This window comes from Bradyrhizobium sp. IAR9, assembly GCF_013408065.1.
Taxonomy (GTDB): domain Bacteria; phylum Pseudomonadota; class Alphaproteobacteria; order Rhizobiales; family Xanthobacteraceae; genus Bradyrhizobium.
In genome coordinates, this window is record NZ_JACBZW010000002.1 from 222477 (window position 1) to 334293 (window position 111817).

The following is a 111817-nucleotide window of genomic DNA, read 5'->3' on the forward strand; positions in this document are numbered from 1 at the left end:
GCGAGGAGATGGATGCCGTGCAGCGCGAGCTGCGCGATGTCCCCGGCGTCTCGGTCCTGATCTATCAGCAGACCTGCGCCACGGAGAAGCGACGCCGGCGCAAGCGCGGGCAGATGGCCGACCCGAAGCGCTTCGCCTATATCAACGATCTCGTCTGCGAGGGCTGCGGCGACTGCTCGGTGGAATCCAACTGCCTCAGCGTCGAGCCGAAGGAGACGCCGTTCGGCCGCAAGCGCCAGATCAACCTGTCGACCTGCAACAAGGATTTTTCCTGCCTCAACGGCTTCTGCCCGAGTTTTGTGACCGTCGAAGGCGCGACGCGTCGCAAGAAGAACGCGAGCCAGATCGACGCGGTTGGGCGCGCCGCCACACTTCCGTTGCCCGCGACGGCGGCACTCGACCGTTCTTACGACCTGCTGGTGACCGGCGTCGGCGGTACCGGCGTGATTACTGTCGGCGCGCTGATAGGCATGGCGGCGCACCTCGAAAGCCGCGGCGTCTCAGTGCTGGACTTCACCGGCTTCGCGCAGAAATTCGGGCCCGTGCTGAGCTACATCCGCCTCGCCTCGAGCCCTGCGGCGCTGCATCAGGTCCGTATCGACCAGGGCGCAGCCGATGCGCTGATCGGCTGCGATCTCGTCGTCAGCTCCTCGCCGAAGGCCTCCGGCACCTACCGCCGCGGCACGCGCGCCGCGATCAACACCGCGGAGATGCCGACCGGCGACGTCGTCCGCTTCCGCGACGCCGATCTCGCCTCCCCCGCGCGCCTGCGTGCAATCGGCCAAGTCATCGGCGAGGGCAATCTCAGCACCATCAACGCCAACGCGCTGGCTGAGCGACTGCTCGGCGATGCTGTCTATGCCAACATCATCATGCTGGGCTTTGCCTGGCAGCGCGGTTTGGTCCCGATCTCGCTGCAAGCGCTGCTGCGTGCAATCGAGCTCAACGGCGTCGCCGTCGAACGCAACAAGCAGGCCTTTGCCTGGGGCCGGATTGCGGCCGCCGATCCGGACTTTTTGCCGAAAGTCGACGAAGCGCCCAAGATCGAGACGCTCGACCAGATGATCGAGCGGCGCGCCGAATTCCTCACTGCCTATCAGGACGACGCCTATGCGGCGCGCTACCGGGCGACCGTCGCAAGGGTCCGCCGCGCCGAAGCTGTCCTGAACAGCGAGGCCCTGACCGAGGCCGTCGCACGCGCCCTGTTCAAGCTGATGGCCTACAAGGACGAGTATGAGGTGGCGCGTCTGCACATGCAGGGCGGATTCCTCGATGAGCTGAAGCGAGAATTCGAGGACGGCTTTAGCGTCCAGTATCACCTCGCCCCGCCCTTCCTGCCGTCGCGGCGCGACGCACGGGGGCGTCCGCGCAAGCGCGCCTTCGGCCAATGGATCCAGATGCCACTCGCCGTGCTCGCGCGCTTGAAGGGGCTGCGCGGCACGCGGTTCGATCCGTTCGGCTACACCCGGGAAAGGCGCACCGAGCGCGAGCTGATTGCCTGGTATGAAGGTTTGATCGAGCGGATGCTCGGCAGGTTCGATGCGGCGCATCTATCAGGTCTGGTCGCAATCGCAGCAGTGCCGATGGACATTCGCGGCTATGGCCCGGTCAAGGACGCCGCGATCGGAAAGGCGAAGATCGAGGTCGAGCGGCTGTTCAATGAACTCCACCCGTCGCCGCCGGCAAAGCTGCGCGCCACCGGTTGACGCGGAGCCGGCGAGGCTTCAGCCTCTATCCCCGGGGGGCCCTGATGGCTGCCCACCAATCGGGTGACGCATCATGGATTTCGACCAGTTGACCCTGACCCAGGCCGCGGCCGCCCTCCGCGCCGGTTCAGTCACGAGTACCGCGCTCACAACGGAGGCTCTTGCCCGCGCCAAGGCCAATGCCGATCTCAATGCCTTCGTCACGCTGGACGAGGCCGGCGCCTTGAAGGCCGCCGCGGCATTCGACGCGACGGGCGACAAGGACAAGCCGCTCGGCGGTGTGCCCGTCGTGATCAAGGACAACATCGAGGTCGCGGGACTGCCCTGCAGTGCCGGCACACCCGCGCTCAGAGATTACGTTCCGAAAGCCGATGCGCCGGTCGTGGCAAAGCTGCGCGCGGCGGGCGCGATCATCATCGGCAAGACCAGCATGCACGAGCTGGCCTTCGGCATCTCCGGCTACAACACCGCGTTCAAGACCGGCGCCGAGTTCGGCGTGCGCAACGCCTATGACCGGGCCCTGATCGCCGGCGGCTCCTCGTCCGGGACCGGCGCTGCAATCGGCGCGCGGATCGTCGCGGGCGGGCTCGGCACCGACACGGGTGGGTCGGTGCGCGTGCCCGCCGCGCTGAACGGATGTGCCTCGCTGCGTCCGACTGTCGGCCGCTATCCACAGGAAGGCATCGCCCCGATCTCGCACACGCGCGACACTGCAGGCCCGATGGCCGCGACCATGGCCGACGTCGCGCTGCTCGATCGCGTGATCACGAATGGCGAGGCGGCCCTACCGGCCGACCTGAAGCAGGTGCGGATCGGCGTCGTGAAGACGATGTTGACCAATCTCGATGCCGATACCGAAACCGCCTTCCAGGCCGCTATCGTGCAGATGAAGACAAACGGCGTCACGATCGTCGAGGTCGAGATGCCGCAGCTCGCCGAACTCAACGGCCAGGTCGGCTTCCCGGTCGCGCTGTACGAAGCCTATGACGACATGGTCGGATATCTCGCCCGCACCGGCACAGGCCTCACCATCGAAGCGCTGGCGAGCGAGATTGCGAGCCCCGACGTGAAGGGCACCTATGATGGCCTCGTCATCCCGCGCAAACTGCCGGGTCCGAACAATACGCTGCTCGATGCCAGGCCGATCTACGACGCGGCGATCAAGACCGCGCGACCGGCGCTACAGGCGCTCTATGCCCGGACCTTCGCCGATCATCGGCTCGACGCCGTCGCTTTCCCGACCACGCCGCGCGTCGCAATCGCCTCCAATCCCGACTCCAGCAGCCTCGAAAACTTCGGACTGTTCATCCAGAACACCGATCCCGGCAGCAATGCCGGTATTCCCGGGATCCAGATCCCGATCGCGCTCGGCGCCACCAGCAGATTGCCGATCGGACTTGAACTCGATGGCCCTGCCGGAAGCGATCGCCGCCTGCTCGCGATCGGCTTGTCGGTTGAAAAGCTGTTCGGACGGCTGCCGCCGCCGCATTGACGCTCTCGTAGGGTGGGCAAAGCGAAGCGTGCCCACGTCTTCTGTCCACCAATTGACAGATCGTGGTCACGGCGCAAAGGCGCCTTTGCCCACCATACGACACGGCCGCTGCCGGCGCGGCTCACGAATACGGATTGATCAGCTTTTGCTGCTCGGCGCTGTGGTGCGCGAGCAGGTCGATGAAGGTCCTGACCTTTGCCGACAGATGATGACGATGCGGATAGACCGCGTTCATCGACAACTCGATCGTCCGATATTCCGGCAAGAGGCGCACGAGACGGCCGGCTTCGAGGTCGTCCTGAATGAGAAAACCCGCCATCAGGCAGATGGCGGCCCCCTCCAGTGCGACCTTGCGCAGCGCTTCCCCGCTATTGGTGACGAAGCTGCCCGAGATGCGTACGGAGGCCGGTGCGCCTTTGCGATCGAGGAAGCGCCATTCATCGCCGAACGGATAATTCAGGTGCCGGCCACAATTATGCGCGGCGAGCTCGTCGAGCTTCTGCACCCGGCCGTGCTTGTCGAGATAATCGTGCGAGCAGCACAGCACGTGACGCCAGGTGGCGAGGCTGCGGACGATCAGGCTTGAATCCGGCGGCGAGGTCATGCGCAAGGCGACGTCGTAGCCTTCCTCGATGAGATCGACGTCGCCTTCGCCCATGCGCAGATCGACCTTGAGCTCCGAATAGGTCGACAGAAGCTTTGCCACGACAGGCGCGACGAACTGCACCATATGCGTGGCGACGTGGATGCGCAGCGTGCCGCGGGGCACCGACTGCAATTCGCCTGCGATATCGTCGGCCTGTTCGATGTCGGCGAGGATCTGGACGCAACGGTCGTAATAGGCCTTGCCGATCTCGGTGAGGTTGACCTTGCGCGTGGTCCGCTGAAGCAGCCTCACCCCGAGCCGGTCTTCCAGCGCCTGAACGTGATTGCTCACCATGGTGGTCGACATGTTGAGCTTGCGGGCGGCTGCAGAGAAGCCGCCGGTCTCTACCACCCGGCTGAAGACTTCGAGGCTGGTCAATCGATCCATGGCACCTGATTATCCGCCTTTGATGGATAATCGCAAGGAATTCACCCCGATTATCTATCAAAACACGGGATTTCACCTCGCATGAAGCTTCGAGTGGAGCAGGACGCATGCGTTAGCAGCAATCGCTCGACGGGCGCGGCAATCCCGCTGGGGCAGTCGCGGGTCTGGTTCGCTAGACATCACAACCAAGGCGACCTCTCCGGATTATCCAACTTTGATGGATAATCCTTCCAGCATTTCCTCGATTATCACCAAGCCCAGAAAGACCAATAGTCTCAGGACGCCGATAGGAGACTTCCATGTCCGAGATGCCCCGCGCCGAGACTTTTCAGCAGGCAACTGAAATCACCCCCGATAACCCCAAGACCCCGCCGACTGCCCCGGCCCGGAACAGGGTGCGGCGCGCGGCGCTGGCGCTCGCGTTCCTCGCGGGCACGGCAACCGCTGTTTATTACGGGCACGATTACTGGACCAACGGCCGCTACCTCGAGACAACCGACGATGCCTATGTGAAGGCTGACTCCACGATCATCGCACCAAAAATCTCCGGCTACATCGCCAAGGTGCTGGTCAGTGACAACGAAAAGGTGAAGGCGGGCCAGGCGCTGGCCAAGATCGACGATCGCGACTTCAGGGCGGCGCTCGACCAGGCCAAAGCCGACGTCGCCGCCGGCGAAGCCTCGGTGCGCAACATCGATGCCCAGCTCGAGCTGCAACAGCCGATCATCGAGCAGAGCACGGCTGACGTCACTGCAGCCGACGCCAACCTGAAATTCGCGCAGGAAGAGCGCGCCCGTTACGACGACCTCATGAAGACCGGCTCCGGCACGATCCAGCGCGCGCAGCAGACCGACGCGGCGCTACGCGCGAGCAGCGCGCAATTGCAGCACGCGAAATCCGGCCTTCTGGCCGCTCAGCGCAAGATCGACGTGCTCACCACCCAGCGCGCCCAGGCGGCGGCCCAGCTCGAACGGGCCCGCGCTGTCGCACAGCAGGCGGCGTTGAACCTGTCCTATACCGAGATCACGGCGCCGGTCGAGGGCACCGTCGGCGCTCGCTCGCTGCGCGTCGGCCAGTACGTGCAAGCCGGCACGCAATTGATGGCGGTGGTGCCGCTCGATGCGGTCTACGTGGTCGCCAACTTCAAGGAGACCCAGCTCACGCATGTGCGGCCGGGTCAGCCGGTCGAGTTGCACGTCGACAGTTTTCGTAATCGAACCCTGCACGGCCATGTCGACAGCCTGTCGCCCGCGAGCGGGCTCGAATTCGCGCTGCTGCCGCCCGACAACGCCACCGGCAATTTCACCAAGATCGTGCAGCGGGTGCCGGTGAAGATCGTGCTCGACGACCACAGCCTCACCGGCCTGCTGCGCCCCGGCATGTCGGCGGTGCCGACGGTCGACACCAAGCAGGCGGTGCTGGCCGAGCGCGAGACGGCGAAGCGCCTCGCCGGCAACACATCCCGCCCGAACGGCGGCTGAAGCCGGAAGGCCTCGGCGGGATTATCAAATCCTGCCGAACGATCCTTCCACAGCTTCATCGATTATCGAAACCATTCGCCTGACGCATCCTGTCTCCGTACCCGAGACGAGGCTTCCATGAGCACGCTGCAACCGACCGTTGACGCCGCCACCAATCTCGCCGCCCCCGCAGCTCCGAGCACGCCGGCCGTATCCGCAAAAACCTGGGTCGCCGTGATCGGCGCGACGCTCGGCGCCTTCATGGCGGTGCTGAACATCCAGATCGTCAACGCCTCGCTCGCCGACATCCAGGGTGCGATCGGCGCCGGCATCGACGACGGCGGCTGGATCTCGACCTCCTATCTGGTCGCCGAGATCGTGGTGATCCCGCTGTCCGGCTGGCTGGCGCAGGTGTTCTCGATCCGGATTTACCTTCTGACCAATGCGATCCTGTTCCTGGTTCTCTCGGCGGCCTGTGCACTTGCGCAGGATCTGCCGCAGATGATCGTGCTGCGCGCCGTGCAGGGATTTACCGGCGGCGTTCTGATTCCGATGGCGTTCACGCTGATCATCACGCTGCTGCCGCGCGCAAAACAGCCGGTCGGCCTTGCGCTGTTCGCGCTGTCGGCGACGTTTGCGCCCGCGATCGGCCCGACCATCGGCGGCTATCTCACCGAAAATTTCGGCTGGGAGTACATCTTCTACGTCAACCTCGTGCCCGGCGCGGTGATGGTCGGCATGCTCTGGTACGCGCTCGAGCCCAAGCCGATGAAGCTGGCGCTGCTGCGCGACGGCGACTGGGCCGGCATCATCACCATGGCGATCGGGCTATCGGCGCTGCAGACCGTGCTGGAGGAAGGCAACAAGGACGACTGGTTCGGCTCGCCCTTCATCGTCAAGCTGTCAGTGATCGCGGCCGTCGCGCTGACCGCCTTCCTGATCATCGAGCTCACGGTGAAGAAGCCGCTGCTCAACCTGCGCCTGCTCGTCCGCCGCAATTTCGGCTTCGGCATGCTCGCAAACTTCCTGCTCGGCATCGCGCTGTACGGCTCGGTCTTCATCCTGCCGCAATATCTATCGCGCATCCAGGGCTACAATTCCGAGCAGATCGGCATGGTGCTGGCCTGGACCGGATTGCCGCAACTCCTGCTGATTCCGCTGGTGCCGCGCCTGATGCAAAAGTTCGATGCACGGATCATCATCGGCGTCGGCTTCGTGCTGTTCGCGGCTTCCAACTTCATGAACATCTATATGACCAATGATTACGCCGCCGACCAGCTGCTGTGGCCCAACGTCGTCCGCGCCATCGGCCAGGCGCTGGTGATGGCGCCGCTCTCGGCGGTCGCTACCGCCGGCATCGAGCCGGAGAACGCGGGCTCGGCCTCGGGCCTGTTCAACATGATGCGCAATCTCGGCGGCGCCGTCGGCATCGCACTGCTCCAGACCGTGCTGACCAAGCGCGAGCAGTATCACTCCAACGTGCTGATGCAGTCGGTCTCGGTGTTCGAGCAGGCCACCCGCACACGGCTGGAACAGCTCACGCAATATTTCGTCAATCACGGCATCCTCGACCGTGCGGATGCGGCGCATCGCGCCTATGTCGCGATTGGTCATATCGTGCAGAAGCAGGCGTACATTCTAGCCTTCAGCGACACGTTTTATCTGCTCGGCATGGCGCTGATCGTCGCGCTCGCCGCGGTCCTGTTCCTGAAGAAGCCCGGCCAGACCTCAGCCGGTGGCGCCCACTGACTCAACCCAGCAAGCAAGGAGAACGACCATGAAACCCCGCATGAACTACTATCAGGCCGCGCCGGATACGATCAAAGCGCTGATGGCGCTGGAGACGCAGATCCAGTCCACGGGGCTCGAGAAATCGCTGATCGAGCTCGTCAAGATCCGGGCGTCACAGATCAATGGCTGCGCTTTCTGCATCAACATGCACACCGAGGACGCCCGCAAGCGCGGCGAGACCGAGCAGCGCATCTACCTGCTCGATGCCTGGCGCGAATCCCCGCTTTACACCGATCGCGAACGCGCCGCGCTGGCCTGGACGGAATCGGTCACGCTGATCTCGCAGACGCATGCGCCTGATGACGTCTACGAGCAGGTCCGTGCGCAGTTCTCCGAGGAAGAGACCGTGAACCTGACCATGCTGATCGGCGCCATCAACGCCTGGAACAGGATCGCAATCGCGTTCCGTGCGGTTCATCCGGTGAAGATGAAGGCGTCGGTGGCGTAGCTCACAACACGCGCCTCAGCGCAGGTCTCGTAGGGTGGGCAAAGCGGAGCGTGCCCACGTTCTGCAGCTAAAGCGAGAGAGGACGTGGGCACGGCGCAAGTGCGCCTTTGCCCACCCTACGGCAGCTGAGTGCGCGGCTCAGACCGCCGTCGCCTTGGCGAACTCCACGTAGATCTCGCGCAGGCGCGTCGCCATCGGGCCGGGCTTGCCGTCGCCGATGGTCTTGCCGTCGATGGCGACCACGGGCTGGACGAACAGTGAAGCCGACGTCGCAAAAGCCTCCTTCGCGGCAAGCGCCTCGGCCACCGTGAACGAGCGCTCCTCGACGCGAAGCTGACGTTCCTCGGCGAGCGCCACCACGGCCTTGCGGGTACAGCCCGGCAGGATCGCATTGGAGTTCTTGCGGGTCACGATGACGTCGTCCTTGGTGAGGATGAACGCCGAGGACGAACCGCCCTCGGTGACGTAGCCATCTTCCAGCATCCAGGCTTCGCCGGCGCCGGCTTCGGCCGCGGCCTGCTTTGCCAAGACCTGCGCCAGCAGGGCCACGCTCTTGATGTCGCGCCGCTCCCAGCGGATGTCTGGCACGGTGATGACGTTGATGCCGGTCTTCGCCGAAGCGGCGTTGATGATGTCCTTTTCCGAGGTGAACATCACCAGGCTCGACTTGACGTCGCCCTTGGGAAACGGAAAGTCGCGGCCCTTGTCGGCGCCGCGCGTCACCTGGAGATAGACCAGGCCGTTGGCGACCTTGTTGCGCGCGATCAGCTCCTTCTGCAGCTCGGTGATGCGCTCGACCGTCTCCGGCAGCTTCAAGCTGATCTCGCCGACCGAGCGCTCCAGCCGCGCCAGATGCGAGGCGTTGTCGACCAGCTTGCCGTCGAGCACGGCCGAGACCTCATAGATGCCGTCGGCGAACAGGAAGCCGCGATCGAGGACCGAGATCTTGGCGTCCGAGAGCGGGACGAATGAGCCGTTGACGTAGGCGATCGGGTCCAAGGCAGGTCTCCTGGGAGGAAGGGGGATTTGGCCACCGGTATAGGAGATTTGGCGAGCCCGATAAACCCTCGATCCGTCATTCCGGGGCATTCGCAAAGCGAATGAGCCCGGAATCCATCTTACCTCGCGTACTGCCGCCCGATGGATTCCGGGCCCGCGCCAAGAGGCGCGTCCCGGAATGACAGGGGAGCTAATGCGACAGAATCTTCGACAAGAACTTCTGCGCGCGGTCGCTGCGCGGCTGGCCGAAGAAATCGTCCTTCGCCGCGTCCTCGACGATCTCGCCGCGGTCCATGAAGATCACGCGATTGGCCACTTTGCGGGCAAACCCCATCTCGTGGGTGACGACCATCATGGTCATGCCCTCATGGGCGAGATCGACCATGACGTCGAGCACTTCGCTGACCATTTCGGGATCGAGTGCCGAGGTCGGCTCGTCGAACAGCATGACGATCGGGTCCATGGCAAGCGCGCGCGCGATCGCCACGCGCTGCTGCTGGCCGCCGGAAAGCTGCGCGGGAAACTTCTGCGCCTGCTCCTTCAGGCCGACGCGATCCAGCAGCATCATGCCCTTCGTCACCGCCTTGTCAGACGACCTGCCCAGCACCTTCTGCTGCGCGAGGCAGAGATTGTCGATGATCTTGAGGTGCGGGAACAGCTCGAAGTGCTGGAACACCATGCCGACGCGCGAGCGCAGCTTGGGCAGATTGGTCTTGGGGTCGTTGACCTTGGTGCCGTCGACGCTGATGTCGCCGCTCTGGAACGGCTCCAGCGCATTGACGCACTTGATCAGCGTCGACTTGCCCGAGCCCGACGGTCCGCAGACCACCACGACCTCGCCCTTGGTGACGCTGGTGGTGCAATCGGTCAGCACCTGGAAGCTCGGAGTGTACCATTTGTTGACGTGGCTGATTTCGATCATGACCGACACGCTCTATCGAATGATGGCGATGCGCGCCTGGAGGCGACGAACGCCGAAGGACGCGATACAGGAAATGGTGAAGTAGACGACCGCTGCGAACAGATACATTTCGACGAGACGCCCGTCGCGTTGCGCGACCTTGCTCGCCGCTCCCAGGAAGTCCGTGATCGAGAGGACATAGACCAGCGAGGTGTCCTGGAACAGCACGATGGTCTGCGTGATCAGGACCGGCAGCATGTTGCGGAAAGCTTGCGGCAACACGACGTAGCGCATGGTCTGGGCGTAGGTCAGGCCCAGCGCGCTGGCCGCGGCCGGCTGGCCGCGCGAGATCGACTGGATGCCGGCGCGCATGATCTCGGAGAAGTACGCCGCCTCGAACATGATGAAGGTGATGAGCGAGGACGCGAACGCGCCGACGCTGATCGGGCGCGAGGCGCCGGTCAGCCACTGCCCGATATAGGGCACCAGGAAGTAGAACCAGAAGATGACCAGCACCAGCGGCAGCGAGCGCATGAAGTCGACATAGACCCCGGCGATCCGGCCGAGCAGCTTGAGGCCGGACAGCCGCATCAGGGCGAGCGCCGTGCCGAAGACGAGGCCACCGAGGGCTGCAAGGCCCGTCAGCGTCAGTGTGAACGTCATGCCCTCGTAGAACAGATAGGGCAGCGCGCGGCGGATGACGTCGAAATCGAGATTGCCGAACATCGCTTATTTCCCCGTGATGTAGCCGGGGATCGCGACCCAGCGCTCGAGGAAGCGCATCGCGGTCACCACGATGGCGTTGACGAGGAGATAGAGGATGGTCGCGGCGGTGAAGGCCTCGAACACCTGGAACGAGAATTCCTGCATCGAGCGCGCCTGTCCGGTCAGCTCCAGCAGGCCGATGGTGATCGCCACCGCCGTGTTCTTGATGGTGTTGAGGAATTCGGACGTCAGCGGCGGCAGGATGATGCGGAACGCCATCGGCAGCAGCACATAGCGATAACCCTGCGCGGTGGTCAGACCCAGCGCGGTCGCCGCCATCTTCTGCCCGCGCGGCAGTGAGCCGATGCCGGCCTGCAGCTGCACGGCCACGCGCGCCGACATGAAGAAGCCGACGCCGATCGCCGCCGTCCAGAACGGCGCGTTCGGCAATTGCTTCAGCCAAATGCCGGCGGCCTTCGGCAGCAGCTCCGGCAGCACGAAGAACCACAGGAACAGCTGCACCAACAGCGGCATGTTGCGGAAGAATTCGACATAGGCGAAGCCGAACCAGTTCGCCCCCTTCGACGGCAGCGTGCGCATGACGCCGACGATCGAGCCGGTGATCAGCGCGATGACCCAGGCCAGCGCCGCGGTTTTCAGGGTCAGCGCCAGGCCCGACAGCAGCATGTCGAGATAGGTGCCCGTCCCCATCGGGTTCGGCTGGAAAAAGATTCCCCAGTTCCAGTTATAGTTCACGTGTCCCCCGCGCGAACGCGCCAGTCAGAGATATCCTGGCCGCCTATGCAAATGTCCGGCCACCCCTGTGTCAAGAGTGGCCGGACATGATCCCGATCGAAAGATCGAGGTTATCTTACTTATAGTCGTCCGGGTTCGGCGAGTCCGTCGGCTTGGCGAACTCGTTCTTCAGCTCGGCCGAGATCGGCGTGTTGAGGTTCAGGCCCTTCGGGGGGATCTTGGCGGTGAACCACTTGTCATAGATCTTCTGGGCCTCGCCGGACGTATAGAGCGCCGCGGTCGCCGCATCGACCACCTTCTTGAAGGCGGCATCGTCCTTGCGCAGCATGATGCCGTAGGGCTCGGGCTTGGAGAATGCGTCCTTGGAGATGACGTAGTCGTCCGGCGACTTCGAGCCGGCGACGAGGCTGGCGAGCAGGATGTCGTCCATGACGAAGGCGACCGCGCGGTCGGTCTCGACCATCAGGAAGGCTTCGGCGTGGTCCTTGGCCGGAATGATGTTGGCGCCGAGCTTTTTCTCGACGTTGGCCTCGGTCAGCTGCTTGATGTTGGTGGTTCCCGCGGTCGAGACCACGGTCTTGCCCTTGAGGTCTTCGATCGACTTCAGGCCGCTCGACTTCTTGAAGACGTAGCGGCTCGCGGTCAGGTAGTGGGTGTTGGTGAAAGCAACCTGCTTCTGGCGCTCGGCATTGTTGGTGGTCGAGCCGCATTCGAGGTCGATGGTGCCGTTCGCCATCAGCGGGATACGGGTCGCCGACGTCACCGGATTGAGCTTGACCTCGAGCTTGTCGAGCTTGAGCTCCTTCTTCACCGCGTCGACGATCTTGTAGCAGATGTCCATCGCAAATCCGACGGGCTTCTGATTGTCGTCGAGATAGGAGAAGGGGATCGAGGAGTCGCGGAAGCCCAGCGTGATGGCGCCGGTGTCCTTGATGTTCTTCAGCGTGCCTGTCAGCTCCTGGGCCCCGGCCTGGCTGACGGCGAAGGTCGCGGCGAGCGCGAGCCCAATGCTACGGAAATGTTTCACTTTTTTGGTCCCCTTTCAGGATGATGCGGCCCGGATGCAAGCACAGATTGGGCCGGATTAGAATGTGACTTTCGGCTGGCTTGCGGCAGAGGTTAATGGGCTCAGGTCAGCGGCTTGGGCAATTCCCCGAGATCCCAGAACAGGCCGGCCATCACCGTCAAGGCTTCTTCCGTCAATGGCAGCAGGATGTGCTCATTGGGCGCATGCTGGGAGCAGCCGGGATAGGAGTGCGGGACCCAGATCGTCGGCAGACCCAGGATCTCGGAGAATACGTCGTTGGGCAGCGAGCCGCCGAAGTTCGGCAGCACCGCCGGCGGCTTGCCGGTGGTCTCTTTCACCGAATCCGCCGCCCATTTGATCCAGGGGCTGTCGAAATCGGTGCGCGATGCAGCAAAGCTCTGCGCCGCCCGCACCTCGACCATCGAAAAGCCCTTCTGGACAAGATGCGCGCGGATCGCCTCGATCAGGCCGCCGACCTCGGTGCCGACCACGAAACGCAGTTGCAGCACAGCATTGGCATGGCCCGGAATGGCGTTGGCCGGCTTCTCGATATTGCCCGATGACATCGCCAGCACTTCCAGCGTGTTCCAGGCGTAAAGCCGCTCGGCGGCCGACAGCCCCTCCTCGCCCCAGTTCTCGGCAAGCGCCGGCTCGTCCTCGGTCGGCACCACCTGTACGTCGGCAAGATAGCTGCGGATCTGGTTGGTGAGGCGCGGCGGCTTCAGGGCGTCGAGCTGCAGGCGGCCGTGGCCGTCGACCAGCGTCGAGATGGCATTCACCAGAATGGTCGCGGGGTTGGCGAGCACGCCGCCCCAATTGCCGGAATGGTGGCCGCCATCGCGCAGGTTCACATCGAGATGAATGCGGATGCCGCCGCGGCATCCCAGGAACAGCGTCGGGCGGTCGGCGGACAGGCGCGGCCCGTCGGAGGCCATGAACAAATCGGCCTTGAGCGCGTCGCGATTGAGGTCGCACACCTTGCCCAGATCGGGCGAGCCGATCTCCTCGCCCATCTCGACGATGAACTTGGCGTTGAAGCCGAGCTTGCCGCCACGGGCGTCTCGCACCGCGCGGAGTGCCGCCATGTTGATGCTGTGCTGGCCCTTGTTGTCGGCGGTGCCGCGGCCATAGAGCCGCGTGCCCGCAACCGTCGTGCGCCAGGGATCGCGGCCCTCGCGCCACTCGCCCTCCATGCCGTCGACGACGTCGCCATGGCCGTAGATCAGCACGGTGGGCGCTGAGGCGTTTTCGTGATGCTCGGCGAACAGGAACGGCGACTTGCCACTCGGGGACTCGACGATGCGGCTGGTAAAATCCAGCGCGGCAAACGCCGGCTGCATCTCCTGTTCCAGATAGGCGCGCAGCTCGGCGCCGCGCGAGGGATTCTGGCTTTCGGTCTTGAAGGCGACGCGGCGGTCGAGTTCAGCGAGGAACGCACCGGATTTGAAATCCTCGTGGGCGCGGGCGATGGCGTCGGCTCTGGTCATGACTTGCTTTTCGAGACTTTGAGACAAAGGACCCTACCCGAGACAGGTGGCCCTTCGAAAGTGGCGGGGACGTCGATAGTTCTTGGAGTTCTCTTGAACTTCTCTTGTAGTTCTCTTGGGATTTCGTTCTTGCTCTCTTGAGACTGGCTTGCCAAGGGCGGCAGCCCGCTGATTTTGGCCTTGCCAAGCGCAGGTTATATGCAAGAACTTCGCCAAGTTCGGGCGCACATCTACCATTCGAAGAGCGCTCAGTATAGAGCGCCGGGGAACGATCATGGCCAAGCAGATCAGGCTCAATGCCTTTGCGATGAATTGCGTCGCGCACCAGTCGCCGGGCCTGTGGACTCATCCGCGCGACCGCACCGCCGAGTATAACCGCCTGCCTTACTGGATCGATCTTGCCAGGACACTGGAGCGCGGCCGTTTCGACGGGCTGTTCCTGGCCGACGTGCTCGGCGTCTACGACGTCTACGGCAACAGTCCTGACGCTGCCTTGCGCAACGCAGCACAGACGCCGTCGAACGAGCCGCTACTGCTGCTCTCGGCGATGGCCGCGGTGACGAAAGACCTCGGCTTCGGCGTCACCAGCAATCTGTCGTTCGAGCCGCCCTATCCGTTCGCGCGGCGGATGTCTACGCTGGACCATCTCACCGAGGGGCGGATCGGCTGGAACGTCGTCACCGGCTATCTCGACAGTGCCGCGCGTGGCGCCGGCAAGGACAAGCAGACCGGGCATGACGACCGCTACGACATCGCGGACGAATATATGGAGGTGGTCTACAAGCTCTGGGAAGGGAGCTGGGAGGACGACGCCGTGCTGCGCGACCGCAAGCGCGGCATCTTCACCGATCCCAGCAAGGTTCACCGCATCAATCACGAGAGCGCGAACTACCGCATCAACAACACCATCCATCTCAGCGAGCCCTCGCCCCAGCGCACGCCGGTCCTGTACCAGGCCGGCACCTCGCCGCGTGGCCGGCAGTTCGCGGCCAAGCATGCCGAATGCGTGTTCATGTCGGGACCGTCGGCCAAGATCATCGGGCCGCGCGTCGCCGCGATCCGCCAGGAGGCCGCCGCGGTCGGCCGCGATCCGGCTGAGATCCTGATGTTCAACATGATGACGATCATCCTCGGCAACACGGAAGCGGAAGCTGCGGCGAAATACGCCGACTACCGGTCGCATATCAATCCGGAAGGCGCGCTGGCTCTGATGTCGGGATGGACCGGCATCGACTTCTCCGGCTACGAGCTCGACCAGCAGGTGCGTCACGTCCAGAACGACGCCGGCCGCAGCGCGCTCGACAACGTCACCCGCGGCGATCCCGACCGCGTCTGGACCGTGCGCGACGTCATCGAGCATGTCGGCATCGGCGGCGCCGGCCCTGTCGTGGTCGGCACGCCGGAGATGGTCGCGGACAAGATCGAGGACTGGTTCGAGAAGACCGACGTCGACGGCCTCAACGTCGCGTTTGCGATCTCGCCCGGCGATTTCGAGGATATCGCCGACATGCTGGTGCCGGAGCTGACGCGGCGCGGACGGTACAAGTCGGAATACGCCAAGGGCACGCTGCGGGAGAAGCTGTTCGGCGCCGGCCGCGCAAGGCTGGATGCGCCGCATCCGGCGGCCGGATATAGGGTGGGGAGGAAAAGGTAGTTGCCACGTCCTAGGTGTCGTCCCGGCGAACGCCGGGACCCATACCCCCAGGGAGTGGTTTGGCGAAGACTCGTTGTTCGGGATTAGGTCTGTCCGCAATCGATAGATCGCGCGGTATAGGTCCCGGCGTTCGCCGGGACGACGCCGTGGAGGCAGCCTGCCCTACACCTTCCCGTCCACCATCACCTCGATCAGCTTCGTCCCCGGCCGGCCAAACGCCGACGCCAGCGTCGCCTTCAGCTCGCGGGGATCGCTCACCTTGATTGCCTCGCAGCCGAGCGCCTTGGCGACGCCGGCGAAATCCACGGGCGGATCGACGAAATCCATGCCGACATAATTGTCGTCGCCGTGGAAGGCGAGCAGGCGCTGCTTGATGATGCGGTAGCCGCCATTGTTGACGATGACGACGTTGAGCGGCAGCTTGTGATGCGCCGCGGTCCATAGCGACTGGATCGAATACATCGCACTGCCGTCGCCCGAGAAGCAGACGACCGGACGATCAGGATTGGCGATGCTGGCGCCGACCGAGGCCGGCAGGCCCCAGCCGATGCCGCCCGAGGCAAGACCGTGATAGCCGTAGCGATCGCGATGCGGCCGCAGCGCCGTCACTTGACGGCTGGAGGTGAGGCCTTCGTCGACCAGGATGGCATTGTCAGGCATGGCCTCGACCATCTGCAGCACCAGGAAGTCCGGATCGATTGGCGTGCGGCCAGCGCTCTTGCCGATCTGCTCGACCAGCGCCGCGCGGCGTGCGGTCCAGTTCTTCGGCGCGAGTTCGGCGAGACGCTGCTTGGCGCGGCTCGCCAGTGTCGCGCCACCCATCTCCTTCAGCACCGGGATCAGCGCGCGCAAGGTTTCCTTCAGATCCGCCTTCAGGGCGATCTCGACGCCATAGTTCTTGGCGATCTCCCAATCGACGAGGCCGATCTGCACGACACCGAGACCATCCGGCAGCGCATCAACCTCGCTATAAACAGACATCCGCAACGGATCGCCGCCGAGCGCGATCAGGAGGTCGTATGGCGCAAGCGTATCGCGCGCGACCTTCTGCACGCGTGCCAGCGTGCCGACAAAGCTCGGGCTCTCCGACAGGAAGTGCGAGCCATAGGGCGTTGAGGATTGAAAGGCCGCCGCGCCGAGCAGTTCGGCAAGTTCGGCGGCCTCCTTCAGCGCATCGCTCTTGACCACCTCGTCCATGGTGACGATGACGGGGCGCTCCGCCCTGAGCAGGCGCGCAGCAAACGCCTTGAGCGCTTCGTCCGACGGTCTCGTCCGCGCGTCGATGCGGGTGGAGCGGCCGAGATCGATTCCGGCTTCGCTGTTCAGGATGTCGCCGGGCAGCGAGATGAACACCGGCCCCGTCGGCGGCGTCGTCGCAATCTTGGCGGCACGGCGCACGATGCGCGGCAGATCCTCCAGCCGCGTCACCTCCACCGCCCATTTCACCAGGGGTTCGGCCATGCGCACCAGCGGGCCATACAGCACTGGCTCCATCAGGCCATGTCCCTGCTCCTGCTGGCCGGCGGTCAGGATCATCGGCGTACCCGTGAACTGGGCGTTGTAGAGCGAGCCCATGGCGTTGCCGAGGCCGGGCGCGACATGAACGTTGCAGGCGACGAGTTTTCCCGAGGCGCGGCTATAGCCATCGGCGATCGCGACCACCAGGCTCTCCTGCATCGCCATCACATAGGTGAGGTCGGGATGGTCCTTCAGCGCATGCATGATCGGCAGCTCGGTGGTGCCGGGGTTGCCGAACAGATGCGTGATGCCTTCGTCCTTGAGCAGCGCGAGAAAGGCGGAGCGGCCGGTGATCTTGTTCTTCATGTTTCCTCCAGGAGCGGACGTTGCCGCAAGGACGGCGCCATGATGGCCGAAGTCGCGGGAGGCGCGCAAGGAAGCGTGGTCATGGCTGCGTTGCGCGGGCGCACAAACCGTACTCTCGTGTCCCGGACGCGACGCAGCGCGCAGCGGTGCGGCGCAGAGCCGGGACCCAGTTGCTCGCCGCATTCTGCATGGGCCCTGGCTCGGCGGAGCGTCACTTCGTGCCGCACCGCGTCCGGGGCACGAGAGCGGAGTACGTTGCGCGCTACATTTCCTCCCGCCCCAGCTCGAACGGGTCCTCGCCGCCTGCCCGCTTCTTCTTTTTCGACCGCTGCCAGACCACGCCCGGAAATCCCTTCAGCGGCACCAGCGGCTCGCCGGTATAGGCCCATTCCTGCAGCTCCTCGATCGCGATGTGATAGAGCGGCTGGCGGCCGGTGCGTTCCCTGAAGAGCGCACGCGGGATGTTGACCATGTGCGGACCGCGCGGACGTTCATAGGCAATCGGCGTCCCGCATTGCGAGCAGAAGCTGCGCGTGGTCCTGGTGGACTTGTCCTCGTAGCGCGTCAGCGCCGTCTTGCCTGACGTAATGCGAAACCGCTTCTTCCAGCTGCCGACATAGGTCGCGTACGCCGCGCCGTGAGCGCGGCGGCTGGAGGCGGAGTGATCGTGCCAGGCCCAGCGCGCAGGGATATCGATCTCGAAGGTGACCTTGCCGCAGAGGCATTGCCCGGTGGCGAGGCCTGCGGCGGCTGCGGCTTTGACCATTTGTGTTTTCCCTGCGGTCATTCCGGGATGGTGCGAAGCACCAGACCCGGAATCTCGAGATTCTCCGGTGCGCAATTGCGCACCATAATTCGATGCTCCGCATCGCCCCGGAATGACGGAAGAGGTCAGGCCGGCGTCAGCTCGTCATAAACAGGATAATCCGTATACCCCTTCTCCTCGCCGCCATAGAACGTCGCGCGGTTGTACGGCGTGATCGGATAGTCGTGCTGCAGGCGGCGCGGCAGATCGGGATTGGAGATGAAGATGCGGCCGAAGGCGATGATGTCGGCGTGTCCATCGGCGATCGCCGCATTCGCGGTCTCGCCGGTAAAGCCGCCAGCGGTCATCAGCACGCCACCGTAGAGCGGGCGGAACAGCAGCATCGCCGACGGCACATTCTGCCAGTTGACTTCGGCGCGACCCGAGCCGCTCGATCGCGGCTCGATGAAGTGCAGATAGGCGAGGCCGAGCTTGTCGAGCGCCTTCACCACGTGGGTGTAGAGCGGCATCGGATCGGGCTCGCCGGAATCATTGGCTATGCCATGCGGCGACAGTCGCACGCCGACGCGGTTCGCACCCCAGACGTCGATCGCGGCCTGCGTGATCTCGAGCAGCAGCCGCGCGCGGTTCTCGATCGATCCACCATATTGATCGGTGCGCTGGTTGCTGCGTGATTGCAGGAATTGCTCGAGCAGATAGCCGTTGGCGCCGTGGATCTCGACGCCGTCGAAGCCGGCCGCGAGCGCATTCTTCGCGCCCTGCCTGAAGGCCTCGACGATACCCTTGACCTCCTCGGTCTCCAGCGCGCGCGGCGTCTCATAGTCCGAGATCTTGCCGTCGGCCGTCATCGCCTTCATGCCCTCGGCCTTGATCGGGATCGCGGAGGCCGAAACCGGCAGCTCGCCGCCGTGGAACGAGGAATGCGAGACGCGGCCGACATGCCAGAGCTGGAGGAAGATGATGCCGCCCTTGGCGTGCACGGCATCCGTCACCTTGCGCCAGCCGGCGATCTGCGTTTCCGAATAGATGCCGGGCGTCGCGGGATTACCGCGGCCGTGCGAGAGCACCGGCGAGGCTTCGGCGATGATCAGGCCGCCTTGCGTCGCACGCTGGCCGTAATATTCGGCGTTGAGCGGCCTCGGAGAAAAGCTCGCGCGCTCGGCCCGCATGCGTGTCAGCGGCGCCATCGCCACGCGATGCGCAAGCTTGTACGGCCCGACCTGCAACGGTCTAAACAACGCCTCGAATTTCATGCTGACCCCGAATTACTTTGGAAGGATGCGGATCATATAGCGAGGGGCGGCCCCCGGAAAAGGCGCCGCCCCACAAAAGCAGATATTCCCTCTCGCGGAAGGCGGAGAGCACAGCCGCTAGGCCGTCTTGACCCAGACGGCCTTCACGTTGAGATATTCCTCGACATGCTGCTTGCCGGACTCGCGGCCATAGCCGCTCATCTTGTAGCCGCCGAAGGGCACGGCCGGATCCATGGCCTGGTAGCAGTTCACCCACACCGAACCGGCACGCAGCGATTTTGCGACCGCATGCGCTTTGCTGACGTCGCGCGTCCACAGGCCCGAACCGAGGCCGAAGGTGGTGTTGTTGGCGCGCTTGACCAGCTCGTCCATGTCCTTGAATGCGATCGCGGAGATGACGGGGCCAAAAATCTCCTCCTGCGCGATGCGCATGTTGTCCTGAACGCCCGCGAACACGGTCGGCGAGACGAAGAAGCCCTTCGACAATGCCCCCTCGGTGACGCGGCCCCCGCCGGCGAGCGCCTTCGCGCCTTCCTTCTGGCCGATGTCGAGATAGCCGGTGACGCGCTCGAGCTGTTGCTCGGACACCAGCGGGCCGATCTGCACATTGGGATCGAGACCGTTGCCGACCTGCAGCTTCTTGCCGAACTCGGCGACGCGGCCGACGAACTCCTCGTAGATCGACTGCTCGACGAAAAGGCGCGTGCCGGCGCTGCAGATTTGCCCCGAATTGGCAAACACCGCCATCGCCGCGCCGGGCACTGCGGCGTCGAGATCGGCGTCGGCGAACACGATGTCCGGCGACTTGCCGCCGAGCTCGAGCGAAACACGCTTCAAGTTGCCGGCGGAGGCGCGGATGATCGACTGACCCGTGACGTGCGAGCCGGTGAAGGCGACCTTGTCGACGTCATGATGCGAGGCGAGCGCGGCGCCCGCGGTCTCGCCATAGCCGGGCACGACGTTGACGACGCCGGGCGGAATGCCGGCCTCCATCGCCAGCTCGGCGATGCGCAGCGATGTCAGCGGCGCCTCTTCGGCGGGCTTGAGCACCACGGTGCAGCCGGTCGCGATCGCCGGGCCGATCTTCCAGATCGTCGCGGTCAGCGGGCCGTTCCAGGGAATGATGGCGCCGACGACACCGATCGGCTCCTTCAGCGTGTAGGAGAAGATTTCGCCGGGCAACGAGTTCTCGATGGTCTCGCCGTGGATCGCCGTGGTCTGGCCGGCGTAATAACGCAGCATGCCGACGGCGCGCAGACGATAGGCCCGGGTGCGGCTGAGAGGCGCACCCATGTCGAGGGTGTCGAGCTGCGACAATTCGTCGAAATTCTTCTCGACGAGATCGGCAAGCTTGAGCAGCAGATTCTGCCGCTCGAACGGTTTCACTTTGCTCCAGGGGCCCTCGAAGGCGCGGCGAGCGGCGGCAACCGCACGATCGATGTCTTCCTTGTCGCCCTCGGCGACGGTTGCGAGCAATTCGCCGGTGGCGGGGTTGTGAGTCTCGAAGCGCTTGCCTGAGGCTGCGTCAACCCACTTCCCGTCGATCAGCATCTGCTTGTAGGACCCATTCGCGAACGGATGGCGCGTGATCGGAATAGCCTGCGACACAGCCATGGCTGCACTCCCTGTCAGGTGATTTATTGGTTCGATCTGGGCGGGATCGTTGGGATGAAGGATACAGCCGTGCCGGATAGGCGTAAAGGCAGCACCGAACGAAGACCTCCCATGCCAACTTGTGCAGGGTCGGAGTGCTGCCATGTTATAACGCGACGAAGAGTCCTCCCCGGAGATGATCCATGCCACATCCCGCCATCGTCAAAGACAATGTCGCCGTGATCACAGGTGGCGCATCCGGAATCGGATTTGCCGCCGCCGCAGCGTTCGCGCGCGCCGGCATGAAGGTGTGTATCGCGGACGTGGACCAGAAGCGGCTGGCGGACGCTGCGACAAAACTGTCATCCGTCACGGTTGCCACAAACGTGATGACCTTCGTCGTCGATGTCAGCAGCGCGGAGAGCGTGACGGAACTGGAACACGCCGTGGCCGCGCAGTTCGGCGGAACGGACCTGCTCATGAACAATGCCGGCATCCAGCCGGGCAGCACGCTGTTCGGCGAACCCGACAATTGGCAGCGCATCATCGCCGTCAATATGTGGGGCATCATCAACGGCTCGCGCATCTTCGCGCCCAACATGATCGCACGCGGCAAGACCGGCCTCATCATCAACACCGGCTCGAAGCAGGGCATCACCACGCCGCCGGGCGATCCCGCCTACAATGTCTCCAAGGCCGGCGTGAAGGCATTTACCGAGGCGCTTCAGCACGAGCTGCGCAACATGAGAGACTGTCGCGTCACGGCACATTTGCTTATTCCCGGCTTCGTCTTCACCGGCCTCACCGCGAAGGGGCGCACCGAAAAGCCGGCCGGCGCCTGGACGCCGGAGCAAACGGTCGATCTCATGCTGGCGCGGCTGGAGGTGGGCGATTTCTACATCCTGTGCCCGGACAACGACGTGCCGCGAGCGCTCGACGAGAAGCGCATGCAATGGGCCGCCGGTGACATCGTCGAGAACCGCCCGCCGCTGTCGCGCTGGCACCCGGATTACGCGGATGCGTTCACCAGGTTCGTGGAAGGGAAATAACTGTCAGACCCTCATGGTGAGGAGCGCGCCCTTGCGCGCGTCTCGAACCATGCAGGCCCGGCTGCAGCAGCCCGGCCTCGATCCTTCGAGACGCCCGCTTTCAGCGGGCTCCTCAGGATGAGGGTTGGAGTGTTCGCGGCGCGGTAAGTCGCAACCGCCCTACAGCGTCTCTTGCTGATGCCCGCAATTCTTGCAGGCGAACTTGACCCGGGTCTGGCCTTTTTCCGCCTGGACCCGGTTCGGCGCGCCGCACTTGCCGCAGACGGCCTCGATGCGGGTCGAGCCCTGCTTGACGACGATGGACTTCTTTTCCATCGATTCGCGGATCAGGCGCTCGGCCTCCTCACGCAGCGATTGTTTCGACAAAGCTCGTCTCCGCCTCTGGAAAGCGCGAGAGCCATAACGCACCTGCGTTCGAAGTACAATGCGGGATGCGGATCGGAAGGCCCGTTCAAAACGTCATTCCGGGTGGTCGCAGACGCGAGAGCTGCGGCGCGACGCTCCGCGGCTCTCTTGCTCGTCGTCCGATTGGCGCAAGGCACATTCTTCAAGCCGCCTTGGAAACCTCCATCAGCAGCCGTTCGGCCTTGGCATCCTCGATGCGGTTCACCAGCCGGCTGCTCTCGTGATTGTCGCGCACGGTCTTGGTCAGGGTGATGCAGGTCTGGATCAGCATCACGATGCCCATAGTGAGATAGCCCTTCATCCAGAGGTCGATCGGCAGGAAGAAGATGCCGATGGCAATGAGGAACGCGGAAGCCGCGAAGGACGCGTAAGTGAAGGTCACCCAGGCGCTGCTATGGGGTTGGCCGTTCTGGTTCATGATCGTCTCCTGTTGGTTCGAATGATGATGGGGTTGGGGATCACGCGGTCGGCGCGCGCTTGGACTTCAACCGGACCAGCACGTCGTCCGCAGTCGTCTTCAGCCGGGGGCCAAAACCCTGCTCGGCGAGTCTCTCGGCGGTGGCGAGCGGACCGGTGGCTGCATCGAGCTCGACCAGCGCATCATCGGCCGCCTGGGCCTCCACCTGCCGCTCGCGCAGGCGCCGCAGGGTGCTCTCCGCCTCCGGCAGCGTGGATTCGTAAGGGCGTGCCGCCTCGATGCCGCTGCGGCGAAGCGAGCGCACCGCCTCCGAGGCGCGGGCGACGCGGCGGCCGCGATCGAGCTCGGTGATGCGGGCCTGCGCGCTTGCGACATGCCGCTTCAGCCGGGCGATCTCGGTCGCGAACAAGGCGCGGGCCGTCATCGCCGCATCGCGGTCGGCCTCCAAGCCTGCGATGGCTTCGGCAGCGTCCCTGGCGAGATCCTCGCGGCCGCCGTCGAGCGCCGCGACCGCGCGCGTCTCGAGATCGGCAATGCGGGCGATCGTCGCCTCGAGCTTGCGGCCTTCCTGCTGATCCTGCGCGATCGCCAGCGCCAGCGTCCGCTTGCTGCGCTCGACGGCGGCTGCCGCATCCCGCATCTGCTGGTCGAGGATCAGAAGGGCAGTTCGGTCTTCCAGCTCTTCGCCGGCGGCGGCCACGCTGCCGCGGAAAAGTGTCACGACGGTCTTGAACATCTGTTGCTCCCTGTTATGAGCGTTGCTCACAGAACCTTTGTAGCAACAACCTTGAACATTGTTCAAGAGAAATTTGAGCAACGCTCAAGAATTTTGCCGACATATGTCTAAAGCCTTGGAACGTCGAGAGAAACTTCGATCCGCGCTCATCCTGGCGGCGGAACGGATGATCGCGGACCGTGGTTTGTCAGGGCTGAAAACCCGCGATCTCGCCCGCGAGATCGGCTGCGCCAATGGTGCGGTCTATAATCTCGTGGCCGACATGGACGAGCTTATCCTGCGTGTGGGGTCGCGCACGTTGCTCCGGCTCGACGAGGCGCTGAGCGTGGCGGAAGGCGCGGGCGTCCCCTCGCCGCAGGAGACGCTGGTCCGGATCGCCATCGCCTATTGCGATTTCGCGGCGGAAAATCTCCAGCTCTGGCGCGCGCTGTTCGAGCACCGCATGGAGGCCGACAAGGTCGTCCCCGACTGGTCCGTCGCGGATCAGATGCAGCTGTTCCGCCACATCTACCAGCCGCTGGCCGCGCTGTTTCCAAAGCGCGGCCAGGAGGAGCTCGGCATCACCGCGCGCAGCCTGTTCTCGGCGGTGCATGGCATGGTGGCGCTGGGGTTGGAGCAGAAGCTGGTCGCCGTGCCGCTACCAGCGCTGCGCAAGGAAATCGCAGGCCTCGTGCGCGCGATGATTGACGGACTGATCGCGCGGGCGCCGTAGAACCGCGCAGCAGCGGGATCGTAGAGATCTCGCCTGCACCAACGAACGTGCATATGCGCTCCGCTTCACACCTTCGCGCAACACCGGATCTGAATCTCGACGAGAGTAGGAACGAACATTCCGAGGGTCGGTTGACGCGCATAGTTTCCCTCAGAGCGCGAGCCCTCCCATGTATCACCACGTCAAAAAACTGATGTTCACCGTGCGTGTCGACGAACCCGATCCCCGCTTCGGCAATATGCTGCTCGAGCAGTTCGGCGGCGCCAACGGGGAACTCGCGGCCGCGATGCAATATTCGATTCAAGGTTTGAATTGCGAGGACCCCGACCGCAAGGATCTCTTGATGGATATCGGCACCGAAGAGCTCAGCCATCTCGAAGTCGTCGGTTGTCTCGCACGGATGCATCTTGCGCCTTCGAAGAACGACCGCCAGGCGGCGGAAGCCGATCCGCTGATTGCGATCGCCGGCGGCGGCGGCGTCAACCTGTTCAATTCGCAAGGCAATCCCTGGACCGCCGACTATCTCAAGATCACCGGCGAGCTCGACGTCGACCTCCGCAGCAACATCGCCGCCGAAGCGCGCGCGAAGATCGTCTATGAACGGCTGATCAATTTCTGCGACGACGCCGGCAGCAAGGACGCACTCCAGTTCCTGATGACGCGGGAGATCACTCATATGAAGGCGTTCGCGCGAGCGCTCGAAAGCCTGTCGAAGCCGGCCTTCAGCGTCGGCAGGATCGCGCCGACGCCCGGCCTGGTGAACCAGTACTTCAACGATTCCACCGGCAGCGGTGAGCACGGCGAAATCGACACCCGCGGTCCCTGGAACGAGGGGGAGGACTGGGTGTTCACGGAATCGCCCGCGCTGCAGTCCGCCGATCCCGGCGCCGGCACGCCGATCGTCACGGAGAGCTCACCGCCCGTCGACGAAGCCGGCCTGACCGATCTGCTGCTCCATGAACTGCGCGACATTCTCCATGCCGAGAAGCAGTTGACCAAGGCGCTTCCCAAGATGGCGCAGGCCGCCCGCTTCGACCAGTTGCGGGAAATGTTCGAGCAGCATCTGGCCGAGACCGAGAATCAGATCGAGCGCATCAACGAATGCTTCGAGCTGCTCGGCGAGAACGCGCGCGCCAAGCCTTGCAAGGGCATGATGGGCCTCATCGAGGAAGGCCAGGAGGTCATGAAGGAAGGCGAAGAAAAAGAGGACGCAGCCGCCGACCTCGCACTGATTTCTGCGGCTCAACGCGTCGAACATTACGAGATGTCCGGCTATACCACCGCACGCAACCTGGCACAGCAGCTCCGGCATAGCGCAGTGGTCGCCCTGCTCTCCAAATCCCTCGCCGAAGAGGAAAACGCCGATCTCCTGCTCAATCAGGTCGCGCGATCGCTGATGTCGGTTGCGAAGATGCCTGCCGCACTGGAGCAGGCCGAATAGGAAGCGCCTGGCGCAACGCACCGGCGCACTGAATGAAACCGCCTCGCGCCGTCGCGTGAGGCGGCCGGCCATGGATACGGTACGATCACTCGTGCCGGTGGCACACACCTTGCCTCTCGATACCGGACAATTGCCGGACAGGAGGCCCCCATGAGCAGTTCACCCTTCCATATCAGCCGCCGCAGCGTGGTGCTCGGCGGCGTGGGTGCCGCCGGCATAAGTGCCGTCGCGCCTTCCTTCGCCTGGGCGCAGGGCCGGAGCGAGACGCTGCTGGTGGTGCAAGAGCTGGGTCCGAACTCGCTGGACATGCAGGGCGTCGGCTCCAACCAGACTGTGAACGGGCTATCGTGGAATTGCTACGACCGCCTGCTCTCCTACGCCTCCAAGACGCTGCCGGACGGAACGCTGTCGTATGATCGCGAGAGGCTCGCGCCCGAACTCGCCGAGAGCTGGGAGGTCGCGGCCGACGGCATGTCCTGCACCTTCCGCCTGCGAAAAGATGCAAAATTCCACGACGGGACGCCGGTTACGGCCAAGGACGTGAAATGGTCGTTCGACCGCGCGGTGAAGGTCGGCGGCTTTCCGACCTTCCAGATGTCGGCGGGATCGCTGGAAAAGCCCGAGCAGTTCGCAGTCGTCGACGATCACACTTTCCGCATCGACTATGTCCGCAAGGACAAGATGCTGCTGTTCAACGTCGCCGTCGTGGTGCCGTTCATCATCAATTCCGAGCTGGCGAAGAAAAATGCGACGGTTGAAGACCCGTGGGCGCTGGCGTGGCTGAAGAACAACGAGGCCGGCGGCGGCGCCTACAGGATCGAGAGCTGGAAGCCCGGCAGCGAGACCGTGCTGGCGCGCTTCGACGACTGGAAGAGCGGACCGTTGCCGAAGATCAGGCGCGTGATCGCACGCGACGTTCCCTCCGGCGGCACGCGCCGCGCCATGCTGGAGCGAGGCGATGCGGACTTGTCGAGCGGCTTTGCGCCGCGCGATTTCGACCAGCTGATCAGGGAAGGCAAGGTCAGGGTGTCGGGCGTACCGATCCCCAATGCGCTCTGGTACGTTGCTCTGAACACCGCAAAGCCGCCGTTCGACAACGCCAAGCTGCGCCAGGCCATCGCCTGGGCGATGCCGTATGAGCAGATCCAGAGCAGCGCGTTCTTCGGCCGTGCCGTTCCGATGTACGGCGGCGCCGCCGACGTTTCAAAGCCAGTCTGGCCGCAGCCGTTTCCCTATGTCACCGATCTCGACAAGGCCAAGGCGTTGATGAAGGAAGCCGGCTTCGCCTCCGGCCTGGAGACGACCTTGTCGCTCGACACAGGCACCGCGACCGTCGGCGAGCCGACCGCGATCCTGATCCAGGAGAGCCTCGCCAAGATCGGCATCAAGGCGGGAATCGAGAAGATCCCCGGCGCGAACTGGCGGACGACGCTGAACAAGAAAGAGCTGCCGCTTGCGCTCAACCGTTTCAGCGGCTGGCTCGATTATCCCGAATATTACTTCTACTGGAATTTCCACGGCAACAACTCGATCTTCAACATCTCCTCCTACCAGAACAAGGAGATGGACGCGCTGATCGACAAGGCCCGCTTCACCGCGGACGCAGCCGAGTACGACCGGTGCGTGAGGGACTTCATCGCGCTCTGCATGCGCGACGTGCCGATCGTTCCGCTCAACCAGCCAATCCACGACGTCGCCATGCAGAAGGCCGTCACCGGCTACGAGTTCTGGTTTCACCGCGAGCCGGACTACCGTCAGTATGTGAAAGGCTAGGGCGTGGACCCATTACGCGCAGCCAGCCATAGCCGGACGGATGCGAGCTGGACGAAAGCAAGACGGTTGCTGCAAGCTTGTCGTAGCATGTAGCAACCCGACGACATTGCTTGATCCGATTGAAGAACCGTTCGACTTTGTTGCGGGCGCGGTAAAGATAAGGGCTGAAATCGCGCCATGGCTCTCCAGAACGCAAGATCCAGAAAATGCCATTGAGGACACGACGATCACACCCGCGGCACGCCGCGCGGCTCGTTCGGTAGCATCGACTCGATTGCAGCCCACTCTTTGTCGGTGAATTCGTAACGCATGATTCGCCCCCACGATAAGGGGCTTGAATCACGGCAAGACAGCCCAGTTCAGTGTGGCCCGCCGAAGGCGGTAGGTCGGATGCTATGCACACGAAAGCGGATTTATTGTGCTCACCCTGAGCTTTCGATCCATAGCGAGCGCCGACTACTTCGGGTAGCATCGGATGATCCACTTCTAGTCGGAGCGCGACGATGCCTCCCTCTAAGTTCAGATCACCGGCATCGGCCCAACGGGTATTGATTATCTGAATGCTGCGGACGATCCGCGAAAACCTCAGTAGAGAGGGCTCGAGCATGCAGCGGCGGAATTTCATCATTACACTCGGCTTGACCGCAATATGGCCGCCCGCTCTGCAGGCGCAGCAACCCAAAAAGATACCTCGAATTGGTTTCCTAACGACGGGTTCACTTGAGCAGACACGTGCGTCCCTCAAAGCCTTCCATACGGGACTCGGCGAATACGGCTATGTCAATGGTCGGAACGTAATCATAGAGGTTCGAGCGGCCGACTCGAAGGAAGAGCTACTGCGGGCTATCGCGAGTGAACTGGTAGGTCTCAACGTCGACCTCATCGTCGCATCGAATTCGCTCGCTGCCCGCGCGTTGCGGCAAGAGACGGCCACGATTCCCATTGTGGTGCCAGTTATGGGCGATCCGGTTGGAGAGAAGCTCGTTGCGAGCCTTGCGAGGCCGGGAGGAAATGTTACGGGTTTAACCTTCCTTGGCCCACAGCTTGTCCCCAAACGCCTTGCACTCCTGAAGGAAGCGGTACCAATGGCCTCGCGGATAGCCGGTCTTTGGCACCCCACTGCATATGGCGAGCGCACGATGACCGACATGATGAATGAGGCAGAGACAACGGCCCGGACCCTTGGAGTGCAGCTGCGCCTTGTCGCCGTGAACGGCCCCGGCGAGCTGGATCAGGCATTTTCCACGATCGCAGGAGACCACGTGGATGCACTTGTCATATTCCCGAGCCCGATGCTTTTCATTGAACGAAAACGCATCGTCGACTTTTCCGCAGAGCGTCGCCTGCCCATGATGGGCATCGGTAAGGAGTTTGCGCAACTCGGTGGACTAATTTCTTATGGGGCAGATATTATCGACTTTAACCGTCGCATCGCTGGGTTCGTGGACAAAATTCTCAAAGGAGCGAAACCCGCGGAGCTTCCCGTCGAACAACCAACAAAATTCGAATTATTCGTCAACCTCAAGACTGCCAAGGCGCTCAATCTCACGGTGCCACCTATGCTACTTGCTCAGGCCGATGAGGTGATCGAATGAAGCGGCGATTTCCGATTTTTGCCCTTCTGCGACATCGGGCTATATCCGCTATTCCGCCGCTGCTGAGAGTTTGAGCAGACGGCAGTCAGTCTCTTAATGAGTACACGCCTTAGTCCTGGCGGGCGAGGCTGATCGCGCCCGAGCCTACGCGTGCCTGCTCGACCGGAAACCCTCTTTCCAGCCGCGTCGCGCTGGCGCGCAGCATCGCCGCATCGAGCCTGCCCTGCCGAAAGCCGTCCAGAGCGCAGGCGAAGACTCGGTAGAACTGCGCGCCGTCATAGGCGACCAGCAGCAGGTCGACGCCGGCATTGATCGCCTCGACCACGGCCTTGCAGACATCGTTCTGGTAGATCGCACCCATCACGAGGTCGTCGGTCATCACCATGCCCTGGTAGCCCCATTTGTCACGGAGAATGCCATCGACGACGCGCTTGGAATGCGAGGCGGCGCGGTCGGGATCGACCGCGGTCAGCGTAACATGCCCGACCATCAGCGCGCTACGCGAATGCGACAGCACCTCGCGGAACGGAAGCCAGTCGGTGGCTTCCAATTCCCCGACCGGCGTATCGAGATTGGCACTAAAATGATGCGTGTCGTTGCGCACGCGGCCGATGCCCGGGAAATGCTTGAGCGTGGCACCGACGCCGGATTCTTCCAGCCCGCGGACATAGGCGCTTGCGATCGTGCTGACGACAGCAGGATCGGTTGCAATTGCGCGCTGGCCGATCAGCGTGTGAAAATCGAGACGATTGCGCCTCGCCGGCGGCTTGAGGTCGAGCACCGGCGCGAGATTGAGGTTGACGCCAAGCGCGCTGAGCTCATGTCCGTGAATGCGGCCGAATTCTTCGGCTTTGGCCTGCTGGTCGTCGGGAGCTAGCCCAGTGAGCGTCGCCAGCGCCGGCACCTTGGTGAGCGGCGGGGCAAGATGCCCGACGATGCCGCCTTCCTGGTCGGCAGCGACGACCAGCGGCGGCAGGCCCGCCGCGCGCCGCTTGTCCTGAAGCGCCGAGATTTCGGCACGTAGCGCCGCAATCGTCCGGCCCCGGATGTTGTGCCGGGTCACGTAGACGCCGCCAATCAATCCCTGCTCGGCCAGCCGCGCGACCTCGGGAAACGAGGAATAGCCGACCATGAAATGAGGCCCGAGCTGTCGCGCCTCGGCGGCGCTTGCGCTGAGAACGTCGTGCTTGCGCAGCTCGAACTTCAGATGTGCCGCGGACATCAGGAGCGGCGGCAAGCACCAGAGCGTGACCAGGAGCTTGCCCGCGATACTACGCCAGCGCCCGCGGCGCAGCAGGAGAATGACGATCGCGATGCTTGCGACGACAAGCGCGATGTTTCCGGCGCCGCGCAACGGGACCAGATAGGGATCGTTCTTGTTCGCGGCCACGAATGCGACCACAGGCGCGGCAAGCCAGAGCAGGATGAGACCGATACGGCGGAGGAATTGCATGATGCATCACGCGCTGGGAGTGGCGATGCTTCGCACCTATCAAAGCGATTTGCGCCGCGCGAGAGGCAAAAGCGCGCCTGCACGAAAACTGCAAAAGACTCCTGAAACCGTGCAGACGATGGTCCCGGCTTCTGCACAAGCACCGTTCAGACTTCGTGATGCCACCCATCACGAAAGGTCTTCTGGACATGACGAGCCTGGCTTCGACGATAGCAGCGGACCTCCAGCCGCTCAGGCATTCCTCCATTCCGGCCAAGCTCGGCCTCGCGCTGGTGCTGGCCGCACTGGCGGACTGGCTGTTCTATGGCCACCGGATCGGCCTATCGCTGGCCCTGTTTGCCGTCGCCACGGCTTGCGTGTCGGTGCTCTTCAATCACGCGGCCCTGAACCTGCGGCGCGCCCTGATCGCCACAGCCACTCTCATCGCCGGCCTCGCACCGGCCGTCGAGGAGCTCAACGCGATCTCGTTGCTGATCCTCGGCGCGGCTCTGCTTATCGCCCTGCTGCTGGCGACCAATCCGGAGACGACCGGGCTCGCCGATTGCGTCCGCGCGCTACGCAACTTCGTCCTGCTCGGCCCCTTCAGGTTCTTCCTCGATGCGCCCCAGGTGTTCAACGCGTCGGCGCTGACCCGCGGCATCGCGCGCTGGCTGCTCCCTGCAGCACTCAGCACGGTCTTCATCGCGCTGTTCGCCGCGGCCAATCCGGTGATCGAGCAATGGGTGTCCCTGCTCAATCCGAAACTCATCCTCCAATATATCAGCATCCCGCGCGTCCTGTTCTGGGCCTTGATGCTGGCGCTGGTCTGGCCGTTCATCCATGTGCGCTGGCGGCGCAAATCCATAGTCGCCACCGCCGTCGCGGACGGACCTGTGCCGCCGCCGCTCCCGCCGCTGGTCTCGGCGGAGTTTCTTGGCCCCTCCACCATCCTGCGCTCGTTGATCCTGTTCAACCTGCTGTTCGCCGCGCAGTCCACTCTCGACGGCATCTATCTCTGGGGCCATATGGCGCTGCCGGACAATCTGACCTATGCGGGCTATGCGCATCGCGGCGCCTATCCGCTGATCGTGACCGCCCTGCTCGCCGCGGCCTTCGTGCTAGTGACGATGCGCCCGGGCGGGCCGGCTGAGAAATCGCCAGTGATCCGCCCGCTGGTTTATCTCTGGGTCGGGCAGAACGTTCTTCTCGTCGCCTCCTCCATCCTTCGCCTCAACCTCTACGTCGACATCTACATGCTGACCTACTGGCGGATCGCGGCCTTCATCTGGATGGGGCTGGTCGCGCTCGGACTGGTCCTAATCGTGACCCGCATCGCCCTCAACCGGTCGAACCAATGGCTCGTGGGCGTCAATCTGATCGCGCTCGCGATCGTGCTCTATGGCTGCTCACTCGTGAACTTCAATGCCTTCATTGCCGACTACAATGTCAGCCACAGCCGGGAAGCATCGGGCAACGGCGTGCAGATCGACATCGACTATCTCCTGACGCTCGGACCGCAGGCACTCCCCGCCATCGACAGGGCCATCGCACTTCGGCCCGGCGCCAGCGAGAGCTGTCTTGTGTCGCGACGCGACCGCCTTGTAGAACAGCAGCGCCGGGATCTGGCCTGGCGGAGCTGGGGCTTTCGGAGCTGGCGACTGCAGCGCAGGCTGGACGCGCAGGTGAAAGATCAGACCGGCAGCCGGCCGGCAGGGTGAGCGGAGAGTTTCTTGGCGCATCGCATTCTCATCGTCGACGACGAAGGCCATATCCGCGAGGTCATCCGCGTTGCGCTGAAGAAGGCCGGCATGGACGTGATCGATGCGCGCGACGGCAAGGAGGCGCTCAGCCGCTTTGCCGCCGACAGGCCCGATCTGATCGTGCTCGACATCGGCATGCCCGAGTTCGACGGCCTCGATGTCTGCCGCGAGATCCGCAAGACGTCCGACGTGCCGATCCTGTTCCTGTCGGCGCGCGACGAGGAGATCGACCGCATCCTCGGTCTCGAGATCGGCGGCGACGACTACGTGACGAAGCCGTTCAGCCCGCGCGAGCTGGTGGCGCGGGTCAACGTGATCCTGCGCCGGCTCAGTCCGCGCAATGGCGAGATCAAGGCGGGTCCGGCCGCGCTGTCGCAAGGCAGCCTGCTGATCGATCCCGAGCAGCATGTCGCGACCTTTGCCGGCACGCAGTTGAAGCTGACCGCGATCGAATTCGGCATCCTGCGCGCGTTCCTGACCCGACCGACCTCGGTCTTCAACCGCGAGCAGCTGATGCGGGCGGCCTATCAGCTCAACATCCAGGTCTCCGACCGCACCATCGACAGCCACATCCGCAACATCCGCGCCAAGCTCGCCGCGCTGGCCTGCGACAACGTGATCGAGACCATCCACGGCGTCGGCTTCAAGCTCGGCCGCTGCGAGAAAGCGGCATGAGCGCGGCGCCCGACAAATGGCGGCCCTCGCTGGGGCTCGTGATCTTCACGGTGCTGACCACCGTAGGCGTGCTGCCGCTGGTCGGCCTGTTCTTCTTCCGCCTCTATGACAACCAGTTGATCCGCCAGACCCAGGCCGAGCTGATCGCGCAAAGCCGCGTGCTGGCTACGATCTATGCACAGGAGGTCACGGCCAGGCTCGACAGCGGCCTGACGCTCGGCGCGGAGGTGCCGCCGAACGTGCTGCCCGACCCCGGCGACCAGGTCACCCCGATCCGTCCAGCACTTGACCTGACTGCGAACGATCTGCTGCGGCGGCGGCCGGATGCGCAAGCCGCGCCTCATCCGGCGCAGGCGGCCTATGTCGAGATCGGGCAAGGCTGACGCCGATCATCCGCGAGACCCAGAAGGTAACGCTGGCGGGCTTCCGCATCCTCGATCCGCAGGGCGTCGTCATCGCCGGGCGCCAGGAGGTCGGCCAATCGCTCGCCCATATCGAGGAGGTCGCGGACGCGCTGCACGGGCAATACCGCGCCACTTTACGCAACCGCGTGCCGGACAAGCCGCCCCCGCCGATCTATTCCTTCAGCCGCGGCCTCGGCGTGCACGTGTTCTCGGCGATGCCGGTGATCGTCAACAACCGCGTCGCAGGCGTAATCTACACCACGCGGACGCCAAGTAACATCTTTGACCATCTCTATCAGGAGCGCGCCAAGTTCGTGCTGGCCGGGCTCGCCGTCATCCTCGGCACGATCGCGATCGGCCTGGTGTTCTCGCGGACCATCACCCTGCCGATGCGCGAGCTGATCGACCGCGCCGCACGGATCGGCCGCGGCGACCGCGAGGCCTTTCAACCGCTCCGGCATTACGGCACGCGCGAGTTCGCCCAGCTCTCGCACAGCTTCCTTGGCATGGCCGAGCAGCTGGCGCGACGTTCCGACTATATCGCGACATTCTCGGCCCATCTCACCCACGAGCTGAAATCGCCGCTGACCTCGATCAAGGGCGCGGCCGAGCTGCTGCAGGATTCCTATCAAGGCAGGTCTGACGGACTGACGCCGGCCGAGCAGAAGACGTTCATCGCCAACATCCTGTCCGACACCCAGCGGCTGGAGGCGATGGCGCAGCGGCTGCGCGATCTGGCGCGCGCCGAGAGCCTGCCGCAGAACGAGCGCACGGAGCTGGCGCCCGTCATCGCCGATCTCAGGAACAGATTTCCGGCAAGCTCCATCGAGGCCAGCGGCAGCCTCGACCGGGCGATCGGCATGTCCAGCGAAAAGGCGCTGATCGTGCTGTCGCATCTCGCCGACAACGCGATGCGGCACAAGGCCGAGACGATCAGGCTGGAGGCTGTGGACGAGCGCACGACCCTGCGTTTGACGGTGAGCAATGACGGCGACCCGATCTCGGCACCGAACCGCGACAGGATTTTTGATGCGTTCTTCACCACCCGCCGCGACCAGGGCGGCACCGGGATGGGGCTTGCGATTGCGCGCGCGGTGATGGCGAGCCATGGTGGCTCGATCAGGCTGAAGCCGACCAACGAGGGCGCAGCCTTCGAGCTGCAATTCCCTGTCGCCTGAGGCGCGATGAGGTCATCGCCCCTCAGCTTTTATTTGGGCATGATCTGCTCGGAAAACCGCTTCACACTTTTCCGGATCATGCCCTAGATCGCGAACACCCACGCCGCGACGATGGTGCCGATGGTGACCAAACCCGCGATGGTCCAGCCGGCGGCATATTCCAGCTCAGGATGACCGGTCGCCCGCATGATCTCTGCCGGATCGGCGGTATGCTTGTGTGCCATGACAGCCTCGCACGTTTCTTCCCGCGTCATATGTAAGTCGCATCAGCCGCCATTAGGTTCCATCACGGAAATGCGAGGCATGACGCAGCTTGGCTTGTTCGCCGTCCCTGACGAAGGCCCTACCGGTCTTCGCTACGCGGACAATTTTATCGAAGCCGCCGTCGAGCAAGGCTTGATCGGCCGCATCGCAACATTGCCGCTCGAGCGTTTTCAGTTCGGGGCGTTCGAGGGCAACCGCCGGGTGGCGTCGTTCGGCTATCGCTATGACTACACGCTGCAGCGGCTCGCCGAGGCGGAGCCGATCCCGGACTGGCTATTGCCCATCGCGCGTCAGGCCGAGGCCTGGGCCGGGCTGCCGGAGGCCAGCGTCCGGCAGATGCTCTGCACCGAGTATGAGGCCGGCGTCGGCATCGGCTGGCACCGCGACAAGCCGCACTTCGACAAGATCCTCGGCCTGTCGCTCGGCTCGGCCTGCAAATTCCGCTTCCGCCGCCGCAGCGGCGACAAATGGCAGCGCCACACGCTCGAGGCCCAGCCGCGCTCGCTGTACATGATGGAGGGCGAGGCGCGCTCGCAATGGGAGCACAGTATCCCGCCGGTCGAGGCGCGGCGTTACTCCATCACGTTCCGGACGATGAAGCGGGCCTAACGCGGCCGGCCATCAAAAAATGCGAAAACAACCCCATGCAAAGTAGAACGCCCGTTCTGCCCGAGGCGTGGCCACGCCGCACAAGGGTTTGACACATCGGTGCAAAACCGCCGGCTTGCGCAATCACCGCACGGCTTGCGTCTTGCCTTCCGAATCCGGTTGCATGCTAGATTGGCAGCACGCATTCCGCGGCAGGAGGGAAGCATGGCCGACAACAAGGCAAAGCGCGGCGGGGCCGATCGGGCGCTGATTTCGCTCACGGAAAAATATGAAGTCGCCTACTGGTCGAAGAAGTTCAAGGTGACCCCGGCCAAGCTGAAATACGCCGTCAAGAAGGTCGGCCGTTCCGCCAAGAAGGTCGAGGCATATATCAAGCTCCAGAAGCACCGCGCCTCCGACAAGAGCCGGATCGCGCTGAGCGAAGCCTATGAGGTCCGTTACTGGTCGAAGAGATTCAAGATCACCCCGGCCAAGCTGAAAGCTGCCGTCGCCGCGGCCGGCCATTCCTCCAGGAAGGTCGAGGCCTATCTCGCCGCCCGGAAGACGGCAAAGAAGAAATCGGCCAGGAAGACGACAAAGAAGACGACGAAGAAGGCAGCCAAGCGCAGGAGCGCCGCCTGAGACCTCGGAAGCCATGGTCACATGGGCCACGTCGTCGCCAGTGCGCCCGGAGGCCGCTGGCGGCCGGGCGCCAGCCGAAAATCTCGCACGCGACGGCAGTGGGGCTTTCGGGGTGATCGCTTTGCTGTCGCCAAACCAAAGGTGCCGTGAAATCGCCTCAAGGCGGACGAATAAGGCGAATTGAAAAGACAGGCCAAACCGGCGAACCAATATGGGGGGCGCAAAGGCCGGCACCAAATGAAGAATTATCTCGCTTTTTTCCTGTTTCTGACCATCACGACAGCATCCGCGCACGGCCCGTTGCCGGCGCGGCTGACGCCGCCCTCCGACCTCATCCAGACAGGCCTGACCGATTCCGACACCACCGCCGGCGGCACTGCGCGGCTGTGCGAGCAGGTCACCTTCTCGCGGGGCCTGCGCTACGGCGAAAACGAGGCCAATGTGCTCGACGTCGCCGCCAGCACGACCAAGGCGGATACGCCGCGGCCGGTGCTGCTGTTCGTGGCCGGCGACAGTTTCACCGGCGACCGCGCCGCCCCCGAGCTGTCGCGCCAGATCCAGGACCAGGCCATGTGCTTTGCCGCCCGCAATGACATGATCGGGGTGCGCGTCAATTATCGCCTGGCCCCCGCAGCGACCTGGCCGATGGGAGCGACCGACGTGGCGGCGGCGCTGTCCTGGGTTCACGGCAATATCGACCTGTTCAACGGCGACGCCCGCGAGATCGTCGCGGTCGGCTACGGCGCCGGCGCGTTCCATGTCGCAACCCTGCTGGCGCATCCCGAGCTCCAGGCCGACCGTGCCGATGTCGCTGCCGTCGTGCTGGTGTCCGGCATCTATCGCGCCGGCAAGGACGCCAGCGACAGCGAGAAGGCCTATCTCGGCGGCGACGCCAGCCAGTACAACGCGCGCTCGGTATTCCCCGGCATCCTCAATGTCGATGTGCCGATCGTGCTGGCCTGGGCCGCGGACGATTCCCCTGGCCTCGTGACGCAGGGCGAGACCCTGAAGAAGACGCTCTGCGGCGCCGGCCATTGTCCACGCAGCGCGCTGCTGCGCAGCCGCGACGGCATCGCCTCCGCCTTCGGATTGGACGGCTCCGGCGACAGCCTCGCCGAGCCGACCCTGCTGCTGGTGCATCAGCTCGAGGCGCGCGGGCTGCCGTAGCGGCGTGTCAGTACGCCTGCCATTTCTGTACGGTCCTGCGCTGTATTGAAGCGGGCTGCCAAGCCACACGATTGCCAAACGCCTGATCTAGATCAACTCGCCTTGGTGCGGACTGAGCCGACCTCGTTGGGGGCCAACGACAAGGTGTCGAGCATGCGCGTCACCGGCAGACTGCTGTTCGTTTTGATCGCCGCACTCGCGTCGCTTGGCGCGATGTCCGAGCAACGCGCGGACCAACCCACAAGCGACAAGGAAATCCGCATCGGCAATGTCATGCCGTATTCGGGAGCGCTCTCTGAATTCGGCGCGATCGGTCAGGCGGAGGCCGCCTATTTCGACATGATCAACGCGCGCGGCGGCATCAATGGCCGCAAGATCCGCTTCATCACGCGCGACGACAATTCCGATCCGTCGACCGCGCTGGAGCTGACGCGCAATCTGGTCGAGAAGGACGACGTGCACCTGATGTTCGGGTCGTTCGGCACGCCCGGCAATCTCGCCACGCGCTGGTATCTGAACGAGAAGAAGGTGCCGCAGCTTTTCGTCGCCTCCGGCGACGAGGAGCTGAGCCAGGCCAGGGCTTTCCCCTGGACCATGGGCTGGCAGCCGTCGATCCGGTCGGAGGGGCGCATCTACGCCAACTACATTCAGGCCTATTATCCCAGGAAGAAGATCGTCGTGCTCTGGCAGAACGACCAGTTCGGACGCATGCTCTACAAGGGAATCCAGGACGGACTTGGCGATCTGAACCGCCATGTCCTCGTCGACATCGCCTTTGACATCGGTGACGAGCACCTCGACGGGCACGTCTCGATCCTCAAGCGCGCGGGTGCCGATATCTTCGTCTTTCTCGGCGTGCCGTCGACGGCATCCAAGGTGATCAGGCTCGCGGCTTCGCTCAACTGGCGTCCGGTCTTCATCGTCAACGATACTTCCGCCTCGATCGCCAATGCGATGGCGCCCGCAGGCCTGGAGAATTCGGCCGGCGTGATCTCGGCGGCCTTCCTGAAGGACCCCAGCGACCCCGCCTGGAAAGACGATCCTGCCATGAAGGAATGGTTCGCCTTCATGGACAAGTACCATCAGGTCGAAAGCACCAACAACAGCGCCGCGGTCTTCGGCTACGCCGCGGCCGAGGCGTTGACGCAGGTGCTGAAGCAATGCGGCGACGACCTGTCACGCGAGAACATCATGCGTCAGGCGGCTTCGCTGAGGGGGTACAACCCTTCCGTCGCGCTGCCCAACATCAGGATGAATACCTCGCCGAACAACTATCTGCCGATCAAGCAGATGCGGCTGGTGCAGTTCGACGGGCGGTCGTGGCAGCCTTTTGGTGAGGTGATCGAGACGGCGTTCACGGAGGGGGCGGCGAGGTGAGGCCCACGTAGACCTTTTGGTGAGCCTCCTTCCTCTCTCGTTGCGGGAAGCGCACGCTTACCCTCCCCCGGAGGGGGAGGTAAGAGAGCATGCCCCACGGAAGCTCTCTCAGAACAGCAGCCCTCACGCGGGCTTGAGCGAAGCCAGTGCGTTTTCCAGCAGCGTGCGCCGCATCGCCGGATTTCACCACCGCGGGATCGGGATAGAGCTCCAGGCCCGGCGCGCGCTCGGTGATGACACCGCTTCGCTCGGCCGTCGCATCGCTCAGCGCGTCGACCGAATAGGGAATCACCTCGCGTCTGATGGAGACAGCTCTGAGAACCAGGAGCCTATGCCGCATCGAGGGCTTGCATTGAGAGACCGGGTCTGGCTGGTTCTAGCTCCTGACAATCAGACCGGAACTCACCATGATCCAGTTCGACACGTTGCTGACCTATATCGCGGTGGTTCTCGGCCTCTTTCTCATTCCGGGTCCCGCGGTGCTCTTGGTGCTCGGGCGCGCGTCTGTGGGCGGGCATCGCGTCGGAATTGCCACCGGTCTTGGCATCGCTACTGGAGACCTGCTTCACACCGCGATGGCTACGCTCGGATTGTCGGCGGTGCTGATGACCTCGGCTCTCGCCTTCAGCCTGGTGAAGTACGCCGGCGCTGCCTACCTCATATATCTCGGCATCCGCGCGCTTATGGAAAGAGGCGAGGATATCAAGTTGGCGCAGTCGCGTTTGGTCGACGCGTCGCTCGCCTTCCGGCAGGCGGTGCTGGCCGAACTGCTCAACCCGAAGACGGCGCTCTTCTTCCTGGCCTTTCTCCCACAGTTCGTACATTCCGAGAAGGGCTCCGTCGTTGCCCAGCTTGCAATTCTTGGCCTCATCTTCGTCATCATGAGCGCGATCTACACCGCGTTGATCGCTCTTGTTGCCGGGCAAGTCGCTGGCTGGCTCACCCGTCATCGCAGCATCGGCCGCTGGCAGGGCCGCGTCATCGGGGCGATCTACCTGGGTCTTGGCGTTCGCATGGCCTTGCAGCAAAAGTAGCCTGATCGTTCCGCCCCCGCCTGGAGAGACTCATGACCGAGACCATTCGCATCAAGCGCTTCCATGCGCGGCCCGTGATCGTGCCGATGAACCTGCCGCTGCAGACCTCGACCGGCGCGGTCGCCAAGGCCCCGCTGGTACTGATCGACTGCGAGACCGACCAGGGCGCCCGCGGGCACGCCTATCTGTTCTCGATCACACCGTCGGCATTGAAGCCGCTGACGGCGATGGTCACGGAAATGTCAGACCTGCTTGCCGGCGACGAGCTGTTGCCGTTCGAGATCGAGCGCAAGCTGACCCAGCGCTTCACCCTGCTTGGCCTCGCCGGCCTGCAGCGGCTGGCGCAATCCGGCATCGACATGGCGGCGTGGGATGCGCTTGCCCGCAGCAGAGGCCTGCCGCTGGCACGGCTGCTCGGCGGCGCGCCCAAGCCGGTCAAGGCGTACAATTCGAAGGGGCTCGGCATCATGCCCGCGCGCGCCGCGGTCGAGGAGGCGCACAAGCTGCTGGCCGAGGGATTTCAGGCCGCCAAGATCCGCGTCGGCCGGCCCGATGCGCGGGAGGATCTCGCCGTCGTCCGCGCGGTGAGAAAGGCCGTCGGCGACGAGGTGACGCTGATGTGCGACTACAATCAGGCACTGACGGTGACCGACGCCATCCGCCGCGGCGAGATGCTCGACGACGAGGGCTTGAGCTGGATCGAGGAGCCGATCCGCCACGACGATTATGCCGGCTGCGCCCGCATCGCCGACGCACTGCATACGCCGGTGCAGATCGGCGAGAATTTTGACAGCGCCTTCTCGATGCAGGCGGCGCTTTCCGCGGAAGCCTGCGATTACGTGATGCCCGACGTGCAGCGCATCGGCGGCGTGACCGGATGGCTGCGCGCCGCATCGCTCGCGCATGCCGCCGGCATCGAGATGTCCTCGCATCTGTTCTCCGAAGTGAGCGCGCATCTGCTCTGCGTGACGCCGACGGCGCACTGGCTGGAATATGTCGACTGGGCCGACGCTGTGCTGTCGACGCGGCTCAAGATCAAGGACGGCTTTGCGCTGCCGAGTGAGGAGCCCGGCAACGGGATCGCGTGGGACGAGGCGGCGGTTGCCAAATATCTCGTCAGATAACGCTGCCCGCTATGACCGAACAGCGGCGATCATTTCAGCTCGACCGGCGCCCCTCGCGGCAACTCGGCGACGCCGACGGACGTCCGCGTATGACGACCGCGCTCGCCGAGGCGTTCGATCAGCCGGTCGGAGGCACCGTTCATGACTTGCGACTGCTGGATAAATCCAGGCGCTGAAGCGACGTATCCAACGAGCTGCAGGACCTGGACGATCCGGTCCTCTCCGCCTGTGGCGTGATTGATGGCGGAGATGCAGAGATCAGCGCAAAGGGCAGCAGCTTCCTGTGCGGCCGCGATATCGACGCCTGCTCCGACCTTGCCCACATACAGCAGGTCTTCGCCGCGACGCGGCAGCTGGCCACTGACATAGGCGAGCCCGCCATGGATGATCACCGGCAAGTAGTTGCCGCCGGGCTTATTCACGCTGCTCATCTCAATAGCCTGCCTTCTCTTCATATCCGGCGGAGCGACGCATTTCGTCGCACGCGATAGCTCGATCGCACCAGCTCGCCGTGGCGGATGACCGGACAATGACAGGCTGCGAATCATGGAGCAAGCCTGCGAAGGTGATCAGGCCTGGCGTGAAGACCTTACTTTCGCGCATTGCACGGAGGCGGCGCGCGCGATAACGATCCGTCATGACCATTTGGCGCCCTCATCCCCACATCCGCGTCGTCGCGATCGGCCTGCACTGGCGGGACGGGCGCCTGCTGGCGGCCGAAATTCGCGACGATGCCGGGCGGATCAAGGGCGTACGCCCGCTCGGCGGCGAGATCGAGTTCGGCGAGAGCTGGCGCGCTGCGCTGATGCGCGAGCTCAACGAGGAGCTCGGCATCGACGTCACCATCGCAAGCGAGCCGTTGGTGCTGGAGAACATTTTTGTGCACGAGGGATCGACCGGGCACGAGGTGATGTTCATCTGCGAGGTGGAGTTTCCTGACGGCGCCTTCGCCGGTGAGGACCGCATCGACTTCCTCGAGGACAATGGAGAGCCGATCGTCGCGCGCTGGTTCAACCTTGCCGAGCTCGACGTGGACGGCGGACCGAGCCTTTATCCGACCGGGTTGAAGGATGTGCTGCTGGGAGCAAAAGACGGCGGGACGTGAGCGGCGCTCCCTCACCGGCCCTCGCCGCCATCGCGCCGATAGCGGAAGTCGCAATGGGACGCGCCTTGCATGATCGTCTGCGTCCGCGCGAGCTTGATGTCGGGACCAAAGCCTTCCGCGGTCGCAAAATCGGCCGTGCAGATCAGGAGGAAGCCGAGCTCCGGTTCGCCGAGCGCTTTATAGAATTCGGCATAGGCGCAGCGCTTGACGTCGAAGGCAAAGGCATCATGCGACTCCTCGATGACGTCATAGGCGAGCGCGTCATCGCGGGAGTAGGTCTTGAAGGCAGACGATACCGCCTTGCCGAGATCGGCTTCGCTCTCTCCCTGGCTCTTGGCCTTCCAGAATTCCTCGCCGAAGCCGCGATAGAGATCGCCGAGCGCCTTGCGCACCAGCGCGTTGGCGCGCGCCTCGCCGAGCTCGGCCTGGAGCGCCTTGACCAGCGGCACCAGCACCTGGGCCTGGATTTTTGCTTGCTCGATGACGGATATGCTCATGGGCGGGCTCGCGTCGGAAGGCCACATCGCAGCCAGGATGGAGCGCAAGCATAATCTCCGCGGCGAGGATTGGCTAACTCTCGGCCGGGTAGGCCAGGCGGCCGTCAGCCACGCCCCGCGCCACCGGGTTCATTTCGGCCGGTTTGACCTGCCCGGGACCGAGAATGTGGAACACCGTCTCGCCGGCGGCGAGCAGGTAGTCGGTGATGATCCGACGGTGACATCGCCACCACAATGTCTCCGCGCACATGATGGCGCAGCGCTGCACCTGCCCGACGGCGCGCAGATGTGCGAGCCCTTCGTGAAAGGCCGCGCCCATCGCGTGGTCGGCGTAATTGTAAAAGCTGACGTTCTGCCAGAAGGCATTGGTCTCGCGCGGCACCTCGCGCTTGCGGCTGCGCAGGCCGCCGAGCGAGGCAATGTGCTCGTAGCCGATCGAAGCAGCCGCGAGCGATTGCGGCAGGGTCTCGCGATTGTACTGCGGGTTGGTACGGGAGCGGGGCACGGTCCGAACGTCAGCCACGAAGGTGACCGCGCTGTGCTGCAACAATTCGAGGAATTCCTCGATCGAACGTGTGGCGTGGCCGATGGTGAAGAACGGATGAGCCATGGTGACACCTCGACCGCTCGGCTCGCCGGCCGTCAGCTTTTCAACGACCGCAATGCGCGGCCCTTGTGCAGGGCGACGTGATCGGTCTTGTCGCTCCTGATCTCGTACTGCGGATCGTCGGGCGTGGCGTGATGGACGTAGCCCTTGTAATCGACGTCGGCGGTGTGCACGCGCAGGATATGGCCGCGCACCCGCCGGCCTCGGAATTCCAGCTGACGTGGTCGCCGACGGCAAACCTTTTTCCGGGGGTCTTGGACATGGCGGATCAATGCGCGGCAGCACCGGCCTGTTCCAGGGGGCAAGCCCCCGACCGCGCGGGGCAGGCTAAATCCCTGCGGCAATCCACCAAGGCGTGGGCAACGAAGACGTGATGCAGCGGCGACCGCGGATCGCGCGATCCTGAAAGGTCGGCGAGGCGATCGATGATATTACGGCTATCATTCAAAACGAGAGGTGACCATGCCCCCTTCCGAGATGTCCCGAGGCTCCATCAGGCCGCGGCCATCTGCGCGATGCCGTCGTGCTGCGGCAGCGACCGCAGCGCTGGTGCTCGCCGCAACGTTCTGGTCAGCAGGAGGGGCGCAAGCTGCCGCAAATGACGCCGAGGCACGAGCCATCTTCGAAAAATTCATCGCCGCGCAGAATGCGCATGATGCGGACGATGTGAAGGTGATGCTCTGGAATTCGCCCGGCACGCTGTTGTTTGCGAGAGGCATCGAGACGCGAGGCCGCGATGCGGTCGCCACCCGCTTCAAGGCCTATTACGAGGGCACCTGGCACCTCGAACCCGACATGTCGAAATTCCACGTTGCGGTGATCTCGAACGAGGTGATGCAGATCCTCGTTCCAATCGTTTTCACACGCGGCCTTCCGGGCAAGCCGTCGCAACAAAATACGTTTCTGATCAGCCAGACCTACGTTCAGGATGCGACCGGCTGGCACGTCGCCTCCATCCTGCCGGTGGCGAACACGGAACTGAAATGATGGCCGGGATGGGCCTCTGGAGGGGCAACCCGGATTGCGCTTCGCTCCATCCGGGCTACGGGCTGCCCAGCGAAACCGAGCAAGACGCCCCAGTCCGTCTCCGCTCTTCGAGCTACGCCGGACACGCTTCGCATTGAGATCGTGGCATGCCGAGCCGTAGCTCGCGGCGGCAGCCCGCCTGCGCCCTTCGGGCTTCGGCGCGGCATCCTTCTCTCGCTTCGCGAGCGAAGGATGGTGGGCACGACAGGGATCGAACCTGTGACCCCTACCATGTCAAGGTAGTGCTCTCCCGCTGAGCTACGTGCCCTAATAGTCCACTTACGTCGGGTGGGGTCCCTATAACGGACGAGGGGACCCTGCGCAAGGACGGAACGGGGCCGATTTAGGCCGCCAGCATCTTGTTCACTTCGCTGACCAATTCGCGCAGATGCACGGGCTTGGACAGCACCTTGGCGTTCTTGGGGGCGTCCGAATCGGAGTTCAGGGCGACCGCGGCGAAGCCGGTGATGAACATGATCTTGATGTCGGGGTCGAGTTCCGAGGCCCGGCGGGCGAGCTCGATGCCGTCCATCTCCGGCATCACGATGTCGGTGAGCAGCATCTCGAACGGCTCTTCCCGCAACCGCTGATAGGCGGCCATGCCGTTGTCGTGGGACGAGACCTGAAAACCGGCGTTTTCCAGCGCCTTGACCAGGAAACGGCGCATGTCGTTGTCGTCTTCGGCGAGCAGGATTTTTGGCATGGCAGGAAACGTCGAATCCCCAGAGGATATCAGCAGAGCTTACTAAGCCGGACAGAGGGTAAATTTGGGGTGAAAATCTTAACCCCAAGCCGGCTGCGCTGCCGACTCCTTGTGAACCGGAATGCTGCTCGAATCAATCGAGCCCCCGGCGCATCCCCGCTTCCCTGCCCACACGGTTAAGACATGTTCCAGCGCCAATCACATCTTTTCGCTTGGCAGAATGGTTGCGATTCCGGACAATGACGACACATAAGAGCCGCATCGATCGGCCGAATCAATTCGATCCGGGGCCCGGATCCTGCCGCTAAGGGACGAAGCCTGAGAAGATGACCCGGTTTGACGGCGAGGTGTCGCCAGCCTTCGAGATCGTTGAGCCCGCGCAATGGCGCGCGCCTGTCATCTTCAACTCGCCCCATTCCGGCTCGACCTATCCGGACGAATTCCTCGCGGCGTCCAGGATCGACCTGCCGACGCTACGGCGGTCCGAAGATTCCTTCATGGACGAGCTGATCGGCCATTTGAGCGAGCGCGGCTTTCCGACCGTGCGGGTCAACTTTCCCCGCTCCTATGTCGACGTCAATCGCGAGCCCTATGAGCTCGATCCCCGCATGTTCAGCGGACGGCTGCCGAGCTTTGCCAATACCCGCTCGATGCGGGTCGCCGGTGGCCTCGGCACCATTCCGCGCGTGGTCGGCGACGGCCAGGAGATCTACCGCGACCGCATCCTGGTCGACGATGCGCTGGGGCGGATCGAAACGCTATACAAGCCCTACCACCGCGCGCTGCGCCGGCTGATCAACAAGGTGCACCAGATGTTCGGCACCGTGGTGCTGGTCGACTGCCATTCGATGCCGTCGGTCGGCGTGTCCCGCGACGAGCCGCGCCGGCCCGACGTCGTGATCGGCGACCGCTACGGCACGAGCTGCACCCCACTTCTGCCCGACCGGGTCGAGGAGACCATGACCGGCCTCGGCTATTCGATCGGCCGCAACAAGCCCTATGCCGGCGGCTTTATCACCGAGCATTACGGCAATCCCGCGAGCGGCCTGCATGCGGTGCAGCTCGAGCTCAACCGCGCGATCTACATGGACGAGCGGCGGCGCGAGCGGAGTGCGCGCTTTGCGCAAGTGGCGTCCGACTTCGGCGTTCTCGCCGACGTGCTCGCGACCACGATTCCGTTCGGCGATCTCGGCCCGTTCCAGGCCGCGGCGGAATAGGCGCCGGCCTTCCTTCGTCAGATCGTATTGCCTGTGATTGGCGCGAGCGCGCCTTCGCTTCGCTTTCGCTGCGCAGGTTGGAACGAAAACAGAGGCGCAAAGAAAAAAGGGCCGCTCGCGAATGACGCAAGCGGCCCAAGTCTAGGGAGGAAACGCCCAAGGAGGGCAGCGGTAACGCCAAGCGCTACCGCACCGCAACAATATGCGACCGCGACGCACAAAGTGCAAGGCCTTTCGAGCCGTTTCCCATGCAGTACGCACATGGCTCAATTGCTTCTATGGAAACCCAGATTCAGTTTCTTTGATAAGGAAATTCAATGGGTTGATAGTCATTTGCATACGAACAAGGCATATTCGGAACTAAGTTTTCAACTCCATGATCGATATTTGGCCAGCAGATGACTTGAATGAGGCAGCCGCCTTCGGCATCCAAAATACCAGGGTGCAAGATCAAGACAGCGCTGCACGCGGGAGGCGAATTGAGCTAGGCAGGAGGGAGCTCCATCCAACTTTCGCTTTGAGGATTTGGCCTGTGACGGTGATCGACTTCTCCGCCTTCATCGGACGGCTCGCCACCGCCTCCGGCGAAACTATCCTGCCGTTCTTCCGCACCTCGCTGTCGATCGACGACAAGAGCAAGACCAAGGATTTCGACCCCGTCACGGAGGCCGATCGCGCCGCTGAGGCGGTGATGCGCCGGCTGATCAAGGCCAACTTCCCCCAGCACGGTATCGTCGGCGAGGAATTCGGCAACGAGCGCGAGGACGCCGACTATGTCTGGGTGCTCGACCCCATCGACGGCACCAAATCCTTCATCGGCGGCTTTCCGATCTGGGGAACGCTGATCGCACTGCTGCACAAGGGCGCGCCGGTCTACGGCATGATGCACCAGCCCTTCATCGGCGAGCGCTTCTCCGGCGACAACGGTTCGGCCAACTACAAGGGCCCGTCCGGCGAGCGCCGGCTCCAGGTCCGCCGCTGCGCCTCACTTTCGGAAGCCACGACCTACACCACCAGCCCGCTTCTGATGAACGACCGCGACCGCGCCATTTTCAGCCGTATCGAGCAGGGCGCGCGTCTGTCGCGCTATGGCGGCGACTGCTACTCCTATTGCATGCTGGCGGCCGGCCACGTCGATCTCGTGGTCGAGACCGAGCTGAAGCCTTACGACATCGCAGCGCTGATCCCGATCGTGACCGGCGCCGGCGGCGTCGTCACCACCTGGGAAGGCAAGCCGGCCCAGGGCGGCGGCCGCATCGTCGCGGCCGGGGATGCCAGGGTTCACGAAGAAGCACTGAAGCTGCTCAACCAATAACAAACGCGGGCGGAGGCTTGCATGATCATCTCACGCAGGCTTCTTCTTGGATTATTGCTGCTGCTGCCGACGCTGGCGTCCGCGCAGAACTTTCCGACGAAGCCGATCAAGCTGATCGTGCCGTTCCCGGCCGGCGGGCCCAACGACATCATCGCGCGGGTGATCGGCCAGCGCATGTCGGAGCTGTCAGGGCAGCCGGTGCTGATCGACAATCGCGGCGGCCAAGGCGGCGTGCTCGGCACCGATGCGGTCTCCAAGGCCGCCCCCGACGGCTACACCATCGCGATCTCCTCAGCCGGCGCGCTCGCGATCAGCCCGAGCATGGAGAAAGTCGCCTACGACACCTTGAGCGACCTCACGCCGGTGACGTTGGTTGCGACCGTGCCGGAAATGCTCGTGGTCGCCACCAACGTGCCCGCCAAGGACATCGGCGAATTGATCGCGCTCGCCAAGGCGCAGCCGGGAAAGCTCAACTTTGCCTCCTCCGGCGCTGGCAGCCTGCCACACCTCGCTGGCGAGCTGTTCAAGCTGACGGCGAAGATCGACATCGTCCACGTGCCCTATCGCGGCGCAGCTCCGGCCGTGAACGATCTCTTGGGCCAGCAGGTGCAGATGACGTTTCTCGATCTCCCCGTGCTGCTGCCGCAGGTCAAGGCCGGCGCGCTGCGTCCCATTGCGGTCGGCTCGGTCGCGCGGGCGCCGACCGCGCCCGATGTGCCGACCACCGCGGAAGCGGGTTTTGCTGGCCTCCACATCGAGAACTGGTACGGCATGGTCGCACCGAAGGGCACGCCGAAGGAGATCGTCACGGCGCTGCATGGCCTCGCCACCAAGGCGATGGCGGATCCGGCGGTGAAGGGAAAGCTCGCCGCCCAGGGCGCGACGCTGGTCGGCGACGAGCCGGAGCACTTCCGGCAGTTCATCGCGGACGAGACCGCGAAATGGGCCAAGGTGATCAAGGACGCCGGCGTGGAGACAGCGAAGTAGGGCCGGCTGACGGGCCGCTGGCGGCCGACCTCGCCGAACACGATGTGCCGCGACCCCAGGCGTGCCGAGCCCATTTGGAACGCCGCCTCACTGGCCGCGTTTCAATGTCGAAATTGGAGATTTCCATGAAGCGTCGTTTGCTGATAGCTGCCGCCACTCTGTCGTTCATGGCGTGCCTTGGCTGTTCGACCTCGGCAGTTGCGCAGGATCGCTACTGCCTCCAGGGCCGGACCTGGGGCTATCCGGGCAATTGCCAGTTTGCCAGTTACGCTCAATGCATGGCGACCGCCTCGGGCACGCACGCCTATTGCGGCATCAACCCGCGCTATGCCCAGGCACGCCGTTACAGGGAATACCGGTAAGTAACCTCCGCTAAGGCGAGCCGTGCCATGGACCCGGAGCGATCCCTGACGGCCGTGGTCTTCTCGGCGGCCTGGGCCTGGGTGCCTATCATGGCGGGGCATTCGAAGCCCTGACTGATCTGGCACCGCGGATCGATTGGGTGGCCGGTTCATCGGCGGGCGCGATCACGGCAGCCTTGATCGAGGGAAGCGGTCACGCCATCCATCGGCGCAATGGTGGTGATGTCCCAGTTCGCCAAGACGGCTTCCTGCACAGGATTACGCTGCGCGACAAATACAAGGGATTTCGGCCGGTCCTGGCGGTGGCCGGAATCGTCCCAAATATGCCGATGCAGGAGCAGACGTATGTTGGGGTCGGACATGCTGTAGCCGACCAACAGCAGCATGCTTCCCAAGGCGTCGGCGCGGAAACGGATATCTAGCGGGGAATTGAGCAATCCGGAGAAAGACCAGATCGATCCGAAGCGGCCACCGGTCGACCTGGAGAAATGGCAGAAATCGAACACGCACTAGGCGCGGTCTGTCAGGACGTCGCTCCTCGATCGCGACGGCACTGCTCACACCGTCTCTGCCCTTAAATGCTCCACCAGCATCTTGGCCGGCCGTGGCAGCGCCTTGAAGCTGCGCGCGCAGATCACGAGGCGGCGGTTGGCGAAGGCATCGCGCAGGCGGACGATGGCGAGAGGCATCAGCTTGGCGCAGCGGCGGGCGGCGGATTCGGGCACGAGGGCCACGCCGACATCGGCGGCGACCATCTGGCAGATCGCGTCGAAATCGCGCAGGCGTGCGCGGAAATGCGGGCGCATGCCGAGCCGCGCCGCGTGCTTCGAAATATGCATCTGAAGCGCGGTGGCGCTGGTCAGCCCGACGAACTCGCACGCCCCCGCCTCCTGGAAATCGATCTGGCGGCGGCCGGCGAACGGGCCGCGGCGCGAGGTCACCAGCGCCAAGCGGTCCTCGCTGAACACGAAGCGCTCGATATGATCGGGCAGCGCGTGCTCGGCGGCGAAACCGAGATCGGCCGCGCCTGCGGTGATCGCGGCCGCGATGTCGGTGCTCTCGCGCTCCTCGATGTCGATGGCGATGTCGCGATGCTCGCGCAGGAAGCCGGCCAGCGCCTTCGGTAGATGTTCGGACAGGCCGGAGGTGTTGGCGAGGAAATGCACACTGGCGCGCACGCCAGAGGCAAAGCCGGCGAGATCGCCGCGCATGGCATCGATCTGGTGGATGACCAGCCGCGCATGGTCGAGCAGGCTTTCGCCCGCCGCGGTCAGCTCGACGCCGCGCCGCCCGCGCTTGAGCAGCGCGACCCCGAGCGCGTCCTCGAGCCCCTTGATGCGCGCGCTGGCCGAGGCCAGGGCCAGATGCGACCGCTCCGCGCCGCGGGTGATGCTGCGCTGGTCGGCGACCGCGATGAACAGCTGGAGGTCGACGAGGTCGAAACGCATGGCAGGTCTCTTTCTTGTTGTTGGAGCACGATCTTGACGGAAAACCGCTGCGCACTTTGCGCTGACGCGGCCCTGAGGGTCCGGATCATGCGCCAGCCTTCGTCTCCAACGAAGGCTTGCTCCGTAACCTCCAGATTGTGCGTCGGCGCGGCTTCGGTCAATGTGCAGGCATGATCGACCCGCTTCTCATTGTCATCGCCGCCGTCTTCCTGGTCGCCGGATTCGTCAAGGGCGTGGTCGGGCTCGGCCTGCCGACCGTGTCCATGGGCCTGCTCGCGGTGAGCATGACGCCCAGCCGCGCGATCGCCATCGTCATCGTGCCCGCCATCGTCACCAACATCTGGCAGACCTTCGTCGGCCCTTATCTGCGCGACATCCTGAAGCGGCTGTGGCCGCTGATGATCGGCACCGTGATCGGATGCTGGCTCAATGCCGGCGCGCTGACCGGCCCGCATGCGCGCTACGGCACCATCGTGCTCGGCGTTCTGCTCGTCATCTATGCCGTGATCGGTCTGAACAAGCTCCAATTCCGCGTCGCGCAGCAAAACGAGAAATGGGTGGGCGGCGTGGTCGGTGTCGTCACCGGCGTGATCTCGGCCTCGACCGGCGTGCAGGTGATCCCCTCGATGCCGTTCATGCAGGCGATCGGCATGGAGAAGGACGAGCTGGTTCAGGCGCTCGGCGTGTTCTTCACGACAGCGACGCTGGCGCTGGCCTTCAACCTCACCGCCGTTGGCCTGTTGACGCCAGCCAATGTCGTGCCGGGCGCGGTGGGCATGGCCATGGCTTTTGCCGGCATGTTCGTGGGACAGTCGGTGCGGGCGCGAATGCCGGCGGAAGCGTTCCGCCGCTGGTTCCTGATCGCGATGATCCTGCTCGGCCTTTATCTCGCCGGCAGCGCGCTGGCGAAGGAATTCGTTGGAGGCAGATCGTAGGGTGGGCAAAGCGAAGCGTGCCCACGCATTTTTTGTGACCGACAGAGGTGGTGGGCCCGGCGCAAGTGCGCCTTTGCCCACCCTACGCGGCTTCCCTCATCCGTTCGAACGAGCTACCGCGTCTCCAGCATGGCGACGCGGATGCCGAGATAGATGAAGAGGCCGCCGAGCGCGCGGTTGACCCAGGCGATCGCGCCCTCGGACTCGCGGAGCCGGTGGGCGGCTTTGGCCGCGAACGCGGCCAGCACCAGGCACCACAGCGTCCCTGTAGAGATGAAGATCAGGCCGAGCGTCAGGAAGGCGAGCGGCTTGTGCGGTGAATCGGCCGCAACGAATTGCGGCAGGAAGGCCAGGAAGAACAGCGCGACCTTGGGATTGAGCGCGTTGGTGAAGACCCCTTGGAGGAACACCCGCCGCAGCGAGCTTCGCACCGGCTCGTCGATCGCCACCACCAGCACCGGGCGCGACCACAGCATCTGAATCCCGGTGAACACGAGATAGGCCGCGCCGACCAGTTTCAGGATCGAAAAGGCGGTCGACGAGGCCATCAGCAGGGCCGAAAGGCCGATCGCGGCGGCCGCGACATGGACAAAACAGCCGCAACTGATGCCGAATGCGGCCGCGGCGCCGCCCCGCCAGCCCATCTGCATGCTGCGACCGATGACGTAGACGGAATCAGGCCCCGGCGTGATGTTGAGCAGCACGCCCGAGAGGATGAAGAGCCCGATTTCGTGAATGCCCAGCATGCAAAAGGTGCCCCTGCCGCCCGTTCGTGCGGTCGCAATTCCGCTTAGTCGGTTCGGCCGCCGCCGTCCACCGCCGGGATTGCGTGGGATTTACCTCGAATTTGCAATGCGGATCATGCTTCCGCTCGGCCACATCTGCTTTATAAAGGCAAGGTTCTTGAAATGCGGGATTCGAGCCGACTTGCCACGCCGTGGCCAGTCCCAGGTCCCTTCACGATCACCTATCGATCCCTTGGAGCTTCCGGGATATGGAAAGACGTCTGGCCGCCATCGTCTGCGCCGATGTCGCCGGCTATTCGCGCATGATGGGCAGCGACGAGGCCGGCACCCATGCCGCCTTCAAGGCCCATCGCAGCGCGATCCACCCGATCATCCTCAATCACGGCGGCCGCGTCGTGAAGAACACCGGCGACGGCTTCCTGCTGGAGTTCCCCTCGATCGTCGGCGCCACCGAAGCCGCGATCGCGATGCAGACGCTGATGGCGGAGCGCAACCACCATCTGCCGGCCGACCGCGCCATGCAGTTCCGCCTCGGCATCCATATGGGCGACGTCATCGCCGATGAGGACGAGGTATTCGGTGACGATGTCAACATTGCCGTCCGTCTGGAATCGGTCGCGAGCCCGGGCGGCTTTGCGATCTCGGCCAAGGCCTACAAGGAGGCGAGCAAGCATCTCAGCGTGCCGCTGGTCGATGCCGGCAATCATCGCTTCAAGAACATCAAGGATGCGGTCGGGGTCTGGACCTGGACACCCGAGGGTGCACCGGCGCTCGCGCCCGAGCTCCGGGAGGCGTCCGCCCTCTCGCAACAATACCGCACCGCGATCGTCGGCGTGCTGCCGTTCGCCAATCTCAGCGATGCCCAGGACGAATATTTCTCTGACGGCCTCACCGAGGATCTGATCCACGCGCTGTCGCTGCAATCCTTCTATCGCGTGCTGAGCCGCAACTCGACCTTCGCCTTCAAGGGCAGGAACACCAGCACCCGCCTGATCGCGCGCGAGATCGACGCCACCTATTTGATCCAGGGCTCGGTGCGGCGCGCCGGAGCCAAGATCCGCGTCACCGCCGAGCTGATCGCACCGGAGACCGGCGAGCAGCTCTGGACCGGCCGTTACGACCGCGACATCGGCGACTTCTTCGCGATGCAGGACGAGATTACGACCAATCTGTCCGCCGCCATCGCCACGGAGATCGTCCGTGCCGAAGCCTCGGCGCCCGCGCGGCTCTCGACCGACGTCACCGCCTGGGATCGCTTCCTCAAGGGGCTGTCGCATTACTACCGGCAGACCAAGGAGGACCTGGCCACCGCCGTCGATCTGTTCCGGGAAGCCATCAGGGTCGATCCCAAACTGTCGATCGCGCACGCCTATCTCGCCACGATCCAGATCCAGAGCATCCAGTTCGGCTGGGTCAAGGGCACGCGCGAGATGTGGGCCGAGGCGATGAACCTCGCCGAAACCAGCGTCCGGCTCGACCCGCGCTCGTCCTTTGCGTTCTCGATCCTGTCCTGGGCGCACGCCATGGAAGGGCATTATGAGGCGGCGATGGACGCGGCCAAGCGCGCGGTCGCGCTCAATCCCTACGACATGGGCGCGCGCGGCGTGCTCGGCATCTGCCATTTCGTTATCGGCGAGCACCGGGAGGCGATCGAGCTGTTCTCGATGGCCGCGCAGCGCGACAACAGCGACCCGCGCTACCAATGGGCGGCACTGAACGCCTTCAGCCATTATCTGTTGCGCCAATATGACGCGACCCTGTCATGGGCGCGCGAGCAGCTCTACATCAACCCCAACCACATGCAGGCGCTGGCGATCCGCGCCGCAGCCCTGGCACAATTGGGCCGGGCCGCCGAGGCGAGCGAGGCGACCGGCGTGCTGATGGGCAACTACCCGACCCTCAATGTCGATCGTCATTTGCGCAACTTTCACTGGAAGCGGCCCGAGGATCTCGCCCATTATCGCGAGGGGCTGCTGAAGGCCGGCGTGCCGCTCGGCAAGCTGACGCTGGTGCAGAGCGACGTCAAACGCGTCGCCGAATCCTGACCGGCAGACCGCGGTCCTCCACGGTGTTCCCTCAGTCTTTGGCCAGACCCGCCTGCTCTTGTTGACAGGACAGTGAATTCGGCCACACTTCGCCACACGCTGAAGTAGTATAATCTGATGTCGGTTTGTTAGGACTTTCCGCGCTTGATCGGCGCCTCATTTCACGATTCGCTGTTTTCAGGATTTTGGGCCATGCATGACCCCGCTTCGAAACCGCCGTTCGATCCCTCGATCCAGGTCTCGCCGAACAATCCCTGCCCATTCCTGCGCGGCCTCGTCGGCGAGGGCTTCGTCGAGGGCGGCACCGTCCCGCTCGGCAAGCTGTCGGAGACGATCGCGAACGCGACCGGCGAGACCGGGCTGAAGAAGGCGTCTGCCCGGCTCCAGGTCCGCGGCGTGGCGCTCATCGCCAACGGTCTCGGTCACATCCTCAAGAGCATCTTTTCGGGCGCGCAGCTCGATGCGCTGCGCGGCGGCCCGCTGGACAAACGCGGTGCCGGCTCGCGCATCCTCGGCGTCGACGGCAAGGTCAACGAGGACGAGATCGCTCGGTTCGCGAGTTTCGGCCGGACTTACACCGATCCGAACGGCGGCTCCGAGCTGGGCCTCAACGCCTCGGAAATCGAAATCTTCATGCGCGACAACCTCAAGCGCGCCGGCAGCGCCGCGCGCTGGTACTACCCGCTGCTGATGAAGTTCGAATGGCCGATCCTCCTGAAGATCATCGGCAAGGGCACGGGCGAGGATCGCTATCTCGGCGTTGCCGACGTGCGCACGCTGTTCAACGAGCGCCAATTCCCCGCGCGCATCAACCAGCGGCTGGTCCCGCCGGTGCTATCCACCTGCCAGCGCGTGGTGCGGGGCGCCCTCAAGCTTGCGGCCTTGCTGGTCGCCGTCGGCCTCGTTGCTCTTGTCGCGGTGGCCGAATTCCCCAATCAGGTTCGCGCCATGCTGCCGCAGAAGGGAATTCTCGTAAATCTCCTGCCGCCGCCCTTGCCTGCGGTCCCGGAGACGAAGGCCGCTTTCTGGCTCGAGCAAAACTGGTCGCTGAAGGACCGGCACTGGTTCCACCATGCCAGCCAGGGCACCGCGACCTTCCCCGTGCCCTATGAATGGTTCATGGCGCTGGAGCAGCCACGCCTTCATCTGTTCTCGAAGCCCGGCATGATGAAGGACAGCGCCTACCTCGAAGGCTTCGGCTTTATTCCCAGCCCGCAATCGATCCAGACCGACACGACGACATTGCGCCGCTTCGGTTACGCCAATGTCTACGAGACGACGCAGGTGCCGGACTGGTCGACCAGATGGACGCCGGTGGAGAACGTCGACGGCCTGCCGGTCGGTTTCGCGCGGATGACCGGCGTCGTCGATCCCGCGACCGGCCGTCGCGAGGAAGACAAGATCGGGCTGACCTGCGCGGCCTGCCACACCGGCCAGATCCATTACCAGGGCGTGGATGTGCGCTTCGACGGCGGCCCGGCCATGACCGACCTGAAGAAGCTGGAGCTCTCGACCGGCCTGTCGATCGCCTACACCCTGTATGTCCCGTTCCGCTTCCAGCGCTTTGCCGATCGCGTGCTCGGCCCCGATGCCAGCAAGACTGACCGCGCCGCACTCAAGCAGAAGCTCAGCGCGATCGGCACGTTCCTGATCGACTGGGCGAAAACCCAGCAAAAGACGGTTGAAAGCAAGAAGACCTGGAACGGCAGGCAGCAGCAGGACACGGAGGAAGGGTTCGGCCGCCTCGACGCTCTCAATCGCATCGGCAACCAGGTCTTCTCGCAGGATCTCGCGCTGAGCGGGATCAAGGGCTTCGAGAAGAACCTGCATGCCCAGGATGCTCCGGTCAGCTACCCCGCGATCTGGACCGTGCCCTGGTTCAAATTCGCCCAGTACGACGCGTCGATCGAGCAGCCGTTGATCCGCAACGCCGGCGAAGCGCTCGGCGTGACGGCGCTGCTCAACCTGTCCGACGCCTATCCGGAGGACCGGCTGTGGCGGTCCTCAGTGAACATCAGGACACTCGGCTGGATCGAGGACATGCTGAGAGGCCCCGATCCGTTCAAGCCGGCCGATCCCTCTGCCGATCCGAGATTCGGCGGCCTGCTGGCGCCGCAATGGCCCTCGCAGATCCTCGGCGACGCATGGAGGATCGATCAGGCCAAGGTCGAGAACGGCCGCAAGATCTACACCGAGATGTGCTCCGGATGTCACCTGCCGGCCGTCAACACCAAGGCTTTCTGGTCCTCGACTCATTGGGAGGCGAGCGGCGACAGCAAGGTCCTGAACGCGGTCACGATTCCCCTCAAGGAGATCAAGACGGATCCCGAACAATCCCTTGTTCTCAGCAACAGGATCGTCGATGTGCCCGGCTTCCTGAAGGTGAATACGGCCGACCTCCAGAAATGGTGGCAATGCGACATCCCGACCGCGAGCAAATCGCCCAATGAGATGGTTTATGCGCTCGGGCTCATGACGGTGGTCGATCTCGTCGCCCGCAAATGGATGGACGACGAGAAGGTCCCGGAGGCCGAACGGGCGAGATTGTGGAATCTCGCGCGCAAGAATTGTCTCAATCCGGCGCCCGACCCGCGCTATCGCGCGCGGCCATTGAACGGCATCTGGGCAACGGCGCCTTACCTGCACAACGGTTCGGTGCCTTCGCTGTATTGGTTGCTGAAGCCGGCGAACGAGCGCCCAACCAAATTCTGCATGGGCCGCCGCGACTATGATCCCATCACCGTCGGCTTTGCGGTGACCGCGGATGAGACGTGCAAGACGGGCGAAACGCAGTTCTCGGCGGGGTCGGAGAAGGACCCGGTCCAGGGTAACAGCGTGCTCGGCCATTCCTTCGAGCGCAAGGAAGGCGAACCGAAACGCGACGGCGTCATCGGCCGCATGTTCAAGGACGATGCCGAGCGCTACGATCTGATCGAGTATCTGAAGACGCTGTAGATGATCTTCACCTCTCCCCGCTTGCGGGGAGAGGTCGAATTCGATCGCAGATCGAATTCGGGTGAGGGGGACTCTTCGCGAATCCAACTCTCACCGCCCCCGCGGAGACTCCCCTCACCGCGACCCTCTCAGCGCGAGCGAAGCTCGTCGCGTCCCCGCATCCGCCTTCGCCAAGGCTTCGGCGGACATGAGCGGGGCGAGGGCGAAGGTCCCCTCACTTAAACAACGGCGTGCCCGGCACGAAGGCGTCGAAGGCGGCCCAGAACTGGGAGCGGTAGCGGTCCTGCTCCTGGAGGATCTCGTGCTTGGCGCCGGCGATCACGAGGTGGGAGCCGGCGCGTAAGTGATAGGCGAACTCCTCGATCGCCGCGGTCGAGACCACCGCGTCGTTGGAGGCCGCCAGCATCAGGATCGGCTGGCGGATCTGCGAGGGGTAGTTCTTGCCCTTGAAGGTGTTCATGGCGCGGAAGGCGGTGTCGGCCCACGCCACGGTCGGTGATGCCAGCCCGAGCGTCGGGTCCTCCTCCAGGATCGCGGCATTGCGCGCATAGCGCACCGGATCGCTGGTCACGGGATTGTTGATGAAGGGATCGAGCCCGGTGAGACGGTCACTGCCGCCGGGGACATAACGGCCGCCCTGCCCGAGCAGGCGCATGGTCTTGAGCAGCGCACGCACCGGAAGCGAGGTGGTGCGGCCGGGCAGGTCGATCATCGGTGCCGACAGCACCATGCGATCGAACCAGCGCTTGCCCGCATGCGCCACCCGCAGCATCACCGTGCCGCCCATGGAGTGGGCCAGCGCGAAGAAGGGCGGCGGGCAATCCGGCAGCACGACCTGCTGCACGAAGGCCTCCACATCGACCTCGAAATCGGAGAAATCGCGCACATAGCCCTTGCGCGGGTCGCGCAGGCGGCGCGAGGAATGGCCCTGCCCGCGCCAATCGATCATCGCCACGGCAAAGCCGCGGTCGCGCAAATCGCGCACGGTCTCGAAATATTTCTCGATCTGCTCGCTGCGTCCGGTGAAGACGCAGACGGTGCCCTTGCGGTTCGCCGGCGGCGCCCAGCGCGCAAAGCGCAGCTCGGCACCATCGGGCGTCTTGATGGTACCGCTGACGACGTCTTCGGGGACGGGATTGGACGGGATCGAGACCAGCGTCATGATTGGAAGTGCTTGGGCGCGAAGTGCTGTAAATCAAGGGGCGGGAGCGCCGAAAAGGCGCTGATTGCCGCCCTCTTGAACGCCGTCTCGTTCCACCCATATCATCTTCGTGCAGGCCGCTACCAGTGTTTCGGAACCGGAACATCAGGCTGCACACAGACTAAAGCCCGGCCCGATTGGCGGGCGGGTTACCCAACAGTCGCTCAATGGAGGACTTGACCATGCGTAGCTATGATCTCACCCCCTTCTATCGTTCCACCGTCGGCTTCGACCGCCTCTTCAGCCTGCTCGACCAGGCCAGCTCGGACGGCAGCCCCGGTTATCCCCCCTACAACATCGAGCGTACCGGCGAGAACGCCTACCGCATCACCGTTGCGGTGTCGGGCTTCGCCAGGGATGAGCTCTCCATCGTCGCGAAGGAAAACACGCTGACGATCAAGGGCGAGAAAGTCGCCAACGAGAACAGCAAGTCCGAAGTGCTCTACCGCGGCATCGCCGCGCGTGCCTTCGAGCGCGCCTTCCAGCTCGCCGACTTCGTGCAGGTGAAGGACGCCTCGCTCGAGAACGGGCTGCTTCACGTCGACCTCGTCCGTGAGATTCCCGAGGCGAAGAAGCCGCGCCAGATCGCGATCAACACCAGCGCACCCAAGGCGCAGGTGATCGAGAACTCGGTCGCTGCCTAAGCAATAGGCCACTTCCAGGTTGCGAAAACGCCCCGGTGCCCCGGGGCGTTTTTTGCGTGCTCAGTCCGCGGCTTTTGTTTTCGGTCGAAATGGAAATACAGGTTCGGGTCGTCATTCTAAGTCTGGTCCGGTTCAGGCGCGGGAAACCAGAGATAGCTGCATCGATTGCGCAATCGCGATGCTCCCCGACCAGACGCTTGTCACAGCTTGGTGACCGCGCGTAACGCCGACGCTCCACGTGCCGTCCTTTCGAGATCGAACCCAAAACAAGACGGAGAAAGATCATGTCACTCTGGCGCAGCCTTTTTGTCGCCGCGAGCCTGCTGGCGGCTCCCCTCAGCCTTGCTCATGCGCAGACGCCGCAAACGGTGAAGGCAAAAAACGTCGTGCTGGTGCACGGTGCCTGGGCCGACGGCTCGAGCTGGTCGGAGGTGATCCCGATCCTCCAGGCCGCAGGCCTGCACGTGACCGCGGTGCAGAATCCGCTGTCGTCGCTTGCGGACTCGGTCGAGGCGACCAAGCGCGCGCTGGCCGAGCAGGATGGTCCGACGGTGCTGGTCGCGCATTCCTGGGGCGGCACCGTGATCAGCCAGGTCGGCACCGATCCGAAAGTGACCGGGCTCGTCTATGTCGCCGCCCGTGCGCCGGATGCGAACGAGGATTTCGTCGCACTGTCGAAACAGTTTCCAACCGGCCCCGTCCGCGCCGGCATCGTCGAGCGCGACGGCTACACCAAGCTTTCGGAAGAGGCCTTCCTGAAGTACTTCGCCAACGGCGTGAAGCCCGAACAGGCCAAAGAGCTCTACGCCGTGCAATGGCCGACCGCGGCGTCGATCTTCGCCGGCCGCACCACGGAAGCTGCGTGGCATTCGAAGCCGAGCTGGTACGCGGTGTCGAAGAACGACTACACCATCAATCCCGATCTCGAGCGCTTCCTCGCCAAGCGCATGAACGCCACCACGATCGAACTCGACGCAGGCCACCTCTCGCTGGTGTCGCATCCGAAGGAGGTCGCGAATTTGATCCTGGAAGCGGCCGGGTATCCGCGGAGCTGAGGCTTCGCCGCGACATCGCAAAAGCGCCCGAGATCCTCGGGCGCTTTTTGTTTTGCTCAGTCTCCCGGATGTCGTCCCCGCGAACGCGGGGACCCATAACCCCAGGGAGCAGTTTGGCGAAGGCCAGTGGTCCGGTCCTCGCACCTCATCCGCACCGATGATCACGCGGTATGGGTCCCTGCGTTCGCAGGGACGACGGCGTGGGTGCGGCCGGCGCGATCGCGTCAAACTCGCAGTGCTAATCCAGCCCCTGCGCGGCAGGCATCTCCTGCGTCGGCAGAATCGTCGGTGCCGGCTTGGCCTGGCCGACGGTTGGCGCAATGGCTTGTGGCGCGGCCTCGGCCGACTTCGCTTGGGCCGCAGCGGTCTGCTGCGGGGCTTGGGCCTGCGGCGCCTGAGCCTGCTGCGTCACCGGCTCCGCCGGCTTGGCGGCGGCGACCGGCGTCTCGCCGCGTCGCGGGGCGGCCTTGGGTAGCGGCACGGCGCGGCTCGCCACGTGCGGGATCGCGGCCGGCGGCCGCGGCGGGCCGCTGCGGATCACGGTCGGCGGCGGCAGCGCGCTTTGCGGACCGTAAGGCGAGGCCGCGCGTTCGTCATAGGCGGGCGCCATGCCGTAGGCGTCGGCGGCTGGCATGAAACGGATGATCCGCCCGTCGCGGGCGTCGATCACGAGCCGGCCGTCGTCACCGCGACGGTCGATCACCGCGATGGTGTAGACGCTGCCGCGCAGGCGCGGGATGCCGAGCGGCGAGAAGCCGTTTTCACGCAAGACCGCGTAGACCTCGGTCGACGGCAGCAACGCCGGACCGCGCTCTTCGTAGCCTTGGCCGTAACCGTAGCCTTGGCCGTAACGCGGCAGCGATGGCGGGGCGGCTTCGGGGGGCGCATAGGGTCCGTCGAAATCCGACGCCGGGATGATCGCCCCTCTCGCAATACCGTTCGCGGGAACTTGCGCCAAAACCTGCCCATGCCCGGCGCTCATGGCGAGCGCCAGCGTGGCGGCAGCCACACATCCTGTGAAAAACTTCATCGTCGACACGCTCCTGTCAGGCCCCCGAATGCCTCGCGCTCTTTCGCTTCTTGCGGCGTGGCGCGCCTTTCGAAGGGTTGATCCGAAGCTTCATTTGGGATTTCGGCGCCCACAGGGCCGAATCGGGGCGCGTTGCTTCAAAACCGGGGCCGCGCAACTTTCGGAAAGCGATTGATTGACATATCGGGAATCGGGACTTCCGCACGCTTGTGTGCTAGACAAAAATTTGGCAAGGTGATGGTTAGGACAGGAAGACTGTCTCAATTTTGCTTGCGGTTCCGGCATTGGAATTGCAACGAAAGCGGGTGCTTTCGAGCACCATAAGGCAACGGGCAAAGCCGTTCTCGGGGACGAAGAACGCCTTGGCCTGAATTTAAGAAAATGCGGCTCGCTAGCGGACGAGCGGTGACCCAGAGGCGGGTGCCGCGGAACGCCCAAGGTGCGCCGATGATGGCGGTGAGGCAGCTTGCCGCATGGAGAGGATTGGAACAATGAACGGGTCGCAATTCGAGCGCGCAAACATCGTGGCAGAAGAGCTGTCGGCGACGGTCGCCTCGAAAACGACCGATCCGATTCAGGAACACAATTCGCGCCCGCCAGCCGTTGGCCTCTACGATCCGAGCCTGGAAAAGGATTCCTGCGGCGTCGGCTTCATCGCCAATATCAAGGGCAAGAAGTCGCACGAGATCGTCGCGGACGCGCTGAGCATCCTGTGCAATCTCGAGCACCGTGGCGCCGTCGGCGCCGACCCGCGCGCCGGTGACGGCGCCGGCATCCTGGTGCAGATCCCGCACGCCTTCTTCAGCCGCAAGGCGAAGGAGCTCGGCTTCGCATTGCCCGCACCCGGCGAATACGCCATCGGCGCGCTGTTCATGCCGCGCGACACCGCATGGCGCAACGTCATCAAGAGCATCATCGCCGACCAGATCAAGGAGGAGGGCCTGACCCTGCTCGGCTGGCGCGACGTGCCGACCGATAATTCCTCGCTCGGCGTCACCGTGAAGCCGACCGAGCCCGCCTGCATGCAGGTGTTCATCGGCCGCAACGGCACCGCCAAGACCGAGGACGAGTTCGAGCGTCGGCTCTACATCCTGCGCAAGTCGATCTCGCAGGCGATCTACCAGCGCCGCGACCGCGGGCTCGCAGGCTATTACCCCTGCTCGATGTCCTGCCGCACCGTGATCTACAAGGGCATGTTCCTCGCCGACCAGCTCGGCAAGTACTATCCCGATCTGCACGAGACAGATTTCGAGAGCGCGCTCGCGCTGGTGCATCAGCGCTTCTCGACCAACACCTTCCCGGCCTGGTCGCTGGCGCATCCCTATCGCATGATCGCGCATAACGGCGAGATCAACACGCTGCGCGGCAACACCAACTGGATGGCGGCGCGCCAGGCTTCAGTGAGCTCCGAGCTCTACGGCAAGGACATCAACCGGCTCTGGCCGATCTCCTACGAAGGACAGTCGGACACCGCCTGCTTCGACAACGCGCTCGAATTCCTGGTGCAGGGCGGCTACTCGCTGCCGCACGCCGTCATGATGATGATTCCGGAGGCGTGGGCCGGCAATCCGCTGATGGATGAGAAGCGCCGCGCCTTCTACGAATATCATGCCGCGCTGATGGAGCCGTGGGACGGCCCCGCCGCGATCGCCTTCACCGACGGTCGCCAGATCGGCGCCACGCTCGACCGCAACGGCCTGCGGCCCGCGCGCTATCTCGTCACCAAGGACGACCGCATCGTGATGGCGTCCGAAATGGGCGTGCTGACGATCCCCGAGGACCAGATCATCACCAAGTGGCGCTTGCAGCCCGGCAAGATGCTGCTGGTCGACCTCGAGCAGGGCCGCCTGATCCCGGACGACGAGATCAAGGCCGAGCTCGCCAAGAGCCACCCCTACAAGGAGTGGCTGGAGCGGACCCAGATCGTGCTGGAAGAGCTGCCGAAGGTGCCGACGACAGGCGTGCGCTCCAATTTGTCGCTGCTCGATCGCCAGCAGGCGTTCGGCTACAGCCAGGAAGACATCGCGATCCTGATGACGCCGATGGCGGCCACGGGTGAGGAAGCCGCGGGCTCGATGGGCAACGACACGCCGATCTCGGCGCTGTCGGACAAGGCCAAGCCGCTATTCACCTACTTCAAGCAGAACTTCGCACAGGTCACCAACCCGCCGATCGACCCGATCCGCGAGGAGCTGGTGATGAGCCTCGTCTCCATCATTGGACCGCGGCCGAACCTGTTCGATCTGCAGGGCCTTGCCACCACCAAGCGCCTCGAAGCGCGCCAGCCGATCCTGACCGACGCGGATCTCGAAAAGATCCGCTCGATCTCGGATGTTGCCGAGTCGCACTTCAAGTCGCGCACGCTGGACACCACCTTCCACGCCGGTCTCGGTGCGGCCGGCATGGACCAGGTGCTCGACGAGCTCTGCGCGCGCGCCGAAAGCGCGGTGCGCGAGGGCGTCAACATCATCATCCTGTCCGACCGCATGGTCGGCACCGACCGGGTGCCGATCCCGGCACTGCTGGCCTGCGCCGCCGTGCATCATCATCTGATCCGCGTCGGACTGCGCACCTCGGTCGGTCTCGTCGTCGAATCCGGCGAGCCGCGCGAAGTGCATCACTTCGCCTGCCTGGCCGGCTACGGCGCCGAGGCGATCAATCCTTATCTCGCGTTCGAAACCATCGTCGCGATGAAGGACCGCCTGCCCGGCTCGCTCGACGATTACGAGATCGTCAAGCGCTACATCAAGTCGATCGGCAAGGGCCTTTTGAAGGTGATGTCCAAGATGGGCATCTCGACCTACCAGTCCTATTGCGGCGCGCAGATTTTTGACGCGGTCGGCCTCAAGGCGGACTTCGTCGCAAAGTTCTTCGCGGGCACGCATACCCGCGTCGAGGGCGTCGGCCTTGGCGAGATCGCCGAGGAGGCGGTGCGCCGTCATGCCGACGCGTTCGGCGAGGCGCAGGTCTACAAGACCGCGCTCGACGTCGGCGGCGAATACGCCTATCGCAGCCGCGGCGAGGACCATGCCTGGACCGCCGAATCGGTGTCGCTGCTGCAGCACGCCGCGCGCGGCAATTCGCAGGAGCGCTATCGCGCCTTCGCAAAGATCCTCAACGAGCAGTCGGAGCGGCTTCTGACGCTGCGCGGCCTGTTCCGGATCAAGAACGCCGACGAAGAGAAGCGCAAGCCGATCCCGGTCGACCAGGTCGAGCCCGCCAAGGACATCGTCAGGCGCTTCGCCACGGGTGCGATGAGCTTCGGCTCGATCTCGCGCGAGGCCCACACCACGCTCGCCATCGCCATGAACCGGATCGGCGGCAAGTCGAACACCGGCGAAGGCGGCGAGGAAGCCGACCGCTTCAAGCCGATGCCGAACGGCGATTCCATGCGTTCGGCGATCAAGCAGGTCGCCTCGGGCCGCTTCGGCGTCACCACGGAGTATCTCGTCAACTCCGACATGATGCAGATCAAGATGGCGCAGGGCGCCAAGCCCGGCGAAGGCGGTCAGTTGCCCGGCCACAAGGTCGATGCAACCATCGCCAAGGTCCGGCACTCGACGCCGGGCGTCGGCCTGATCTCGCCGCCGCCGCACCACGACATCTACTCGATCGAGGATCTGGCGCAGCTCATCTACGATCTCAAGAACGTCAACCCGACGGGCGACGTCTCGGTCAAGCTCGTCTCCGAGATCGGCGTCGGCACGGTGGCCGCGGGCGTTGCCAAGGCGCGCGCCGACCATGTCACCATCGCCGGCTTCGAAGGCGGCACCGGTGCCTCACCCCTGACCTCGATCAAGCACGCCGGCTCGCCCTGGGAGATTGGGCTAGCCGAAACCCACCAGACCCTGGTGCGCGAGCGGCTGCGCAGCCGCATCGTGGTCCAGGTCGACGGCGGCTTCCGCACCGGCCGTGACGTCGTGATCGGCGCATTGCTGGGCGCCGACGAGTTCGGCTTCGCCACCGCCCCCTTGATCGCGGCCGGCTGCATCATGATGCGCAAGTGTCATCTCAACACCTGCCCGGTCGGCGTCGCGACCCAGGACCCCGTCCTGCGCAAGCGCTTCACCGGTCAGCCCGAGCACGTGATCAACTACTTCTTCTTCGTTGCGGAGGAAGTCCGCGAGATCATGGCTTCGCTCGGGTTCCGGACCTTCAACGAGATGGTCGGCCAGGTTCAGCTGCTCGACCAGACCAAACTTGTCGCGCACTGGAAGGCCAAGGGCCTCGATTTCTCCAAGCTGTTCGTCAAGCAGAAGGAAGAGAAGGGCCAGAAGATCTATCACTCCGAGCGCCAGAACCATCATCTGGAGGCGGTGCTCGACCGCTCGCTGATCGAGAAGGCAACGCCTGCGCTCGATCGCGGCGCGCCGGTGAAGATCGAGGCCACGATCAACAGCACCAACCGCTCCGCGGGCGCGATGCTGTCCGGTGCGGTCGCCAAGATCTACGGCCATGCCGGCCTGCCGCACGACACCATCCATGTCAGCCTCAAGGGCACCGCAGGCCAGGCTTTCGGCGCCTGGCTCGCCCACGGCGTCACCTTCGAGCTCGAAGGTGAAGGCAACGACTATGTCGGCAAGGGTCTCTCGGGCGGCAAGATCATCGTCAAGCCGCCGAAGAACTCCGCCATCGTGCCGGAAGAAAGCATCATCGTCGGCAACACCGTGATGTACGGCGCGATCGAGGGCGAGTGCTATTTCCGCGGCATCGCCGGCGAACGCTTTGCCGTGCGCAACTCGGGCGCGGTCGCCGTGGTCGAGGGCGCGGGGGATCATTGCTGCGAATACATGACCGGCGGCATCGTGGTCGTGCTCGGCAAGACCGGGCGCAACTTCGCGGCCGGCATGTCCGGCGGCATCGCCTACGTGGTCGACGAGACCGGTGATTTCGACAGGCTGTGCAACATGGCGATGGTCGAGCTCGAGCCGGTGCTGTCGGAGGAACTGATCAACGCCGGCACCTATCACCATTCCGGTGACCTCGAGGCGCACGGCCGGGTCGACGTGTTCAACAACCTGCTCGCCTCCGACGTCGAGCGGCTGCACGTCCTGATCTCGCGCCATGCGAAAGCCACCGGCTCCAAGCGCGCCGCCGACATCCTTGCCAATTGGAAGGAATGGCTGCCCAAATTCCGCAAGGTGATGCCGGTCGAGTACCGGCGCGCGCTGCGCGAGATGGCCGCCAACGCGGACGCCGAGCCGAAAATCGCGATCGGAGCGTAAGAGAAAGCCCTCATGGTGAGGAGGCGCGGAAAGCGCCGCCTCGAACCATGAGACCACCATCCGGGCCTCTATCCTTCGAGACGCGGCGCGAAGAGCGCGCCGCTCCTCAGGATGAGGAGTGAGAGAACAAAGAACTTAAGCGGCAGGGACTTCGGGTTTAATGGGCAAGATCACGGGTTTTCTGGAAATCGAACGGCACGACCGCAAGTACACCCCGGTCGCCGAACGGGTGAAGCATTACAACGAGTTCGTCGTTCCCTTGACCGAGAAGGAAACGCGCGACCAGGCCGCGCGCTGCATGAATTGCGGCATTCCCTATTGCCACGGCACCGGCTCGGTCGCGCCCGGCACGCCCGGCTGCCCGGTCAACAACCAGATCCCCGACTGGAACGACCTCGTCTACCAGGGCAATTGGGAAGAAGCCTCGCGCAATCTGCACTCGACCAACAATTTCCCGGAGTTCACGGGACGCATCTGTCCGGCGCCGTGCGAGGCCTCCTGCACGCTCAACATCGACGACAACCCCGTCACCATCAAGACCATCGAATGCGCGATCGTCGACCGCGCCTGGGACAATGGCTGGCTCAAGCCCGAGATCGCTGCGGTCAAGACCGGCAAGAAGGTCGCGGTGATCGGCTCGGGCCCGGCCGGCATGGCCTGCGCACAGCAGCTCGCGCGCGCCGGCCACGACGTGCATCTGTTCGAGAAGTACGCCAAGGCCGGCGGCCTGCTGCGTTACGGCATTCCCGACTTCAAGATGGAGAAGGGCGTCATCGACCGCCGCGTCAAGCAGATGGAAGGCGAAGGCGTCACCTTCCACTACAACAGCCATGTCGGCTCCGACGGCAATGTCGATCCGCGCGAGATGCTCAACGAGTATGACGCCGTGGCGCTGACCGGCGGCGCGGAAGCCCCGCGCGACCTGCCGATTCCCGGCCGCGAGCTGTCAGGCATCCACTATGCCATGGACTTCCTGCCGCAGCAGAACCGCCGCGTCGCCAGCGAGCCACTGAACGGCGTCCAGGAGATCCTGGCCGGCGGCAAGCACGTCGTCGTCATCGGCGGCGGCGACACCGGCTCCGACTGCATCGGCACCTCGCTGCGCCAGGGCGCGCTGTCCGTGACCCAGCTCGAGATCATGCCCGCCCCGCCCGAGCGCGAGAACAAGGGCCTGACCTGGCCGAATTGGCCGCTGAAGATGCGGACGTCCTCGAGCCAGGCCGAAGGCGCGGTGCGCGAATACGCCGTGCTGACCCAGAAGTTTTCCGGCGAGAACGGCCAGGTCAAGAAGCTGCACTGCGTGCATGTCGACGACAAGTTCAAGCCGATTGCCGGCACCGAGTTCGAGCTCGATGCCGAGCTCGTCCTGCTCGCCATGGGCTTCGTCCACCCCGTGCACGAGGGCATGCTCAAGATGCTCGCCGTCGAGCTCGACCCGCGCGGCAACGTCAAGGCCAACACGCTGGACTACCAGACCTCCCGCCCGAACGTCTTCACCGCCGGCGACATGCGCCGCGGCCAGTCGCTGGTGGTGTGGGCGATCCGCGAGGGTCGGCTGTGTGCAAGGTCGATCGACACGTTCCTGATGGGGAAGACGGATCTGCCGCGGTGAGCTTTTTGCTCCGCCGCCGGTCAGCAAACGGTGTCATCGCCCGGCTTGACCGGGCGATCCAGTATTCTAGAGACATCTAACGTATACGGATAGGCCGCGGCGTACTGGATGCTCCGGTCAAGCCGGGGCATGACACCGGAGTAAGTGGCGAGAGCGGAGCCGAACCAAGCCGCATGCGCTCAAACGCGCCTCACCGCAGCCCCTAATTCTGCAACCTCACGCCCACCATCACCACCGTCCCCTGCGAGCTCGAGCCCGGCTGGTTCGAATCCAGGATGTCGTGGCGCAGCGTGCCCTTGACCCAGATGTTGCGGTTGAGCTTGTAGATCAAACTGCTCTCGAACGAGTAGGTCTTGTCGTTGCGGTTCTGGCCCTGGTAGTCGAGCGTGCCGTAGGTGAACTTGCCGACGGCGGTGAGCCAGCGGCGGAAGTCGTGGTCGACTTCGGCCGAATAGGTGCGCACCAGCACGCCGGAGGAGCCGGGGATGGTGGTCTCGGCGATCTGCGTGTCGGTGAAGAATTTCACCGTGGTGAGGCCACTCGCATTCCAGATCAGCGAGCCCGTGGTCAGAAACCCTGCGAGCTGGCTGAGGCGCGGGTCGGTGTAGTTGCGCGCGGAATAGCCGACCGAGATTTCGCCGGTGAGGATGCGCGAGAATTCGAAGGACGAGCCGACCTTGGCGTAGCCGCCGTTTGAATCGCGGAAATAGCCGTTGCGGTCGGCGGCCTGGTCGTGGACGCGGGTGTCGCCCTGGATCTCGACGAATGGCTTCAGGCCCGGCTTGAGGTCGTAGGAGAAGCGGCCGATGCCGCCATACTGGTTGAAATCGCGATCGCCGTTGCTGAAGGTCGAGCCGTCGGTGAGCTTGGAGTCCGTGTAGGCGGTGCGATCGACGGTGGCGCCGGCGGCGACCTGGAAACGATTGAAGGTCTGGTCGAAGCCGACGGTGGTGCCGTAGGCGGCGTACACCGGATATTTCTGCAGGCCGGCTTGCACGTTCGGGCTGCCGGGATTGTCGGTGGCGAGCCGCAGGCGCAGCTGCGAGGTCAGCTTGAGATCGCGGTTGACGTCGAGGCGGCCGTCGACATGGCCGGTGAAGTCGGGACGATCGGCCTCGACCGGCGAAGGCGAGGCAAAACCGTTGATCGTCGCCGGCATGTTGTTGGTGTAGCCGGAGAACGAGCCGCGCAGGTCAGCGACCAGCGCGTGGCGCTCCCAGTCGGACATCACCAGAAGATCCGGTGCAACGACATAGACTGGCGATCCCACCGGCTTGTTGAGACGCGTCGGATTGCTGTCGTAGCCGGTGGAGAGCTCGAGCCCGCCCTTGATCAGGAAGCTGCCGGCATAGTCGCCGACGGCTCCGAAAGCATCGTCATCCGCCTTGAGGCGGCGGCGCAGCGGCTGTCCGGGCACGGTGCCCGCCATCGCCGCCGGCACCGGCGCCTTGTTGGCGGACGCGGATGGCGGCGGCGCGATTCTGGGCAGGCCGAGCGTCGAGGGCGGCGGCGCCGTGGTCGGCACCGGCGAGCCGGGCCCGGCGGCGCGCTTCGGCTTCGGCTGGCCCGGATAGAGTTTTGGTTGCTGTCGCTTGCGGTTGAGCGAATCATAGCCGGAGCCGCTCGCGCCGGTGGCGGCGGGCAGTCCGTAGGTCGGGACCTGACCGACGCGCGAGGTCGCCGGCGTCTGCTGGCGTTTGCGCGGATCGGCACTGGGATCGGGCAGTGCCGGCAACGCATCCGACGGCGCCTGCGGCACGCCTGCCGTGCGGCGCGTCGGCAGCGTCTCGGGCGCGGCGAAGCCGCCGCGGTTGGGATTGAACAGATCGGGCGTGAGGCTCTGGCCGGCCGCGGGCGCGCTTGTGAGGGCCGTCAGCGCAAGACCCGGCGCTAGGCACGGCAAAGCCGCGCGCAGGAACTGCGCGCGTTTGCTCCGGCCGGTGCCTGGAGACGACCCCACGATGGAATAACTCCAACGAAATCAAACACTTTCACGGTGACCTCCGCCGGCTGGCGGGAACCATCGTTAATGGAGTTAAAACAATTATGGTTAATGACCGGTTGAGGGCTTAGGCGCGCTCGTCGCCTCCACGGCCGCGGCGTGCTAATGAGGCGCCGACCGGGCAAACGCCCCCTCCTCCCTGGACCAGAACATGCCGAGTTCGAAACCGCTGATGACCCAATCATCCGGCCCCATCCCCGACAGCGTCGAATCCGCGCTCCGCACGCTGGAGACGGAGAGCGGCGGCATCAACGCGCTCGCAGCCGCCCTGCGCGGCCCGCTGGGCGAAACGTTTGCCAAGGCGGTCGATCTGATCCGCAACGCCAAGGGCCGCGTCATCGTCACCGGGCTCGGCAAGTCGGGCCATATGGGGCGCAAGATCGCGGCGACGCTGGCCTCGACCGGCACCCCCGCCTTCTTCGTGCATGCCGCGGAGGCCGGCCATGGCGATCTCGGCATGATCACCACCGACGACGTCATCATGGCGCTGTCCTGGTCCGGCGAGCAGCCGGAGATGAAGAACCTCGTGAACTACTCGGCGCGGTTCGCCATTCCCATGATCGCGGTGACGTCGAACGCGGCCTCCTCGCTGGGACAAGCCGCCGACCTCGTGATCGAGCTGCCGAAGGCGCGCGAGGCCTGCCCGCACAATCTGGCGCCGACCACCTCGACCCTGATGCAGGCCGCGATCGGCGATGCCCTCGCGATCGCGCTGCTCGAAGGCCGCGGCTTCACCGCGCTGGAGTTCGCGCATTTCCACCCCGGCGGCAAGCTGGGCGCGATGCTGAAATTCGTCCGCGACTATATGCGCACCGGCGCCGAGATCCCGGTCAAGCCCCTGGGCACCAAGATGTCGGAGGCCGTGGTCGAGATGTCGGCCAAGGGCCTCGGCTGCGTCTGCATCGTCAACGAAGCAAACGAGGTCGCAGGCATCATCACCGACGGTGATCTGCGCCGCCACATGCGGCCCGATTTGCTGACGGCGTCGGTCGACGAGATCATGACGAAGCAGCCGAAGACCGTGCCGCCGTCCATGCTCGCCACCGAGATGATCGAAGTGCTGAACACAAGCAAGATCACGACGCTGGTCGTGACCGAGGCGGGCAAGGTGGTGGGCATCGTGCATCTGCACGATCTGCTGAGGGCGGGCGTGGCGTAATTTCTTCGCCTCTCCCCGCTTGCGGGGCGAGGGAGTCCACCGCCGGAAATCGCGCCGCGTTCTCCTCCAGCGGCAGCCGCAGCCCGTTCGCCAGATACGACACCGTGCGATAGAAGCCGCACAGCAGCATGATCTCCAGGATCTGCGCCTCGTCGTAATGCGCGGAGAGCGCGGCGAACTCGGCGTCGCTGAACGTCGCGCGGTGATGCAGCGCGTCGACCGCTGCGATCAGCGCCTGTTCGGCCGGCGACCAGCACGGTGACGTCGCATCGCCCTGCACGGTGGCACGCACCTCGTCTTCGGCGAGCTTCGCCGGCCCGGCGAAAACCGCGACATGCACGCCCCATTCATACTCGCATCTGTTCAGCGCGCAGGTGCGGTCGATGACGATTTCGCGCTGGCGCAGGGAGAGCGGGCCGGGATCGAGCAGGCCGCCGGCGCGAAACTTGTCCCAGGCGCGAGCATGGCCTGCCATCACCCGGAACAGCACCAGCGGCGCCGCGCCGCGCATGATGCGATCGAACTGCGCCTGGATCTCCGGGGGATAAGGCGGGGTGAGCGGGGCAATGCGCGGCGTGGACTGGGACATCGGCCGCCTCCTTTGCTACATTTATTGTAGCAATACGCTACACTATCTGTAGCACGACGCAAGGGGGCGGGGCGATGGCAAAACAGGCAGCATCAGGAAGCGTCCGCGGCTCGCGCACCGGGCGGCCGATCATGGCGCTGCTGGACCTGCTCGGCCGGCGCTGGAGCCTGCGAATATTGTGGGAGTTGCGCGGCGAGCCCCTCACCTCCCGCGCATTGCGCACCGCCTGCGACGAGGCCTCACCGACCGTGCTGCAAGCGCGACTGACGGAGCTGCGCGAGGCGGGGTTCGTGGAGCTGGGGGAAGGCGGAGGCTATGGGCTGACGCCGCTCGGGCGGGAATTGTGCGAGATGGTCATGCCGCTGCACCGGTTTGCGGAGAGGTGGAAGGGGTAGCGCTTTTTCTTACCCTCCCCTGGGGGGGTCCGGGACGAGCGAAGCTCGCCCGTGGGTCGGCTCACATGGAGCGTAGCGAAATGTGAGACGGGGTGGGGTGACGGTCTCTCCACGGCGGCAGCGCCCGTGTTGAGAGATCACCCCACCCCGCTCGCGCTACGCGCGATCGACCCTCCCCCTCCAGGGGAGGGTAAGAGACGGCTACGCCGCCGCCACGGTCAGGTTCGCACCGTCGACCTGCACCACCTTCACCCGCGTCCCGGCCGGCGTATCCGGACCTGCGACGCGCCACACGGTGTCGCCGATGCGCACGGTGCCGCTGCCGTCGATGATCGGCTTCTCCAGCGTGAACTCGCGCCCCAGCAGTGCCTCGGTGCGCTTGTTGAGGAACGGGCTGGCGCTTGCATCCGGCTTCGGCCGCGCAAGGCGGCGCCATATCGGCACGGCGGCGGCGGCAAACACCGCGAACATCACGAGCTGGATCTGCCACGATAGGACGACGGTGAACGAGATCAGGCCGACGAGCAGCGCGGCGAGCCCGAGCCAGAACAGGAATATGCCCGGCGCCAGCACCTCCAGCGCCATCAGGACGAAGCCGAAGATCAGCCAATTCCAGCTGCCGAGCGATACGAACATGTCGATCATGACACGACCTTCCATCATGGTGCATGCCCCCGTGCGGAGGGACATGCTCCGGTGACTATCCCTGCCGCGGCGGCACCGCCGGCGGCGTGCTGCCTGTCGTCGGCACCGAGCCGGTGCGGCGGGCGGCGGCGGCTGCGGAGGCGGCGCTTTCGCCGAACGTTGCCTTTGCGATCTCGCCGATGCCGGCGAGCGAGCCCAGCATGGAGGTTGCTTCCATCGGCAGCATAATGATCTTCTGGTTCGGCGCGTCCGCGAACTGGCCGAACGCCTTGATATATTTGTCGGCGATGAAATAGTTCAACGCGGCGACGTCGCCCTTGCCGATCGCTTCCGACACCGCCAGCGTCGCCTTGGCTTCGGCCTCGGCCAGACGCTCGCGCGCCTCGGCGTCGCGGAAGGCGGCCTCGCGGCGGCCTTCGGCCTGGAGGATCTGGCCCTGCTTGGCGCCCTCGGCGCGCAAAATCTCGGACTGGCGCTGGCCTTCAGCGGCGAGAATGTCGGCGCGCTTGACGCGCTCGGCCTTCATCTGCCGGCCCATGGCTTCGACGAGGTCGGCTGGCGGCACGATGTCCTTGATCTCGATGCGGTTGACCTTGACGCCCCAGGGCGACACCGCGGCGTCGACGACGCGCAGCAGGCGCTCGTTGATCTCGTCGCGGTGCGACAGCACCTGGTCGAGATCCATCGACCCCATCACCGAGCGGATGTTGGTCATGGTCAGGACCGTGATCGCCTGGGTCAGATTGGCGACCTCGTAGCTCGCCTTCGCGGCGTCGAACACCTGGTAGAAGGCAACGCCGTCCACCGTTACCGTGGCGTTGTCCTTGGTGATGACCTCCTGCTCGGGGATGTCGATCACCTGCTCCATCATGTTGATCTTGCGGCCGACGCGATCGAAATAGGGCACGATCAGATTGAGCCCGGGGCTCAGCGTCTGGGTGTATTTGCCGAACCGCTCGATGGTCCAGTCATAGCCCTGCGGCACCGTCTTCACGCCGGCAACCAGCGTGACGATGACGAGCAACACCAGAACAATCGCGAAAATGTCGAAACCGCTCATATTTCCTCCAAGGCAGGAAAATGCCTATTCCCGCGCTGTCATTGGTCGGGAGTGCAACCCTACCGGTTCAGCGGTCGCAATTCACGTCGGTATCGGGCTAATTCTGCACAAGTCATCCAGGCGGGGAAGGATCACGATATGTATTTGCGGCGGGACCTTGAAAGCGTGCAGCGGAAACCTAGCGGCGAAAATTAACGAATCTGAAGGCGCACGTTAGACGATTTCATTCGATCACGTCATTCGCGAGGGCGATGAGGCCCGGGTGAAGTGTGACGCCGCACTCCCTAGCGGCCTTGAGGTTGACCGCTAGCTCGAACTTGGTGGGGTTCTGCACTGGCAGGTCGGCTGGCCGCGCGCCCTTCAGAATGCGGTCGATATAGTCCGCGGCGCGGCGGAGCTGCTCGGCGCTGTCGGTGCTGTAGGACATCAGCCCGCCCTCGTCGACGAAGGTGCGGCTCCAGAACACCGCCGGCACGCGCGCCTGCGCGATCGCCGCCAGAAGCTGGCCGCGATTGGCCATGGTGAAGAAGTCCGGCAGGATCAGAAGGCCGCCGTCCCTCCGCGAAGCCAGCGCTGCTATGGAGACGGCGTCATGCACCGGCGCGGGCTCGACCGTCACCTGAAGGGTCCGTGCGGCGTCCTCGATCGTGCGCAGCATCAACGGCGCGAACGGGGCGGTGGCGGGATTGTAGACGACGAAGACGCGAGACACCTTTGGCGTGACCTGCGTCAGCATCTCCAGCCATTTGCCGGCCAACGGGCCGTCGTAATCGGTAAAGCCGGTGACGTTGCCGCCGGGATGCGCGAGGTTTTCGACAAAGCCCTGGCTGACGGGATCGGTGACGACGGCGAACACGATCGGGATCGTGGTGGTGCGCTGGCGCAGCTCCTCGACCGAAGGCGTGCCGACCGCCAGCAGGACGTCGGGCTTGAGCGCGATCAGCTCGTCGGCGAGCCGCGCGATGCGCGCGCGGTCCCCGCCACCGCTGCGCCAGTCCATCTTGAGGTTGTCGCGCTCTTTCAGGCCATGTCCGGCGAGCGCCTCGAGCAGGACCATGCTGCGGATCTGGCCGATCGCATCATCGGCAGCCGTGACCGAGAGAACGCCGAGCCGACGTGCTGGTTGCTGCGCCAGCACCGAGGACGGCAACGCGACGACGGTCCCAAGAAGCGCCAGACACTCACGGCGGTTCATGAGGCGCCCATCAGATCCAGCCCTGGAGCTCGCGCAGCACCAGGGTGCGGATCACGTCCATGCCCGGGTCGCTGTCGTTGAGGCAGGGGATCGCAGAAAACTGCTCGCCACCATTGTGCTTGAAGATCTCGGCGTTCTCCTGCGCGATCTCCTCGAGCGTCTCCAGGCAGTCGGCGGAAAAGCCCGGCGTCACCACCGCGAGGCGGCGCACGCCTTCCTTCGCGAGCCGCTCCATGGTCTTGTCGGTGTAAGGCTGGAGCCACTCGGCATTGCCGAAGCGCGACTGGAAGGTCAGCAGCAGTTTGGTCTCGTCCATGCCGAGCCGGCGGCGCAGTGCCGCCGTGGTTGCGATGCAGTGCTGCTGATAGGGGTCGCCCTTGTCGACATAGGATTTCGGCATGCCGTGGAACGACGCCACGATCAGCTCCGGCTTGAAGGACAGCGTTGCCAGATGCGTCTCGATCGAGACGGCAAGCGCCTCGATATAGGCCGCATCCTCGTAATAAGGCGGCGTCACCCGCAGCGTCGGCTGGTTACGCAAACGGGCGAGCACGCGGAACACTTCGTCGCAGACCGTCGCCGAGGTCGAGGCGGAATATTGCGGATAGAGCGGGACCGCCAGGATGCGCTCGCAGCCTTTCGCGATCAGTGCGTCGATGCCCGACTTGATCGAGGGATTGCCGTAGCGCATCGCCCAGTCGACCACGACGTGGGCCCGGTCCGACAGGGCGGCGGCCAGCTTGTCGCTCTGCGACCGCGTGATGGTCTTCAGCGGCGACTCGTTCTTCTCGGTGTTCCAGATCTTCTGGTAGTCGAGCGCCTTGGTGCGGGGGCGGCTGCGCAGGATGATGCCGTTCAGCACGAACTTCCAGACCAGGCCCTGATCCTCGATGACGCGGGCGTCCGAGAGGAACTCCTTCAGGTAGACCCGCACGCCGGGCGCATCGGCCGTGTCGGGCGTTCCGAGATTGATCAGGAGCACGCCAGTGCGCGGCAGGGCGGATTGGGCGGCCGGTCTCGCGGCCTCGATGGGGACGACACTGGTCATGGCTCTGTGGGTCGCGCGTTGGTCCGAACTTGTCAAGATGAGGCCGGTTTCGCTAGGGTCGCACCCAGGCAGGGGAGGCAAAGATGACACTCGCGGAATGGTGCGTCTTTGGAGCGCTGCTGCTCTATCTGTCGACGATCGGCTCGATCAAATGGATCAGGTTTCGCCGCTTCGACAATTCCCGGCCACGCGACCCCGCCTTCTACGAGGACGCGCTCTCGCAGCGCGCGCTCGGCGCGCACCAGAATGGCATCGAGACCTTCCCGTTCTTCGCCTTCGCGGTGCTGCTCGCCGAATTCAGGGATTCGCCGCAGCGGCTGATCGACGAACTCGCGGCCCTCTTCCTCATCGTGCGCCTTGCCTATGTGCTGACCTATCTCGGCAACCGCCCGACGCTGCGCTCGATCCTCTGGAGCATCGGCTTTGCGATCAATCTCGGGATCTTCTTCATGCCGGCGCTGAAGCGGTTTCTGCCGGTGTGAGGTTTGCGACCGTAGCCCGGATGGAGCAAAGCGTAATCCGGGGTCTTTCCACGGCGGCACTGTCCCGGATTGCGCTGCGCTCCATCCGGGCTACGAGACCTTCGCCTAGAAACACGTCGTCCGCTCGGCTGCGATGTAGCCGAACAACAGGCCTGCGCCAAACAGCAGCACGACGCCAGCAGCCGCGAATTCGATGCCGCGCATGAACAGCGCGCCGCCGCCGTCGCGCCCTGCGCTGAGGCGGGCGGCGATGTCCTTGGCGGAGACGGCGACGACCGCGATGGCCGCGACCGTGATCGCAGTGCCTAATCCCATCAGGAAGGTGGCGGCGATGCCGGCCCAGAACAGGCCCTGGGCGAGCGCGAACACCAGCACCAGGATCGCGCCCGAGCAGGGGCGGATGCCGACGGTCAGGATCGCGGCGAAGCCGCGCCGCCAGCCACCGGGGCCGGCGAGCTCGCTCGGCGTGGGACCATGGGAATGACCGCAATGCTCGTCATGGACGTGGTCATGCCCGTGGTGGGCATGATCATGACCGTGGTGATGGTGATCATGACCGTGATCGTGATGATCGTGGGCATCATGATGATGGTGATGACCGTGATCATGATCGTGCGGCACGCCGGCGATCGCCGGCACCGGCTGGGCCGCCTGCAGCGCCCGGATGAAAATGCGGCCCTTGACCCAGACGAGACGCAGCCCGAACAGCGCGATCAGGGCGTAACTCGCGATCTCGATCGCCCCTTCCGCCTTGCACATGGTCTTGGCCGTCGCATTCAGCACCCAGGCAGAAATGCCGACGATGAGGATCGCGACCAGCGACTGCATCAGCGCCGAGGCGAACGACAGCGCGATGCCGCGCCGCGCGGTCTCGCGGTTGGCGACGAGATAGGACGCGATCACTGCCTTGCCGTGGCCGGGGCCGGCGGCATGGAAGATGCCGTAGGCAAAGGAGATGAACAGCAGCGTCCACACTGCCGAGCCGTCGGACTTGGCGGCGCGAATGGTCGCCGACATCTGGCGATAGAATTCCGACTGTTTGGCCAGCAGCCAGCCGATGAGGCCGCTGGCCTCGGGCTGGGCCGCCTGCGCCGGGCGCGGCGCGCCAAAGGGGTTTTGCGCGAAGACATCGTGAAGCGCCGCATCAGCCACGCCCATGACGAGGAAGACGGCGGCGCAGACAAGAAGCCCGCGGGCGAGCGGAGAGCGAAGACGGCGGATCAAGGGCAATCCACCGTGATCTTGTTGGCGAACATCATGCCGAAATTCGAGTTCTCGCCGTTCATGAAGGTCTGCTCGTTGAGCTTCTGCGCGCTCGCGGTGCCGTCGCTCGGGCGCTCCAGCTTCATCTGGCAGCCGGCGGGCGCGCCCACCAGTTTCACCGGGCTCTCCTTGGCCATCTGGAAGTCGATGAAGAAAGAGCGGTCGAACACTTCGAGCACCAGCTGCTTGGACTTGACCGGGTTCTTCAGCGGCAGCGTGAAGTGCAGGGTCAGGACCGTATCCTTGTAGTCGAGGAAATAGTCGACCGGCTCCTGGAATCGCTCCTTCTTGCCGTCCGCTCGCGCGAAGGTGAAGTAGGCGTATTCCTTGAGCGACTCGACGTTGGTCTGCGCCAGCGGCCCGAGCTCCTCGCGCGTATAGGCCCCCTTGGTCTTGCTCTCGAGCCCCTGCACCGCATAGGACGAGAACATGTCATCAAACGTCCAGGCGTGGCGGACGCCGGTGATGGAGCCGTCGGCCGCGTAGAGCAGCTCGCTGGTCGCGGTGATCCAGACATGCGGGTGTGCGCTCGCCGCACCCGCCGCGAGCGTCATCGCGGCGGCAAGCAGCGATCCGAACAGGGCGCGCATGCCCATCAGGCCGCCTTCGCGTCGTCGAGCAGCCCGCGCCGCCGCAGCAGCGCGTCGGGCTCCGGCGGCCGCCCGCGGAACGCCTCATAGGCGGCCTCGGGATCGACCGATCCGCCCGAGGCGTAGATGTCGTCGTGCAGACGCTTGGCGACGGCGGGATCGAAGATGTCGCCGGCCTCCTCGAAGGCGCCGAAGGCGTCGGCGTCCATCACCTCCGACCACATGTAGCTGTAATAGCCGGCGGCATAATGGTCGCCGGTGAAGATGTGACCGAACTGGGTGGGCCGGTGACGCAGCGCGATCTCCTCGGGCATGCCGATCTTCTCCAGCTCCTTCTTTTCGAAGGCGCGGACGTCGCTGGCCGCTTCGGCCGGCTGGGTGTGGAATTCGAGATCGACCAGGGCCGAGGAGACGAATTCGACCGTGGCAAAGCCCTGGTTGAATTTTCGTGCGGCCAGGAACCGTTGCAACAGCTCGTCGGGCAGCGGCTCGCCGGTCTGGTAGTGACGGGCGAACTTCTGCAGCACCTCGGGCCGCTCCTGCCAGTGCTCGTAGAGCTGCGACGGCAGCTCGACGAAATCGGTGAACACCGAGGTGCCCGACAGCGACGGATAGGTCACGTTGGAGAGCATGCCGTGCAGGCCGTGGCCGAACTCGTGGAACAGGGTGCGGGCATCGTCGGGCGACAGCAGCGAAGGCTCGCCGCCGGCGCCCTTGGCAAAATTGCAGATATTGAGAACCAGCGGCGCAACATCGCCGTCGAGCTTCTGCTGGTCGCGCAGCGAGGTCATCCAGGCGCCGGAGCGCTTCGACGGCCGGGCGAAGTAGTCGCCATAGAACAGCGCCTTGTGCTTGCCATCGGGGCCCTTGACCTCCCAGACGCGGACGTCGGGATGCCAGACCGGAACGTCCTTGCGCTCCTCGAAGGTGATACCGAACAGGCGCGTGGCGCAGTCGAAGGCGGCGGCGATCATCTGGTCGAGCGACAGATACGGCTTGATCGCGGCGTCGTCGAAATTGGCGCGCTGAAGGCGCAGCTTCTCGGCATAGAAGCGCCAATCCCAGGGAGCGAGCTTGAAATTGCCGCCCTCTTCCGTGATCAGCGCCTGCATGTCGTCGCGGTCGGCGAGCGCCCGCGCTCTGGCCGGCTTCCAGACCCGCTCCAAAAGGCTCCGGACCGCATCCGGCGTCTTGGCCATGGAGTCCTCCAGCCGGTAAGCGGCGAAGGTCGGATAGCCCAGCAGCTTGGCGCTCTCTTCGCGCAGCTTGAGGACCTCGACGATGGTTCCATTGTTGTCGTTGGCATTGCCGTTGTCGCCCCGCGCGGTGAAAGCCTTGTAGACCTTCTCGCGCAGATCACGCCGGGCAGAGCTCTTCAGGAACTGTTCGACCGAGGAGCGCGACAGCGTGACGATGGCCTTGCCTTCCATGCCGCGCTCTTCTGCCGCAGCCTTGGCGCTGGCGACGAAGCTCTCCGGCAGGCCCTGGCGGTCGGCCTCTCCCAGCTCCATGACCCAGTCTTGCTCATCGCCGAGCAGATGATGGCTGAAGCTGGTGCCGAGTTGGGCGAGCCGCTCGTTGATCTCCGCCATCCGCATCTTGGCCTCCTCGGAGAGGCCGGCGCCGGCGCGGTGGAAGCGGGTGTAGGTGCGCTCCAGCAGGCGAAGCTGCTCCGGAGCCAGGTCCAGATTGGCGCGGTTCTCGTGCAGCTGGGCGATGCGGCCGAACAGCACGGCGTTCATCATGATCGGATTCCAGTGCCGTGCCATCCGCAGAGAGACCTCCTTGTCGATCTCCAGGATGGCCGGGTTGGAATGCGCCGAGACGAGGTCGTAGAACACGGCCGCGACCTTGCTCAGCAGCTTGCCCGAGCGCTCCAGCGCCGTGATGGTGTTGGCGAAGTCGACCGCCGCCGGATCGTTGGTGATCGCCGCGATCTCGGCGGAGTGGTCGGCGAAGGCCTGCTCGAAGGCCGGCAGGAAGTGCTCGGGCTTGATCTCGTCGAACGGCGGGGTCGCAAACGGCGTCACCCAGGCCTTCAGCAGCGGGTTGGTCTCGGAGTCCGTAATTTGGCGGGGTTCTGACATCACAAGTCCCGATTTCGTGGCTCAATTGTTGCGGCCAGCTATAGCACGCGATAGGGCTTTTTTGGGCCATTTGGCCTTGCTCCCGGCCGCCTTTTCGGGGAGATTGCGGCCCTCGAAGACTAGGGATCCCTGAGCCCATGAACGCGCCTTCCTCCTCGTCCCGCCAGATCGCCTGGCCAAGCGTCATCACCGTCATCAGCGCCGCCATCCTGATCGGCGCGGAGGTGTTCGGCGCGGCCTTCGCCGGCGGCTGGGCGCTCGCGATCCTGTTCGGGCTTGGCGACCAGGGCACGCACATCCTGCAGGCCGTGCTGTTCGCGCTCGGTGTGCTCGTGATGACCGCGTTCATCCGCGCGGCCCAGCGTGTCGAGCCCTTCACGAAGCGCCGCTGACGCTTCGCGCGCGAGAGACGCGCGCGCTGCCGCAGAAAACTTAACGCGTGTTCATCTTCCGCGTCGCTCGCGCAACACCGCGCAAGCAGATGTTAGGCAATTCTGTTCTCAGCCTAAAAAAATTCTTGCGAAGCTGATTCAAAACGCTTATGTGCGCTCTTGCCCAATTTCGCACGTGCCTGTGGTCGTGTGTCAGTCGGTAGGTATCCGGACAAGAGGCCGGACAGCCGCCAAGGGGTGAAGAAGCCGAGGGGCTCTTCGGAAGTGCGGAAGTCGGAAGACTGAAGGTCGCAAGGCCTGAAGGTCGGACGAGGAAGCAAACCCGGAGCGTCCAGCATCTCTCTCAAAGAGATGCCTTGTCGAAGGTGACTTCGCTCTTTGCAACCGTGACTGGCAGCCGGAGGCGAACCGGCGCACCCCGCTCTCAACGGGGGACGCGACTTAAAGCAACGACGGATCGGGCTTTTTTGGTCTCTACCGGCATTCCAACGCCGGCGCGGGCTACTGAAAAGGCTTGTCCTTCATTGCCAGGTGTGCGGGCGGGAAATTCCCAACCAATCCACGGCAGCACAATTCGGTCTAGGGGTCTTTGCCCTGTCGCGTCTCCATCGTGCGGCAGCGGCGTAGCACCCTCGTCCGAGAACCACTTTGAACGAGCTCCGTCGCTGGGGCCGCTTTGGAGAGTGCTATGACCGAACGTATCCAGGAATTCCTGCGCAACCGCCGCAAGGATGGCCTCGACACCGAGCCGTGCCTCGTCGTCGACCTCGAGGTCGTGCGCGACAATTACCAGACCTTCGCCAAGGCGCTGCCCGACAGCCGCGTGTTCTACGCCGTCAAGGCGAACCCGGCGCCGGAAGTGCTCGCGCTGCTGGCATCCATGGGCTCCTGCTTCGACACCGCGACGGTCGCCGAGATCGAGATGGCGCTGGCCGCGGGTGCGACGCCCGACCGCATCTCCTTCGGCAACACGATCAAGAAGGAGCGCGACATCGCGCGCGCCTTCGCGCTCGGCATCCGGCTTTTCGCCGTGGATTGCGCCGCCGAAGTCGAGAAGGTCGCCCGTGCCGCACCCGGCGCGAAGGTGTTCTGCCGCATCCTCTATGATTGCGCCGGCGCCGAGTGGCCGTTGTCGCGCAAGTTCGGCTGCGACCCGGAAATGGCCGTCGAGGTGCTCGACGTTGCCAAGCGCCTGGGCCTGGAGCCGTGCGGCATCTCGTTCCATGTTGGCTCGCAGCAGCGCAAGGTGAAGGCGTGGGACCGTGCGCTGGCGATGGCCTCGCAGGTGTTCCGCGACTGCGCCGAGCGCGGCATCAACCTGTCCATGGTCAACATGGGCGGCGGCTTTCCGACCAAGTACCTGAAGGACGTGCCGCCGGTCGTGACCTACGGCCGCTCGATCTTCCGCGCGCTGCGCAAGCACTTCGGCAACCAGATTCCGGAGACCATCATCGAGCCGGGCCGCGGCATGGTGGGCAACGCCGGCATCATCGAATCCGAGGTCGTGCTCATCTCGAAGAAGAGCGACGAGGACGAGGTGCGCTGGGTCTATCTGGACATCGGCAAGTTCGGCGGTCTCGCCGAGACGATGGATGAGTCGATCCGCTACGCCATCCGTACCCGTCATGACGGCGCGGACATGACGCCGTGCGTGCTCGCGGGTCCGACCTGCGACAGCGCCGACGTGCTGTACGAGAAGAGCCCGTATCCGCTCCCCGTCACGCTCGAGATCGGCGACAAGGTGCTGATCGAAGGCACCGGGGCCTATACGTCGACCTACTCGTCGGTGGCGTTCAACGGCATCCCGCCGCTGCGGACGTACCACATCTGATCCGCCTCTTTCTCTGAGGCCTGACGAACCCGGGAGCCGGCTTGCCGGCTCCTCCCTGACAGTTCGATCTGACGACGTCTTGGACAGGCGTGCTGCGCGCACGCCGGTTCAAGCGGGGACTGACGCGCCATGACTGCTTTTCGGAAGCCACAGATCGCCCTCACCTCGAAAGCCGCTCCGTTCGTGATCCGCGCGGAGCGTGCTGCCGACGTCGCCGCCCGTGAAGCGCTGCTGGATGCCTGCTTTGGCGAGAACCGCCATGACCGCACCTGCCAGCGCCTGCGCGACGGACGCGCGCCCGCCACAGGCCTTGCCCTGTCGGCGGTGCGCGAGGGCAAGCTCGTGGGAACCGTGCGGCTGTGGCACGTCAGCGCCGGAGGCAGGCCCGCTTTGGTCCTCGGACCGCTGGCGGTGGACCCTGCCTGCCGCGAGCTCGGGATCGGCGCCGCGCTGATGCATCAAGCGCTGGCCGCCGCCCGGGCGCGAGGGCATGAAGCCGTCATCCTGCTCGGCGATGCCCCCTATTATGCCCGCTTCGGCTTCTCGGGCGAGAAGACCGGCGCGCTGGCGCTGCCCGGCCCGTTCGAGCGCGACCGGCTGCTCGCGATCGAATTCCAGGCGGGTGCGCTCGATGGCGCCGAGGGGATGATCGTCCCGACCGGCGCGCCCCTGTCCAAACGGAGGGTCCTTCGCGCCCTCCATGCGCACGCGGCCTGAGGGATTGCCATGATGGCGACGACCGAAGCCGCGTAAAGCGGCAACGCCCGGCTGCGCCGTCCTGACGCCTGTTCTTTCGGGGTTGCGCAGGCTCGAGAAACGCCCTTTAACCCCGCGAAACACCCCTTTCAGTCGAGGTCCGAAGCATGTCCCGTCGCCTCATCTCCACCGGCTCTCCCCTCGAGAAGACCGTCGGCTACAGCCGCGCCGTGATCGACGGCGATTTCGCCTTCGTGGCGGGAACCACCGGCTATGACTACACCACGATGACGATGCCGGCCGATGTCACGAGCCAGTCACGCAACTGCTTCAAGACCATCGAAGCTGCCCTGAAAGAGGGCGGATTCGAGATGGCCGATATTGTCCGTGCGACCTACTACGTCACCGACGCCAGCTACATCGACGCCCACTTCGCCGTCTGCGGCGAGGTCCTCGGTGACATCAGGCCGGCGGCGACGTTGCTGGTCGTCAGCGCCCTCGCCAAGCCCGAGATGAAGGTCGAGATCGAAGTCACCGCCAAGCGCCGCAGCGTCTGACAAGCGCCGCAGCGCCTGATCCACCCCTCACCATTTGTTTGCCAGCACGTTCCGGAGAAAACCATCCCATGAGCCCCGCCTCGCAGATCTACGCGAAGATCACCGGTCCCATCGTCATGGTCGGCTTCGGCTCCATCGGCAAAGGCACGTTGCCGCTGATCGAGCGGCATCTCGACTACGACAAGTCCCGCGTCACCGTGATTGATCCCAAGGACGAGGGCCGCAAGGCGCATTGCGAAAAGCACAATGTGCGCTTCATCCAGAAGGCCGTGACCCGGGACAATTACCGCGAGTTGCTGACCCCGCTGCTGACCGAAGGCGGCGGCCAGGGCTTTTGCGTCAATCTATCGGTCGACACCGGCTCCACCGACATCATGGAGCTCTGCAACGAGCTCGGCGCGCTCTACATCGACACCGTCAACGAGCCCTGGCTGGGCTTCTATTTCGACTCCTCGAAGGGTCCGGAAGCGCGCTCCAATTACGCCCTGCGCGAAGCCACGCTGGCGGCCAAGCGCGCGCGTCCCGCGGGCTCGACCACGGCGGTCTCCTGCTGCGGCGCCAATCCCGGTATGGTCTCCTTTTTCGTCAAGCAGGCGCTCCTCAACGTCGCCGCCGATCTCAAGCTCAATGCCCCCAAGCCGAAGACCAAGGCCGAATGGGCGGATTTGATGCGGCAGGCCGGCATCAAGGGCATTCACATTGCCGAACGCGACACCCAGCGCTCGAAGAAGCCGAAAGAGCCCGACGTGTTCGTCAACACCTGGTCGGTCGAAGGCTTCCTGTCGGAAGGCGTGCAGCCGTCAGAGCTCGGCTGGGGCACCCATGAAAAATGGATGCCCGAGAACGCGCGGACCCACGAAGCTGGCTGCGGCGCGGCCATCTACCTGATGCAGCCCGGCGCCAACACGCGCGTGCGCACCTGGTGCCCGACCCGCGGCGCGCAATATGGCTTCCTCGTCACCCACAACGAGTCGATCTCGATCGCCGATTACTTCACGGTGCGCGACGCATCGGGCAAGGCGATCTACCGGCCGACCTGCCACTATGCCTATCATCCGGCCGACGATGCCGTGCTGTCGCTGCACGAGATGTTCGGCCGCGCCGCCAAGATGCAGGAGAAGCACCACATCCTCGACGAGAACGAGATCGTCGACGGCATCGACGAGCTCGGCGTGCTCTTGTTCGGCCACGACAACAACGCCTATTGGTACGGCTCGCAGCTCTCCATCGAAGAGACCCGCGCGCTCGCACCCTATCAGAATGCCACCGGCCTGCAGGTGACCTCTGCCGTGCTCGGCGGCATGGTGTGGGCGCTGGAGAACCCGAAGGAAGGCATCGTCGAAGCCGACGAGATGGATTTCGATCGCCTGCTGGAAATCCAGCTGCCCTATCTCGGCCCAGTGAAGGGGTTCTACACCGACTGGACGCCGCTGACGGATCGTCCGGGACTGTTTCCGGAAGACATCGACACCAGCGATCCCTGGCAGTTCAAGAACATTCTGGTGCGGTGAGGGGCGCGGGCTTCGGCCCCACCACAGCTGTCATGCCCCGCGAAGGCGGGGCATCCAGTACGCCGCGGCGTCTCGGTTCAATCACTACGGTCTCTGAAAATACTGGATCGTCCGCCTTCGCGGACGATGACACCGTTGGTCTATCAGACAGCTACTTCTTCTCGATCGGCGGCGCGATCTTCTCGGCCGGTGCCGGCGGCAGTGCCGGCTTGGTCGCCGCGCCTTGTGTCTGCGGCTCAGGCCGCGCCGGCTCGGGGGCCGGCGTGGTCGGCCGGTCGCCGCCCGGCTTAGCTTCCGCGGGCACCTTGCTCTGCTCGTCAGAGGGCGTGCCCTGAAGCGGCGGTGTCGCCTGCGCCAGTTGCATCCGGCTCTCGGCGCGGATCTGCGCGATCGATATGCCCGATATAACGACACCTGCTGCGAACAGCGAACAGGCGATCAGAAGGTCGAGTTTCAGTCTGCGCTTGTCATTGACTGTCATGTCGATCACCGCCTTTGTCCGCGGGATCAACGAAATTGCCCGACCAGGGTTCCGTTCCCGGCGAGGGGGAACTGCAGCCTGCGCGCCAAAAGGCCGCGCTCACTCCGTCGTGCTGACTTCCCACGTCGCGTGGCGGACGCCGGGCAGATGCTGGAGATCGGTCGCCGCCGCGTTCAGCTCGTTCGGGTCGACCGCGCTGGCGACCAGCTTGGCGACAATCTCCAGCATATCCTCGCCGAGCTCGACGACCTCGATACCCGCCACCGGATATTTCGCACCTTCGAGCTTGTCGACGAGGCGGACGCGCATGTCGGGCAGTGCGTCGGCGGCGACCGCGAGCTTGAAATAATAGGTCGCCTCCAGCGCCTTCTCGTTCAGCGGGATGCGGTTGATGGCGTTGACCAGGGGGCGCAGCATGGTGTTGCCGGCGATGACGAAGACGGTCAGCGCCGCCGCCTGCGCGATCATGTCGGCACCGGCGCAGGAGCCGACAGCGGCCGAAGCCCATAGCGTCGCAGCGGTGTTGAGCCCGCGCACGTCCATACCTTGCTTCATGATGACACCGGCGCCGAGGAAGCCGATGCCCGAGACGACGTAGGCGATGACCCGCACCGCGCCGTCGGCGCCGTCCAGCTGCATGGCGAGATCGACGAAGGCGGCCGCGCCGACCGCGACCAGCACATTGGTGCGCAGGCCCGCGGTACGCTGGCGATATTGCCGCTCGGCACCGATCAGCGTGCCCAGCACGAAGGCCGTGGTCAGGCTGATTAGCGTGTCGAGGAAATCAGCAAGCTGGAAGGTCGTCAGAAATCGCATGAATGTCAGCTGCCGTAGGGTGGGCAAAGCGAAGCGTGCCCACGGCTCCCGTCAACGCAAAAAGATCGTGGGCACGGCGCAAGAGCGCCTTTGCCCACCCTACGGCCTAAAGGATGACAGTTTAAAGCTCCAGCATTCCGCCGTCCCCATTTTCATCGGCGAAAGCGAGCAGCGTGCCTTTCGCATTCCAGGCGATCGCGGCCACGGGCGGCGTGCCGTTGCGGCGGACCAGGATCTCGGCGCCATCCTCCAGCCGCACCATCAGCACGGTGCCGTCGCTGTAGCCGGCGGCGAGGATGTCGTTCTTCGGATGGCAGGCGACCACCGACACCCGCGCCTGCAGCGGCGCGAGCATCGCGGGCTCCTTGCCCATCGGACCGTCCTTGCTGGCGAACGGCCAAATGATGACGGTGTCGGCGCCCGAGGTCGCGAGCCCCTTGCCGCCCGCGCTCCAGGACATCGAGCGGACGCGGCCGGGATAGCCGGTCATCCGCATATGCCTGTTGTCGGCAAGCCGCCAGCCATGCAGCGCCGCCTCGTGCATGGTGGTGACCAGGAATTTGTTGTCCGGGCTGAAGGTAACGCCGAGATGCGAGCCGGCCCAGGGCAGGAATTCGGCTGATCCCGCCATGTTCGGAAACCACAGCGTCGCGCCGTTGTAATGGGCGATTGCGAGCCGGAGTCCCTTGGGCGCGAACGCAAGCCCACCGACGGTCGAAGGCACCTCGAGCGACTTCTCTTCGGACTTGCCGCTCTTGACGAAAGCCGTCTTGCCGGCCGACCAGGCGTAGGAGCCGTCCGCGTGCAGCGCCACCGCATCGATCCAGCGTCGCTTGGGATCGGTGGCGAGCAGCGTCACCTCGCCCTTGGCGTCGAGCGAGACGACCTTGCCGTCGTCGCCGCCCATCACCAGGCGCTTGCCGTCGCAAGCGGTGGAGAGAATGCCGCCGCTGTGAACAGTGACCGTGCTGATCTCACCCTTGTCATCGACGAACGCGACATTCTCCTCGCCGCCGACGAAGGCGGCGCGATCCCCGAGGAAATGCACCGAGGTCACGCCCATGCCGAGCGTAACCGGCTTGACGCGATCGGTGACGGAGACGATCGAGGCGGAATCGGGGGCCGGCGAAAACTCTTTCATCACGAGACGATGCAGCTCTCAAAACCCTTGCGGATGGCCTCTTCCGGCAATTCGCGACCGATGAAGACGAGGCGGCTCTCGCGCGGCTCGCCCTCCTTCCACTTTCGCTGGTGGTCACCCTCCAGCATCATGTGGACGCCCTGGAAGACGTAGCGGTCGTCGTCGTCGTGGAAGGCGAGGATGCCCTTGGAGCGCAGGATCTTGCCGCCTTCGACCTGCACCAAATTCTGCAGCCAGGGCATGAACACATTCGGATCGAGCGGCTTGTCGGTCTTGAGCGACAGCGACTGCATGTCCTCGTCGTGATAGTGCTTCAGGCCGTGACCGTGATCATGGTGGTGATGATCGTGGCCGTGATGGTGGTGATCATGGTCGTGGTCATGATCGTCGGCCTCCAGGAAGTCCGGCTCGATGTCGAGGATGCGGTCGAGATCGAAGGCGCCGCGGTCGAGCACGTCGGCCAGGGCCACCGAGCAGCGCTCGGTGCGGTGGAGTTTCGCATAGGGATTGATGCCGCGGATGCGGGCCTCGACCTCGGCAAGCTCGCCCTTGCTGACGAGATCGGTCTTGTTCAGCACGATGACGTCGGCGAAGGCGATCTGGTTCTTGGCCTCGGGCGCATCCTTGAGCCGATCGGACAGCCATTTGGCGTCGGCCACCGTGACCACGGCATCGAGCCGCGCATTCTTCTGCACGTCCTCGTCGACGAAGAAGGTCTGGGCGACCGGCGCCGGATCGGCAAGGCCGGTGGTCTCGACGATGATGGCGTCGAACTTGCCCTTGCGCTTCATCAGGCCGTCCATGATGCGCACGAGGTCACCGCGCACGGTGCAGCAGATGCAGCCATTGTTCATCTCGAACACTTCCTCATCGGCGCCGATGATGAGGTCGTTGTCGATGCCGATCTCGCCGAATTCGTTGACGATGACGGCGTATTTCTTGCCGTGATTCTCCGACAGGATGCGGTTCAGGAGCGTGGTCTTGCCGGCACCGAGATAGCCGGTCAGGACGGTCACGGGAATTTTCTGAGAGGTCGCTTCAGACATAACAACTCCGGACTTCGGGCTTTTCGCGCGACGCGAGGCGGGGTGGCCCCTGCCTTAGTGGTCAAGCGCGCTGGTCAGCGCCTTTATATTGTGCCTGACCATATCAATGTAAGTGGGTGCAGGCCCCTTTTCGCCGGTCAAACCGTCCGAAATCAGGGTCCCGCCGACTTTTGAGCCGGTCTCGGCCGCGATCCGCCGGATCAGCCGGTCGTCGCTGATATTTTCCAGGAACACGGCCGGTATTTTTTTAGCCTTGATCTGGCCGATGATGGCCGCGATGTCGCGTGCGCTCGGCTCGGTTTCGGTGGAGACCCCCAGGGGGGCGATGAACTGGATACCGTATTCGGCGGAAAAATAGCCGAAGGCGTCATGGGTCGAGATCACCTTGCGCCGCTCCGGCGGGATTTTCGCCACGGCCTCGCGGACCTCGCGGTCGAGCGTTTCGAGCTTTTCCAGATAGGCTTTTGCCTGGACCCGGAAGAACTCCGCATCATCCGGGGCGGCCGCCGCCAGCGCATTGGCGATATCGGTCACGTAGATCCTGGCGTTGGGGACCGACTGCCAGGCGTGGGGGTCGGCGGCCGAACCGAGCTTCAGCGGCACGATGCCGGCGCTCGCGGTGACCACCACGGCCTTGCTCCCTGCGGACTGCACGAGACGCGGCAGCCAGCCCTCCAGCCCGAGCCCATTGACGATGACGAGCTTCGCCTCCGCGACCCGCTTCGCATCGGCTGGCGCCGGCGTGTAGACGTGGACGTCGCTGTCGGGGCCGACCAGCGTCGTAACGTTGGCCCGATCTCCCCCGACGTTACGGACGAAGTCGCCGAGGATCGAGAAGCTCGCAATGACGTTGAGCCGTTCCGCGGCCTGCAGCGGCGAGGCGATGGTCAGCAAGGCAAGGAACAGAAGGAAGCGCATCGCCCGTCACGCTTCCAGGTGCCGGCCGGGAAACATCTGCCGGACGATGCCGCCGACGCGGCCGAACAGCACGGAGACGATGTAGAGCACCGACGCCACGAGAATGACCGCAGGGCCGGACGGCACGCGGGTCTGGAACGACAGCACGAGGCCGGCATAGCCGGAAGCCGCGGCAGCGACCACCGCGATGCAGATCATGACGGTGAGATCGCGTGACCAGAACCGCGCGATACCCGCCGGCAGGATCATCAAGCCGACCGCAAGCAGCGTGCCAAGGGCCTGAAAGCCATTGACGAGGTTGATCACGACCAGCGCCAGGAAGGCGAGATGCGCGGGACCGCCGGCGCGGCTGACTGTGCGCAAGAACAAGGGATCGACGCTCTCGATCACCAGCGGGCGGTAGATCACGGCGAGCACCAGCAGCGTCACGGTGGCGTTGAAGGCCACCACCAGCAGGGTCTGGTCGTCCATCGCGAGGATGTTGCCGAACAGCACGTGGAGCAGGTCGATATTGGTGCCCTTGATCGAGACGATGGTGACGCCGAGCGCCAGCGAGGCCAGATAGAAGGTCGCGAGCGAAGCGTCCTCCTTCAGCCCGGTCGAGCGCGCGACGACGCCGGCGAGGATCGCGACGGCAAAGCCTGCGATCAGCCCGCCGGCCGTCATCGCGAACAGATTGAGCCCGGAGAGCAGGAAGCCGACCGCCGCGCCGGGCAGGATCGCATGCGCCATTGCATCGCCGACGAGGCTCATCCGCCGCAGCATCAGGAAGACGCCGATCGGCGCACCGGCCAGCGACAATGCGATCACGGCGGCCAGCGCCCGCCGCATGAACTCGAATTCGGTGAAGGGACCGATCAGCGTGTCGTAGAGCATCGGTGATCACGCCGCCCGCGAGCGGGTATCGTCGGCGGCGCAGGCCGCGGCGGTGTCGTCGAACGCCTCGCACATCCGCATCGCCACCAGCAGGTTTTCCGGCGTCAGAACCTCCACTGTCGGTCCCCACGCCACGGGGCCGCGCGCCAGCACCAGCGTCTCGGTGAAATGGTTGCGCACCATCTCCATGTCGTGCAGCGCGGCGAGCACGGTGCGGCCCTCACCATGCCAGTGCTTGACCAGCGCGAGCAGGTCGGTCGTGGTCTTGCTGTCGATGGCGTTGAAGGGCTCGTCCAGCACGATGAGCGAAGCGTCCTGCAGCAGCACGCGCGCGAACAGCACGCGCTGCATCTGGCCACCCGAGAGCGTACCGATCGGGCGGTTCTCGAAACCATTGAGGCCGACGGAGGCGATCGCGCGCAAGATCTTCCCGCGCGCCGCCTTGCCGATGCCGCCGAACAGGCCGGTCCCGCGCCACAGCCCGGTGCCGACGAAGTCGAACACCGAGATCGGGAAGCTGCGGTCGATCTCCGCACTCTGCGGCAGATAGGCGATATCGCGAGAGTCGAGCCCGCCGAGATGGATGCTGCCGTCGAGCGGCCGGAGAATGCCGACGATGCCGCGCAGCAGGGTCGACTTGCCCGCGCCATTCGGGCCGATCACGGCGACCAGCGCACCCCGCGCAACCTCACCGTTGAGATGGTGCACGGCCGGATGCCGGTCATAGCCGAGCGTCACATTGTGAAAGTGCAGCGCCGCCATCGTCACCTCATCGCCAGGAAGACCACGCCCCAGAGCACGGCACAGACAGCGAGCGCGGCCCCAAGGCGCGCCGCCATGGTCATGCGCAGGATCGACCAGGGCGCCGCCTGGGCCGGATGCGGCGAGGCCGCGTCGTGGACATGGGCGTGGGTGTGGTCGTGCCCGTGCGAATGCGCGTGGTCATGAGAATGGCCATGGGCATGGTCGTGATGATGGGCGTGGGACGCGGCGGGAACCATTTCGGAACGTTATATTATAACATAACCCCTGTCCACGCCGGGCTCACGGCTTGCCGATCACCATCGCGATGGCAGCTGCCACGAAAGGAAACGGCACCGACACGGCGCAGCGGAACCAGACGAAACGGGCCGGCATGAACGGGATTTCCCACAAGATCACCCGCTGGAAGGCGAACAGGGCCCAGGCTACGACATAGGCCACCACCTGCGGCACCCCGCCGCCCGACTTCAGCGCCACCGTGCCGATGGAGAAGCCGATCACGGGCCCGCCCGGCGTGGCGGCGCCGGCGACCACGGCGGTCGCAACCCCGAGCCAGCCGCTGTCCGGCCCGAGCCAGCCGGTGATCACCTCCTGCGGGATGATCGCGGCGATGTAGCCGGAGCCGATCACGCCCAGCGCGATGCGCGGCACGATGTTGATGAAATCCATCGAACCTTCGCGCAGCGAGGCCTTGAACACAGGCGGGCCGCGGCGAAAGGCGATCAGCCCGACGCCGAACACCGATCCCCACAACAGGATGTCGATGAAAAGCGCGGCGCTCATGCCGCGTCCTCGTCGCTTTCACGCTTCGGATAGAGCCGGACATAGACGAAGCGGCCGAGCGCACCGGCGAGTACCGGCAGCGGCAGCGAAATCAGAATCCGCCACAGCGTGAAGTCGGTGCCCATGATCGGGATTTCCCAGGCCACCGCCCGGCCATAGCCGATCAGGGTCCAGCTCACGACCATGGCGATGGTGGCGCCGAAATCGGCGCCGACTGCGAGCAGCGCACTCGCCACGGGATAGGCAGTGAAGGGACCGCCCGGCAGGATCGCGCCGAAGGCGGTGCCGATCAGCAGCCCCATCAGACCGGATTTCGGTCCGAGCGAGCGCGAGACCTTTTCGTGCGGCAGGATCTCCGAGATGAAGGCCCCGAGCAGGCAGCCGGCGAGCACGCGCGGCAGGATGCCTGAGAACAGCGAGAGATCGTGGGTCAGAATGTCGAGAACGCCGTCGGTGCCGTCACGCCGCCAGACCAAGGTCGCACTCACCGCGACCAGCGCGGCGATGATGATCGTCGACCAGCCGATCGGCTTGCGCACTCGCCCCGGGCGCGGCTCGGACTCGACGTCCTCGGCAGGCGCCGGGTTCTTCGGGGAAGGTTCTGACAACGGGCTCGGTCGCTCGAGGGTGATGCCGTTCCTGATTAAGGGCGGCGTCCATTCGATGCAAACAGTACGATGACAGACCGGTGCGCGCGCCACGCAGGGCAATTCCGCACAGCAAAAAGGCGGCCGCGCGAGCGACCGCCTTCTGTCATTCCGGGGCGCACGAAGTGCGAGCTCTGGTGCGCAACTGCGCACCTGAGAATTTCGCGCCACAACTTCTGGATTCCGGGTTCGCCCTGCGGGCGCCCCGGAATGACAACGAGGCCTTACGCCTTCTCGAGCAGGGACTCGACGTATTCCCAGTTCACGAGGTTCTCGACGAACGCCTTGAGATAATCGGGGCGGCGGTTGCGGTAGTCGATGTAATAGGAGTGCTCCCAGACGTCGCAGCCGAGGATCGGGGTGGCGCCATGCACCAGCGGATTCTCGCCGTTCGGGGTCTTGGAGATCTCGAGCTTGCCGTTCTTGACCTGGAGCCAGCACCAGCCGGAGCCGAACTGGCCGACGCCGGCCGCCTGGAAGTCGGTCTTGAACTTCTCGAAGCCGCCGAGGTCCTCGTTGATCTTCTTCTCGATCTTGCCCGGCAGCTTGGTGCCGCCGCCATTGGGCTTCATCCAGCTCCAGAAGTGGATGTGGTTGTAGTGCTGGCCGGCATTGTTGAACACCGCGGGGTTCTTGCCAAACGAGCCCTTGACGATCTCTTCAAGGGACTTGCCTTCCCATTCGGTCCCCTTGAGCGCGTTGTTGCCGTTGGTGACGTAGGCCTGATGATGCTTGTCGTGGTGGAATTCCAGCGTCTCCTTCGACATGAACTGGCCGAGGGCGTCATAGGCGTAAGGGAGGGGGGGCAGCGTAAAGGTCATGGGATGTTGTCCGCGACTGATGGGGAACTGGCTTAACGGGGACTCTTATAGAAGGTTCCACCGCCGTTAAATACCTCAGAATTTGCGAAAAGACGTGATGCCACGGCTTGGCCGGATTGCATAACTTCGCAGCACCGAGGGACATTCAACCCGGGCCGATCGCCGGCCGCAGAATATCGTTGCCTTTGAACCGGTTATGACAGAACCAATGAACCGCGCAGCCGCGTTGCGAGAGACAAAGCCATGAGCATCGAGATCGACATTTTGAACGGCGACGCCTCGTGGCCGATCGCCAAGCCGCTGCTCAGCGCGGTCTGGGGTCAAGACGCAGCGGAGAAGCCGGCCTGGGCTCACGTCAAATGGGCCAATGCCGACCTGCGCGTGCTGATCGAGACGCCCGAGGACGGTCTCGTCTGCCATGTCGGCATCTACTTCCGCACCGTCACCTGGAACGGACAGAAGGTCCATATCGGCGGCATCGGCGGGGTCTGCACCCGCGAGGACCGGCGCGGTCGCGGCTATGCGACCGTGGCGATCGACGCGGCGGTTCACACCATTCGCGCCAACGAGGCCGTTCGCTTCGCGCTGCTGTTCTGCGAACCACACAATTTTTCGTTCTACGAGACCCGGAGCTGGCTGCCCTTCAAGGGCGAGGTCTATTGCGAGCAGCCGGAGGGGCGGATCCGCTTCACCGAGATGGCGCCCTACGTCTTCAACATCGTCCGCGCGCCGACGCTGGGCACCATCGACCTATGCGGCCTGCCGTGGTGACCCCTGCGTGGAGTGAGGGCTGCCGCAGGGGCTCGGCCGCCCTATAATATGTCGATCATCATCTAAAATTCCGCCCGGTGAACATGACGATCGACGCCCCTGCAGACGCCGTCCCGCCGCTTGCGCCGGTCGCCTCCCCGATCGCCAGCCTGCTGACTGCGCCGATCCTGCCGACGCTGGTGCGGCTCGCGATCCCCAACATGATCGCGATGGTCGGCAGCACTTTGGTTGCGATCGCCGAGACCTCCTATATCGGCCGGTTCGGCACCATTCCGCTCGCCGCGATCGCGCTGGTGTTTCCGTTCGCGATGCTGACGCAGATGATGAGCGCGGGCGCGATGGGCGGCGGCGTTTCGTCCGCGATCAGCCGCGCGCTCGGCGCAGGGGATCGTGACCGCGCCGCGACGCTGGCGCTGCATGCCGCCATCATCGGCCTCTGCGGCGGGCTGTTCTTCACGGTGATGATGCTCGTCTTCGGCCGCTCCTTCTTCACCCTGCTCGGCGGGCGCGATCGCGTGCTCGAGGAGGCCAGCGGCTATTCGCAGGTGCTGTTCTCCGGCGCGGTCGCGATCTGGCTCGTCAACACGCTCGCCTCGGTGATCCGCGGCACCGGCGACATGCGCCTGCCCTCGATGACGCTGATCGGCGCCAGCGTGCTCCAGATCGCGCTCGGCGGCACGTTGGGGCTCGGCCTGTTCGGCGTGAAGCCCTTCGGCATGCCGGGGGTCGCCAGCGGCCAGTTGATCGCGTTCACTTGCGCCGCGATCTTTTTCCTCTGGTATCTCGCGTCCGGCCGCAGCCGGCTGCCGCTGAATATTCGCGCGTTTCATTTCGAGCGCGCGATGTTCCTGGACATCCTCAAGGTTGGTGCGGTGGCCTGCCTGTCGCCGCTCCAGACCGTGCTCACCATTTTGATCTTCACGAAGATCCTGGCCACGTTCGGCACCGAGATGCTGGCCGGCTACGGCATCGGCTCGCGGCTGGAATTCTTGCTGATCCCGATCACGTTCGCCTTCGGCATCGCCTCGGTGCCGATGGTCGGCATGGCGATGGGCGCCGGACAGGTGAAGCGCGCGCGGCGTGTGGCCTGGACCGCCGCTGCAGCTTCCGGATTGACGGTCGGCCTGATCGGCCTCGCCGTCGCGCTCGCTCCGTCGCTATGGGTCGCGCTCTTCACGCGCGATCCCGGCGTCACCGCCGCCGCGCACAGCTATTTCCACTGGGCCGGCCCGACCTTCGTGTTCTTCGGCATCGGCGTGTCGCTCTACTTCTCCTCGCAAGGCGCGGCGCGCGTCGGCGGCCCCGTGCTCGCTTCCACCGCGCGGCTTCTGATCGTCGCGATCGGCGGCGTCGTCCTCATGATGACGCAGGCGCCGGCCTGGACCTTGTTCGCGCTGGTCGGCGGCGCCATGGCGGTGTTCGGCCTGTCGACTGCGGCCTCGGTCGCCTTCGCGCGCTGGGACAAATGATCGCAGGACATCAACGCAGGCAAATGAACGCAGGAATGTGATTCCAGCCAGCGTTGCACTATCCCGCCGGGCTGCTATGGAGGCGCTCCATTTTCGGGGCCTCTTCCATGACTTCCAGATTCGCTGCTCTCATCGTCCTTCTCGCTGCGCTGCTCGGCGCGCCGGCCGCGCATGCGCAGAGCGCCGATGGGACATGGCTGACCCAGGCGGGTGATGCGCGCGTCAAGATCAGCAAGTGCGGCGGCGGCATCTGCGGCATCGTCGCCTGGCTGCGCGAGCCCTACGACACCGCGACCGGCCAGCCCGCCACCGACAGCAAGAACCCCAATCGCGAGCTCGCCAGGCGCCCGATGATCGGCCTGCCATTGTTCAGCGGCATGCAGCCGTCAGGTCCGAACAAATGGTCCGGCCAGATCTACAATGCCGACGACGGCAGTACCTATGCCAGCAGCATCTCCGTGACGGGAGCGGATTCGCTGCGGGTCGAAGGCTGCGTCGGCGCGCTCTGCGGCGGCGAGACCTGGACGCGGACGGGACGCTGACGCTTCACGCCACCATCGCCTTCAGCGCCGTCGCCGCCGAGGCGTAGCCGCCCCGCGCGCCATCGATGAAATGGACGTGATCACTGCGCAGCGCCGACGGCGTGAAGCAGGTCATCATGGCCGCGTCCTGCTGATAGAGACCGTAGCGCACGATACCCTCGCGCGCAGCCGCCGCCAGTCGGTCGCTCAGCGCGCGCTCGAGCTGCGGCGTGCAGTCGAGGATCATGCGCAGGCCGTCGTCAAATTTCCTGAAGTCCGAGTTCTCGACCACCTGACGCCTGTAGACGTTGGGCACGAAGCCGCCGACGTTGAGGTCGAAGCGCATGATCAGATAGACGAACAGCGTATAGGCCAGCACGCTGGCGCGGCGCGCGAGCAGCGGACCACCGCGCCTGGTGCGGGCTTCGTATTCCAGCCCCTGCGGCGGCCATTTCAGCGGCGGTCCCTGCGGCGGCACCGGGCGGGCGCCGTCCGGGCTGCGCTCGACGAGATGGATAATGTCCTCGATCACCTTGCGGAAGGCATGCGGGTCGGCGCCGCGCGCCGGCATCACCAGAACCGACAGGATCAGCCCACGTGAGGCTGGTATCACCTCGAAGCGACAGGACAGGCCCGAGAGATCGGGCTGCGTGCCCGCCGGCGCTGCCGGGACGGCAAACTCCCCGCGCTTCATTGCGGCATCGGCGAAGGCGAGCCCGCCGCCCGAGAACATCGCATAGGACAGGTTAGCCGACGGACCGAAGCGCGCGACGCGCACGTCGAGGCCCTGCGCGCGGATGGCGCTGACCGGCACCAGCGCGACCCGCATCGTCAGATCGAGATCTTCCCGCACCCAGGTCGCGGTTGCCGCCAGCGCCTCTCGGGCAGGTTCGAGGTCGCCTGGCGCAACCGCAAAGCTCGCGCCGTCGCCGCCGAACACGAAGGGGAATTCGCGCCCCTCCAATGCGTTCGTCACCGCCGCGATCACGGCGGCGCCGGCCATGTTCACCGCCTTGTAGCGCTGCGCCGCGATCGCCTTGGTGGAATCGACGATATCGGCAACGCCGATGCTCCAATCGTCCGGCAGCGGCGCATAGAGCGCAGGGTCCATCAGGCTGGTGAAGCCGCGGAAGACGGGAATGCCGCCATAGAAGGATTCGCCTGAGGTCATCGGGGATGCCGGATGGTTGGAATGCGAAACAAATACGTGGCAGGATCGATCCGGGTTCGCCGGCCGGCGGCCCCTTTCAATCATTGGCCGAAACGGTTCCAGACAACAAGATAGGGCAGCAACAAGATGAGGCCGCGTTGCAATGCCGCAGCGTGTCATTGATCGGCATCAAGCGGCCGGCCGGGAAGAACGGCTATTGTCCTCAGCTCCAAGGGTTGCATGGGATGATCGAGGTGTCCGACTTCGGCAGCAAGGACTCCACCTCTCCGGTCCGCCGGCGCACGGGCATCGACCCGATCAGCGCGGTGAAGATGCCCGAAAGACTGACGGCAGCCGTCGATGCCTGGGCTGAAGCCCATCAACTGACCCGCTCGGATGCGATCTGCAAGCTGATCGAGCTGGGCCTGAAGATCGCGCCCCCGGTCCACGCCCCGGTGCACCCAATCGCATCGGACGCCACCAGGATCGAAGAGATCGCGGTCCACGAGATCGAGACGCTGCTCGATCCGGCATTGCCCGTGGACGAACGCGACCGCCGCATCCGCCGCCTCACCGAAGGGCCGCCGGAGTTTTCACACGAGCGGATTGACCTGCCGAAAGACCCGCCGAAGCACCGGACGTGAGCTGCTAATGCAGCTTCTCGTCCTGACGCTTGCGCAAGCTATCGAGAGACGCATCATGGCAGCCGACCAGGCGCACGAATTGCTGCGGGTACATTTCGTGGCCATGACCGCCGGAATTCTGGTGCGTCATCGGCGGGCAACGGGCATCGTCCTGCTTCGCGCGGGATTGCTCGGTCCGGCCCTGATTTGAAGCGGTCATGCTGGGCATGGTCATGGACTGCTCCTTGTCGATTAGGGCAGATCGATTGACGTAACCCAATCGATTGCGGGGCATCTTACGACCAAATCCGGCTGGATGTCATTGTGCCGGATCAACGCAATCATGACGGCGGAGTTCCGCCTAGGCCGTATTCCCCGCGTCGACAGTAAACACCGTCCCGGTGACGTTGCGGCCGCCTTCGCCCAAAAGATACTCCACCATGCGCGCGACGTCGTCCGTCTCCGGCAGGCGGCGCAGCGCGCTGCGGCCGGCGATGCGCTTGCGCGCCTCGTCGGACAGATTGTGCGTGAGCTCGGTGTCGATGAAGCCCGGCGCAATCGCGTTCACGGTGATGCCGAGCTTGCCGACCTCGCGCGCCAGCGAGCGGGTGAAGCCGGTTGCAGCCGCCTTGGTCGCACCATAGACGGACAGGCCGTTATAGCCGGTGGTCGCGATGATCGAGGAGATGTTGACGATGCGGCCGGCGCCATCGGCCATCATCTGCCGTGCCACATATTTGGTGAGGATGATCGGCGACAGCACGTTGAGCTGCACCAGCGCTTCGATCTCGGAATTATGCAGGGTGGCGAGCAGGCCTTCGGTGCCGAGGCCGGCATTGTTGACGAGGCCGTAGGTCGGGCCGAACTCGTCGCGCACGAGTTTTGCAAAAGCCGGAATGGCGTCGATCACGGCAAGGTCGCAGGCGCGGAAATGCAGGCGCCCTTCGGAGCCCGCAATCGCGGCCTTGAGCTCTTCGCTCTCGCGCCGGGCGGCCGCGACCACGTTGTATCCGGCGCCGGAGAGGCGCTTGCCGATCGCAAGGCCGATGCCGCGGCTGCCGCCGGTGACGAGGACATTATGCATCGGTGCGCGCCAGTTTTCCGGCCGGGGTGACTTCGAGCGCCTCGACGAAGCGGATCACCGCCGGCACCTTGTGGGACGCGAGCTGCGCGCGGCACCGCTCCAGGATCTGGTCGCGGATCTCTTTCGCCCGGGCGGGATCGGTGCCCTCGGTGAGGATCACATCGGCGACCACGATGCCGCCGGTGATCGGGCTCTTGCGCGACTTGGCCCGCGACATCCGCACGTCGGGATGGCGGTTGATGACCGCCTCGATTTCTTCTGGGTGGACCTTCAGTCCGCCGATATTGATGATGCCGCCGCGGCGGCCGACGAAATAGTAGCGCTCGCCGCGCAGCTCGACGATGTCGCCGCTGTCGACAAATCCGTCGTCATCGGTGAGCGCGGCGGCATTGCGGCCGACATAGGCATGCGCGGTGCGCGTCGAACGGATACGCAGCGAGCCGTCGACCACTTTCATCTCGACGCCATTGCGATTGCCGAGATAGTTGGCCGGAAAGCCTTCCAGGCCGTCGTTGACGGCAAAGCCGACGCCGGCTTCGGTCGAGGCATAGGCATGACCGACGGAGGAATTGGGGAATGCCGCCTTCAGCCCGTCGAGCACCGCCTGGTCGGCGATTTCACCGGAGAGGCGGACGTAAGCCGGGGCGAACTGCGCGGCCGAACCGCTCATCAGGAGCTTGCGCCAGTGCGAGGGCGTGCCGGAGATGTGCGAGACGCCGCGCGCCTTCAGCCGCGCGACGTGATCACCGAGCGCCTCATGGGGATCGGACAGCACCATCGAGCCGCCGGAAAGGACGGCGCGGAGGAAGATTTGCAGGCCGCCATAGCGGCGGATGTCGTAGAAGGTCGCCCAGACCGGCGCCGGGCCGCGCGCGGGGCCTTCGGCAACGATCGCACCGGTCAGCGCCTCCAGCGTGTGGCCGGCGATCTTCGGCACGCCCGAAGTGCCCGAGGTCAGCATCAGCCATTCCGTCGCGCGTTCGGTCTTGGCCGGCGCGGTGGCTTCGAGCGGCAATTGCGCGGTGACGATGAGCGGGACGCCAGTCCCGGCCCAGCGATCGGATTCGTCGGTCACGACGGCGTCGATCTCGGCGTCGGCGATCAATGCCTCGAGATGCGCCGGATTGAGATCGGGCGGGCACAGCAGCATGCGACGGGCGATGCCGTCGAGCTCGATCATGGCAAGGCCCGACCGGAGCTGGTCGGACAATTTGAGCAGCACGGAGCGGCCGGACAATTCGCGCAGGCGGCCGCCCAGGACCGACTGCGACAGGATATCGGTCAGCGACACGCAGGTTTGCGCGTCCGACAGCGTACGGCCGGTCAGCTCCGCGCCGAGATGGTCGCGAAGCGCAAAGATCTCACGCGGGGACATTTTCGTAGGCCCGCACGAAATCGCCCACCGTGGCGGGAAACGCTGCGTCCTCGGAGATGGTGAAGGGGTCGACGCCGGTCTCGTCCTCGAGGCGCGCGACCAGGATGGCGAAGGCGAGCGAGTCGAAACCCGTCTCGTGCAGCGACAGATCGTCCGAGAGCGCGGGAAGCGTGACGTGCTGCTCTTTGGCGATCTGCTGGATCGCGTCAATGACCTTAGACCTTACCGACATGGCTGGCTCGCTTTGTTATCGTTGGTGTTGCGGCGGCTCTTGCTGGCCGCCTCCCCATGGCCGTCTGTTTACCCGACAGAAGTAAATGGCTTCTTGGACAATTCAGATAAAATTGGACCTATCTGCGGATTTTGGCGGGATTTACAGCCTGATCGAGCCGTCCACGATTCGCGCATGGGCCTCGGTATCGAGCGCCACATAGGCCCCGGACTTCGGGTCTGCCATGAACAGTGGATCGGAGATCGCGGCGGGATCGAAGCCTTCCCGCGACAGATCGCCCTTCTTCTGCTTGAACGTCTCGGTCGCATCAATCTCGCTGGAGATGCGAATGAAGACGGGACGCGCATAGGCCGGTAGGCGTTGCGCCAGATGTGCGGGCAATGCCGCGATGTCGAAGCCTTCGTTGACGACGATCGCGCTCATGCCGGCGCGGCCGTCCGCGCCGGGGATGCTGACGCCGTAAGTTGTGGCATCGACCACGCCGGTGAAATCGCGCATCGCGTCATTCACCTCCGAGGTCGCGACATTCTCGCCCTTCCAGCGGAAAGTATCCCCGATCCGATCGACGAAATGGAAGAAGCCCTTGTCGTCGATCCGCATCAGGTCGCCGGTGCGGAACCAGGCGTCGCCCCTGGTAAAGACATCGCGAAGAATCTTCTTCTCGGTCTCGCCGGTGTCGGTGTAGCCCTCGAAGCGGCCGCCGCCTTCATCGGCCGTGCCGATGCGGCCGATGGCTTCGCCGGCATCACCACGGGCGCAGGCGAGGCAAAACCCCTCTTCGTTGCGCAGCGGCACGCCGCTGTCGGGGTCGAGCTTGACGAGATTGGCAGGGAAGCGATGCGCCAGCAGCGGTGGGATGCGACCGATCGCGCCGGGCTGCCCCTCGACGTTGAACAGCGAGAAGTTGCCTTCCGTCGCCGCATAGAATTCGAGGATGCGCGGAATGGCGAAACGCGCCTGAAAGTCTTCCCAGATGTCACCGCGCAGGCCGTTGCCGCAGACGAGGCGGAGACGATGCCGGTTCTCATATTCCGACGGCGCGGCCTTGAGCAGATAACGGCAGAGCTCGCCGATATATTGGAACAGCGTGCAGTCATGGCGCACGATGTCGGACCAGAAATGCGAGGCCGAGAATTTCTCCGCAATTACCACCGAGCCGCCCGCAGCGAGCATGCTGCAGGGCGCGACGATGCCGCCGACCGAGTGGAACAGGGGCAGGCAATCGTAGAGCCGGTCTTGCGGGCTCGCGCCGGTGAGGCCGGCGAACCAAAAGCCCCAATTGAGAATGCGGCGGTGGCTGATGCTGGCAGCCTTCGGCAGGCCGGTGGTGCCCGAGGTGTAGATCAGCAGCGCACGGTCATCGATGGTGACCTCGCCGTGCTCCTCCGGCGACAAAGGAGCGTCGTCCAGCGCCGCGAGGGCGACGTCGATGGCGCGCTCGCTGCGGGCATCGCCATGCGTCCAGACCTTGGCCTGCGTCTTCAGGTGCGGCGTTGCGCTCTCCAGCATCTGCGTCAGCTCCTGCGCAACGATGATATGCGAGGGCTTTGCGACATCGAGGCAATGCGCGAGCGACTGTCCCACCAGCCTGGTGTTGAGCAGCGCCGCCACACCGCCGATCCGGCTGATGCCGAGCCAGGCCGCGACATAATCGATGCCGTTCGGCATGATCAAGGCGACCGTATCACCCTTGGCCACGCCGGCCGAGCGCGCCCAACGCGCGTAGCGGTTGATGCGCTTCGACAGGCTTTCATAGTCGAGGCTTGCGTCGTCGGTGATCAGCGCGACGCGGTCGGGCTGGCGCTGCGCCCAATCGTCGATGACGTCGGCGAACAGACGCCCCGGCAGCGTCTCGATCCGCGCCGTGAGCTCGATGGCCTTCAGCCATATCTTTGAAGCCGAAGGCGCGCGCGCGACTTTTTGTCGTTCGATGACACCGGTGGTCATGCCGTTGATTCTTTCGGGCCGCCTGCTGACATCAGGCAATCTAGCCCCCGCGCCCTGCCCAGGTGTTAAGAGACAAGGTAAAACTCTGTTAGGGCGCGGTTAACTCTAGTGATCCTTTACCGCCGCACGGCAACGCCGATGAGTTCGGCGGCGTGGTGACGGCCGAGACCGATCGCGCTGGCGCAAGATGGCCGGAGCTGTGGGGGCAGGAAGGATTAGCGCGCAGCACCTGCCGACGCTAGCCGCTACGCCTGTAGCGCAAGTACGGCGGCGGCGCGTGAACCGGATAATACGGATTGAGATCGCAGATCGCGGATCGGCCATAAGCCGTGGCGCGGCACTGCGGCAACGAGGTGAAGGAGCAGTCGTACCACTCTCCACCCCCACCGTTCGCACCTGAATAAACGTGCATGCAGACCGGATAGCGTGGATCAAAAGTCTGCGCATGCGACGGCGCGGCTGCGAGCATCGCGCCGGCGGTCACGATCATTCCGAACGAGAAACGCATGAACTGTGTTCCGGTACGAGGCATCGCGGATTCGCTATTGCACCTTCTTGTGACGCCGGCGCGGCTGCGGCGGCTGGTCGAAGGCGTAGTACGGGTTGACGTCGCAGCTGGCCGCGCGGCCCGACGCGCTCGCGCGGCACTGCGGCAGCGAGGTGAAGGAGCAGTCGAAATAATCGCCGCCACCACCGGTAAAGCCGCCGGGCGTATAAACGTGCATGCACACCGGGTAGCGCGGATCGTAGGTCTGGGCGCTGGCATCTGCCGCGACGAACAGCGCGGCAATCGCGGTGAGGGTCAAAATCGACAGGCGCATGGACTTAATCCTCGAATCGACGGCCTCGGCGGATCTGATGCCGGCAGCCTCGTATGGCATAACACCAGGCCGGAGGCGACTGTTCCTAGGGACAGATGACGGCAAGGTGAGCGCTGCGGGCTGCGGCGCTAGGCGCCGAGCCCCTGCAGCACGAGCCGGTTCAGCCTTGCGGCAAACGCAGCCGGATCCTCCGGCAATTCGCCGTCCAGGATCTGCGCCTGCTCGAGCAGGAGCAGGCTGAGATCGTCGACCGCCTTCGAGCCGGCCTGCGCCTTGGTGATCGCGCCCACCATCGGATGGCGCAGATTGATCTCCAGGATCGGCTTGGTCTTCATGCCGCGGTTTTGCTGCGACAGGATGCGCTCGAGCTCGCGGCTCGGGCCCTGGCTGTCCGCGACGAGGCAGGAGGCCGAGCTGGTGAGGCGCGTCGAGGCCTTGACGTCGCTGACCCGCTCGCCGAGCGCGGCCTTGATCACGGCGATGGTGGCCGCTTCATCCGCCTCGGGCTCGTCCTTCTTTGCCTCGTCCTTGTCGTCGACGCGCGGAATCAGGTCGAGATTGAGATCGCCCTGGCTCAGCGACTTCAGCGGCTTGCCGTCGAACTCCGACGGCATCGAGGTCCAGAACGCATCGACGGGATCGGACAACAGCAGTACCTCGATGCCGCGCGCGGTCGCAGCCTCCAACCGCGGATTGGATTTCAGCCGCTCGATACTGTCGCCGACGAGATAATAGATCTCGGTCTGGTTCGGCTTGAAATCGGCGATGACCTGCTTCAGCGACCGCGTCTCGCCCGATGTCGTGGTGAAGCGCGACAGTGCCAGCAGCTTTTCGCGCCGCTCGAAATCCTCGTAAATGCCTTCCTTGAGCACCGCGCCGAACGCGTCCCAGATCTTGGCGAAGTTCTCCGGATCCTTCTCGGCCAGGCTTTCGAGCTCCGACACGACCCGGGTCGCCACGGCCTTGCGGATCTGCGCCAGCTGCGGATTGTTCTGCAGCATCTCGCGCGAGATGTTGAGCGGGAGATCCTCGCTGTCGACGACGCCGCGGATGAAGCGCAGATATCCCGGCAACAGATCGGCATCATCGGTGATGAAGACGCGGCGGACGTAAAGCTTCACCCGGCCCTTGCGGTTCGGCTCGAACAGGTCGAACGGCTTGGTCGAGGGCGCGAACAGCAGCACCGCGTAGGAATAGCGGCCCTCGGCGCGGTAATGCAGCGTCATCGCGGGATCGTCGAAGGCGGAGGCGATCTGCTGATAGGCCTTCTTGTAGTCGTCCGGCGTCAGCTCGGATTTCGAGCGTTGCCACAGCGCGCTGGCCGAATTGATCTGACGGGGCTCACCCTCTTCCGGCACCAGCTCGATCGGGAACAGGATGTTGTCGGAATAGGCACCGACGATGCGCTCAATCTCGAAGCTCTCGAGATATTTCTTGGCGTCGTCCTTCAGGTGCAGGACGATCTCGGTGCCGCGCGTCAGGCGCGCCGCCTCCTCGTCGCCGGCACGGGCGATTTCGAAGCCGGAGCCGCCGGAGGACGTCCAGGTCCAGACGTCGCTCTCGCCGGCACGGCGGCTGACCACGAAGATCCTGTCGGCGACCATGAAGGCGGAATAGAAGCCGACGCCGAACTGGCCGATCAGGCCGAGGCCGTCCTTGGCCTCCTTCAGCTTCGACACGAATGCCTTGGTGCCGGAGCGGGCGATGGTGCCGAGATGGTCGATCAGCTCCTGCCGCTCCATGCCGATGCCGTTGTCGGCGATCGTGAGCGTCCCGGCCGCCTTGTTCGGGATGATGCGGATCTTGAGCGCGTCGCCCTCGCCGAGCAGCGAAGGGGTTGCGATTGCCTCATAGCGCAGCTTGTCGCAGGCGTCCGACGCGTTGGAGATGAGCTCGCGCAGAAAGATGTCGGTCTCGGAATAGACGGAGTGCACCATCAGGTGCAAAAGCTCGGAAACCTCGGCCTGGAAGGGCTGCGTATGCACAGCCGTGTATGACGTCGTCATGCGTTTACCCGGTCAAAACGAAAGGGAAGAAACCCGGGATATAACGCGAGCGTACAGGGGATCAAGTGGACGTGAAGAATCGTCCTCCAGGCGGGAGAGCGATCTATCCGGCGCCCGGGCGGATCAGGTCACGCAGCGGCCGGGCTGGAGCAGCTTTGCGACCTCAGTCAGCGAGCTGACCATCGGCTCGCAGGCGATCGTCGGCCTGTTGCGCACCTTCTTCTGGTTCTGGAGCAGCACCGGCGGCTTGGCATTGCCGGTCTCGATCACCGCGGGGACCCGCAGCAGCACCGAGGTGTCGGCGAGGTCATTCAGCCGCATCGAGACGGTGCGGGTCGGAACAGCTGCCTGTTTGATCTCGGCGAGCCGGTCGGCCTTGCCGGTCCGATTGACATTGTGGCCGGGCTTGTCGGCCTTGTCGGCGACCGCCTGCCAGCGGTCTGCCAGATCATGACCCGAGGCCAGTTGCACGGCACCGAGCGTCGCAGCAGCGGCAACGACGCTCAAAAATACCTTATGAATCTGTGACATGGCTGTCGATCCCTCGCCCCATGGCGATCGCGGGAACAACGCCGGTGAAGGATCAGGGGTTCTTAGCGGTTACGATCACTTAACCGTGTGCGACAAATACGACAGCGTGCGCAAAATATTTCGCGAGGGGTGGAACGACTTTCGCAGACTGGAGTCGTCTCAACAGCCGGCTATTCCCCCCTGCCCCATAAGCCGGTGACGTAGGGCGCGACTGTGGTGATGCCAGTCGCGCCTTACTTTTGTCTGGGGTTCACTTCCCCGCCAGCCAGTCACGCCCTTCGCCATAGAGCTTCTCGACCTCGGGGCCGATCAGGCCCGGCATGTCGCGCTTGACCTTGTAGCCGATCAGCTCCTGCATGTAGGCGAGGTGGCGATAGCCTTCGGGCAATGCGGCCAGCGCTGTCTGGTCGAGGCGAAGCTCTGCTGCGGGATCGACCGGGTCGATCCGGTCCTTCTCGTAGATCGGCTGACGGCGGACGATGCCCCACTTGCCAATACCTGATTGGTCCTGCCGCTTCTCCAGGAAGTCGTAGAAGCGGCCGGTGCAGACGACGTCGCAAACGACCTCATGCACCGGGGCACGCTGCGAGATCGTCATCTTGGTCTGCGCGATGGCCCGCGCGCCCGCGAGATCGATGCTGGTGCCGCCGAGGAAATGCAGGATGCGCACGCCCCTGGCAAAGCCCTCCTGGCTGACGCGCATGAAATCCCGCGCCGGCCCCTGAAACCAGGTGGCGGACATCCAGCCCTCGTCATGCCAGACCGTGGCAAAGCGCTCCCAGTCACCGGCATCGCGCCAGACCGCCCAGTTCTCGACGAGGCCGCGAATGGCGAGGCGATCGAGGAGTTGCTGGTCCATGGGCACATCTCCGGCTGGGATCAATGCAGGAGGTATGAGCGGCGAAGCCGACGCACGTCAAGCACGGCAGGCGACACGAAAAATCCGGCGTGCCTTGCAGCACGCCGGATCGGATCGTTTGGCCAAATGGCCGGCTCTATTAAGCCGCCGGCGCCTTCGGCGTGCGGTTGCGCGAGTTGCGCTGGAAGAACAGCGCCTGGCTCGCCACCGCCGACACCATCGCGGGCTGGAACGGTTTTGAGATCAGGAACGCAGGCTCGGGCCGCTCGCCGGTGAGGAAGCGCTCCGGGTATGCGGTGATGAACACCACCGGCACCTCGAAGGTGCGGAGCAATTCGTTGACGGCGTCGAGGCCCGACGAGCCGTCGGCGAGCTGGATGTCGGCGAGGATCAGGCCGGGCCGCTTGTTCTTGGCCAGCGCCACCGCATCGGCATGGGTGCGCGCGACGCCGACGACATTGTGGCCGAGATTCTTCACCAGGCTCTCGAGGTCCATGGCGATGAAGGTCTCGTCCTCGATGATCAGCACGTCGGTGGCGATCTCGGCGGCCATCTCGCGTCCGGCGGCATCCGCAAGCCGCCGCGTCTCGGCGACGTCGGTGCCGAGGATGTAGCCGACTTCCTCTTCCGAGAATCCCTCCAGCGAGAGCAGCAGGAAGGCCTGGCGCGGCAGCGGCGTGATGTTCGACAGCCGCCGCTCGGGCGGCATCGGCAAGGTCGTCACCTCGGAATCATCGTTGACGGAGACCGAATTCCAGATCTGGGTGAACAGCCTGAACAGGCCGGCCCGCGGTCCATGGCTCTCGTCGAGCACCGACGGATCCCCCAGCATGGCTTCCAACATGGCTGCGACATAGGCGTCACCGGAGGCCTGGCTGCCCGTCAGGGCGCGTGCGTACCGGCGCAACAACGGCAAGTGTTCAGCAACAAGCTGTGAACGGGACATCCCCACTCCATTCATCTTCGGGGCCAACCTTGACGTCCAGGCAATCCGAGGGGGGCCCGGGTTCCCCTGCTGGGCTGATTACGCCTCAGGCCAAGAAAAGTTCCGTCTGAGCGGGAACTTTTTATCGAACCTGGAATTGAGCCTATCCAGGGAACGGCTCCCGGTTGAGAAAACCTCTCGATTTTACAGTCACTTAACTCGGGGAAACGTGGAACAGGTCATGAAAGATCTCAAGTCTCAAGCCAGCAGAAGCACGACCCCCGGCAAGGGAGGCCTCACTCCGGAGATTCAATCCCGGATCGGGCACCAGTTGCGCGCCATGTATGATGATGTGGTGCGACAAGGGGTTCCAGATCGGTTCGCCGAACTGATCAAGAAGCTTGATGCGCCGGGAGCGACACCCCACGTGGGACATGAAGGCGGATCCAACGACAACAATGGGAGGGATTAATGCCTCTCACGGACTCCCTGCGTAACGACATCCTGGCGGCCGTGCCCAGTCTGCGCGCGTTCGCCATTTCGCTCAGCGGCAATGCGGACCGCGCCGATGATTTGGTCCAGGAGACGCTGCTCCGCGCGCTCGCCAATATCGACTCGTTCCAGCCTGGCTCCAATCTGCCGGCATGGCTGTTCACGATCCTGCGCAACCTTTTCCGCTCCGACTATCGCAAGCGGCGGCGCGAGGTCGAGGATGCCGAAGGCAACTACGCCAAGACGCTGAAGACACAGCCCTCGCAGAACGCGCATCTCGAGTTCGAGGAGTTTCGCACGGCGCTCGACAAGCTTCCGCAGGACCAGCGTGAAGCGCTGATTCTGGTCGGCGCCTCCGGCTTCTCCTACGAAGACGCGGCCTCGATCTGCGGCTGTGCAGTCGGCACGATCAAGAGCCGCGTCAACCGCGCGCGCTCGAAGCTCGCCGCGCTGCTCTATGTCGATGGCGCCGAGGATTTTGGCCCGGACGAGACCGTTCGGGCCGTGATCGGCGGCAGCGGCGGCTGACGGCCGGCGTCCTCAAGGACTTAGATGAAGATGAAGGCGGCCGTTCTCACGGCCGTCTTCGCGCGCGTCCGACAGCGATAGCGGAAGCTACGCCGCTTGATCACTCGTCCGCGAAGGTCACGGTCTCGGCCACGCTGGCGCGCGAGGTGCGGTAGCTGTTGACCTTGTGAGCGTCGTCGGCATAGCCGAACGAAATGCCGCAGACGACGCGGCGATCGTCGGGCAGATTGAAGTGGCGGCGGATCAGCCCGGAATGCCGCGCGAGCGCCGCCTGCGGAATCGTGCCGAGCCCGAGTGCCTGCGCAGCCAGCATGAAATTGGAGACATAGGCGCCACAATCGATCGCACCGTAAATGCCGAGCGGCTCGTTGGTGTGAATGATCGCGACATGCGGCGCGCCGAAGAAATTGTAGTTCTCCAGCGCCTGCCTGGCGTAGGCGCCTCTGTCGCCGCGGGCGATGCCGAGCGTGTTGTAGAGCTGAAAGCCGCTTTCGCGGCGGCGTTCGAGATAGACACCGACATATTCGCGCGGCGGGGTGAAATCGTAATCGTCGCCGAGCCCGCCTGACGCCTCCGTGTAGATCAGCTTCCGGAAGCGCTCCTTGGCCTCCCCACTGGCGATGATCACCTGCCAGGGCTGGCTGTTGCACCAGGACGCGGTGCGCTGCGCGGTGGTCAGCACATGCTCGATGGTCGCGCGGTCGACCTCTTTGGGAAGGAAGGCGCGGACGGAGTAGCGCTCGTTGAGGAGCTCTTCGAGCACGCCGATGCGATCGTTCTGTTTGACTGTAGCGTCCATGGTTCAGCTCGCGCTCTTCTCGTAGGGTGGGCAAAGGCGCATCGCGCCGTGCCCACCGACAGGCTTGCTCCGGAGCATCTGCATATGGTGGGCACGCTTCGCTTTGCCCACCCTACGAGATACAGCGAGAGGTGAGATCATCGCCCCTTGGTCGGGATCTTGTTATACGGCACGTCCTTGTCGACGCGGATGTCGCCGGGCAGGCCCAGCACGCGCTCGGCGATGATGTTGCGCAGGATCTCGTCGGTGCCGCCGGCGATGCGCATCGAGGGCGAGGACAGCAGCATCTGCTGGAACTGGCCCTGCACCGTCTCCTCGTCATTGCCGGTGAGAACACCGGCCGCCCCCTGCAGGTCCATGGCGTAGGTCGCGATGTCCTGCAGCATCATGCCCGAGACCAGCTTGCCGATCGAGTTCTCCGGACCCGGCCGCTCGCCCTTCGACAGCGCCGAGATCGTGCGATAGCTGGTGTATTTCAGCCCGCTCGACTTCGCCGCCCAGCTCGCCAGCTTCGAGCGCACCGCCGGATCGTCGATCGCGAGGCCATCTTCCAGCATCAGGTTGGAGCAGAACTCGAACATTTCAGGCACGCCGGTCGCAAGGCGCGAGCCGATCGACATGCGCTCGTTCATCAGCGTGGTCAGCGAGACGCTCCAGCCTTCGCCGACGGCCCCTAACCGCTGGCTGTCGGGGATGACGACGTCGGTGAAATAGACCTCGTTGAACTCCTGCATGCCATTGGCCTGCCTGATCGGACGCACCTCGACGCCGGGGCTCTTCATGTCCAGGAAGAACATGGTGAGGCCCTTGTGCTTGGGCACGTTCGGATCGGTCCGCGCGATCAGGAGACCGTAGTCGGAGTAATGCGCGCCAGAGGTCCAGATCTTCTGGCCGTTGACGACCCAATTGTCGCCCTTCTTCTCCGCGCGGGTGCGCAAGCCGGCGACGTCCGAGCCGGCAGACGGCTCGGAGAACAGCTGGCACCAGATCTCCTCGCCCGAAGCCAGCTTCGGCAGATAGCGACGCTTGGCGTCCTCGCTGCCGAAGGCCATCACGGTCGGGCCGCACATGCCTTCGCCGATCTGGAACGGCTGCGTCAGCTTGCCGTAGACACCCTCCTCCTGCTGCCAGATCACCTTCTCGATCGGCGTCGCGCCACGGCCGCCATATTCCTTCGGCCAGTGCAGGCAGGCCCAATTGCCCTCGAACTTCTTCTTCTGCCAGGCTTTGCCGACCTCGACGATATCTTGCTTGGCAAGCCGAATGCGGCCGAGCGAGGATTTTGAAAGCTCGGCGTGCAGCTCCTTCGGCGCATTGGCCTCGACCCATTGGCGCGCGGTCTGGCGGAATGCGGCTTCCTGCGGGGTGTCGTCGAAATTCATAACGGCCCTCTCGATCCTTGATCAGTGCGTAGGGTGGGCAAAGCGAAGCGTGCCCACCACCTTCTCTCGATAGACTTCTTGGGCACGGCGCGTGCCGCGCCTTTGCTCACCCTACGATTCTAGCCTCTTCCCTTCGTCGGGATCTTGTTGAACGGCACGTCCTTGTCGACACGGATATCACCGGGCAGGCCCAGCACCCGCTCGGCGATGATGTTGCGCATGATCTCGTCGGTGCCGCCTTCGACACGGGTGCCGGGCGCGCGCAGCAGCATCGCCTGGAAACGGCCGGCGAGCTCGCCATCCTCGCCGCTGACGACGCCGCTCGCACCCTGCAAATCCAGCGCGTAGGTCGCAACGTCCTGGATCATCGAGCCCGCCACCAGCTTGCCGATCGAATTCTCCGGCCCCGGCCGCTCGCCTTTCGACAGCGCCGAGATCGCGCGCATGCTGGTGTATTTCAGCCCGCTCGCCTTCACCGCCCAGTTCGCCAATTTCGAGCGCACCGCGCGATCCTCGATCGCGGGGCCGTCGTCGAGCATCAGGCTGGAGCAGTACTCGAACAATTCAGGAAAGCCGGTCGAGACGGCCGCGCCGATCGCGCTGCGCTCATTCATCAGCGTGGTCAGCGAGACGTTCCAGCCGTCACCGACCTCGCCGAGGCGCTGATGATCGGGAATGCGGACATTGGTGAAATAGACCTCGTTGAAGTCGGAGGCGCCGCTGGCCTGCTTGATCGGCCGCACCTCGACGCCGGGGCTCTTCATGTCCAGGAAGAACATGGTGAGGCCCTTGTGCTTGGGCACGGTGGGATCGGTGCGCGTCAGCAGGATGCCGTAGTCGGAATAATGCGCGCCCGAGGTCCAGATCTTCTGCCCGTTGATGACCCAGTCGTCGCCGTCCTTCTCGGCGCGCGTGCGCAGGCCCGCGACGTCGGAGCCGCCGGCGGGCTCGGAGAACAGCTGACACCAGACCTTCTCGCCGGAAGCGAGCGGCGGCAGATAGGTGCGCTTATGCTCCTCGCGCGCGAACGCCATCATGGTCGGCCCGCACATGCCGTGGCCGATGATGAACATGCGGGACAACTGGCCGTACGGCCCTTCTTCCTGCTGCCAGATCACGCGCTCG

105 protein-coding genes, 1 tRNA gene and 6 pseudogenes (2 of these 112 only partly in view) are annotated in these 111817 nt (G+C 64.6%); 47 read left to right on the top strand and 65 right to left on the bottom strand.

The genetic code is table 11. The annotated features are described in order from the left end of the window. Nucleotides 1–1706, top strand: the 3' portion of a protein-coding gene (locus tag GGD67_RS06615) for an indolepyruvate ferredoxin oxidoreductase family protein (RefSeq protein WP_179731722.1). It extends 1744 nt beyond the left edge of the window; only the last 1706 of its 3450 coding nucleotides appear in the window; its start codon lies beyond the left edge, outside the window; the stop codon is at nucleotides 1704–1706. A 73-nt stretch (nucleotides 1707–1779) separates the two neighbouring features. Next, nucleotides 1780–3198, top strand: a complete 1419-nt coding sequence (iaaH, locus tag GGD67_RS06620) for an indoleacetamide hydrolase (RefSeq protein ID WP_179731724.1) — start codon at nucleotides 1780–1782, stop codon at nucleotides 3196–3198. Between the two features lie 121 nt (nucleotides 3199–3319). Here the strand turns inward: iaaH and GGD67_RS06625 are convergent, their stop codons facing one another. Next, nucleotides 3320–4231: a LysR family transcriptional regulator gene (locus GGD67_RS06625; protein WP_179731726.1), complete on the bottom strand. Its 912-nt coding sequence runs from the start codon at nucleotides 4229–4231 to the stop codon at nucleotides 3320–3322. 299 nt (nucleotides 4232–4530) lie between these two features. Between GGD67_RS06625 and GGD67_RS06630 the strand changes: the two genes are divergently transcribed. The 3 genes from GGD67_RS06630 (at nucleotide 4531) to GGD67_RS06640 (ending at nucleotide 7930) form a co-directional block, all read left to right on the top strand. Then, nucleotides 4531–5712 carry an HlyD family secretion protein gene (locus GGD67_RS06630; protein WP_179731727.1) on the top strand — a complete coding sequence of 394 codons (1182 nt, stop codon included), beginning with the start codon at nucleotides 4531–4533 and terminating at the stop codon, nucleotides 5710–5712. A 117-nt stretch (nucleotides 5713–5829) separates the two neighbouring features. Beyond that, a complete protein-coding gene (locus GGD67_RS06635) occupies nucleotides 5830–7440 on the top strand; it encodes an MDR family MFS transporter (RefSeq protein WP_179731729.1) in 1611 nt (536 codons plus the stop codon). Nucleotides 7441–7468: 28 nt separating this feature from the next. Next, the gene (locus tag GGD67_RS06640; RefSeq protein ID WP_018321513.1) at nucleotides 7469–7930 is read left to right on the top strand and encodes a carboxymuconolactone decarboxylase family protein; all 462 of its coding nucleotides are present in this window, start codon (nucleotides 7469–7471) and stop codon (nucleotides 7928–7930) included. A 138-nt stretch (nucleotides 7931–8068) separates the two neighbouring features. Here GGD67_RS06640 and GGD67_RS06645 read toward each other — a convergent pair whose 3' ends face one another. The 6 genes from GGD67_RS06645 to GGD67_RS06670 form a co-directional block, all read right to left on the bottom strand. Beyond that, complete coding sequence (locus GGD67_RS06645) at nucleotides 8069–8929, bottom strand: D-amino-acid transaminase (protein ID WP_179731731.1); 861 nt, start codon at nucleotides 8927–8929, stop codon at nucleotides 8069–8071. 190 nt (nucleotides 8930–9119) lie between these two features. Next, complete coding sequence (locus GGD67_RS06650) at nucleotides 9120–9851, bottom strand: amino acid ABC transporter ATP-binding protein (protein WP_018321511.1); 732 nt, start codon at nucleotides 9849–9851, stop codon at nucleotides 9120–9122. A gap of 12 nt (nucleotides 9852–9863) precedes the next feature. After that, nucleotides 9864–10556, bottom strand: a complete 693-nt coding sequence (locus tag GGD67_RS06655) for an amino acid ABC transporter permease (protein ID WP_018321510.1) — start codon at nucleotides 10554–10556, stop codon at nucleotides 9864–9866. 3 nt (nucleotides 10557–10559) lie between these two features. Then, a complete protein-coding gene (locus tag GGD67_RS06660; protein WP_179731733.1) occupies nucleotides 10560–11291 on the bottom strand; it encodes an amino acid ABC transporter permease in 732 nt (243 codons plus the stop codon). A gap of 115 nt (nucleotides 11292–11406) precedes the next feature. Then, a complete protein-coding gene (locus GGD67_RS06665) occupies nucleotides 11407–12318 on the bottom strand; it encodes an amino acid ABC transporter substrate-binding protein (protein ID WP_018321508.1) in 912 nt (303 codons plus the stop codon). 101 nt (nucleotides 12319–12419) lie between these two features. Further along, nucleotides 12420–13805, bottom strand: coding sequence for a M20 family metallopeptidase (locus tag GGD67_RS06670; RefSeq protein ID WP_179731735.1), 1386 nt, complete (start codon nucleotides 13803–13805; stop codon nucleotides 12420–12422). Between the two features lie 274 nt (nucleotides 13806–14079). On the opposite strand from GGD67_RS06670, the gene GGD67_RS06675 reads away from it, so the two are divergent. Further along, on the top strand, nucleotides 14080–15459 hold the full coding sequence (locus tag GGD67_RS06675) for an LLM class flavin-dependent oxidoreductase (protein WP_179731737.1): 1380 nt from the start codon (nucleotides 14080–14082) through the stop codon (nucleotides 15457–15459). 162 nt (nucleotides 15460–15621) lie between these two features. On the opposite strand, the gene GGD67_RS06680 is transcribed toward GGD67_RS06675, so the two are convergent. The 4 genes from GGD67_RS06680 to GGD67_RS06695 form a co-directional block, all read right to left on the bottom strand. Then, nucleotides 15622–17283, bottom strand: coding sequence for a thiamine pyrophosphate-binding protein (locus tag GGD67_RS06680; protein WP_018321505.1), 1662 nt, complete (start codon nucleotides 17281–17283; stop codon nucleotides 15622–15624). A gap of 262 nt (nucleotides 17284–17545) precedes the next feature. Then, complete coding sequence (locus tag GGD67_RS06685; protein ID WP_179731740.1) at nucleotides 17546–18049, bottom strand: GFA family protein; 504 nt, start codon at nucleotides 18047–18049, stop codon at nucleotides 17546–17548. Nucleotides 18050–18174: 125 nt separating this feature from the next. Continuing rightward, nucleotides 18175–19302 (bottom strand): alkene reductase, encoded by a 1128-nt coding sequence (locus GGD67_RS06690; protein ID WP_179731741.1) that lies wholly within the window; start codon nucleotides 19300–19302, stop codon nucleotides 18175–18177. Between the two features lie 117 nt (nucleotides 19303–19419). Then, on the bottom strand, nucleotides 19420–20916 hold the full coding sequence (locus tag GGD67_RS06695; protein ID WP_018321502.1) for an aldehyde dehydrogenase family protein: 1497 nt from the start codon (nucleotides 20914–20916) through the stop codon (nucleotides 19420–19422). Between the two features lie 182 nt (nucleotides 20917–21098). Here GGD67_RS06695 and GGD67_RS06700 point away from each other — a divergent pair, with 182 nt between their 5' ends. Beyond that, entirely contained in the window at nucleotides 21099–21944 is an 846-nt protein-coding gene (locus GGD67_RS06700; protein WP_179731743.1) for an SDR family NAD(P)-dependent oxidoreductase, read from the top strand. A gap of 159 nt (nucleotides 21945–22103) precedes the next feature. Here GGD67_RS06700 and GGD67_RS06705 read toward each other — a convergent pair whose 3' ends face one another. The 3 genes from GGD67_RS06705 to GGD67_RS06715 all read right to left on the bottom strand — a co-directional run bounded on the left by GGD67_RS06705 (nucleotide 22104) and on the right by GGD67_RS06715 (nucleotide 23503). Beyond that, nucleotides 22104–22310, bottom strand: coding sequence for a hypothetical protein (locus GGD67_RS06705; protein ID WP_179731745.1), 207 nt, complete (start codon nucleotides 22308–22310; stop codon nucleotides 22104–22106). 181 nt (nucleotides 22311–22491) lie between these two features. Beyond that, nucleotides 22492–22767 carry a YiaA/YiaB family inner membrane protein gene (locus tag GGD67_RS06710; protein ID WP_018321499.1) on the bottom strand — a complete coding sequence of 92 codons (276 nt, stop codon included), beginning with the start codon at nucleotides 22765–22767 and terminating at the stop codon, nucleotides 22492–22494. Between the two features lie 40 nt (nucleotides 22768–22807). Beyond that, entirely contained in the window at nucleotides 22808–23503 is a 696-nt protein-coding gene (locus GGD67_RS06715) for a PspA/IM30 family protein (RefSeq protein ID WP_179731747.1), read from the bottom strand. Between the two features lie 103 nt (nucleotides 23504–23606). Between GGD67_RS06715 and GGD67_RS06720 the strand changes: the two genes are divergently transcribed. The 3 genes from GGD67_RS06720 (at nucleotide 23607) to GGD67_RS06730 (ending at nucleotide 27429) form a co-directional block, all read left to right on the top strand. Beyond that, complete coding sequence (locus GGD67_RS06720) at nucleotides 23607–24215, top strand: TetR/AcrR family transcriptional regulator (RefSeq protein ID WP_092255429.1); 609 nt, start codon at nucleotides 23607–23609, stop codon at nucleotides 24213–24215. Between the two features lie 169 nt (nucleotides 24216–24384). Beyond that, nucleotides 24385–25656: a DUF892 family protein gene (locus tag GGD67_RS06725; protein ID WP_179731749.1), complete on the top strand. Its 1272-nt coding sequence runs from the start codon at nucleotides 24385–24387 to the stop codon at nucleotides 25654–25656. 150 nt (nucleotides 25657–25806) lie between these two features. Beyond that, on the top strand, nucleotides 25807–27429 hold the full coding sequence (locus GGD67_RS06730) for an ABC transporter substrate-binding protein (RefSeq protein ID WP_179731751.1): 1623 nt from the start codon (nucleotides 25807–25809) through the stop codon (nucleotides 27427–27429). Here the strand turns inward: GGD67_RS06730 and GGD67_RS39155 are convergent. Together GGD67_RS39155 and GGD67_RS39160 are read right to left on the bottom strand one after the other, a co-directional pair. Next, nucleotides 27426–27586, bottom strand: a pseudogene (locus GGD67_RS39155) (IS5/IS1182 family transposase); the annotation flags it as partial. The gene GGD67_RS06730 and the pseudogene GGD67_RS39155 sit on opposite strands and share 4 nt — an antisense overlap. A 12-nt stretch (nucleotides 27587–27598) precedes the next feature. Beyond that, nucleotides 27599–27740 (bottom strand): annotated as a pseudogene (locus GGD67_RS39160) (transposase); the annotation flags it as partial. A 249-nt stretch (nucleotides 27741–27989) separates the two neighbouring features. Here GGD67_RS39160 and GGD67_RS06740 point away from each other — a divergent pair. Further along, a complete protein-coding gene (locus GGD67_RS06740; RefSeq protein WP_018321494.1) occupies nucleotides 27990–29024 on the top strand; it encodes an ABC transporter substrate-binding protein in 1035 nt (344 codons plus the stop codon). Between the two features lie 109 nt (nucleotides 29025–29133). Here the strand turns inward: GGD67_RS06740 and GGD67_RS06745 are convergent, their stop codons facing one another. After that, the gene (locus GGD67_RS06745) at nucleotides 29134–30477 is read right to left on the bottom strand and encodes a glycoside hydrolase family 3 protein (RefSeq protein WP_179731753.1); all 1344 of its coding nucleotides are present in this window, start codon (nucleotides 30475–30477) and stop codon (nucleotides 29134–29136) included. Between the two features lie 188 nt (nucleotides 30478–30665). Here GGD67_RS06745 and GGD67_RS06750 point away from each other — a divergent pair, with 188 nt between their 5' ends. The 3 genes and pseudogenes from GGD67_RS06750 to GGD67_RS06760 all read left to right on the top strand — a co-directional run bounded on the left by GGD67_RS06750 (nucleotide 30666) and on the right by GGD67_RS06760 (nucleotide 34473). Beyond that, nucleotides 30666–32174, top strand: coding sequence for a DUF4173 domain-containing protein (locus GGD67_RS06750; RefSeq protein WP_179731755.1), 1509 nt, complete (start codon nucleotides 30666–30668; stop codon nucleotides 32172–32174). A gap of 12 nt (nucleotides 32175–32186) precedes the next feature. Beyond that, a complete protein-coding gene (locus GGD67_RS06755; RefSeq protein ID WP_179731757.1) occupies nucleotides 32187–32891 on the top strand; it encodes a response regulator transcription factor in 705 nt (234 codons plus the stop codon). Next, a pseudogene (locus tag GGD67_RS06760) lies at nucleotides 32888–34473 on the top strand (ATP-binding protein). The gene GGD67_RS06755 and the pseudogene GGD67_RS06760 overlap by 4 nt, the downstream one beginning before the upstream one ends. Nucleotides 34474–34556: 83 nt before the next feature. Here GGD67_RS06760 and GGD67_RS06765 read toward each other — a convergent pair. Then, on the bottom strand, nucleotides 34557–34697 hold the full coding sequence (locus tag GGD67_RS06765; RefSeq protein WP_018321489.1) for a hypothetical protein: 141 nt from the start codon (nucleotides 34695–34697) through the stop codon (nucleotides 34557–34559). A 79-nt stretch (nucleotides 34698–34776) separates the two neighbouring features. Here GGD67_RS06765 and GGD67_RS06770 point away from each other — a divergent pair, with 79 nt between their 5' ends. The 4 genes from GGD67_RS06770 to GGD67_RS06785 all read left to right on the top strand — a co-directional run bounded on the left by GGD67_RS06770 (nucleotide 34777) and on the right by GGD67_RS06785 (nucleotide 38511). Beyond that, nucleotides 34777–35346 carry an alpha-ketoglutarate-dependent dioxygenase AlkB gene (locus tag GGD67_RS06770; RefSeq protein ID WP_179731759.1) on the top strand — a complete coding sequence of 190 codons (570 nt, stop codon included), beginning with the start codon at nucleotides 34777–34779 and terminating at the stop codon, nucleotides 35344–35346. Nucleotides 35347–35550: 204 nt separating this feature from the next. Beyond that, the gene (locus GGD67_RS06775; RefSeq protein WP_179731761.1) at nucleotides 35551–35967 is read left to right on the top strand and encodes a DUF3606 domain-containing protein; all 417 of its coding nucleotides are present in this window, start codon (nucleotides 35551–35553) and stop codon (nucleotides 35965–35967) included. Nucleotides 35968–36204: 237 nt separating this feature from the next. After that, on the top strand, nucleotides 36205–37134 hold the full coding sequence (locus GGD67_RS06780; protein ID WP_179731763.1) for an alpha/beta hydrolase: 930 nt from the start codon (nucleotides 36205–36207) through the stop codon (nucleotides 37132–37134). A 153-nt stretch (nucleotides 37135–37287) separates the two neighbouring features. Further along, entirely contained in the window at nucleotides 37288–38511 is a 1224-nt protein-coding gene (locus GGD67_RS06785) for an ABC transporter substrate-binding protein (protein ID WP_179732240.1), read from the top strand. Here GGD67_RS06785 and GGD67_RS39165 read toward each other — a convergent pair. Next, on the bottom strand, nucleotides 38489–38851 hold the full coding sequence (locus GGD67_RS39165; RefSeq protein WP_246784345.1) for a hypothetical protein: 363 nt from the start codon (nucleotides 38849–38851) through the stop codon (nucleotides 38489–38491). The genes GGD67_RS06785 and GGD67_RS39165 overlap by 23 nt on opposite strands. A gap of 67 nt (nucleotides 38852–38918) precedes the next feature. On the opposite strand from GGD67_RS39165, the gene GGD67_RS06795 reads away from it, so the two are divergent. Both GGD67_RS06795 and GGD67_RS06800 read left to right on the top strand, forming a co-directional pair. After that, entirely contained in the window at nucleotides 38919–39545 is a 627-nt protein-coding gene (locus GGD67_RS06795; RefSeq protein ID WP_018316147.1) for a LysE family translocator, read from the top strand. Between the two features lie 32 nt (nucleotides 39546–39577). Further along, nucleotides 39578–40669 (top strand): enolase C-terminal domain-like protein, encoded by a 1092-nt coding sequence (locus GGD67_RS06800; protein ID WP_179731765.1) that lies wholly within the window; start codon nucleotides 39578–39580, stop codon nucleotides 40667–40669. A gap of 29 nt (nucleotides 40670–40698) precedes the next feature. On the opposite strand, the gene GGD67_RS06805 is transcribed toward GGD67_RS06800, so the two are convergent. Continuing rightward, nucleotides 40699–41217, bottom strand: a complete 519-nt coding sequence (locus GGD67_RS06805; RefSeq protein WP_246784344.1) for a RidA family protein — start codon at nucleotides 41215–41217, stop codon at nucleotides 40699–40701. A gap of 89 nt (nucleotides 41218–41306) precedes the next feature. On the opposite strand from GGD67_RS06805, the gene GGD67_RS06810 reads away from it, so the two are divergent. Further along, complete coding sequence (locus tag GGD67_RS06810) at nucleotides 41307–41774, top strand: NUDIX hydrolase (protein WP_018316151.1); 468 nt, start codon at nucleotides 41307–41309, stop codon at nucleotides 41772–41774. A gap of 11 nt (nucleotides 41775–41785) precedes the next feature. Here GGD67_RS06810 and GGD67_RS06815 read toward each other — a convergent pair whose 3' ends face one another. From GGD67_RS06815 to GGD67_RS06825, 3 genes and pseudogenes are all read right to left on the bottom strand, one after another. Next, nucleotides 41786–42271, bottom strand: a complete 486-nt coding sequence (locus GGD67_RS06815) for an L-2-amino-thiazoline-4-carboxylic acid hydrolase (RefSeq protein ID WP_179731766.1) — start codon at nucleotides 42269–42271, stop codon at nucleotides 41786–41788. A gap of 73 nt (nucleotides 42272–42344) precedes the next feature. Then, the gene (locus GGD67_RS06820; protein ID WP_179731768.1) at nucleotides 42345–42881 is read right to left on the bottom strand and encodes a DUF488 family protein; all 537 of its coding nucleotides are present in this window, start codon (nucleotides 42879–42881) and stop codon (nucleotides 42345–42347) included. Nucleotides 42882–42913: 32 nt separating this feature from the next. After that, nucleotides 42914–43140: pseudogene (locus GGD67_RS06825) on the bottom strand (DUF2945 domain-containing protein). A 200-nt stretch (nucleotides 43141–43340) separates the two neighbouring features. On the opposite strand from GGD67_RS06825, the gene GGD67_RS06830 reads away from it, so the two are divergent. After that, entirely contained in the window at nucleotides 43341–43865 is a 525-nt protein-coding gene (locus tag GGD67_RS06830) for a DUF4440 domain-containing protein (RefSeq protein WP_179731770.1), read from the top strand. 232 nt (nucleotides 43866–44097) lie between these two features. Here GGD67_RS06830 and GGD67_RS06835 read toward each other — a convergent pair. Next, nucleotides 44098–44172 (bottom strand) — tRNA-Val (locus GGD67_RS06835). A 75-nt stretch (nucleotides 44173–44247) separates the two neighbouring features. Continuing rightward, complete coding sequence (gene cpdR, locus GGD67_RS06840; protein WP_007597092.1) at nucleotides 44248–44607, bottom strand: cell cycle two-component system response regulator CpdR; 360 nt, start codon at nucleotides 44605–44607, stop codon at nucleotides 44248–44250. Between the two features lie 326 nt (nucleotides 44608–44933). Here cpdR and GGD67_RS06845 point away from each other — a divergent pair, with 326 nt between their 5' ends. From GGD67_RS06845 to GGD67_RS06860, 4 genes are all read left to right on the top strand, one after another. Then, nucleotides 44934–45824, top strand: coding sequence for an N-formylglutamate amidohydrolase (locus tag GGD67_RS06845; protein WP_018316156.1), 891 nt, complete (start codon nucleotides 44934–44936; stop codon nucleotides 45822–45824). Nucleotides 45825–46356: 532 nt separating this feature from the next. Further along, nucleotides 46357–47139 carry a histidinol-phosphatase gene (gene hisN / locus GGD67_RS06850; RefSeq protein ID WP_018316157.1) on the top strand — a complete coding sequence of 261 codons (783 nt, stop codon included), beginning with the start codon at nucleotides 46357–46359 and terminating at the stop codon, nucleotides 47137–47139. A 21-nt stretch (nucleotides 47140–47160) separates the two neighbouring features. Beyond that, on the top strand, nucleotides 47161–48126 hold the full coding sequence (locus GGD67_RS06855) for a tripartite tricarboxylate transporter substrate binding protein (protein WP_179731771.1): 966 nt from the start codon (nucleotides 47161–47163) through the stop codon (nucleotides 48124–48126). A 125-nt stretch (nucleotides 48127–48251) separates the two neighbouring features. Next, the gene (locus GGD67_RS06860) at nucleotides 48252–48488 is read left to right on the top strand and encodes a DUF3551 domain-containing protein (RefSeq protein ID WP_092255938.1); all 237 of its coding nucleotides are present in this window, start codon (nucleotides 48252–48254) and stop codon (nucleotides 48486–48488) included. A gap of 149 nt (nucleotides 48489–48637) precedes the next feature. Here the strand turns inward: GGD67_RS06860 and GGD67_RS06870 are convergent. Together GGD67_RS06870 and GGD67_RS06875 are read right to left on the bottom strand one after the other, a co-directional pair. Further along, nucleotides 48638–48919, bottom strand: a pseudogene (locus GGD67_RS06870) (SIR2 family protein); the annotation flags it as partial. Between the two features lie 126 nt (nucleotides 48920–49045). Beyond that, entirely contained in the window at nucleotides 49046–49936 is an 891-nt protein-coding gene (locus tag GGD67_RS06875; protein WP_179731773.1) for a LysR substrate-binding domain-containing protein, read from the bottom strand. 170 nt (nucleotides 49937–50106) lie between these two features. Between GGD67_RS06875 and GGD67_RS06880 the strand changes: the two genes are divergently transcribed. Continuing rightward, complete coding sequence (locus tag GGD67_RS06880) at nucleotides 50107–50871, top strand: sulfite exporter TauE/SafE family protein (protein ID WP_179731775.1); 765 nt, start codon at nucleotides 50107–50109, stop codon at nucleotides 50869–50871. Nucleotides 50872–50984: 113 nt separating this feature from the next. On the opposite strand, the gene GGD67_RS06885 is transcribed toward GGD67_RS06880, so the two are convergent. Continuing rightward, on the bottom strand, nucleotides 50985–51617 hold the full coding sequence (locus tag GGD67_RS06885) for a LysE family translocator (protein ID WP_179731777.1): 633 nt from the start codon (nucleotides 51615–51617) through the stop codon (nucleotides 50985–50987). 248 nt (nucleotides 51618–51865) lie between these two features. Here GGD67_RS06885 and GGD67_RS06890 point away from each other — a divergent pair, with 248 nt between their 5' ends. Next, nucleotides 51866–53662, top strand: a complete 1797-nt coding sequence (locus tag GGD67_RS06890; protein ID WP_179731779.1) for an adenylate/guanylate cyclase domain-containing protein — start codon at nucleotides 51866–51868, stop codon at nucleotides 53660–53662. A gap of 192 nt (nucleotides 53663–53854) precedes the next feature. Next, on the top strand, nucleotides 53855–56617 hold the full coding sequence (locus GGD67_RS06895) for a di-heme-cytochrome C peroxidase (RefSeq protein ID WP_179731781.1): 2763 nt from the start codon (nucleotides 53855–53857) through the stop codon (nucleotides 56615–56617). A 214-nt stretch (nucleotides 56618–56831) separates the two neighbouring features. Here GGD67_RS06895 and GGD67_RS06900 read toward each other — a convergent pair whose 3' ends face one another. After that, nucleotides 56832–57779 carry an alpha/beta fold hydrolase gene (locus GGD67_RS06900; protein ID WP_028140009.1) on the bottom strand — a complete coding sequence of 316 codons (948 nt, stop codon included), beginning with the start codon at nucleotides 57777–57779 and terminating at the stop codon, nucleotides 56832–56834. Nucleotides 57780–58000: 221 nt separating this feature from the next. Between GGD67_RS06900 and GGD67_RS06905 the strand changes: the two genes are divergently transcribed. Further along, entirely contained in the window at nucleotides 58001–58462 is a 462-nt protein-coding gene (locus GGD67_RS06905) for an Hsp20 family protein (protein WP_026201620.1), read from the top strand. 284 nt (nucleotides 58463–58746) lie between these two features. Further along, on the top strand, nucleotides 58747–59517 hold the full coding sequence (locus tag GGD67_RS06910) for an alpha/beta fold hydrolase (protein WP_179731783.1): 771 nt from the start codon (nucleotides 58747–58749) through the stop codon (nucleotides 59515–59517). A gap of 238 nt (nucleotides 59518–59755) precedes the next feature. Here GGD67_RS06910 and GGD67_RS06915 read toward each other — a convergent pair whose 3' ends face one another. Beyond that, on the bottom strand, nucleotides 59756–60547 hold the full coding sequence (locus GGD67_RS06915; RefSeq protein WP_179731784.1) for a hypothetical protein: 792 nt from the start codon (nucleotides 60545–60547) through the stop codon (nucleotides 59756–59758). Nucleotides 60548–61038: 491 nt separating this feature from the next. Between GGD67_RS06915 and gltB the strand changes: the two genes are divergently transcribed. Next, nucleotides 61039–65772, top strand: coding sequence for a glutamate synthase large subunit (gene gltB, locus GGD67_RS06920; RefSeq protein WP_018316170.1), 4734 nt, complete (start codon nucleotides 61039–61041; stop codon nucleotides 65770–65772). A gap of 160 nt (nucleotides 65773–65932) precedes the next feature. Beyond that, nucleotides 65933–67384, top strand: a complete 1452-nt coding sequence (locus GGD67_RS06925) for a glutamate synthase subunit beta (RefSeq protein ID WP_179731786.1) — start codon at nucleotides 65933–65935, stop codon at nucleotides 67382–67384. A gap of 202 nt (nucleotides 67385–67586) precedes the next feature. On the opposite strand, the gene GGD67_RS06930 is transcribed toward GGD67_RS06925, so the two are convergent. After that, nucleotides 67587–69344: an outer membrane beta-barrel protein gene (locus tag GGD67_RS06930; protein WP_179731788.1), complete on the bottom strand. Its 1758-nt coding sequence runs from the start codon at nucleotides 69342–69344 to the stop codon at nucleotides 67587–67589. A 193-nt stretch (nucleotides 69345–69537) separates the two neighbouring features. Between GGD67_RS06930 and GGD67_RS06935 the strand changes: the two genes are divergently transcribed. Beyond that, nucleotides 69538–70545, top strand: a complete 1008-nt coding sequence (locus GGD67_RS06935; RefSeq protein ID WP_179731790.1) for an SIS domain-containing protein — start codon at nucleotides 69538–69540, stop codon at nucleotides 70543–70545. A gap of 40 nt (nucleotides 70546–70585) precedes the next feature. On the opposite strand, the pseudogene GGD67_RS06940 reads toward GGD67_RS06935, so the two are convergent. Further along, nucleotides 70586–71134 (bottom strand): annotated as a pseudogene (locus GGD67_RS06940) (carboxymuconolactone decarboxylase family protein); the annotation flags it as partial. A gap of 74 nt (nucleotides 71135–71208) precedes the next feature. On the opposite strand from GGD67_RS06940, the gene GGD67_RS06945 reads away from it, so the two are divergent. Beyond that, nucleotides 71209–71529, top strand: coding sequence for a helix-turn-helix domain-containing protein (locus GGD67_RS06945; protein WP_092255516.1), 321 nt, complete (start codon nucleotides 71209–71211; stop codon nucleotides 71527–71529). A 201-nt stretch (nucleotides 71530–71730) separates the two neighbouring features. On the opposite strand, the gene GGD67_RS06950 is transcribed toward GGD67_RS06945, so the two are convergent. From GGD67_RS06950 to hemH, 4 genes are all read right to left on the bottom strand, one after another. Next, on the bottom strand, nucleotides 71731–72174 hold the full coding sequence (locus GGD67_RS06950) for an NfeD family protein (protein WP_179732242.1): 444 nt from the start codon (nucleotides 72172–72174) through the stop codon (nucleotides 71731–71733). A gap of 55 nt (nucleotides 72175–72229) precedes the next feature. Further along, the gene (locus GGD67_RS06955) at nucleotides 72230–73234 is read right to left on the bottom strand and encodes an SPFH domain-containing protein (RefSeq protein WP_018316177.1); all 1005 of its coding nucleotides are present in this window, start codon (nucleotides 73232–73234) and stop codon (nucleotides 72230–72232) included. A 223-nt stretch (nucleotides 73235–73457) separates the two neighbouring features. Continuing rightward, nucleotides 73458–74429 carry an ABC transporter substrate-binding protein gene (locus GGD67_RS06960; RefSeq protein ID WP_179731793.1) on the bottom strand — a complete coding sequence of 324 codons (972 nt, stop codon included), beginning with the start codon at nucleotides 74427–74429 and terminating at the stop codon, nucleotides 73458–73460. A 10-nt stretch (nucleotides 74430–74439) separates the two neighbouring features. After that, nucleotides 74440–75477, bottom strand: coding sequence for a ferrochelatase (gene hemH / locus GGD67_RS06965; RefSeq protein ID WP_179731795.1), 1038 nt, complete (start codon nucleotides 75475–75477; stop codon nucleotides 74440–74442). Between the two features lie 83 nt (nucleotides 75478–75560). On the opposite strand from hemH, the gene GGD67_RS06970 reads away from it, so the two are divergent. Then, nucleotides 75561–75959, top strand: a complete 399-nt coding sequence (locus tag GGD67_RS06970) for an MAPEG family protein (protein ID WP_018316180.1) — start codon at nucleotides 75561–75563, stop codon at nucleotides 75957–75959. Nucleotides 75960–76064: 105 nt separating this feature from the next. Here GGD67_RS06970 and GGD67_RS06975 read toward each other — a convergent pair whose 3' ends face one another. Genes GGD67_RS06975 through GGD67_RS06985 form a run of 3 tightly spaced genes read right to left on the bottom strand, consistent with a single transcriptional unit; the run spans nucleotide 76065 to nucleotide 79899 of the window. Further along, entirely contained in the window at nucleotides 76065–77189 is a 1125-nt protein-coding gene (locus tag GGD67_RS06975; protein ID WP_210286362.1) for a nickel/cobalt transporter, read from the bottom strand. Further along, complete coding sequence (locus tag GGD67_RS06980) at nucleotides 77180–77818, bottom strand: DUF1007 family protein (RefSeq protein ID WP_179731797.1); 639 nt, start codon at nucleotides 77816–77818, stop codon at nucleotides 77180–77182. Before GGD67_RS06980 ends, GGD67_RS06975 begins: the two co-directional genes overlap by 10 nt. Further along, complete coding sequence (locus tag GGD67_RS06985; protein WP_018316183.1) at nucleotides 77818–79899, bottom strand: M3 family metallopeptidase; 2082 nt, start codon at nucleotides 79897–79899, stop codon at nucleotides 77818–77820. The genes GGD67_RS06980 and GGD67_RS06985 overlap by 1 nt, the downstream gene beginning before the upstream one ends. Before the next feature lie 137 nt (nucleotides 79900–80036). On the opposite strand from GGD67_RS06985, the gene GGD67_RS06990 reads away from it, so the two are divergent. The 5 genes from GGD67_RS06990 (at nucleotide 80037) to GGD67_RS07010 (ending at nucleotide 84886) form a co-directional block, all read left to right on the top strand. Next, nucleotides 80037–80291 (top strand): hypothetical protein, encoded by a 255-nt coding sequence (locus tag GGD67_RS06990; RefSeq protein WP_018316184.1) that lies wholly within the window; start codon nucleotides 80037–80039, stop codon nucleotides 80289–80291. 688 nt (nucleotides 80292–80979) lie between these two features. Next, on the top strand, nucleotides 80980–82122 hold the full coding sequence (locus tag GGD67_RS06995; protein ID WP_018316185.1) for a type III PLP-dependent enzyme: 1143 nt from the start codon (nucleotides 80980–80982) through the stop codon (nucleotides 82120–82122). Nucleotides 82123–82251: 129 nt separating this feature from the next. After that, the gene (locus GGD67_RS07000; protein WP_179731798.1) at nucleotides 82252–82839 is read left to right on the top strand and encodes a GNAT family N-acetyltransferase; all 588 of its coding nucleotides are present in this window, start codon (nucleotides 82252–82254) and stop codon (nucleotides 82837–82839) included. Nucleotides 82840–82985: 146 nt separating this feature from the next. After that, nucleotides 82986–83375, top strand: a complete 390-nt coding sequence (locus GGD67_RS07005; RefSeq protein WP_027562893.1) for a RidA family protein — start codon at nucleotides 82986–82988, stop codon at nucleotides 83373–83375. A gap of 68 nt (nucleotides 83376–83443) precedes the next feature. Further along, on the top strand, nucleotides 83444–84886 hold the full coding sequence (locus GGD67_RS07010) for a homospermidine synthase (protein WP_092255541.1): 1443 nt from the start codon (nucleotides 83444–83446) through the stop codon (nucleotides 84884–84886). A gap of 151 nt (nucleotides 84887–85037) precedes the next feature. Here the strand turns inward: GGD67_RS07010 and GGD67_RS07015 are convergent, their stop codons facing one another. The 11 genes from GGD67_RS07015 to GGD67_RS07065 all read right to left on the bottom strand — a co-directional run bounded on the left by GGD67_RS07015 (nucleotide 85038) and on the right by GGD67_RS07065 (nucleotide 93177). Next, nucleotides 85038–85367 carry a hypothetical protein gene (locus GGD67_RS07015; protein ID WP_026201622.1) on the bottom strand — a complete coding sequence of 110 codons (330 nt, stop codon included), beginning with the start codon at nucleotides 85365–85367 and terminating at the stop codon, nucleotides 85038–85040. Nucleotides 85368–85466: 99 nt separating this feature from the next. Continuing rightward, nucleotides 85467–86183 (bottom strand): MgtC/SapB family protein, encoded by a 717-nt coding sequence (locus GGD67_RS07020; RefSeq protein ID WP_179731800.1) that lies wholly within the window; start codon nucleotides 86181–86183, stop codon nucleotides 85467–85469. A 121-nt stretch (nucleotides 86184–86304) separates the two neighbouring features. Continuing rightward, on the bottom strand, nucleotides 86305–87324 hold the full coding sequence (locus GGD67_RS07025; RefSeq protein ID WP_179731802.1) for a WD40 repeat domain-containing protein: 1020 nt from the start codon (nucleotides 87322–87324) through the stop codon (nucleotides 86305–86307). After that, nucleotides 87324–88370, bottom strand: coding sequence for a GTP-binding protein (locus tag GGD67_RS07030; protein ID WP_018316192.1), 1047 nt, complete (start codon nucleotides 88368–88370; stop codon nucleotides 87324–87326). The genes GGD67_RS07025 and GGD67_RS07030 overlap by 1 nt, the downstream gene beginning before the upstream one ends. Before the next feature lie 54 nt (nucleotides 88371–88424). Beyond that, a complete protein-coding gene (locus tag GGD67_RS07035; RefSeq protein WP_179731804.1) occupies nucleotides 88425–89288 on the bottom strand; it encodes a metal ABC transporter solute-binding protein, Zn/Mn family in 864 nt (287 codons plus the stop codon). Nucleotides 89289–89294: 6 nt separating this feature from the next. Then, nucleotides 89295–90164 carry a metal ABC transporter permease gene (locus tag GGD67_RS07040; protein WP_179731806.1) on the bottom strand — a complete coding sequence of 290 codons (870 nt, stop codon included), beginning with the start codon at nucleotides 90162–90164 and terminating at the stop codon, nucleotides 89295–89297. A gap of 6 nt (nucleotides 90165–90170) precedes the next feature. Beyond that, nucleotides 90171–90926, bottom strand: a complete 756-nt coding sequence (locus GGD67_RS07045; protein ID WP_179731808.1) for a metal ABC transporter ATP-binding protein — start codon at nucleotides 90924–90926, stop codon at nucleotides 90171–90173. Between the two features lie 2 nt (nucleotides 90927–90928). Beyond that, nucleotides 90929–91165, bottom strand: coding sequence for a hypothetical protein (locus GGD67_RS07050; RefSeq protein WP_092255557.1), 237 nt, complete (start codon nucleotides 91163–91165; stop codon nucleotides 90929–90931). 43 nt (nucleotides 91166–91208) lie between these two features. Then, nucleotides 91209–91709 (bottom strand): hypothetical protein, encoded by a 501-nt coding sequence (locus GGD67_RS07055; RefSeq protein ID WP_018316197.1) that lies wholly within the window; start codon nucleotides 91707–91709, stop codon nucleotides 91209–91211. Beyond that, nucleotides 91706–92317 carry a permease gene (locus tag GGD67_RS07060; protein ID WP_179731810.1) on the bottom strand — a complete coding sequence of 204 codons (612 nt, stop codon included), beginning with the start codon at nucleotides 92315–92317 and terminating at the stop codon, nucleotides 91706–91708. The genes GGD67_RS07055 and GGD67_RS07060 overlap by 4 nt, the downstream gene beginning before the upstream one ends. 263 nt (nucleotides 92318–92580) lie before the next feature. Next, nucleotides 92581–93177, bottom strand: a complete 597-nt coding sequence (locus tag GGD67_RS07065) for a superoxide dismutase (RefSeq protein WP_018316199.1) — start codon at nucleotides 93175–93177, stop codon at nucleotides 92581–92583. A gap of 243 nt (nucleotides 93178–93420) precedes the next feature. On the opposite strand from GGD67_RS07065, the gene GGD67_RS07070 reads away from it, so the two are divergent. The 3 genes from GGD67_RS07070 (at nucleotide 93421) to GGD67_RS07080 (ending at nucleotide 95959) form a co-directional block, all read left to right on the top strand. Then, a complete protein-coding gene (locus GGD67_RS07070; RefSeq protein WP_018316200.1) occupies nucleotides 93421–93948 on the top strand; it encodes a GNAT family N-acetyltransferase in 528 nt (175 codons plus the stop codon). A gap of 83 nt (nucleotides 93949–94031) precedes the next feature. Next, nucleotides 94032–95417, top strand: coding sequence for an MATE family efflux transporter (locus tag GGD67_RS07075; protein ID WP_179731812.1), 1386 nt, complete (start codon nucleotides 94032–94034; stop codon nucleotides 95415–95417). A 107-nt stretch (nucleotides 95418–95524) separates the two neighbouring features. Next, on the top strand, nucleotides 95525–95959 hold the full coding sequence (locus GGD67_RS07080) for a DUF2147 domain-containing protein (protein ID WP_179731813.1): 435 nt from the start codon (nucleotides 95525–95527) through the stop codon (nucleotides 95957–95959). A 4-nt stretch (nucleotides 95960–95963) separates the two neighbouring features. On the opposite strand, the gene GGD67_RS07085 is transcribed toward GGD67_RS07080, so the two are convergent. Then, nucleotides 95964–97109, bottom strand: coding sequence for a DUF3095 domain-containing protein (locus GGD67_RS07085; RefSeq protein WP_179731815.1), 1146 nt, complete (start codon nucleotides 97107–97109; stop codon nucleotides 95964–95966). Between the two features lie 224 nt (nucleotides 97110–97333). Between GGD67_RS07085 and GGD67_RS07090 the strand changes: the two genes are divergently transcribed. Next, the gene (locus GGD67_RS07090) at nucleotides 97334–97732 is read left to right on the top strand and encodes a hypothetical protein (RefSeq protein WP_018316204.1); all 399 of its coding nucleotides are present in this window, start codon (nucleotides 97334–97336) and stop codon (nucleotides 97730–97732) included. Nucleotides 97733–97736: 4 nt separating this feature from the next. On the opposite strand, the gene GGD67_RS39175 is transcribed toward GGD67_RS07090, so the two are convergent. The 11 genes from GGD67_RS39175 to GGD67_RS07145 form a co-directional block, all read right to left on the bottom strand. Continuing rightward, a complete protein-coding gene (locus GGD67_RS39175) occupies nucleotides 97737–97946 on the bottom strand; it encodes a hypothetical protein (protein WP_092255578.1) in 210 nt (69 codons plus the stop codon). Between the two features lie 126 nt (nucleotides 97947–98072). Next, nucleotides 98073–98795, bottom strand: a complete 723-nt coding sequence (locus tag GGD67_RS07100; protein ID WP_179731820.1) for an SDR family NAD(P)-dependent oxidoreductase — start codon at nucleotides 98793–98795, stop codon at nucleotides 98073–98075. Continuing rightward, on the bottom strand, nucleotides 98788–100170 hold the full coding sequence (locus GGD67_RS07105; RefSeq protein WP_179731822.1) for a class I adenylate-forming enzyme family protein: 1383 nt from the start codon (nucleotides 100168–100170) through the stop codon (nucleotides 98788–98790). The genes GGD67_RS07100 and GGD67_RS07105 overlap by 8 nt, the downstream gene beginning before the upstream one ends. After that, entirely contained in the window at nucleotides 100157–100402 is a 246-nt protein-coding gene (locus GGD67_RS07110; protein ID WP_008543699.1) for an acyl carrier protein, read from the bottom strand. Before GGD67_RS07110 ends, GGD67_RS07105 begins: the two co-directional genes overlap by 14 nt. Before the next feature lie 141 nt (nucleotides 100403–100543). Beyond that, nucleotides 100544–102358: a long-chain-acyl-CoA synthetase gene (locus tag GGD67_RS07115; protein WP_179732246.1), complete on the bottom strand. Its 1815-nt coding sequence runs from the start codon at nucleotides 102356–102358 to the stop codon at nucleotides 100544–100546. A gap of 229 nt (nucleotides 102359–102587) precedes the next feature. Then, nucleotides 102588–102857, bottom strand: a complete 270-nt coding sequence (locus GGD67_RS07120; RefSeq protein WP_018316209.1) for a DUF3551 domain-containing protein — start codon at nucleotides 102855–102857, stop codon at nucleotides 102588–102590. A 34-nt stretch (nucleotides 102858–102891) separates the two neighbouring features. Beyond that, entirely contained in the window at nucleotides 102892–103170 is a 279-nt protein-coding gene (locus GGD67_RS07125; protein ID WP_026201626.1) for a DUF3551 domain-containing protein, read from the bottom strand. A gap of 128 nt (nucleotides 103171–103298) precedes the next feature. Next, complete coding sequence (gene htpG, locus GGD67_RS07130; protein WP_179731824.1) at nucleotides 103299–105176, bottom strand: molecular chaperone HtpG; 1878 nt, start codon at nucleotides 105174–105176, stop codon at nucleotides 103299–103301. Nucleotides 105177–105299: 123 nt separating this feature from the next. Beyond that, nucleotides 105300–105707, bottom strand: a complete 408-nt coding sequence (locus GGD67_RS07135) for a hypothetical protein (RefSeq protein ID WP_018316212.1) — start codon at nucleotides 105705–105707, stop codon at nucleotides 105300–105302. Nucleotides 105708–105957: 250 nt separating this feature from the next. Then, nucleotides 105958–106566 carry a nuclear transport factor 2 family protein gene (locus tag GGD67_RS07140; RefSeq protein ID WP_179731826.1) on the bottom strand — a complete coding sequence of 203 codons (609 nt, stop codon included), beginning with the start codon at nucleotides 106564–106566 and terminating at the stop codon, nucleotides 105958–105960. Between the two features lie 139 nt (nucleotides 106567–106705). Beyond that, nucleotides 106706–107512: a response regulator gene (locus GGD67_RS07145; protein WP_026201627.1), complete on the bottom strand. Its 807-nt coding sequence runs from the start codon at nucleotides 107510–107512 to the stop codon at nucleotides 106706–106708. A 220-nt stretch (nucleotides 107513–107732) separates the two neighbouring features. On the opposite strand from GGD67_RS07145, the gene GGD67_RS07150 reads away from it, so the two are divergent. Both GGD67_RS07150 and GGD67_RS07155 read left to right on the top strand, forming a co-directional pair. After that, nucleotides 107733–107963, top strand: coding sequence for a NepR family anti-sigma factor (locus GGD67_RS07150; protein WP_026201628.1), 231 nt, complete (start codon nucleotides 107733–107735; stop codon nucleotides 107961–107963). Then, nucleotides 107963–108511: a sigma-70 family RNA polymerase sigma factor gene (locus GGD67_RS07155; RefSeq protein ID WP_018316216.1), complete on the top strand. Its 549-nt coding sequence runs from the start codon at nucleotides 107963–107965 to the stop codon at nucleotides 108509–108511. The genes GGD67_RS07150 and GGD67_RS07155 overlap by 1 nt, the downstream gene beginning before the upstream one ends. A gap of 100 nt (nucleotides 108512–108611) precedes the next feature. Here the strand turns inward: GGD67_RS07155 and GGD67_RS07160 are convergent, their stop codons facing one another. The 3 genes from GGD67_RS07160 to GGD67_RS07170 all read right to left on the bottom strand — a co-directional run. After that, on the bottom strand, nucleotides 108612–109310 hold the full coding sequence (locus GGD67_RS07160; RefSeq protein ID WP_179731828.1) for a nitroreductase: 699 nt from the start codon (nucleotides 109308–109310) through the stop codon (nucleotides 108612–108614). A gap of 137 nt (nucleotides 109311–109447) precedes the next feature. Continuing rightward, nucleotides 109448–110692, bottom strand: coding sequence for an acyl-CoA dehydrogenase (locus tag GGD67_RS07165; RefSeq protein WP_092255604.1), 1245 nt, complete (start codon nucleotides 110690–110692; stop codon nucleotides 109448–109450). A 119-nt stretch (nucleotides 110693–110811) separates the two neighbouring features. After that, a protein-coding gene (locus tag GGD67_RS07170) for an acyl-CoA dehydrogenase (protein WP_179731830.1) crosses the window boundary here: on the bottom strand, nucleotides 110812–111817 show its 3' portion. Its footprint extends 239 nt past the window's final position; the window shows 1006 of its 1245 coding nt (coding positions 240–1245); its start codon lies off the right edge, out of view; its stop codon occupies nucleotides 110812–110814.

Excerpts from the sequence above, each read along its gene's own strand:
- GGD67_RS07010 (WP_092255541.1), top strand. The coding sequence starts at position 83,444 with ATGAGCCCCGCCTCGCAGATCTACGCGAAGATCACCGGTCCCATCGTC.
- GGD67_RS06950 (WP_179732242.1), bottom strand. The coding sequence starts at position 72,174 with ATGATCGACATGTTCGTATCGCTCGGCAGCTGGAATTGGCTGATCTTC.
- GGD67_RS07070 (WP_018316200.1), top strand. The coding sequence starts at position 93,421 with ATGAGCATCGAGATCGACATTTTGAACGGCGACGCCTCGTGGCCGATC.
- GGD67_RS06630 (WP_179731727.1), top strand. The coding sequence starts at position 4,531 with ATGTCCGAGATGCCCCGCGCCGAGACTTTTCAGCAGGCAACTGAAATC.
- GGD67_RS06800 (WP_179731765.1), top strand. The coding sequence starts at position 39,578 with ATGACCGAGACCATTCGCATCAAGCGCTTCCATGCGCGGCCCGTGATC.
- GGD67_RS07080 (WP_179731813.1), top strand. The coding sequence starts at position 95,525 with ATGACTTCCAGATTCGCTGCTCTCATCGTCCTTCTCGCTGCGCTGCTC.
- GGD67_RS06980 (WP_179731797.1), bottom strand. The coding sequence starts at position 77,818 with ATGGGCATGCGCGCCCTGTTCGGATCGCTGCTTGCCGCCGCGATGACG.
- cpdR (WP_007597092.1), bottom strand. The coding sequence starts at position 44,607 with ATGCCAAAAATCCTGCTCGCCGAAGACGACAACGACATGCGCCGTTTC.
- GGD67_RS06675 (WP_179731737.1), top strand. The coding sequence starts at position 14,080 with ATGGCCAAGCAGATCAGGCTCAATGCCTTTGCGATGAATTGCGTCGCG.
- GGD67_RS06905 (WP_026201620.1), top strand. The coding sequence starts at position 58,001 with ATGCGTAGCTATGATCTCACCCCCTTCTATCGTTCCACCGTCGGCTTC.
- GGD67_RS06710 (WP_018321499.1), bottom strand. The coding sequence starts at position 22,767 with ATGAACCAGAACGGCCAACCCCATAGCAGCGCCTGGGTGACCTTCACT.
- GGD67_RS06640 (WP_018321513.1), top strand. The coding sequence starts at position 7,469 with ATGAAACCCCGCATGAACTACTATCAGGCCGCGCCGGATACGATCAAA.
- GGD67_RS06925 (WP_179731786.1), top strand. The coding sequence starts at position 65,933 with ATGGGCAAGATCACGGGTTTTCTGGAAATCGAACGGCACGACCGCAAG.
- GGD67_RS06955 (WP_018316177.1), bottom strand. The coding sequence starts at position 73,234 with ATGAGCGGTTTCGACATTTTCGCGATTGTTCTGGTGTTGCTCGTCATC.
- GGD67_RS07100 (WP_179731820.1), bottom strand. The coding sequence starts at position 98,795 with ATGCATAATGTCCTCGTCACCGGCGGCAGCCGCGGCATCGGCCTTGCG.
- GGD67_RS06730 (WP_179731751.1), top strand. The coding sequence starts at position 25,807 with ATGAGCAGTTCACCCTTCCATATCAGCCGCCGCAGCGTGGTGCTCGGC.
- GGD67_RS06680 (WP_018321505.1), bottom strand. The coding sequence starts at position 17,283 with ATGAAGAACAAGATCACCGGCCGCTCCGCCTTTCTCGCGCTGCTCAAG.
- GGD67_RS07030 (WP_018316192.1), bottom strand. The coding sequence starts at position 88,370 with ATGTCTGAAGCGACCTCTCAGAAAATTCCCGTGACCGTCCTGACCGGC.
- GGD67_RS06720 (WP_092255429.1), top strand. The coding sequence starts at position 23,607 with ATGTCTAAAGCCTTGGAACGTCGAGAGAAACTTCGATCCGCGCTCATC.
- GGD67_RS07025 (WP_179731802.1), bottom strand. The coding sequence starts at position 87,324 with ATGAAAGAGTTTTCGCCGGCCCCCGATTCCGCCTCGATCGTCTCCGTC.
- GGD67_RS07160 (WP_179731828.1), bottom strand. The coding sequence starts at position 109,310 with ATGGACGCTACAGTCAAACAGAACGATCGCATCGGCGTGCTCGAAGAG.
- GGD67_RS06810 (WP_018316151.1), top strand. The coding sequence starts at position 41,307 with ATGACCATTTGGCGCCCTCATCCCCACATCCGCGTCGTCGCGATCGGC.
- GGD67_RS06700 (WP_179731743.1), top strand. The coding sequence starts at position 21,099 with ATGCCACATCCCGCCATCGTCAAAGACAATGTCGCCGTGATCACAGGT.
- GGD67_RS06875 (WP_179731773.1), bottom strand. The coding sequence starts at position 49,936 with ATGCGTTTCGACCTCGTCGACCTCCAGCTGTTCATCGCGGTCGCCGAC.
- GGD67_RS06685 (WP_179731740.1), bottom strand. The coding sequence starts at position 18,049 with ATGGTCAAAGCCGCAGCCGCCGCAGGCCTCGCCACCGGGCAATGCCTC.
- GGD67_RS07150 (WP_026201628.1), top strand. The coding sequence starts at position 107,733 with ATGAAAGATCTCAAGTCTCAAGCCAGCAGAAGCACGACCCCCGGCAAG.
- GGD67_RS06670 (WP_179731735.1), bottom strand. The coding sequence starts at position 13,805 with ATGACCAGAGCCGACGCCATCGCCCGCGCCCACGAGGATTTCAAATCC.
- GGD67_RS07140 (WP_179731826.1), bottom strand. The coding sequence starts at position 106,566 with ATGGACCAGCAACTCCTCGATCGCCTCGCCATTCGCGGCCTCGTCGAG.
- GGD67_RS07000 (WP_179731798.1), top strand. The coding sequence starts at position 82,252 with ATGACTGCTTTTCGGAAGCCACAGATCGCCCTCACCTCGAAAGCCGCT.
- GGD67_RS07165 (WP_092255604.1), bottom strand. The coding sequence starts at position 110,692 with ATGAATTTCGACGACACCCCGCAGGAAGCCGCATTCCGCCAGACCGCG.
- GGD67_RS06985 (WP_018316183.1), bottom strand. The coding sequence starts at position 79,899 with ATGTCAGAACCCCGCCAAATTACGGACTCCGAGACCAACCCGCTGCTG.
- GGD67_RS06655 (WP_018321510.1), bottom strand. The coding sequence starts at position 10,556 with ATGTTCGGCAATCTCGATTTCGACGTCATCCGCCGCGCGCTGCCCTAT.
- GGD67_RS07045 (WP_179731808.1), bottom strand. The coding sequence starts at position 90,926 with ATGGCGGCGCTGCACTTTCACAATGTGACGCTCGGCTATGACCGGCAT.
- GGD67_RS06740 (WP_018321494.1), top strand. The coding sequence starts at position 27,990 with ATGCTGCGGACGATCCGCGAAAACCTCAGTAGAGAGGGCTCGAGCATG.
- GGD67_RS06715 (WP_179731747.1), bottom strand. The coding sequence starts at position 23,503 with ATGTTCAAGACCGTCGTGACACTTTTCCGCGGCAGCGTGGCCGCCGCC.
- GGD67_RS07125 (WP_026201626.1), bottom strand. The coding sequence starts at position 103,170 with ATGCGCCTGTCGATTTTGACCCTCACCGCGATTGCCGCGCTGTTCGTC.
- GGD67_RS06995 (WP_018316185.1), top strand. The coding sequence starts at position 80,980 with ATGACCGAACGTATCCAGGAATTCCTGCGCAACCGCCGCAAGGATGGC.
- GGD67_RS06860 (WP_092255938.1), top strand. The coding sequence starts at position 48,252 with ATGAAGCGTCGTTTGCTGATAGCTGCCGCCACTCTGTCGTTCATGGCG.
- GGD67_RS06765 (WP_018321489.1), bottom strand. The coding sequence starts at position 34,697 with ATGGCACACAAGCATACCGCCGATCCGGCAGAGATCATGCGGGCGACC.
- GGD67_RS07145 (WP_026201627.1), bottom strand. The coding sequence starts at position 107,512 with ATGTCCCGTTCACAGCTTGTTGCTGAACACTTGCCGTTGTTGCGCCGG.
- GGD67_RS06795 (WP_018316147.1), top strand. The coding sequence starts at position 38,919 with ATGATCCAGTTCGACACGTTGCTGACCTATATCGCGGTGGTTCTCGGC.
- GGD67_RS07075 (WP_179731812.1), top strand. The coding sequence starts at position 94,032 with ATGACGATCGACGCCCCTGCAGACGCCGTCCCGCCGCTTGCGCCGGTC.
- GGD67_RS06785 (WP_179732240.1), top strand. The coding sequence starts at position 37,288 with ATGCGCGTCACCGGCAGACTGCTGTTCGTTTTGATCGCCGCACTCGCG.
- GGD67_RS07065 (WP_018316199.1), bottom strand. The coding sequence starts at position 93,177 with ATGACCTTTACGCTGCCCCCCCTCCCTTACGCCTATGACGCCCTCGGC.
- GGD67_RS06960 (WP_179731793.1), bottom strand. The coding sequence starts at position 74,429 with ATGAACCGCCGTGAGTGTCTGGCGCTTCTTGGGACCGTCGTCGCGTTG.
- GGD67_RS06805 (WP_246784344.1), bottom strand. The coding sequence starts at position 41,217 with ATGATTCGCAGCCTGTCATTGTCCGGTCATCCGCCACGGCGAGCTGGT.
- GGD67_RS06890 (WP_179731779.1), top strand. The coding sequence starts at position 51,866 with ATGGAAAGACGTCTGGCCGCCATCGTCTGCGCCGATGTCGCCGGCTAT.
- GGD67_RS06820 (WP_179731768.1), bottom strand. The coding sequence starts at position 42,881 with ATGGCTCATCCGTTCTTCACCATCGGCCACGCCACACGTTCGATCGAG.
- GGD67_RS06900 (WP_028140009.1), bottom strand. The coding sequence starts at position 57,779 with ATGACGCTGGTCTCGATCCCGTCCAATCCCGTCCCCGAAGACGTCGTC.
- GGD67_RS07020 (WP_179731800.1), bottom strand. The coding sequence starts at position 86,183 with ATGCGATTTCTGACGACCTTCCAGCTTGCTGATTTCCTCGACACGCTA.
- GGD67_RS06895 (WP_179731781.1), top strand. The coding sequence starts at position 53,855 with ATGCATGACCCCGCTTCGAAACCGCCGTTCGATCCCTCGATCCAGGTC.
- GGD67_RS06780 (WP_179731763.1), top strand. The coding sequence starts at position 36,205 with ATGAAGAATTATCTCGCTTTTTTCCTGTTTCTGACCATCACGACAGCA.
- GGD67_RS06750 (WP_179731755.1), top strand. The coding sequence starts at position 30,666 with ATGACGAGCCTGGCTTCGACGATAGCAGCGGACCTCCAGCCGCTCAGG.
- GGD67_RS07085 (WP_179731815.1), bottom strand. The coding sequence starts at position 97,109 with ATGACCTCAGGCGAATCCTTCTATGGCGGCATTCCCGTCTTCCGCGGC.
- GGD67_RS06830 (WP_179731770.1), top strand. The coding sequence starts at position 43,341 with ATGCCCCCTTCCGAGATGTCCCGAGGCTCCATCAGGCCGCGGCCATCT.
- GGD67_RS06770 (WP_179731759.1), top strand. The coding sequence starts at position 34,777 with ATGACGCAGCTTGGCTTGTTCGCCGTCCCTGACGAAGGCCCTACCGGT.
- GGD67_RS06725 (WP_179731749.1), top strand. The coding sequence starts at position 24,385 with ATGTATCACCACGTCAAAAAACTGATGTTCACCGTGCGTGTCGACGAA.
- GGD67_RS07155 (WP_018316216.1), top strand. The coding sequence starts at position 107,963 with ATGCCTCTCACGGACTCCCTGCGTAACGACATCCTGGCGGCCGTGCCC.
- GGD67_RS06945 (WP_092255516.1), top strand. The coding sequence starts at position 71,209 with ATGGCAAAACAGGCAGCATCAGGAAGCGTCCGCGGCTCGCGCACCGGG.
- GGD67_RS06915 (WP_179731784.1), bottom strand. The coding sequence starts at position 60,547 with ATGAAGTTTTTCACAGGATGTGTGGCTGCCGCCACGCTGGCGCTCGCC.
- GGD67_RS39165 (WP_246784345.1), bottom strand. The coding sequence starts at position 38,851 with ATGCGGCATAGGCTCCTGGTTCTCAGAGCTGTCTCCATCAGACGCGAG.
- GGD67_RS06775 (WP_179731761.1), top strand. The coding sequence starts at position 35,551 with ATGGCCGACAACAAGGCAAAGCGCGGCGGGGCCGATCGGGCGCTGATT.
- htpG (WP_179731824.1), bottom strand. The coding sequence starts at position 105,176 with ATGACGACGTCATACACGGCTGTGCATACGCAGCCCTTCCAGGCCGAG.
- GGD67_RS06970 (WP_018316180.1), top strand. The coding sequence starts at position 75,561 with ATGACACTCGCGGAATGGTGCGTCTTTGGAGCGCTGCTGCTCTATCTG.
- GGD67_RS06635 (WP_179731729.1), top strand. The coding sequence starts at position 5,830 with ATGAGCACGCTGCAACCGACCGTTGACGCCGCCACCAATCTCGCCGCC.
- GGD67_RS06745 (WP_179731753.1), bottom strand. The coding sequence starts at position 30,477 with ATGCAATTCCTCCGCCGTATCGGTCTCATCCTGCTCTGGCTTGCCGCG.
- GGD67_RS07105 (WP_179731822.1), bottom strand. The coding sequence starts at position 100,170 with ATGTCCCCGCGTGAGATCTTTGCGCTTCGCGACCATCTCGGCGCGGAG.
- GGD67_RS06855 (WP_179731771.1), top strand. The coding sequence starts at position 47,161 with ATGATCATCTCACGCAGGCTTCTTCTTGGATTATTGCTGCTGCTGCCG.
- GGD67_RS06935 (WP_179731790.1), top strand. The coding sequence starts at position 69,538 with ATGCCGAGTTCGAAACCGCTGATGACCCAATCATCCGGCCCCATCCCC.
- GGD67_RS06690 (WP_179731741.1), bottom strand. The coding sequence starts at position 19,302 with ATGAAATTCGAGGCGTTGTTTAGACCGTTGCAGGTCGGGCCGTACAAG.
- GGD67_RS06880 (WP_179731775.1), top strand. The coding sequence starts at position 50,107 with ATGATCGACCCGCTTCTCATTGTCATCGCCGCCGTCTTCCTGGTCGCC.
- iaaH (WP_179731724.1), top strand. The coding sequence starts at position 1,780 with ATGGATTTCGACCAGTTGACCCTGACCCAGGCCGCGGCCGCCCTCCGC.
- GGD67_RS07090 (WP_018316204.1), top strand. The coding sequence starts at position 97,334 with ATGATCGAGGTGTCCGACTTCGGCAGCAAGGACTCCACCTCTCCGGTC.
- GGD67_RS07035 (WP_179731804.1), bottom strand. The coding sequence starts at position 89,288 with ATGCGCTTCCTTCTGTTCCTTGCCTTGCTGACCATCGCCTCGCCGCTG.
- GGD67_RS07050 (WP_092255557.1), bottom strand. The coding sequence starts at position 91,165 with ATGGTTCCCGCCGCGTCCCACGCCCATCATCACGACCATGCCCATGGC.
- GGD67_RS06625 (WP_179731726.1), bottom strand. The coding sequence starts at position 4,231 with ATGGATCGATTGACCAGCCTCGAAGTCTTCAGCCGGGTGGTAGAGACC.
- GGD67_RS06990 (WP_018316184.1), top strand. The coding sequence starts at position 80,037 with ATGAACGCGCCTTCCTCCTCGTCCCGCCAGATCGCCTGGCCAAGCGTC.
- GGD67_RS39175 (WP_092255578.1), bottom strand. The coding sequence starts at position 97,946 with ATGACCATGCCCAGCATGACCGCTTCAAATCAGGGCCGGACCGAGCAA.
- GGD67_RS06910 (WP_179731783.1), top strand. The coding sequence starts at position 58,747 with ATGTCACTCTGGCGCAGCCTTTTTGTCGCCGCGAGCCTGCTGGCGGCT.
- GGD67_RS06650 (WP_018321511.1), bottom strand. The coding sequence starts at position 9,851 with ATGATCGAAATCAGCCACGTCAACAAATGGTACACTCCGAGCTTCCAG.
- GGD67_RS06815 (WP_179731766.1), bottom strand. The coding sequence starts at position 42,271 with ATGAGCATATCCGTCATCGAGCAAGCAAAAATCCAGGCCCAGGTGCTG.
- GGD67_RS07015 (WP_026201622.1), bottom strand. The coding sequence starts at position 85,367 with ATGACAGTCAATGACAAGCGCAGACTGAAACTCGACCTTCTGATCGCC.
- GGD67_RS07110 (WP_008543699.1), bottom strand. The coding sequence starts at position 100,402 with ATGTCGGTAAGGTCTAAGGTCATTGACGCGATCCAGCAGATCGCCAAA.
- GGD67_RS07005 (WP_027562893.1), top strand. The coding sequence starts at position 82,986 with ATGTCCCGTCGCCTCATCTCCACCGGCTCTCCCCTCGAGAAGACCGTC.
- GGD67_RS06695 (WP_018321502.1), bottom strand. The coding sequence starts at position 20,916 with ATGGCTGTGTCGCAGGCTATTCCGATCACGCGCCATCCGTTCGCGAAT.
- hemH (WP_179731795.1), bottom strand. The coding sequence starts at position 75,477 with ATGACCAGTGTCGTCCCCATCGAGGCCGCGAGACCGGCCGCCCAATCC.
- GGD67_RS07135 (WP_018316212.1), bottom strand. The coding sequence starts at position 105,707 with ATGTCACAGATTCATAAGGTATTTTTGAGCGTCGTTGCCGCTGCTGCG.
- GGD67_RS07055 (WP_018316197.1), bottom strand. The coding sequence starts at position 91,709 with ATGAGCGCCGCGCTTTTCATCGACATCCTGTTGTGGGGATCGGTGTTC.
- GGD67_RS07040 (WP_179731806.1), bottom strand. The coding sequence starts at position 90,164 with ATGCTCTACGACACGCTGATCGGTCCCTTCACCGAATTCGAGTTCATG.
- GGD67_RS06885 (WP_179731777.1), bottom strand. The coding sequence starts at position 51,617 with ATGCTGGGCATTCACGAAATCGGGCTCTTCATCCTCTCGGGCGTGCTG.
- gltB (WP_018316170.1), top strand. The coding sequence starts at position 61,039 with ATGAACGGGTCGCAATTCGAGCGCGCAAACATCGTGGCAGAAGAGCTG.
- GGD67_RS07120 (WP_018316209.1), bottom strand. The coding sequence starts at position 102,857 with ATGCGTTTCTCGTTCGGAATGATCGTGACCGCCGGCGCGATGCTCGCA.
- GGD67_RS06845 (WP_018316156.1), top strand. The coding sequence starts at position 44,934 with ATGACCCGGTTTGACGGCGAGGTGTCGCCAGCCTTCGAGATCGTTGAG.